General features: G+C 68.9%; 90 protein-coding genes and 3 tRNA genes (2 of these 93 running past the window's edge). 60 read left to right on the top strand and 33 right to left on the bottom strand.

Going from position 1 to position 115343, the window contains the following annotated elements:
* Positions 1-308, top strand: partial view of a DUF1684 domain-containing protein gene (locus ASD65_RS11900; protein WP_056222883.1) — the 3' portion only. It extends 439 nt beyond the left edge of the window; the window shows 308 of its 747 coding nt (coding positions 440-747); its start codon lies off the left edge, out of view; the stop codon is at positions 306-308.
* Positions 309-541: 233 nt separating this feature from the next.
* Positions 542-2548 (top strand): DNA helicase RecQ, encoded by a 2007-nt coding sequence (recQ, locus tag ASD65_RS11895; protein WP_056222881.1) that lies wholly within the window; start codon positions 542-544, stop codon positions 2546-2548.
* A 139-nt stretch (positions 2549-2687) separates the two neighbouring features.
* On the opposite strand, the gene ASD65_RS11890 is transcribed toward recQ, so the two are convergent.
* Positions 2688-3980 (bottom strand): TetR/AcrR family transcriptional regulator, encoded by a 1293-nt coding sequence (locus ASD65_RS11890; protein WP_056224796.1) that lies wholly within the window; start codon positions 3978-3980, stop codon positions 2688-2690.
* 148 nt (positions 3981-4128) lie between these two features.
* Here ASD65_RS11890 and ASD65_RS11885 point away from each other — a divergent pair, with 148 nt between their 5' ends.
* The 22 genes from ASD65_RS11885 (at position 4129) to ASD65_RS11780 (ending at position 42178) form a co-directional block, all read left to right on the top strand.
* Positions 4129-5433 (top strand): MFS transporter, encoded by a 1305-nt coding sequence (locus ASD65_RS11885; protein ID WP_056222878.1) that lies wholly within the window; start codon positions 4129-4131, stop codon positions 5431-5433.
* Between the two features lie 2 nt (positions 5434-5435).
* The gene (locus ASD65_RS11880; protein WP_056222873.1) at positions 5436-7214 is read left to right on the top strand and encodes a glycoside hydrolase family 3 protein; all 1779 of its coding nucleotides are present in this window, start codon (positions 5436-5438) and stop codon (positions 7212-7214) included.
* A 111-nt stretch (positions 7215-7325) separates the two neighbouring features.
* The gene (locus ASD65_RS11875; protein WP_056222872.1) at positions 7326-7850 is read left to right on the top strand and encodes a gluconokinase; all 525 of its coding nucleotides are present in this window, start codon (positions 7326-7328) and stop codon (positions 7848-7850) included.
* A gap of 90 nt (positions 7851-7940) precedes the next feature.
* A complete protein-coding gene (locus ASD65_RS11870; RefSeq protein WP_056222869.1) occupies positions 7941-9614 on the top strand; it encodes a formate--tetrahydrofolate ligase in 1674 nt (557 codons plus the stop codon).
* A 150-nt stretch (positions 9615-9764) separates the two neighbouring features.
* Positions 9765-11870, top strand: coding sequence for an acyl-CoA dehydrogenase family protein (locus tag ASD65_RS11865; protein WP_056222866.1), 2106 nt, complete (start codon positions 9765-9767; stop codon positions 11868-11870).
* A gap of 279 nt (positions 11871-12149) precedes the next feature.
* On the top strand, positions 12150-13310 hold the full coding sequence (locus ASD65_RS11860) for a DUF1611 domain-containing protein (RefSeq protein ID WP_082561733.1): 1161 nt from the start codon (positions 12150-12152) through the stop codon (positions 13308-13310).
* Positions 13311-13379: 69 nt separating this feature from the next.
* The gene (locus ASD65_RS11855) at positions 13380-13952 is read left to right on the top strand and encodes a DNA-3-methyladenine glycosylase I (RefSeq protein ID WP_056222864.1); all 573 of its coding nucleotides are present in this window, start codon (positions 13380-13382) and stop codon (positions 13950-13952) included.
* Positions 13953-13994: 42 nt separating this feature from the next.
* Positions 13995-16220, top strand: a complete 2226-nt coding sequence (locus ASD65_RS11850; RefSeq protein ID WP_082561732.1) for an LLM class flavin-dependent oxidoreductase — start codon at positions 13995-13997, stop codon at positions 16218-16220.
* A gap of 216 nt (positions 16221-16436) precedes the next feature.
* Positions 16437-18815 carry an ATP-binding cassette domain-containing protein gene (locus ASD65_RS11845; protein ID WP_056222860.1) on the top strand — a complete coding sequence of 793 codons (2379 nt, stop codon included), beginning with the start codon at positions 16437-16439 and terminating at the stop codon, positions 18813-18815.
* Between the two features lie 205 nt (positions 18816-19020).
* Positions 19021-25077, top strand: coding sequence for an Ig-like domain-containing protein (locus ASD65_RS11840; protein ID WP_056222858.1), 6057 nt, complete (start codon positions 19021-19023; stop codon positions 25075-25077).
* Between the two features lie 46 nt (positions 25078-25123).
* Positions 25124-26095: an AAA family ATPase gene (locus ASD65_RS11835; protein WP_056222855.1), complete on the top strand. Its 972-nt coding sequence runs from the start codon at positions 25124-25126 to the stop codon at positions 26093-26095.
* Positions 26095-27348: a DUF58 domain-containing protein gene (locus tag ASD65_RS11830; RefSeq protein WP_056222852.1), complete on the top strand. Its 1254-nt coding sequence runs from the start codon at positions 26095-26097 to the stop codon at positions 27346-27348. Before ASD65_RS11835 ends, ASD65_RS11830 begins: the two co-directional genes overlap by 1 nt.
* On the top strand, positions 27345-29699 hold the full coding sequence (locus tag ASD65_RS11825) for a transglutaminase-like domain-containing protein (RefSeq protein ID WP_082561731.1): 2355 nt from the start codon (positions 27345-27347) through the stop codon (positions 29697-29699). Before ASD65_RS11830 ends, ASD65_RS11825 begins: the two co-directional genes overlap by 4 nt.
* Positions 29692-30996, top strand: coding sequence for an RDD family protein (locus ASD65_RS11820; RefSeq protein ID WP_082561730.1), 1305 nt, complete (start codon positions 29692-29694; stop codon positions 30994-30996). Before ASD65_RS11825 ends, ASD65_RS11820 begins: the two co-directional genes overlap by 8 nt.
* A complete protein-coding gene (locus tag ASD65_RS11815; protein WP_056222845.1) occupies positions 30993-31850 on the top strand; it encodes a PP2C family protein-serine/threonine phosphatase in 858 nt (285 codons plus the stop codon). The genes ASD65_RS11820 and ASD65_RS11815 overlap by 4 nt, the downstream gene beginning before the upstream one ends.
* Positions 31847-33301, top strand: coding sequence for an FHA domain-containing protein (locus tag ASD65_RS11810; protein WP_056222841.1), 1455 nt, complete (start codon positions 31847-31849; stop codon positions 33299-33301). The genes ASD65_RS11815 and ASD65_RS11810 overlap by 4 nt, the downstream gene beginning before the upstream one ends.
* Positions 33298-34953 carry a serine/threonine-protein kinase gene (locus ASD65_RS11805; RefSeq protein WP_056222836.1) on the top strand — a complete coding sequence of 552 codons (1656 nt, stop codon included), beginning with the start codon at positions 33298-33300 and terminating at the stop codon, positions 34951-34953. Before ASD65_RS11810 ends, ASD65_RS11805 begins: the two co-directional genes overlap by 4 nt.
* Positions 34950-35696 carry a hypothetical protein gene (locus tag ASD65_RS11800; RefSeq protein WP_235566681.1) on the top strand — a complete coding sequence of 249 codons (747 nt, stop codon included), beginning with the start codon at positions 34950-34952 and terminating at the stop codon, positions 35694-35696. The genes ASD65_RS11805 and ASD65_RS11800 overlap by 4 nt, the downstream gene beginning before the upstream one ends.
* On the top strand, positions 35693-40114 hold the full coding sequence (locus tag ASD65_RS11795) for an FtsK/SpoIIIE domain-containing protein (protein WP_056222829.1): 4422 nt from the start codon (positions 35693-35695) through the stop codon (positions 40112-40114). Before ASD65_RS11800 ends, ASD65_RS11795 begins: the two co-directional genes overlap by 4 nt.
* A 157-nt stretch (positions 40115-40271) precedes the next feature.
* Complete coding sequence (locus ASD65_RS11790) at positions 40272-40541, top strand: WXG100 family type VII secretion target (protein ID WP_056222826.1); 270 nt, start codon at positions 40272-40274, stop codon at positions 40539-40541.
* Between the two features lie 69 nt (positions 40542-40610).
* On the top strand, positions 40611-41675 hold the full coding sequence (locus ASD65_RS19155; protein ID WP_056222823.1) for a hypothetical protein: 1065 nt from the start codon (positions 40611-40613) through the stop codon (positions 41673-41675).
* Between the two features lie 26 nt (positions 41676-41701).
* On the top strand, positions 41702-42178 hold the full coding sequence (locus tag ASD65_RS11780; protein ID WP_056222820.1) for an LpqN/LpqT family lipoprotein: 477 nt from the start codon (positions 41702-41704) through the stop codon (positions 42176-42178).
* Between the two features lie 240 nt (positions 42179-42418).
* Here the strand turns inward: ASD65_RS11780 and ASD65_RS11775 are convergent, their stop codons facing one another.
* A complete protein-coding gene (locus ASD65_RS11775) occupies positions 42419-43042 on the bottom strand; it encodes a TMEM175 family protein (protein WP_056222816.1) in 624 nt (207 codons plus the stop codon).
* A gap of 148 nt (positions 43043-43190) precedes the next feature.
* Between ASD65_RS11775 and ASD65_RS19040 the strand changes: the two genes are divergently transcribed.
* Positions 43191-43640 carry a hypothetical protein gene (locus tag ASD65_RS19040; protein ID WP_156378859.1) on the top strand — a complete coding sequence of 150 codons (450 nt, stop codon included), beginning with the start codon at positions 43191-43193 and terminating at the stop codon, positions 43638-43640.
* Between the two features lie 632 nt (positions 43641-44272).
* Positions 44273-44518: a hypothetical protein gene (locus ASD65_RS11760; protein WP_082561727.1), complete on the top strand. Its 246-nt coding sequence runs from the start codon at positions 44273-44275 to the stop codon at positions 44516-44518.
* Between the two features lie 10 nt (positions 44519-44528).
* On the opposite strand, the gene ASD65_RS11755 is transcribed toward ASD65_RS11760, so the two are convergent.
* The gene (locus tag ASD65_RS11755; protein ID WP_056222806.1) at positions 44529-44708 is read right to left on the bottom strand and encodes a hypothetical protein; all 180 of its coding nucleotides are present in this window, start codon (positions 44706-44708) and stop codon (positions 44529-44531) included.
* Between the two features lie 147 nt (positions 44709-44855).
* Between ASD65_RS11755 and ASD65_RS11750 the strand changes: the two genes are divergently transcribed.
* On the top strand, positions 44856-45353 hold the full coding sequence (locus ASD65_RS11750) for a GNAT family N-acetyltransferase (protein ID WP_056224792.1): 498 nt from the start codon (positions 44856-44858) through the stop codon (positions 45351-45353).
* A gap of 108 nt (positions 45354-45461) precedes the next feature.
* Here the strand turns inward: ASD65_RS11750 and ASD65_RS18810 are convergent, their stop codons facing one another.
* Entirely contained in the window at positions 45462-45740 is a 279-nt protein-coding gene (locus tag ASD65_RS18810) for a hypothetical protein (protein ID WP_082561726.1), read from the bottom strand.
* Positions 45741-45826: 86 nt separating this feature from the next.
* On the opposite strand from ASD65_RS18810, the gene secA2 reads away from it, so the two are divergent.
* Positions 45827-48148, top strand: a complete 2322-nt coding sequence (gene secA2 / locus ASD65_RS11745) for an accessory Sec system translocase SecA2 (RefSeq protein WP_056222802.1) — start codon at positions 45827-45829, stop codon at positions 48146-48148.
* A 164-nt stretch (positions 48149-48312) separates the two neighbouring features.
* Positions 48313-49473: a DUF4232 domain-containing protein gene (locus ASD65_RS11740; RefSeq protein WP_056222800.1), complete on the top strand. Its 1161-nt coding sequence runs from the start codon at positions 48313-48315 to the stop codon at positions 49471-49473.
* 57 nt (positions 49474-49530) lie between these two features.
* Here the strand turns inward: ASD65_RS11740 and ASD65_RS11735 are convergent, their stop codons facing one another.
* Together ASD65_RS11735 and ASD65_RS11730 are read right to left on the bottom strand one after the other, a co-directional pair.
* Positions 49531-50388, bottom strand: a complete 858-nt coding sequence (locus tag ASD65_RS11735; RefSeq protein WP_056222797.1) for an aldo/keto reductase — start codon at positions 50386-50388, stop codon at positions 49531-49533.
* Between the two features lie 264 nt (positions 50389-50652).
* Complete coding sequence (locus tag ASD65_RS11730; protein ID WP_056222793.1) at positions 50653-51225, bottom strand: TetR/AcrR family transcriptional regulator; 573 nt, start codon at positions 51223-51225, stop codon at positions 50653-50655.
* Between the two features lie 114 nt (positions 51226-51339).
* On the opposite strand from ASD65_RS11730, the gene ASD65_RS11725 reads away from it, so the two are divergent.
* From ASD65_RS11725 to ASD65_RS11715, 3 genes are all read left to right on the top strand, one after another.
* Complete coding sequence (locus ASD65_RS11725) at positions 51340-53853, top strand: MMPL family transporter (RefSeq protein ID WP_056222790.1); 2514 nt, start codon at positions 51340-51342, stop codon at positions 53851-53853.
* Positions 53854-53995: 142 nt separating this feature from the next.
* Complete coding sequence (locus ASD65_RS11720; RefSeq protein WP_056222787.1) at positions 53996-54667, top strand: Type 1 glutamine amidotransferase-like domain-containing protein; 672 nt, start codon at positions 53996-53998, stop codon at positions 54665-54667.
* 219 nt (positions 54668-54886) lie between these two features.
* The gene (locus tag ASD65_RS11715) at positions 54887-55978 is read left to right on the top strand and encodes a hypothetical protein (protein ID WP_156378858.1); all 1092 of its coding nucleotides are present in this window, start codon (positions 54887-54889) and stop codon (positions 55976-55978) included.
* A gap of 73 nt (positions 55979-56051) precedes the next feature.
* On the opposite strand, the gene ASD65_RS11710 is transcribed toward ASD65_RS11715, so the two are convergent.
* The 3 genes from ASD65_RS11710 to ASD65_RS11700 form a co-directional block, all read right to left on the bottom strand.
* Entirely contained in the window at positions 56052-56555 is a 504-nt protein-coding gene (locus ASD65_RS11710; protein ID WP_235566678.1) for a recombinase family protein, read from the bottom strand.
* 63 nt (positions 56556-56618) lie between these two features.
* The gene (locus ASD65_RS11705; protein ID WP_056222781.1) at positions 56619-58352 is read right to left on the bottom strand and encodes a cation:proton antiporter; all 1734 of its coding nucleotides are present in this window, start codon (positions 58350-58352) and stop codon (positions 56619-56621) included.
* Between the two features lie 2 nt (positions 58353-58354).
* Positions 58355-59377, bottom strand: a complete 1023-nt coding sequence (locus ASD65_RS11700; RefSeq protein WP_056222777.1) for a malate dehydrogenase — start codon at positions 59375-59377, stop codon at positions 58355-58357.
* Between the two features lie 101 nt (positions 59378-59478).
* Here ASD65_RS11700 and ypfJ point away from each other — a divergent pair, with 101 nt between their 5' ends.
* A complete protein-coding gene (gene ypfJ, locus ASD65_RS11695; RefSeq protein ID WP_056222773.1) occupies positions 59479-60351 on the top strand; it encodes a KPN_02809 family neutral zinc metallopeptidase in 873 nt (290 codons plus the stop codon).
* Entirely contained in the window at positions 60348-61376 is a 1029-nt protein-coding gene (gene pip, locus ASD65_RS11690; RefSeq protein ID WP_056222769.1) for a prolyl aminopeptidase, read from the top strand. The genes ypfJ and pip overlap by 4 nt, the downstream gene beginning before the upstream one ends.
* A gap of 3 nt (positions 61377-61379) precedes the next feature.
* Here the strand turns inward: pip and ASD65_RS11685 are convergent, their stop codons facing one another.
* The 7 genes from ASD65_RS11685 to ASD65_RS11655 form a co-directional block, all read right to left on the bottom strand.
* Positions 61380-63014 carry a GMC family oxidoreductase gene (locus ASD65_RS11685; RefSeq protein ID WP_156378857.1) on the bottom strand — a complete coding sequence of 545 codons (1635 nt, stop codon included), beginning with the start codon at positions 63012-63014 and terminating at the stop codon, positions 61380-61382.
* Positions 63011-64774 (bottom strand): aldehyde dehydrogenase family protein, encoded by a 1764-nt coding sequence (locus ASD65_RS11680; RefSeq protein WP_082561724.1) that lies wholly within the window; start codon positions 64772-64774, stop codon positions 63011-63013. Before ASD65_RS11680 ends, ASD65_RS11685 begins: the two co-directional genes overlap by 4 nt.
* A 56-nt stretch (positions 64775-64830) precedes the next feature.
* On the bottom strand, positions 64831-66288 hold the full coding sequence (locus ASD65_RS11675; RefSeq protein WP_082561723.1) for an MFS transporter: 1458 nt from the start codon (positions 66286-66288) through the stop codon (positions 64831-64833).
* Between the two features lie 97 nt (positions 66289-66385).
* Positions 66386-67645 (bottom strand): kynureninase, encoded by a 1260-nt coding sequence (locus ASD65_RS11670; RefSeq protein ID WP_056222767.1) that lies wholly within the window; start codon positions 67643-67645, stop codon positions 66386-66388.
* Positions 67635-68615, bottom strand: coding sequence for an amidohydrolase family protein (locus ASD65_RS11665; protein WP_056222763.1), 981 nt, complete (start codon positions 68613-68615; stop codon positions 67635-67637). Before ASD65_RS11665 ends, ASD65_RS11670 begins: the two co-directional genes overlap by 11 nt.
* A gap of 4 nt (positions 68616-68619) precedes the next feature.
* A complete protein-coding gene (kynA, locus tag ASD65_RS11660) occupies positions 68620-69495 on the bottom strand; it encodes a tryptophan 2,3-dioxygenase (protein ID WP_056222761.1) in 876 nt (291 codons plus the stop codon).
* A gap of 58 nt (positions 69496-69553) precedes the next feature.
* Entirely contained in the window at positions 69554-69811 is a 258-nt protein-coding gene (locus tag ASD65_RS11655) for a glutaredoxin domain-containing protein (protein WP_056222758.1), read from the bottom strand.
* A 119-nt stretch (positions 69812-69930) separates the two neighbouring features.
* On the opposite strand from ASD65_RS11655, the gene ASD65_RS11650 reads away from it, so the two are divergent.
* Positions 69931-71076, top strand: a complete 1146-nt coding sequence (locus tag ASD65_RS11650; RefSeq protein ID WP_082561916.1) for a glycosyltransferase — start codon at positions 69931-69933, stop codon at positions 71074-71076.
* On the opposite strand, the gene ASD65_RS11645 is transcribed toward ASD65_RS11650, so the two are convergent.
* Positions 71073-71681, bottom strand: a complete 609-nt coding sequence (locus ASD65_RS11645) for an acyltransferase (protein WP_056224783.1) — start codon at positions 71679-71681, stop codon at positions 71073-71075. The two genes, ASD65_RS11650 and ASD65_RS11645, sit on opposite strands and share 4 nt — an antisense overlap.
* 808 nt (positions 71682-72489) lie before the next feature.
* On the opposite strand from ASD65_RS11645, the gene ASD65_RS11635 reads away from it, so the two are divergent.
* The 15 genes from ASD65_RS11635 (at position 72490) to ASD65_RS11565 (ending at position 88152) form a co-directional block, all read left to right on the top strand.
* The gene (locus ASD65_RS11635; protein ID WP_056222749.1) at positions 72490-73554 is read left to right on the top strand and encodes a Gfo/Idh/MocA family protein; all 1065 of its coding nucleotides are present in this window, start codon (positions 72490-72492) and stop codon (positions 73552-73554) included.
* Positions 73551-74543, top strand: coding sequence for an NAD-dependent epimerase/dehydratase family protein (locus tag ASD65_RS11630; protein WP_056222746.1), 993 nt, complete (start codon positions 73551-73553; stop codon positions 74541-74543). Before ASD65_RS11635 ends, ASD65_RS11630 begins: the two co-directional genes overlap by 4 nt.
* Positions 74543-75685, top strand: coding sequence for a DegT/DnrJ/EryC1/StrS family aminotransferase (locus tag ASD65_RS11625; protein WP_056222742.1), 1143 nt, complete (start codon positions 74543-74545; stop codon positions 75683-75685). Before ASD65_RS11630 ends, ASD65_RS11625 begins: the two co-directional genes overlap by 1 nt.
* Positions 75685-76308, top strand: coding sequence for a NeuD/PglB/VioB family sugar acetyltransferase (locus tag ASD65_RS11620; RefSeq protein WP_056222739.1), 624 nt, complete (start codon positions 75685-75687; stop codon positions 76306-76308). The genes ASD65_RS11625 and ASD65_RS11620 overlap by 1 nt, the downstream gene beginning before the upstream one ends.
* A complete protein-coding gene (locus ASD65_RS11615) occupies positions 76305-77432 on the top strand; it encodes a DegT/DnrJ/EryC1/StrS family aminotransferase (RefSeq protein WP_056222734.1) in 1128 nt (375 codons plus the stop codon). Before ASD65_RS11620 ends, ASD65_RS11615 begins: the two co-directional genes overlap by 4 nt.
* Positions 77429-78490 carry a glycosyltransferase family 2 protein gene (locus ASD65_RS11610; RefSeq protein ID WP_082561722.1) on the top strand — a complete coding sequence of 354 codons (1062 nt, stop codon included), beginning with the start codon at positions 77429-77431 and terminating at the stop codon, positions 78488-78490. Before ASD65_RS11615 ends, ASD65_RS11610 begins: the two co-directional genes overlap by 4 nt.
* On the top strand, positions 78487-80013 hold the full coding sequence (locus ASD65_RS11605) for a lipopolysaccharide biosynthesis protein (protein ID WP_056222727.1): 1527 nt from the start codon (positions 78487-78489) through the stop codon (positions 80011-80013). The genes ASD65_RS11610 and ASD65_RS11605 overlap by 4 nt, the downstream gene beginning before the upstream one ends.
* On the top strand, positions 80010-81080 hold the full coding sequence (locus ASD65_RS11600; protein ID WP_056222725.1) for a glycosyltransferase family 2 protein: 1071 nt from the start codon (positions 80010-80012) through the stop codon (positions 81078-81080). The genes ASD65_RS11605 and ASD65_RS11600 overlap by 4 nt, the downstream gene beginning before the upstream one ends.
* A gap of 14 nt (positions 81081-81094) precedes the next feature.
* Complete coding sequence (locus ASD65_RS11595) at positions 81095-81943, top strand: glycosyltransferase (RefSeq protein ID WP_056222721.1); 849 nt, start codon at positions 81095-81097, stop codon at positions 81941-81943.
* Positions 81944-82022: 79 nt separating this feature from the next.
* Entirely contained in the window at positions 82023-82733 is a 711-nt protein-coding gene (locus ASD65_RS11590; protein ID WP_056222718.1) for a hypothetical protein, read from the top strand.
* A gap of 95 nt (positions 82734-82828) precedes the next feature.
* Entirely contained in the window at positions 82829-83614 is a 786-nt protein-coding gene (locus tag ASD65_RS11585; RefSeq protein ID WP_156378856.1) for a hypothetical protein, read from the top strand.
* Positions 83615-83619: 5 nt separating this feature from the next.
* The gene (locus ASD65_RS11580) at positions 83620-85092 is read left to right on the top strand and encodes an O-antigen ligase family protein (protein ID WP_056222709.1); all 1473 of its coding nucleotides are present in this window, start codon (positions 83620-83622) and stop codon (positions 85090-85092) included.
* Positions 85092-86651 carry an acyl-CoA ligase (AMP-forming), exosortase A system-associated gene (locus ASD65_RS11575; RefSeq protein ID WP_056222706.1) on the top strand — a complete coding sequence of 520 codons (1560 nt, stop codon included), beginning with the start codon at positions 85092-85094 and terminating at the stop codon, positions 86649-86651. The genes ASD65_RS11580 and ASD65_RS11575 overlap by 1 nt, the downstream gene beginning before the upstream one ends.
* Positions 86648-87874, top strand: a complete 1227-nt coding sequence (locus ASD65_RS11570) for a pyridoxal-dependent decarboxylase, exosortase A system-associated (protein WP_056222703.1) — start codon at positions 86648-86650, stop codon at positions 87872-87874. Before ASD65_RS11575 ends, ASD65_RS11570 begins: the two co-directional genes overlap by 4 nt.
* Positions 87875-87897: 23 nt before the next feature.
* Positions 87898-88152: an acyl carrier protein gene (locus ASD65_RS11565; protein ID WP_056222700.1), complete on the top strand. Its 255-nt coding sequence runs from the start codon at positions 87898-87900 to the stop codon at positions 88150-88152.
* On the opposite strand, the gene ASD65_RS11560 is transcribed toward ASD65_RS11565, so the two are convergent.
* Positions 88149-89537, bottom strand: a complete 1389-nt coding sequence (locus ASD65_RS11560; RefSeq protein WP_056222697.1) for a glycosyltransferase — start codon at positions 89535-89537, stop codon at positions 88149-88151. The genes ASD65_RS11565 and ASD65_RS11560 overlap by 4 nt on opposite strands.
* 16 nt (positions 89538-89553) lie before the next feature.
* Complete coding sequence (locus ASD65_RS11555; protein ID WP_162248499.1) at positions 89554-90702, bottom strand: glycosyltransferase; 1149 nt, start codon at positions 90700-90702, stop codon at positions 89554-89556.
* 115 nt (positions 90703-90817) lie between these two features.
* Between ASD65_RS11555 and ASD65_RS11550 the strand changes: the two genes are divergently transcribed.
* Entirely contained in the window at positions 90818-91717 is a 900-nt protein-coding gene (locus tag ASD65_RS11550; protein ID WP_162248498.1) for a glycosyltransferase family 2 protein, read from the top strand.
* Positions 91718-91776: 59 nt separating this feature from the next.
* Here the strand turns inward: ASD65_RS11550 and ASD65_RS11545 are convergent, their stop codons facing one another.
* Positions 91777-93372: a DUF4082 domain-containing protein gene (locus tag ASD65_RS11545; RefSeq protein ID WP_056222686.1), complete on the bottom strand. Its 1596-nt coding sequence runs from the start codon at positions 93370-93372 to the stop codon at positions 91777-91779.
* 278 nt (positions 93373-93650) lie between these two features.
* Between ASD65_RS11545 and ASD65_RS11540 the strand changes: the two genes are divergently transcribed.
* A complete protein-coding gene (locus ASD65_RS11540; protein WP_056222684.1) occupies positions 93651-94088 on the top strand; it encodes a VanZ family protein in 438 nt (145 codons plus the stop codon).
* A gap of 96 nt (positions 94089-94184) precedes the next feature.
* Entirely contained in the window at positions 94185-95054 is an 870-nt protein-coding gene (locus ASD65_RS11535; RefSeq protein WP_056222681.1) for a hypothetical protein, read from the top strand.
* Positions 95055-95069: 15 nt separating this feature from the next.
* Here ASD65_RS11535 and ASD65_RS11530 read toward each other — a convergent pair whose 3' ends face one another.
* The 8 genes from ASD65_RS11530 to ASD65_RS11495 form a co-directional block, all read right to left on the bottom strand.
* Positions 95070-95723 carry a polysaccharide deacetylase family protein gene (locus ASD65_RS11530; protein WP_156378853.1) on the bottom strand — a complete coding sequence of 218 codons (654 nt, stop codon included), beginning with the start codon at positions 95721-95723 and terminating at the stop codon, positions 95070-95072.
* The gene (locus ASD65_RS11525; protein WP_200948662.1) at positions 95720-96619 is read right to left on the bottom strand and encodes a glycosyltransferase; all 900 of its coding nucleotides are present in this window, start codon (positions 96617-96619) and stop codon (positions 95720-95722) included. The genes ASD65_RS11530 and ASD65_RS11525 overlap by 4 nt, the downstream gene beginning before the upstream one ends.
* Positions 96620-96630: 11 nt before the next feature.
* On the bottom strand, positions 96631-97980 hold the full coding sequence (locus tag ASD65_RS11520; RefSeq protein WP_235566675.1) for a glycosyltransferase family 4 protein: 1350 nt from the start codon (positions 97978-97980) through the stop codon (positions 96631-96633).
* A gap of 188 nt (positions 97981-98168) precedes the next feature.
* Positions 98169-99725, bottom strand: a complete 1557-nt coding sequence (locus ASD65_RS11515) for a sugar transferase (RefSeq protein ID WP_056222675.1) — start codon at positions 99723-99725, stop codon at positions 98169-98171.
* A 230-nt stretch (positions 99726-99955) separates the two neighbouring features.
* The gene (locus ASD65_RS11510; RefSeq protein ID WP_082561719.1) at positions 99956-101116 is read right to left on the bottom strand and encodes a polysaccharide deacetylase family protein; all 1161 of its coding nucleotides are present in this window, start codon (positions 101114-101116) and stop codon (positions 99956-99958) included.
* 129 nt (positions 101117-101245) lie between these two features.
* Positions 101246-104914, bottom strand: coding sequence for an SCO7613 C-terminal domain-containing membrane protein (locus ASD65_RS11505; RefSeq protein ID WP_056222671.1), 3669 nt, complete (start codon positions 104912-104914; stop codon positions 101246-101248).
* Positions 104911-105138 (bottom strand): helix-turn-helix domain-containing protein, encoded by a 228-nt coding sequence (locus tag ASD65_RS11500; protein WP_056222668.1) that lies wholly within the window; start codon positions 105136-105138, stop codon positions 104911-104913. The genes ASD65_RS11505 and ASD65_RS11500 overlap by 4 nt, the downstream gene beginning before the upstream one ends.
* The gene (locus ASD65_RS11495) at positions 105138-105614 is read right to left on the bottom strand and encodes a DUF2975 domain-containing protein (protein WP_056222664.1); all 477 of its coding nucleotides are present in this window, start codon (positions 105612-105614) and stop codon (positions 105138-105140) included. The genes ASD65_RS11500 and ASD65_RS11495 overlap by 1 nt, the downstream gene beginning before the upstream one ends.
* Before the next feature lie 89 nt (positions 105615-105703).
* Here ASD65_RS11495 and ASD65_RS11490 point away from each other — a divergent pair, with 89 nt between their 5' ends.
* Entirely contained in the window at positions 105704-106207 is a 504-nt protein-coding gene (locus tag ASD65_RS11490) for a glycine cleavage system protein R (protein WP_056222661.1), read from the top strand.
* Positions 106208-106272: 65 nt separating this feature from the next.
* Here ASD65_RS11490 and ASD65_RS11485 read toward each other — a convergent pair whose 3' ends face one another.
* The 4 genes from ASD65_RS11485 to ASD65_RS11470 all read right to left on the bottom strand — a co-directional run bounded on the left by ASD65_RS11485 (position 106273) and on the right by ASD65_RS11470 (position 107675).
* Positions 106273-107085 carry a tryptophan-rich sensory protein gene (locus ASD65_RS11485; protein WP_056222658.1) on the bottom strand — a complete coding sequence of 271 codons (813 nt, stop codon included), beginning with the start codon at positions 107083-107085 and terminating at the stop codon, positions 106273-106275.
* A gap of 258 nt (positions 107086-107343) precedes the next feature.
* Positions 107344-107416, bottom strand: a tRNA-Phe gene (locus ASD65_RS11480).
* A gap of 85 nt (positions 107417-107501) precedes the next feature.
* Positions 107502-107575 (bottom strand) — tRNA-Asp (locus tag ASD65_RS11475).
* A 27-nt stretch (positions 107576-107602) separates the two neighbouring features.
* Positions 107603-107675: transfer RNA gene (locus ASD65_RS11470), tRNA-Glu, on the bottom strand.
* 322 nt (positions 107676-107997) lie between these two features.
* On the opposite strand from ASD65_RS11470, the gene ASD65_RS11465 reads away from it, so the two are divergent.
* Positions 107998-109296, top strand: coding sequence for a M23 family metallopeptidase (locus tag ASD65_RS11465; RefSeq protein WP_082561912.1), 1299 nt, complete (start codon positions 107998-108000; stop codon positions 109294-109296).
* 238 nt (positions 109297-109534) lie between these two features.
* Here the strand turns inward: ASD65_RS11465 and ppa are convergent, their stop codons facing one another.
* Positions 109535-110068 (bottom strand): inorganic diphosphatase, encoded by a 534-nt coding sequence (gene ppa / locus ASD65_RS11460; RefSeq protein ID WP_056222653.1) that lies wholly within the window; start codon positions 110066-110068, stop codon positions 109535-109537.
* A gap of 175 nt (positions 110069-110243) precedes the next feature.
* Between ppa and tilS the strand changes: the two genes are divergently transcribed.
* The 5 genes from tilS to folP form a co-directional block, all read left to right on the top strand.
* Positions 110244-111242 (top strand): tRNA lysidine(34) synthetase TilS, encoded by a 999-nt coding sequence (gene tilS, locus ASD65_RS11455; RefSeq protein WP_056222650.1) that lies wholly within the window; start codon positions 110244-110246, stop codon positions 111240-111242.
* A 62-nt stretch (positions 111243-111304) separates the two neighbouring features.
* The gene (hpt, locus tag ASD65_RS11450) at positions 111305-111856 is read left to right on the top strand and encodes a hypoxanthine phosphoribosyltransferase (protein ID WP_056222647.1); all 552 of its coding nucleotides are present in this window, start codon (positions 111305-111307) and stop codon (positions 111854-111856) included.
* Positions 111857-112071: 215 nt separating this feature from the next.
* Positions 112072-114075, top strand: a complete 2004-nt coding sequence (gene ftsH / locus ASD65_RS11445; RefSeq protein ID WP_056222644.1) for an ATP-dependent zinc metalloprotease FtsH — start codon at positions 112072-112074, stop codon at positions 114073-114075.
* Between the two features lie 10 nt (positions 114076-114085).
* Positions 114086-114676, top strand: coding sequence for a GTP cyclohydrolase I (gene folE / locus ASD65_RS11440; protein ID WP_056222641.1), 591 nt, complete (start codon positions 114086-114088; stop codon positions 114674-114676).
* A protein-coding gene (gene folP / locus ASD65_RS11435) for a dihydropteroate synthase (protein ID WP_056222636.1) crosses the window boundary here: on the top strand, positions 114673-115343 show its 5' portion. 172 nt of this gene lie beyond the right edge of the window; the window shows 671 of its 843 coding nt (coding positions 1-671); it begins with the start codon at positions 114673-114675; its stop codon lies beyond the right edge, outside the window. Before folE ends, folP begins: the two co-directional genes overlap by 4 nt.

Raw genomic sequence — 115343 nt, 5'->3', positions numbered from 1 at the left:
GGGAGTACCGCCTCGCTGCGCTCGACACGACCGACGGCGAGCGGGCGCTGCTGCAGCTCGTCTTCGGCGATCCGACCAACGGCTCCGAGACCTACGGCGCCGGACGGTTCCTGTTCCTCGAGCGGCCCGCCACGGAGGCCATCGGCGAGGGTCAGCCCGTCGTCATCGACTTCAACCGCGCGATCGTCCCGCCGTGCGGGTTCTCCAACCAGATGAACTGCCCCCTCCCGCCGCTTCAGAACCGCCTCGGCTTCCCCGTGCGTGCCGGCGAGAAGCGGGTCCGGTACGCCGAGGGCTTCACCCTCTAGCCTGCCGCGGTGCTGGGTCGCCCCCGCTCGCGCCGACCGCCCCAGCGTCTCCGACGCCGCACGGTTCGCAGTTCAGTCTTGGCGTGTCCGCCGCGATGCCGCGTGACCGCGATTCAGCGGTGATTCGGACCGCGCCTTCGACGGGAGACTGAATCGTGAACCGTCTGCGACGGTGACGGCTTCGTGATTCCCGGTCGGCCGGGTACGTCGGCGGTCGCGGATACCCTGGAGGGGTGACTACAGCGACTCCGGCCGACCCCTACGCCGACGTCGCGTGGAACCCTGACGAGTACCTGCCGCCCGACGACGAATGGGCGCCACCGCCGGAGGACGCCTGGGCACCACCGTCGGCCCGTGAGGCAGCGGCATCCGCTTCGTTCGCCCCTCCGCCCGCGGCACCGCTCGCCGCCACGCCCGCCCGCTACGCGACCGCCGGCGAGGCGCTGCACACGGTCTACGGATACGACGCGTTCCGCGGCGACCAGGCCGCGATCGTCGACCATGTCATCGGCGGCGGCGACGCGATCGTCCTGATGCCCACCGGCGGCGGCAAGAGTGTGACGTTCCAGGTGCCCGCGCTCGTGCGCGAGGGCACCGGGCTGGTCATCAGCCCGCTGATCGCGCTGATGCACGACCAGGTCGATGCGCTCCTCGCCAACGGCGTGCGCGCGGCGTACCTCAACTCGACGCAGGATGCGCAGGAGCGCGCCCGCGTCGAGCAGGCCTACCTGACCGGCCAGCTCGACCTCATCTACGTCGCCCCCGAGCGGCTCTCCTCCGCCGCGACCGCGTCGCTGCTGCAGCGCGGCTCACTCAGCGTCATCGCCATCGACGAGGCGCACTGCGTCTCGCAGTGGGGCCACGACTTCCGGCCCGACTACCTCACCCTCGGCGGGCTCGCCGATCTGTTCCCCGGCGTCCCGCGCATGGCCCTCACGGCGACGGCGACGCATGAGACGCACCGTGAGATCGCGGAACGCCTGCGCCTCGACTCGGCCGCGCACTTCGTGGCGAGCTTCGACCGCCCGAACATCCAGTACCGCATCGAGCCGAAGGTCGATCCGCGACGCCAGCTCGTGTCCTTCATCCGCTCGCAGGAGGCCGGATCCGCGGGCATCGTCTACGCGCTCAGCCGCAAGACCGTGGAGCAGACCGCCGAGTATCTGCGGACGCAGGGCATCGACGCGCTGCCGTACCACGCAGGACTCGACGCCTCCATCCGGGCCCGCAACCAGTCGCGGTTCCTGCGCGAGGACGGCGTCGTCATGGTCGCCACGATCGCGTTCGGCATGGGCATCGACAAGCCCGACGTCCGGTTCGTGGCGCACGTCGATCTGCCCAAGTCGGTCGAGGGCTACTACCAGGAGACCGGCCGCGCCGGCCGCGACGGCGAGCCCGCCGTGGCCTGGATGGCGTACGGCCTCGGCGACGTCGTGCAGCAGCGCCGACTGATCGACAAGAGCCCCGGCGACCGGTCGTACAAGATGCGCCTCGGCCAGCACCTCGACGCGATGCTCGCCCTGTGCGAGACGGTCGGATGCCGCCGCCAGAACCTGCTCGCCTACTTCGGCGAGGCATCCGCCCCGTGCGGCAACTGCGACACGTGTCTGACGCCGCCCGAGACCTGGGACGGACTCGTGCCGGCGCAGAAGCTGCTGTCCACGATCGTGCGCCTGCAGCGTGAGCGCGGCCAGTCGTTCGGCGCCGGGCACCTCATCGACATCCTCCGCGGCAGCCGCACCGACCGGATGACCCAGCAGGGTCACGACCGGCTGTCCACCTTCGGGCTCGGTGCCGACCTGTCCGAGCAGGACTGGCGCAGCGTCATCCGGCAGCTCCTGGCCCGCGGCATCCTTGTGGCACAGGGCGAGTACGGCACGCTCGGTCTCAGCGACGCCAGCGCCGCCGTGCTGCGCGGCGAGGCCCCCGTCCCGCTGCGGCGGGACGTGCTCGGTCGCGGCGGCGGGGGCGGTTCCACGCGCACGCGGCGGTCGTCGTCGGCCGCGGACACGCTGGATGCCGCAGATCAGGGTCTGTTCGAAGCGCTCCGCACGTGGCGCGCAGGGCAGGCGAAGGAGCAGGGCGTTCCCGCGTACATCGTGTTCGGCGATGCCACGCTGCGCGCGCTCGCTCAGGCCAAGCCCGGCTCGCTCGCGGAGCTCGACGGGGTCACCGGCATCGGCGCCAAGAAGCGCGAGGCCTACGGCGACGCCGTGCTCGCGGTCATCGCCGCCGCCTGACGCTGGGCTGGGGCGCGCGACTGCGTGCCGTCGGTGACGCGCGAGCGTACGGGTTTGCGGCGTCAGCTAGGTCGTGCGCTCGCGCTCGCGGTTGCGGGCGGCGGGCGGCGGCTGGGCGAGGCCTCGTGCCCGAACCGGATCAGTCCTCGGATGCCTCGGTCCGAGGCAGGACGTCGTCGAGGTGGGCCGTGAGGTGCGCGGCGATGTCGACGCTGTCGCGGTCGTAGAGCCACTGGTACTGCAGGCCGTCCCACAGGGCGACGAGCCAGATCGCCTCGAACTCGGGGTCGCGGTGCGAGGGGAGATCGCCGTCGGCCTGCGCCAGGCGCAGCAGCTCGGCGAAGTAGTCGATGACGCGCGTGAAGCGGTCCTCGAAGTAGGCATGCGCGGGGTGGTCGGCGGGCAGCGCCTCGCACGACAGCACGGCGTACACCTCGATCAGGCCCGGGGTGGTGGCGGCACTCCGGGCGGCGCCGGCCGGGATCTGGCGCAGCTCCTCGGCGGCGCGTGCGCGACCGACGGGCAACGGCTGCTGGTCGATCCGTTGGTCGCGCTCGCGCAGCACGGCGCTGAGCAGCTCCTCCTTCGACGGGTAGTGGTGCAGCAGCGTCGACTTGGACACCCCCACTTTCGCAGCGATGTCGCGCAGACTCGTGTCGGCGTAGCCCTCCGCCGCGAACAGCGCCGTCGCGTCGGCGATGATGCGCGCCCGGCGCTCGCGGCCCGGGCGGTAGCCGACCTCGGGCTCCGCGGGACCGCCGAGCGCCGGGAACCCCGGGACGGGCGCCGGGTCGGTACGGGGCGCGGCTTCGCCGGGGTCGCGCCAGCCCACGGGCAGGCTCAAGAACTCCTGCTGCCGTTCGAGCGCATCGATGACACTGACCCGTTCGGGCAGGTACTGCTCCAGCAGTTGCAGGCCGTCCCAGGCGGCGGCGAGTCGCACCGCTTCGCCGTGCGGATCGCGGTCGACATCGACCACGTTGTGGATGATGGCCTCTTCGATCGAGGCGGACGACAGTTCGATCAGACGCGTGTACCGCTCGCGCATGCGGTCGTGGGCCGGATGGAGCGAGGCGGATGCTTCGCCGTTGAGTGCCGAGAAGAGTGCCAGGTAGCCGGGGATCTCGGCGTTGTGGCGAGCCACTTCGGTGTAGTCGAGAGTGCCCGGCTCATCCGCTTCCACCCGCTGGAGGAGCAGGTTCTCGTTCTGTTCCTCGATGTCGGCCACCACGGCGGCCAGCAGCTCGTCCTTGGTGGCGAAGTGACGCAGAAGGCCGGGATGGCTGATGCCCGCGACCGCGGCGACATCGCGGAGCGAAGTCGCGCGATATCCGTGGGTGACGAAGGCGTCTCGCGCTGCGGCGACGATGCCGGCGCGCGTCTGATCGGCGCGAGTGCTGCGTGCTGCGCCCCGTTGCACGGTTGTCGTCATCGTCACCGGTTCTTCTCCCTGCGAGGCTCCAGCTTAGCGGGCGGCTACCAAGCGGTCAGGATTGAGTTACCAATCGGTCGGGATTGATGTATTCTTCCGATGGCGCCCGGCACCAGCAGGCGCTGCACGCCGCTGTGAAAGGACCCCCATGACAGAGCTGTCACCCGCCGCGACCGCGGCGGCTGCCGGAACCACCGGCTTCAAGGCCCCGGGCACGACCCCCCGCAAGACGCCGCGCGGCTACACGCCGGGTCTCGCCGTCGTGAACTTCGGTGTCTACCTCGCCCTCCTGACGCCCGTCATGGTCTCGATGGCCTTCAAGGTGCAGCACATCTCGGCCACGCCGGAGCAGGCGACCGGCAACCTCGGCATGATCATGGGTGTGGGCGCGCTGTTCGCCCTCCTCGCCAACCCGTTGGCAGGTCGCCTCTCCGACCGCACCACCTCGCGCTGGGGCATGCGTCGCCCGTGGATCCTCGGCGGCTCGCTCGTCGGCCTCGGTGGCTTCATCATCATCGGCGCGGCATCCTCCGTCTGGGTCGTCCTGATCGCCTGGTGCCTCGTGCAGGCCGCGATGAACTCCGTGCTTGCCGCCGCCAACGCGACGCTCCCCGACCAGGTTCCCGCCGGCAACCGCGGCAAGGTCTCGGGCATCGTCGGCATCACGACGCCGATCGGCATCCTGAGCGGCAGCTTCCTCGTGAACTTCATCTCCGACGATTTCGCGCGCTTCGTCGTGCCCGCTGTCATCGCGACGGTGCTGGCCGTCCTGTTCGTCCTCGTGCTGAAGGACCGCCGCCTCGAGGAGAAGCCGACGCAGAAGTTCACCGTCGGACAGTTCTTCGGCTCGTTCGTGTTCAACCCGCGCAAGCACCCCGACTTCGGATGGACCTGGCTCACAAAGTTCCTCGTGATGTTCGGCTACGCCGGCATCGCGACCTTCCTGCCGTTCTACCTGACCGAGAAGTTCCAGCTCGACGAGCAGGCGGCGATCTCGACCATCCTCATCGCCAACATGGCGTCGATGGCGGCCATGCTGATCTCGGCCCCGATCGGCGGCATCCTCTCCGACAAGATCGGCAAGCGTCGCCCGTTCGTCGCGATCGCCGGCCTCATCATGGTCGTCGGCCTGGTCGTCCTGGCCTTCGCCCCCGACCTCACCATGGTGATCGTCGCCCAGGCCATCATCGGCTTCGGTGCCGGGTCGTTCATGTCGGTCGACCTCGCCCTGGCCACCCAGGTGCTGCCCAACCCGAACGATGTCGCCAAGGACCTCGGCGTGCTGAACATCGCCAACGCCCTGCCCCAGTCGATCGCCCCGGCCATCGCTCCCGCGATCATCGCGTTCGGCGCGACCACAGCGCTCGGCGGCTACACCACGTACTACCTGTTCGGCGCTGTCGTCGCCCTGGCCGGCGCCATCCTCGTCTACCGCATCAAGGGAGTGAAGTAGTCATGACCGACACCACCATCAACCAGGATGCCGCGGCAATCGCAGACCGCCCCTGGCTCGACGCGAGCCTGCCCATCGACGAGCGCGTCGAGCTGCTGCTCGGCGAGATGACGCTCGAAGAGAAGGCCGGCCTGTTCTTCCACACGATGATCGCCATCGGCGAGCTCGACCAGCCGAACCCGGTCTTCGCCTCGCCGTCCGCGGTCGACTTCGTCGAGCAGCGCCTCATGACGCACTTCAACCTGCTGGGTGCGGCTCCCCGCGGTGGCGAGATCGCGGCATGGCAGAACGCCGTGCAGAAGCTCGCGGCATCCACTCGTCTGGGCATTCCAGTGACGCTCTCGACCGACCCGCGTCACTCGTTCAGCGAGAACCCGGGCGCCGCGATCATGGCCGGCCCGTTCTCGCAGTGGCCCGAGACGATGGGACTCGCCGCGATCGGCGACGAGGCCGTCGTCGAGCGCTTCGCCGACATCGCCCGTCAGGAGTACACCGCCGTCGGGCTGCGTGTCGCGCTGCACCCGCAGGTCGACCTCGCGTCCGACCCCCGCTGGGCGCGCGGCACCGCGACGTTCGGTGAGGACGCGGACCTGTCCGGTCGCCTCGGCGCCGCGTACATCCGCGGGTTCCAGGGCGAGTCCTTCGGTGTCGGCTCGGTCTCGACCATGACCAAGCACTTCCCCGGCGGCGGCCCGCAGAAGGACGGCGAAGACCCGCACTTCGCCTACGGCCGCGAGCAGGTCTACCCCGGTGGACAGTTCGAGCTGCACCTCAAGCCCTTCGAGGCCGCCTTCGAGGCGGGCACCCGCCAGATCATGCCGTACTACGGCATGCCGGTCGGCACCGAGTACGAAGAGGTCGGCTTCGGCTTCAACAAGTCGGTCATCACCGGCCTCCTGCGCGAGCGCTACGGCTTCGACGGCGTGGTCTGCACCGACTGGGGCCTGATCAACGACGCCGAGATCTTCGGCCAGGCGTTCCCGGCCCGCGCGTGGGGCGTCGAAGGCCTCGCGCCGCGTGACCGCATGAAGAAGATCCTGGATGCGGGAGCCGACCAGTTCGGTGGCGAGGCGTGCCCCGAGATGCTGCTGGACCTCGTGTCCACCGGTGAGGTGACCGAGGACCGCCTCGATGTCTCCGCACGTCGCATCCTGCGGGAGAAGTTCGCGCTCGGACTGTTCGAGAACCCCTACGTCGACGCGGATGCCGCCAACGAGATCGTCGGCAACGCCGAATTCCGTGCCGCCGGCGACGCCGCGCAGCGCGCATCGATCACCGTCATCACGAACGACGGCGCTCTCCCGTTCGCCCGCGGAGTGAAGCTCTACGTCGAGGGCATCGCCCCCGAGGTGGCGGCGGAGTTCGGCGAGGTCGTGGACAACCCGGCCGATGCCGACATCGCCGTGCTGCGCCTGCAGGCGCCGTTCGAGGTGCGCGAGACGATGTTCGAGAACTTCTTCCACGCGGGATCGCTCGACTTCTCCGAAGAAGTCATCGCGCACGTCCGCGAGATCGCCGCCGCCGTTCCGACGGTCGTCGACGTGCTGCTGGACCGCCCCGCGATCCTCGAGCCGATCACGGATGCCGCGGCCGCCGTCACGGGAAACTGGGGCGTCAGCGCCGCCGGTCTCCTGGACGTGCTGACCGGCGCCGCCGCGCCGAAGGGCCGCCTGCCGTTCGACCTGCCACGCTCGATGGCCGCGGTCGAGGCATCCCGTCCCGACGTGCCGTTCGACACGGCAGACCCGCTGTTCCGCTTCGGTCACGGGCTCAGCCTGTAACCATCGCACGTGAGGAGGGCGGACCGGCAACGGTCCGCCCTCCTTCGCGTTGGTCGGGGCTGTCGGCGTCGGTTGCCCGCCGCACCCGGCGGAACCCGGGATGATGGGATCGTGAGTGCTACCCCACCTGAAGGCATCGTCGTCGTGGTGATGGGCGTCTCCGCCGTAGGCAAGTCGTCCGTCGCGTCGGCGCTCGCCGATGCCCTGGTGGTACCGTTCGTCGACGCTGATTCGCTGCATCCGCCTGCCAATATCGCCAAGATGGAGCAGGGTCGGCCGCTCGATGACGACGATCGTGCGCCGTGGCTGGATGCGGTCGCGGCTCGCTTGGCCGAGGGGCGCCGTGCCGAGGGAATCGTGGTGGCGTGCTCGGCGCTGCGCCGCCGCTACCGTGACCGCCTCCGGGCCGGCGAGCCGGCGATCACCTTCGTGCATCTCACGGGGTCGGCCGAGCTGCTGACCGCGCGCGCCGCCGCCCGTACGGGCCACTTCATGCCGCCGACACTGCTGCGATCGCAATTGGCGACGCTCGAGCCGCTGGGTCCGGACGAGGCGGGGGTCGTCATCGACGTCACGGCGTCGGTCGCCGAGATCGCCGAGACGGCCCGCAGGTGGTTGGCGACCCGCCTCCACTGATCCCCGCACGTCTCGTGCGCCCGAGGCCGCCGTCGTCGTAGTCTGACCAGCACGGTCCGACGAGGGGCCGAGAGACGACGAGGATCGACGATGACGCCGACCAACATCGAAATCGCCCAGCAGGCGCGGATGCTCCCGATCGGGGAGATCGCGGCACGACTGGGCATCCCGGACGACAGCCTGGAGCCGTACGGGCGGCACAAGGCGAAAGTGGCGCTGCCGTTCCTCAGCACGCTGCGGGATAGACCGCAGGGCAGGCTCGTGCTGGTCACGGCGGTCTCCCCGACGCCGGCCGGCGAGGGGAAGACGACCACCACCGTCGGCCTCGGCGACGCGCTCACGCGCATCGGGCAGCGCGCGATGATCTGCCTGCGCGAACCCGCCCTCGGCCCGGTCTTCGGGATGAAGGGTGGCGCGGCCGGCGGCGGCTATGCCCAGGTGGTGCCGATGGAGGACATCAACCTGCACTTCACCGGCGACTTCTCCGCGATCGCCGTCGCGACGAACCTCCTCGCCTCGCTGATCGACAACCACATCCACCACGGCAACGCGCTCGGCATCGATGTGCGGCGCATCACGTGGCGACGCGTGCTCGACGTGAACGACCGCGCCCTCCGCGATGTCGTCGTCGGGCTCGGTGGACCCGGCAACGGCTACCCGCGCGAGTCGGGGTTCGACATCGTGGTGGCCAGCGAGGTGATGGCGATCTTCTGCCTCGCCACCAGCATCGCCGACCTCAAGCAGCGGCTCGGCGAGATCGTCGTCGGGTACACGCGCGACCGCGCCCCGGTGCGTGCGAGCGATCTCCAGGCGCACGGCGCCATGACGGCGGTGCTGCGCGATGCGCTCGCGCCCAACCTGGTCCAGACCATGGAGAACACGCCCGCGTTCGTGCACGGGGGCCCGTTCGCCAACATCGCGCACGGCTGCAACTCCGTGATCGCGACGAGCTCGGCCCTCCACTTGGCCGACATCGTCGTAACCGAGGCCGGGTTCGGCGCCGACCTCGGTGCAGAGAAGTTCGTCGACATCCTGTGCCGCTCCACGGGCCTGCGCCCGTCGGCGGCGGTGATCGTCGCGACCGTGCGGGCGATGAAGTACCACGGCGGCGTGGACGTGGCGGATCTGGCGACGGAGGATGTCGCGGCCCTCGAGCGCGGCACCGTCAATCTCGTGCGCCACCTCGACACCGTGCGCGAGACGTGGGGACTGCCCGCAGTGGTCGCGATCAACCACCGCGCGGAGGACACGGATGCCGAAGTCGCCGCGCTGGTCGCGGCGACTGAGCGCGCCGGCGCCAAGGCGATCGTGGCACGGCACTTCGCGAAGGGCGGCTCCGGAGCGGAGGAGCTCGCCCACGAGGTCGTGCGGCTGTGCGACGAGCCATCGGAGCTGCGCTTCACCTACCCCGACGAGGCGACCCTCTGGGAGAAGATGCGCACCATCGCGACGCACGTGTACGGGGCATCCGACATCACCGCCAGCACCGCCGTGCGCACACAGATCCGCCGACTGCAGGAGGAGGGCTACGGCCGGTTCCCGGTGTGCGTCGCGAAGACGCAGTACTCGTTCTCGACGGACGCGAAGCTGCGCGGCGCCCCGGACGGCCATGTGGTCGACATCCGCGAGGTGCGGCTCGCGGCCGGTGCGGGGTTCGTGGTGATGGTCTGCGGCGACATCATGACGATGCCCGGGCTGCCGGTCACCCCCGCCGCGCACACCATCGATGTCGACGACGACGGGCGGATCGTGGGGCTGTTCTGACCCGCCCCGCGCCGTGGAGTGTGGGGAGCGCACAACCCGCGTGGGCCACGCCGTCGTATCTCATTGGAGGTATCACCCAACCAGGTTGGTCGGTTGTTGTCGGAGTCCTACCGTCGAATTGTCTTCCCTTCCCATGACGAAAGGTCCGACATGGCTGACGCCGTCGTTCGCTCCGAGAAGCCCGCCACCAGCAAGCGCACCCCCGCCGGAGGCGCTGCGACCGCGCCGCACAGCGCCGCCGAGGCATCCGAACCCCGCATCGATGTCGCCGGCCTGACGGACACGCTGCTGGGCACGTGGGCCGACACCCGCCGCGAAGCCCGCGAGATGATCAAGGACCCCGCGTTCTGGCGCGTGGACGGACTGTCGATGCAGGATCACCGCGAGCGCGTGCTCTCGCAGCTGCACCTGCTCGTGGAGAACGGCGCCGTGCACCGGGCCTTCCCGAAGGAGTACGGCGGCCAGGAGAACAACGGCGCGAACATCGCCGGGTTCGTCGAGCTCGTCGCCGCCGACCCGAGCCTGCAGATCAAGGCCGGCGTGCAGTGGGGACTGTTCGGCTCGGCCGTGCAGCAGCTGGGCACGAAGGAGCACCACGACATGTGGCTCCCCGGCATCATGTCGCTCGAGATCCCCGGCGCGTTCGCGATGACCGAGACCGGACATGGATCGGATGTCGCGGCCGTCGGCACGACCGCCACGTACGACCCCGAGACCGAGGAGTTCGTCATCCACACGCCGTTCCGCGGCGCCTGGAAGGACTACCTCGGCAACGCGGCGCTGCACGGCATCGCGGCGACCGTGTTCGCCCAGCTCATCACCAACGGCGTCAACCACGGCGTGCACTGCTTCTACGTGCCGCTGCGCGATGAGAACGGTGACTTCCTGCCGGGTATCGGCGGAGAGGATGACGGCCTGAAGGGCGGCCTGAACGGGATCGACAACGGTCGGCTGCACTTCGACCACGTCCGCGTCCCGCGCACGAACCTCCTCAACAAGTACGGCGACGTGGCCGCGGACGGCACGTACTCGAGTCACATCTCGAGTCCGGGTCGCCGGTTCTTCACCATGCTCGGCACCCTCGTGCAGGGGCGCGTCTCGCTCGACGGCGCGGCATCCTGGGCCTCCGCCCTCGCCCTGTACATCGCGATCACGTACGGCAGCCAGCGCCGCCAGTTCGACTCGGGCGCCGGCACCGACGAGGTCGTGCTGCTGGACTACGGCAAGCACCAGCGCCGCCTCTTCACCCGCCTCGCCACGACCTACGCGTCGATCTTCGCCCACGACGAGTTCCTGGTGAAGTTCGACTCGGTCTTCAGCGGAGCCGCCGATACGGATGCCGACCGTGAGGATCTCGAGACGCTCGCAGCCGCGCTCAAGCCGCTCTCCACCTGGCATGCGCTGGACACCCTGCAGGAGGCCCGCGAGGCCTGCGGCGGCTCCGGCTTCCTGTTCGAGAACCGCCTGGTCGGACTCCGCGCCGACCTCGACGTCTACGTCACGTTCGAGGGCGACAACAACGTGCTGCTCCAGCTCGTCGGCAAGCGACTGCTGTCGGACTACGCCAAGCAGTTCAAGGGCGCGGATGCCGCGACCCTGGCCAAGTTCGCCGTCGGCCAGACCGCCGGAAAGGTCTTCCACGGCGCGGGCCTGCGTCAGCTCGGCCAGGCGGTCGGCGACCTCGGTTCGACCGCGCGCTCGGTCGAGCGGGGCCTCCGCGCCGACCAGCAGCACGATCTGCTCGCCGGGCGCGTGCAGCAGATGGTGGCCGACATCGCCGGACGCCTGCGCCCCGCGGCCAAGCTCTCCAAGGCCGAGGCTGCGGCGCTGTTCAACGCCAACCAGGCCGAGCTCATCGAGGCGGCCCGCGCCCACGGCGAGCTGCTGCAGTGGGAGGCCTTCACGGACGCCGTGAACGCGACCACCGACGAGGGTACGAAGAACGTCCTGACCTGGCTGCGCGACCTGTTCGGGCTGGGGCTCATCGAGAAGCACCTCGCTTGGCACATCATCAACGGGCGTCTCTCCACCCAGCGCGCGGCCGCGGTCTCGTCGTACATCGACCGTCTCTGCGCGCGCCTGCGCCCGCACGCCGTCGACCTGGTCGATGCATTCGGCTACGAGCCCGAGCACGTGCGCGCCCCCATCGCCTCCGGCGCGGAGCAGGCCCGGCAGGACGAGGCCCGTGCGTACTTCGACGCGCTCGCCGCGTCCGGCGAGGCCCCGGTCTCGGAGAAGTCGCTCAAGAAGAAGTAGCCCGCGGCATCCGTCGCTCTCGCTTCTTTCCACCGAGACTGCAACGGAGCCTCCAGACTGCGGGTAATACCCAACGTCTGGAGGCTCAGGTGCAGTCTCGCGGTACTTGGGGTGGGGTGACGCGTGGCACGGCGGCGCCGGACGCTTCACAGGTTGGCGGGCTACTGTCGAGATGTCGGCACTCTTGCCGCCACTCAGGGCAGATCACTCGTTGACCGTTGGGCACTGTCGCCCGGCCACGATCCCGTCGCCTCCTCTGGGACTTCTCAGAGGAACCTCATGCCTTCGTTCACCGTTTCTTCCGCCGCGAGTACGCAGGAACGTGAGGCCACTCCGGCAGCGCCGTTCGCCCTCCCCACCGGCTCCACCGCGATCGTCTACTGCGAGGCGCAGTTCGGTGAGCAGGACGGCAAGACCGCCAACGGTCTGGTCCGGCATTCGGAGAAGTACGAGATCCTCAGCGTGCTGGACAGCCGCCAGGCCGGCCGGGATGCGGGCATGTTCCTGGATGGCGTGGCCAACGGCATCCCGATCCTCACAGACCTCGCCGAGGCGATCGCCCACGCCGGTCATGTTCCCGACTACCTGATCTGCGGCGTCGCGCCCGCCGATGGACTGCTCTCCGATGCCCAGCGCCTCGTGCTGCTGGATGGCATCGCCCGCGGCATGCACGTGATCAACGGATTGCACGAGTTCCTCAACGATGACGCCGAGTTCGTCGCCGCGGCCCTGCTCGCCGGTGTGACCATCACCGATGTGCGCCAGCCCAAGGCCAAGCGCGACCTGCACCTCTTCTCCGGCCGCATCTTCGACGTCACCTGCCCGCGGATCGCGGTGCTCGGCACGGACGGCGCGATCGGCAAGCGCACCACCTCGACCCTCCTGGTGCAGGCGCTCGTCGCGCGCGGGATCAACGCCGTGATGGTCGGCACCGGCCAGACGACCCTGATCCAGGGCGGCAAATACGGTGTCGCCCTCGATGCGCTCGTCCCCCAGTTCTGCTCCGGCGAGGTCGAGCACCAGGTCGTGCGCGCCTTCGAGGGCGAGGACCCGGACATCATCATCGTCGAGGGTCAGGGCGCCCTGAGCCATCCGGCCTATCTCACGTCGGCGCACATCCTGCGGGGGAGCCGGCCCGCCGGAGTCATCGTGCAGCACGCGCCCGCGCGCCAGGTGCTCGGCGACTTCCCCATGGTCGCGATGCCGACCGCTGCCAGCGAGATCGCCCTCATCGAGGCGTTCGCGGACACCACCGTCATCGGCGTCACGATCAACCATGAGAACCTGACCGCGGACGAACTCACCGCGACCATCGCCGAGCACCGACTCGAGCTGGACCTTCCGGTGACCGATCCGCTGACCCGGCCCGCGTCCGAGCTCGTCGACATGGTGCTGCGCGCGTTCCCGGAACTGGCCGAGCGGCTGCTGCCTGCGGCCTGAGCCGCTCCCGCGCCCGTGTCAGGCAGCCCCACCCCCCCGGATGTCGCGCGCCCGGCCTAGCCTGGAGGCATGAGCCTCGACATCCGCCTCGGTCCCGATGACGTCGCGCGGTGCGCATGGGTGGGGGATGACGCGGAGTACCGGCGCTACCACGACGAGGAGTGGGGGATGCCGCTGCACGGCGACCGCGAGCTCTTCGAGAAGATGGCGCTCGAGGGGTTCCAGGCGGGGCTGTCGTGGATCACGATCCTGCGCAAGCGCCCTCGGTTCCGCGAGGTGTTCGCCGGCTTCGACCCCGCCACCGTCGCCGCGTACGACGAGACCGACGTGGAGCGGCTGATGGCGCATGCCGGGATCATCCGCAACCGCGCGAAGATCCTCGCGACCATCTCGAACGCGCAGCTCGTGCTCGAGATGCCAACTGGGGAGCTCGATGAGTTCATGTGGTCATTCGCGCCGGCGCCGCGGGCACGCCCGTCCTCCTTCGCCGAAGTGCCCGCCGTCACCCTCGAGTCCGAGGCCATGAGCAAGGCCCTCCGCAAGCGCGGGTTCCGCTTCGTCGGGTCCACCACGATGTACGCGCTGATGCAGTCCGCGGGCATGGTCGACGATCACGTGCACGGCTGCTGGCGGGCCGCGTAGCGGTACGGAATGATCCGGCGCTTCTATTCGTTGGAATGAATCATGGACTACGGGCATCGGCTGGAATTCGGGGCATTCATCACGCCGGGAGCGGCGAACCCTGAAGCGCCGGTACTGCTGTCACAGGTGGCCGAGGCATCGGGCCTCGATCTCGTCACCTTCCAGGACCACCCGTACCAGCCGTCGTTCCTCGACACCTGGACACTGATGTCGTTCATCGCGGCGCGGACCGAGAGCATCCGCATCGCCCCCAACGTGCTGAACGTTCCGCTGCGCCCGCCCGCCGTCATCGCACGGTCGGCCGCGAGCCTCGACCTGCTCTCTGGCGGGCGCTTCGACCTCGCCCTCGGCGCGGGCGGCTTCTGGGACGCGATCGAGGCGATGGGCGGCACCCGGCTCACTCCGGGTCAGGCCGTGACCGCGCTCGAAGAGGCGATCGACGTCATCCGCGAGCTGTGGGACACGAGCGAGAAGCGCGGCGCCTTCACCGACGGCCGCTACCACCGCGTGCACGGGGCCAAGCGCGGCCCGCGTCCGGCGCATGACGTGCCCATCTGGATCGGTGCCTACAAGCCGCGCATGCTCGCGCTCACGGGACGCAAGGGCGACGGCTGGCTGCCGTCGCTGGGCTACATGAAGCCGGGCGAGCTGGCCGCCGGCAATGCGGCCATCGACGCCGCCGCCGAGTCCGTCGGGCGCGATCCGCGGGAGATCCGCCGCCTGGCCAACATCGGACAGCTCGCCGCCGATCCCGGCGAGTTCGCCGAGCGAATCGCCGAGCTGGCGCTCGAGGACGGCATGAGCACGTTCATCCTCGCCGGCGACGACCCCCGTCTGATCGAGAGCTTCGGACAGGAGATCGCTCCGGCCGTGCGCGAGCTCGTCGCACGCGAGCGCGGCGAACGGGGCACGTCCGAGGCATCCGTCCGCTCCGCGACCGCGCTCTCCGCCCGTCGCGCCGGCATCGCCTACGACGATGTGCCCGAGGGGCTCCGCGCGATCGAGCCGGGCGACTTCGACTACTCCGAGGTGCGTGCGACGTACATGCGCGGCGGTGCGCCCGGCATCGTGCTGCAGCCGGACTCGCCGGCCCAGGTCGTCGAGGCGATCGCCTTCGCGCGACGGCATCCGGATGCTGCACTCTCGGTGCGCTCGGGAGGCCACGGCATCAGCGGCCGCAGCACCAACGACGGCGGCATCGTCATCGATCTGCGTCGCATGAACGAGATCGAGGTGCTCGACATCGAGCGTCGCCTCGTGCGGATCGGGCCCGGCGCCCGATGGATGGAGGTCGCGGCCGCGCTCGGCGAGCACGGCTGGGCGCTCAGTTCGGGCGACTACGGCGGCGTGGGTGTGGGCGGTCTCGCGACCGCCGGCGGCATCGGCTTCCTGGCACGCGAACACGGCCTCACGATCGACCAGCTGCGTGCGGCGGAGCTCGTGCTCGCCGACGGCAGCATCGTGCGGACGGATGCCGAGACCCACCCCGACCTGTTCTGGGCAGTGCGCGGCGCCGGCTCGAACGTCGGCATCGTCACGGCCTTCGAGTTCGAGGTCGACGAGGTCGGCGAGGTGGGCTGGGCGCAGCTCGCGTTCCAGCTCGACGACACCGCCGAGTTCCTCGAGGGGTACGGCCGGATCGTCGAGTCATCCCCGCGGGATCTCACCGCGTTCCTCCTGATGGGCGGTCGTCGTCCGGGGGAGCCGCGCATCGCGCAGCTGTACGCCGTCGTCGACTCGGCCGATCCCGACACGATCATCGCGCGCCTTCAGCCCTTCGCCGAGCTCGCGCCGCTCGTGCAGCAGTCGGTGCAGCTCACCACCTACGCGCGGGTCATGGCCAACGCCGACCTCGGGCCGCAGTACGGCGCGGGCGAGCCGACATCGCGTTCGGCGCTCGTGAACCACATCACGCCCGAGTTCGCGCAGGCGGCCGAGCGGATGCTGGAATCCGGCGACACCTACTTCTTCCAGCTGCGTTCGGTCGGAGGTGCCGTGGCGGATGTCGCGGACGACGCGACCGCGTATGCGCACCGCTCGGCGAACTTCTCCGTGGTCGCGATGGGCGCGAACCATGCGCGGCTGGACCGCTCCTGGGCGGATCTCGCCGCGCACACGCAGGGCCTCTACCTGAGCTTCGACAGCTCGCTGCGGCCCGAGCGGATCGGCGAGGCCTTCCCGCCCGCGACGCTGGAGCGCCTGCGCGCCATCAAGGCCGAGGTCGACCCCGACGGGATCTTCGTCGACAACTTCGCGATCACGGGCTGACGCGCCGGCCTGCGGCGCGTCGCCATCCGGCATCGCTGCATCCGCTCGCTCGGATTTCGCGCGAGACTGCAACGGGACGTCGAGACTGTGGGCAATACCCGCAGTCTCGACCCTCGGTTGCAGTCTCGCGGTATGGGGCGCGCAGGATCGAGGAAGCAGACTGTCCGGAATGGCCGCGAGACTGGACGCTAGTCTGACTTCCCGGAGGAAACCGACATGCCTGAAGCCGCAGCATCCGCCCACGTCGCCGACTCGCACGGAGTGATCCGCGTCGTCGGCGCCCGCGAGAACAACCTGAAGAACATCAGCGTCGATCTGCCCAAGCGGCGGCTCACCGTCTTCACCGGGGTCAGCGGGTCGGGCAAGTCCTCGCTCGTCTTCGGCACGATCGCGGCGGAGTCGCAGCGAGCGATCAACGAGTCGTACCCGACGTTCGTGCAGCAGTTCATGGCGACGCCGGGCCGCCCCGAGGTCGACGCGCTGGAGAACCTCAGTGCCGCCATCCTGGTCGACCAGGAGCGAATGGGCGCCAACGCCCGTTCCACCGTCGGCACCGCGACGGACGTGCACGCCATGCTCCGGATGCTGTTCAGCCGCCTCGGCCAGCCGCACGTCGGGTCGCCCCAGGCGTTCTCCTTCAACGTCCCCTCGGTCAAGGGTGCCGGGGCGATCGAGATCGAGACCGGACCGAACAAGGGCAAGAAGGAGCGCCGCTCGTTCGAGATCACGGGCGGTATGTGCCCGCGGTGCGAGGGTCTCGGCGAAGTGAGCGACGTCGACCTCGACGAGCTGTTCGACAGCTCCAAGTCGCTCGCCGAAGGCGCGCTCACGATCCCCGGCTACAGCGTGGACGGCTGGATGGTCCGCGGCTTCACCGAGTCGGGGTTCGTGGACCCGCAGAAGCCCATCAAGGACTACACCGAGCAGGAACGCCACGACTTCCTCTACAAGGAGCCGACGAAGGTCAAGATCCAGGGGATCAACATGACCTACGAAGGCCTCATCCCGAAGATCACGGCGAGCTTCCTCAAGAAGGACCGCGACGCACTGCAGCCGCACATCCGGGCCTTCGTCGAGCGGGCCGTCAAGTTCACGGACTGCCCCGACTGCGGCGGCACGCGGCTCAACGACGGCGCACGGTCCTCGAAGATCAACGGCATCAGCATCGCGGATGCCGCGGCCATGCAGATCACCGACCTCGCGGTGTGGTTGCGCACGGTCGAGGACGCCGAGGTCGCGCCGCTGATGCAGGGCATCCGCGACACGGTCGACTCGTTCGTCGACATCGGTCTGGGCTACCTGTCGCTCGACCGCGCGTCCGGCACGCTGTCGGGCGGCGAGGCGCAGCGCACGAAGATGATCCGTCACCTCGGCTCGAGCCTGACCGACATCACCTACGTCTTCGACGAGCCGACCGCGGGGCTGCACCCGCACGACATCGAACGGATGAACGCGCTGCTGCGGCTGCTGCGCGACAAGGGCAACACGGTGCTCGTCGTCGAGCACAAGCCCGAGGTCATCGCGATCGCCGACCACGTCGTGGACCTCGGCCCCGGCGCGGGGCGGCACGGCGGCGAGATCATGTTCACGGGGGATGTCGCGGGGCTGCGGTCCTCCGGCACGCTCACCGGCCGGCACTTCGATCACCGGGCGCAGCTCAAGCCCGAGGTGCGTGCGGCGAAGGGGCACCTCGAGATCCGGGGGGCGACCCAGCACAACCTGAAGGGCGTCGACGTCGATGTGCCGCTCGGCATCCTCACGGTCGTGACGGGTGTCGCCGGGTCGGGCAAGTCGTCGCTGATCCACGGCAACATCCCCGCGTACGACGACGTCGTCGTGGTGGACCAGTCCGCCATCAAGGGGTCGCGCCGCAGCAGCCCGGCGACCTACACCGGGCTGCTGGACGGCATCCGCGCCGCGTTCGCGAAGGCGAACGGCGTGAAGCCCGCGTTCTTCAGCGCCAACTCCGAGGGTGCCTGCCTCGCCTGCAAGGGCCTCGGCGTCATCATCACCGAGCTCGGCTTCGCGTCGACTGTCGAGACCCTGTGCGAGCTGTGCGAGGGTACCGGCTTCTCCGACGAGGCGCTGGAGTACCTGCTCGACGGCAAGAACATCGCCGAAGTGCTCGGGATGTCGGTGGCCGAGGCATCCGAGTTCTTCGCGTCGCCCGCCACGGGCATGAAGGCCCCCGCCATCGCGATGCTGGCACGGCTGAGCGACGTCGGGCTCGGGTACATCACGCTCGGGCAGGCGCTGAACACCCTGTCCGGCGGAGAGCGGCAGCGGCTCAAGCTCGCGATCAGCATGGCGAAGAAGGGCGCGATCTACGTGCTCGACGAGCCGACGACCGGTCTGCACCTCGCCGACGTCGACAATATGCTCGCGATGCTCGACCGGCTCGTGGACGCGGGCAACAGCGTCATCGTGATCGAGCACCACCAGGCCGTGATGGCCCACGCCGACTGGATCATCGACCTCGGACCCGGCGCAGGGCACGACGGCGGCACGGTCGTGTTCGAGGGCACTCCGGCCGACCTCGTGGCCAACGCCGATACGCTGACCGCCACGCACCTCCGCACCTACGTCGGAGACTGACCCCCGGCATCCGCCCTGCCCCGCGCATCCGAGCGATGGGTGGTACCCGGGGAACGGATGGGGAATTGTACCCATCATTTCGTCAGGAAGCGTGAAAATCCGAGGTTAGGCTGGTGGGCGTTCCTTTTCGCCCAGTGCGCGCCCGGTTTGGCAGTCGGGTCCCCCCGCCACGCCCTGCACTCTGCCCTTGAGGAGGCCGAGGTCCATGAAGACCTTCGCGTGGCTGCGAGCGCGTCCGCGCGCCGTCGCATCAGCCAGTGTCGTCACGATCTCCGCGGTGGCGATCACCACAATGGCGTTCGTCTATCAGGGGTTCCCGACCACTGAAGTCGATCTGCACGACGGCGGCGTCTGGGTGACCAAGAAGTCGAGCCTGCTCGTCGGGCACTTCAACCACGAGTCGCAGGTGCTCGACGGCGGCCTGCGTGCGGCATCCGACGACTACGACATTCTCCAGACCGGCTCCACTGTGCTCGTCGTGGACTCCTCGCAGGGCACGGTCACGACCGTGGACCCGGCGATGGTGACCCTCGCCGACTCGGCCGACGTGCCCGGTGGCGCGAAGGTCGTACTGGGCGGCTCGACCGTCGCCGTGCTGGACCGCACCTCGGGCGATCTCTGGGTCATGCCTTCCGAGGCGATCGGTTCCTTCCAGGTCGAGGGCACCGACCCCACCGCCGAACTCGGCAAGAACGCCGATGTCACGGTCGGCGTGGACGGGACCGTCCACGCGCTCTCGGTCGCCGACAGCCAGATCCTCTCGATCCGCCTCGAAGCGGGCGAGCCCGGCGACCCCTCCGTGCACAACCTCGAACCCCTCGACGCCGACGCCGAGAGCGGCATCACCGCGGTCGGCTCGACCGCCGTCGTGCTCAGCGGCACGATGGTGCAGACGTCCACGGGCATGCGCACAGAGGTTCCGGATGCCGATGGTGCTGCGCTGCAGCAGCCGTCCGCCGAGACGACCACCGTGGCCCTGACCACGAAGTCCCACCTCGTTCGCGTCCCGCTGGACGGCTCCGAGCCGACCGAGAAGAGCTCCGGCGCGCAGGGCTCCCCCTCCGCACCCGTCGTGCTGCAGGGCTGCGCGTACTCCGCGTGGTCGGGATCGGCGAAGTTCATCCGCGACTGCGTCGGCGACAAGGACGACCTCGCCGTCGACATCGAGGGTGTGGATGAGTCATCCGTGCTCGCCTTCCGGCAGAACCGCGACGTGGTCGTGCTCAACGACGTCGTCGGCGGCAGCGCCTGGATGGCCAGCGAGAGCATGCAGCGCATCGACAACTGGAACGACATCACGCCGCCCGAGGGCGATGCCGAGGAAGACGAGCAGACCACCGAGGAGACCGTCGAGACGACCCTCCCCGAGCGGACGCCGGAGAACACGGTCCCGGTCGCGACGGACGACGACTTCGGCGTACGGCCCGGCCGCACCACCGTGCTGCCCGTGCTCGACAACGACAATGACGCGGACGGCGATGTGCTGACCGCCACGGTCCCCGGCGGCAACCCGGCTCTCGGCACGATCCAGCCGATCAACAACGGCGCAGGTCTGCAGATCGCCGTCCCGGAGGATGCCACGGGCGCAGACTCGTTCGTCTACGAGGTCGACGACGGGCGTGGTGGCAAAGACACCGCCACCGTCCGACTCGCGGTGCACGATTGGGACACCAACGCTCCGCCGAAGCAGAAGCGCGTCACCAACGTCGCGGTCGAGGCCGGCGGCACCGTCACCTACAACGTGCTGCCCGACTGGATCGACCCGGACGGCGATGACGTCTTCCTGCAGGCCGTCGTGCCCGCCGAGGGCGACGAGGCCGACTTCACCTCGGACGGCCGCATCACCTACCGCGCCATCGGCGGAACCCAGGGTCGCAAGGATGTCACGATCATCGTCTCGGACGGGACCGACGTCACCGAAGGGACCGTGCGCTTCGACGTGCGTCCCGTCGGCTCCACCCTGCCGATCACCAACGCCGACCACGTCGTCGTGCGCGCCGGGCAGACGGCCACCGTCGCCCCGCTGGCCAACGACACGAGCTCCGGTCGTGAGCAGCTGCGCCTCGCGCGCGTCGACGAGGTCGCCGATGCGATCGTCGTGCTCGACACCGCCAACAAGACCTTCTCGTTCGTCTCGAACAAGCCCGGCACCTATTACATCCAATACCTCGTCTCGACCGGTCCGAACGGCGTGCCCGGTCTCGTGCGCGTCGACGTGCTCGAGGACGCCGACACCGACCTGCCCCCGATCGCGGTGCGCGACGTCGCACTGCTGCCCAGCGGTGGCGACGTGCTCGTGAACGTGCTGGCCAACGACGCCGACCCGGCCGGCGGCATCCTCGTGGTGCAGTCGGTGACGGTCGATCCCGGCACCGGTGTGGCCGTCTCGGTCCTCAACCACGAGACGCTCCGCATCAGCGACCAGTCCGCGCTCGGCGCGCAGGTGCGCATCGCGTACCGCATCTCCAACGGCATCCAGACGGCCGACGGCGAGGTCGTGGTCATCCCCGTGCCCGCGCCCGCGCAGCTGCGCCCCCCGGTCGCCAACGACGACCAGGCGATCGTCCGTGCCGGTGACATCGTCACGATCCCGGTGCTCGAGAACGACTACCACCCCAACGGCGACACGATCCACGTCGCGCCGGACCTGGTGCCGCCGCTGATCAAGCCCGACGAGGGCGATCTGTTCGTCTCGCAGGACGTGCTCCGCTTCCGCGCCCCCGACGAGCCCGGAACGGTCTACGCCACCTATGAGGTGACCGACAGCACGGGTCAGAAGGATGCCGGCTACGTCACCATCCAGGTGCTCCCCGTCAACGCCGAGACCAACCAGGCGCCGCGGCCCCGCGACATCGTGGCCCGCACCCTGACCGGCTCCCAGGTCACGATCGCGATCCCGATGGACGGCATCGACGCCGACGGCGACTCGGTCGATCTGATCGGCATCGCGTCGGCCCCCAAGAAGGGGCGCATCGTCGAGGTAGGCGCGGACACGCTCGTCTACCAGGCCTTCGACGACTCGTCGGGCGTGGACACCTTCACCTACCGGGTGCGCGATCGCCTCGGCAAGGAGGGCACCGCCTCCATCCGCATCGGCATCGCCCCGGGCGAGGCGGCGAACCAGTCGCCGTACGCGGTCAAGGACTCCGTCGTCATGCGTCCGGATCGCAAGGTCGCCGTGCCGGTGCTGGCGAACGACTCCGACCCCGACGGTGACGCCATCGGGCTCGTCAAGGACGGACTGATCCTCCCCGAGGTCGCCGGCCTGTCGGCCAAGGTCGAGGGCAACCGCGTCGTCGTGACCTCGCCCGGAGAGCCGATCGAGACCTCGCTGCAGTACACGATCCGCGATGCGCGCGGGGCCAAGGGCATCGCCGTCCTGCAGGTCACGGTGGCCGAGGACGTGCCGCTGCAGCGGCCGGTGGCGCGCGATGACCGCATCCGCGCCGAGGACGTCGAGGAGGACACCGTCGATGTCGAGGTCCTCGCCAACGACGAGGACCCGGACGGCACGACCAAGGCGCTGACCGTGACGGTTCAGGATGCCGGGGCCAAGGTGCTCGCGGACGGCAAGGTGCGCGTCGTGCTCGGCGACGAGGCCCAGCTGATCACGTACACGATCACCGACGAGGACGGCCTCGCGGCATCCGCCTTCATCCGCGTGCCGTCGCTCGATTCGCTCCCCCCGACGCTGACCACGGTCACTCCGGTCGAGGTGAAGAGCGGCGAGACGATCGAGATCAAGCTCGCCGACCACGTCAAGGCGGTCGGCGGCGCCAAGGTCGTCATCACCGAGGCGGCGAAGGTCGCGGCGGTGCACTCGAACGGCGCCGATCTGGTCAAGGACCAGACCACGCTGGTCTACACGTCGGCCGACAGCTACTTCGGGCAGGACGCCATCACCTTCGAGGTGACCGACGGCACCGGCCCGGACGACCCCGAGGGCCGCAAGGCGACGCTCACACTGCCGATCACGGTGCTCCCGCCCGACAACCAGCCGCCGACGTTCTCGAACGGGCAGATGGATGTCGCTCCGGGTGAGGATGCCGCGACGCTGGATCTGCTCGCCCTCACCCGCGACCCCGATCCCGACGACCTCGATGACATGAGCTACACGATCGTCGGCGGTTCGCCGACGGGCATGAGCGCGAGCATCAAGGGTCAGGAGCTGCAGGTCAGCGCCGGCTCCAACACGCCCAAGGGCACCACCGCCACGGTCAAGCTCCGCATCAGCGACGGCCAGACCGAGGCGATCGAGGGCAGCGTCACCGTGCGGGTCACGGCCTCCACGCGTCCGCTGCCGACGGCCAACGACGACACCATCGAAGAGGCGCACCAGGGCAAGACCGTCTCCGTGCCGGTGCTCGACAACGACTTCAACCCGTTCCCGGACACCCCGCTGAAGGTCACCACGGCGATCACCGAGACCGGTGAGGGCACCGTCGAGGTCTCCGGCACCAACGTCAAGGTGACGCCGGATGCGAAGTTCTTCGGCACCATGGTCGTGCGTTACCGCATCCAGGACGTGACGACCGACGTCGACCGCGAGGTCGAGGGACGCATCCGTCTGACGGTGCAGGGACGCCCCGACGCACCGGGCACGCCCACAGTCTCCAGCGTGCAGGACCGCACCGTCGTGCTGTCGTGGACGCCGCCGGCCAACAACGGCGCCGAGATCACCGGCTATACGGTCAAGTCCGTGGCGGGCGACTACACGAAGAAGTGCGCGTCGACGACGTGCACGCTGGACGGGCTGACCAACAACGTCAAGTACAACTTCGTCGTGATCGCGACCAACCGCGTCAACGACTCCGACCCGTCGGCCCCCTCGGAGGAGGCGCGTCCCGACGCGCGTCCGGACACCCCGAACCCGCCGACCCTGCAGTTCGGCGACCGCAGCCTGAAGGTCGCCTGGGTCACCCCGTCGACGCCCGGCTCTCCGGTGCAGTCCTTCAACCTGGAGATCTCGCCGGCCCCGCCGTCGGGCGTCTCGCAGAAGACGCTGGTCACCGGCAACTCGCTGACGTGGGACGGTCTGGAGAACGGCACCAACTACCAGGTGCGCGTGCAGGCCGTGAACCTCGCTCCCGATCCGTCGAGCTGGAGCGCGCCCTCGGCCGGCATGGTGCCCGCACGGGCGCCCGAGGCTCCTGGCGCGCCGACCACGGCGCGGCTGAGCCCGGTCGGCTCGCAGGCGCAGATGCAGGTGGCGTGGTCGCCCCCTGCCAACAACGGCGATGCGATCTCGGGTTACAGCCTCAAGGTGCTGCGCGGCGGATCGCTCATCAACACGATTCCGGTCGCGGCAGGTCAGACGACCCAGGCGGTCGTGATCGATGCATCCACGACCGACTACACGTTCACCGTGTCAGCCTCCAATAAGGCGGGCATGGGGGCGGACAGTCCCCAGTCGGCGCCGAGACGCGCGTTCGTCGCGCCCGGAGCGCCCACCAACGTGGTCGCCACGACTCCGGCCGCCAACAGCCGCATCCACGTGACTTACACGCCGGCTGCCGGCAACGGCGCGACCGCGGGTGAGGTCAAGTACGAGTACAACGTGGGCTCGGGCTGGCGCAGCGACTGGGACGGCACCACCATCACCGCCGGCATCGCGAACAACAACAGCTACCAGGTGACGTTGCGCGCGTACACATCGCTGGACGGGGTGCGCTACGACGGCCCGGCCTCCGCGCCCTCCGGCTCGGTGGCGCCCTACGGTCCGGTGAACACGCCGGGCGCGGGTGCGTCTGCGAGCGGCACGTCGATCACGTACTCGTGGTCGGCTCCGGCCGATAACGGCCGCGGCATCCAAGTCATGCAGATCAATATCAACGGCGGCGGCTGGCAGAACGTGGGGCGCACCGGCAGCACATCGGTGAACCACGGGCACAGCGTGACGGGCAGCGTGCAGGTGCGTGCCTACGACACGGAGGGTCAGGTGTCGGCGGTCGCGTCGGCGTCGGCGCGGACAGCTGACCCGCCACAGCCGACGTATACGCTCTCGAAGGGCACGACCAGTGGCAGCATGCCGAACTGCAGCAGCTCCTCGTGCGCGTTCATGCAGCTGAACGTCACCAACTTCCCCGCCGGCAACTACTTCGTCGCCTGCTCGGACGATCACGAGCCGCGCTTCTCCGGGAAGACCTACTACATCCCGGCGAACGGCTCGGTGACGATGAGCTGCTACTACGGCTGGACCGGGCGCCAGCCCTGGCTGGAGATCGACGGCATCGGCAGCACGCCACGGATGACGTGGTACTGATGCGCCTTTTCATCGCACCTCACTTCAAGAACAGGACATTTCCGCAATGACGATGACTCCCGAACAGGCCGCCTGGTTCCAGGGCACGTTCACCCGCCTCGTCGACAACGTCGACCGTGCACTCATGGGCAAGCGCGACGTCGTGGGCCTGGTGATCGCCGCAATGCTCGCCGAGGGCCACGTCCTCCTGGAGGACGCCCCCGGAACCGGCAAGACGAGCCTCGCCAAGGCGCTGGCCGCGACGGTGCAGGGTACGAGCAACCGCATCCAGTTCACCCCGGACCTGCTGCCCTCCGACGTCACGGGTGTCACCATCTACGACCAGGCTGCGCACAAGTTCGAGTTCCACAAGGGCCCGATCTTCTCCTCGATCGTGCTCGCGGACGAGATCAACCGCGCCTCGCCCAAGACGCAGTCCGCCCTCCTGGAGGTCATGGAGGAGTCGCGCGTCACCGTCGACGGCGTCACGCACGACGCGGGTCGTCCGTTCCTGGTGATCGCGACGCAGAACCCCATCGAGCAGGCCGGCACCTACAAGCTGCCCGAGGCGCAGCTTGACCGCTTCCTCGTGAAGACCTCGATCGGCTACCCGGATCTCGCGACCACCGAGCAGATCCTTGCCGGTGCCTCCGACCGCAACCCGTCGGCTCACCTCCCCGCGCTGATCACGACGAGCGCCGTGGCCGACATGGCCGATCTCGCGGCGACCACGCACGTCGAGTCCGCCGTGCTGCGCTACACCGCCCAGCTCTCCGAAGCCACGCGCAACGACTCCGCCACCCGTCTGGGCGTCTCGGTCCGCGGCGCGATCTCGATGATCCGCATCGCCAAGGTCTGGGCCGCCGCCCAGGGCCGCCACTTCGTCACGCCCGACGACATCAAGGACCTCGCTGCGGCCGTCTGGACGCACCGCATCGTGCTCGACCCCGAGGCGGAGTTCTCCGGTACGACGGCCGAGACGGTCATCAACCGCGTGCTGGACTCGGTCGGCGCTCCCCAGGCGAGGTCTGCGGCCTGATGACGAGCGAGACACTCGGGTCGATCCCCGCCGGGGATCGTGCCGGATGGCGGGAGGTCGCGGGTCCCGTGGCATCCCGCGTCCTGCGGCGTACGCGCGAACTGCTCGGCATCGCGCGCCCCGTCACCTGGGTGCTCATCGCGACCGCGCTGATCCTCTGGATCGCGGGCGAGATGCTCGGCTGGTGGGAGCTCACGATCGCGGCGCTGATCATCGGCGTCACGCTGGTGCTGTGCGCCCTGTTCCTGATCGGCCGCACCGCGTACGACGTCACACTCGATCTCAACCGCACGCGCGTCGTCGTCGGCGAGCGGGCGGTCGGCGCGCTGACCCTCGCGAACACCGGAAACCGCGCCATCCTGCCCTCCCGCGTCGTCCTGCCGGTCGGCTCGGGCCGCGGTGTCTTCTCGGTGCGCCGCCTGCACGCCGGCGACGAGGCCGAAGAGCTGTTCGCGATCCCGACGCAGAAGCGCGGCATCCTGCAGGTCGGTCCCGTGAGCGTCGTGCGCGGCGACCCGCTCGGACTCTTCGAGCGGGTCCACCGCCGCGACGAGCCCGTCGACCTGTACGTGCATCCCCGCACCGTGCTGTTCAGCGGCCAGTCGCTCGGGTTCCTGCGCGACCTCGACGGCCTTCCCACCACCGACCTGTCGCCCGACGATGTCTCCTTCCACGCGTTGCGCGAATACCAGCCGGGCGATGACCTTCGCCACGTGCACTGGAAGTCCACGGCCCGCACCGGCAGTGTCATGGTGCGTCAGTACGAGGAGACCCGCCGTTCGCACTTCGTGATCGGGCTCTCCCGCAGCGCCGCCGACTACCGCGACGGGGCCGAGTTCGAGCTGGCCATCTCCGCCGCCGGATCGCTCGGACTGCGCGCCCTGCGCGACTCCCAGCGCGTCGAGGTGCGCGTGCAGGGCCGTGAGCTGCCCGCCGCGACCGGCAAGCAGTTCCTCGACGCACTGTCCGGACTCGAGCAGTCCCGTCCCCGCGAGGGTGGCATCGTCGAGCTCGCCGGTGTCGTCTCCGCCTCCATCGCGCTCGCCAGCGTCGTCGTGCTCGTGTGCGGCAGCGCGGTCAGCGCCGCCCAGCTGCGCATCGCCTGCGCGCGCCTGCCCTACGGCGCACGCGCCCTCGCGGTCGTCGTCGAAACCGGCGCCGCACCCGGGCTGCGCCGCATCGGCGAGGCGGACGTGTTGACCGTCGGCGCCCTCGACCAGCTCGCCGGAGCCCTCAGGAAGGTGCTGGCATGACCGACACCTCGACCACGACCGCCCGTCCGCTGCGCCGCTGGCTGCTCGACCTCGGCGCGGCTCTGCTGCTGCTCGCCGTGCCGATCGCCGGCTTCTGGCCCACGTTCGGCGGCCCCGGCTATCTCGTCGCCGCCATCGGTGCCCTGATCGTCGGCCTCGCGATCGCCACCCTCGGCGCACTGTTGCGCTGGGGCATCCTGATCATCTCCGGACTCACGGTCGCGGCCTACTTCCTCTTCGGCGGCGTGCTGGCGCTGCCGCACACCACCGTGGCGGGCGTCATCCCGACCCTGGACACGCTCCGCCAGCTCGCGGTCGGTGTGGTGACATCGTGGAAGCAACTGCTCACCACGGTCGCCCCGGTCGCGGCATCCGATGGTCATCTCATCGTCCCGTTCCTGCTCGGCCTGGTCGCCGCCGTCCTGACCGGCAGCCTCGCGCTGCGGGCGCGGCACGCGGCGTGGGCGCTCGTTCCGGCGGGCGCGTTCCTCGCCGTGCAGATCGCCCTCGGCACTTCGCAGCCGGCGTTCCCCCTCGTCCAGGGCGCCGTCTTCGCCGTCGTCGCGCTCGTCTGGCTCGCCGTCCGCCAGGCGTGGGCGCCCGCACCCGGCGCCGTCTCGATCGGGGGAGACGCCGTCGCCTCCAGCGCCCTGCGCCGTGTCGTCGCGGGTGGCGTGATCATCGCCGTCGCCGCCTCGGTCGGGGTGGCCGCCAGCGCCTTCGCCGCACCCGACTCGCCGCGCTACGTGCTGCGCGACGTCGTGATCCCGCCGTTCGACGTGAAGCAGTATGCGAGTCCGCTGCAGGGCTTCCGCGGCTACGTCCGCGACGACCTCGAGACGCCGCTGTTCACCGTGAGCGGTCTGCCCGAGGGCGCCCGGGTGCGCATCGCGGCCATGGACGCCTACAACGGCACCGTCTACAACGTGTCCGACAGCGGCGCCGGCTCCTCGAGCGCGTTCACCCCGGTGCGCGGCAACATGTCTCCCGACGCCGAGGGGACCCCGGTCACCCTGCAGGTCGAGGTGGGCGACTACGCGGGCGTCTGGCTACCGGATGCCGGTGCCACCACCAGCGTCACGTTCTCCGGCGACCGCGCAGACGATCTGCGCCGCTCGGCCTACTACAACGATTCGACCGAGACCGGCGTGGTCACCGCACGCCTGCGCAAGGGCGACGCGTACACGCTCACAACCGTGATCCCGAAGGACGTCCCCGACGAGAAGCTCGCCGGGGTCCGGTTCGCGCCCGTGAAGCTGCCCAAGCAGGTCGGCGTCCCACAGGACCTCGCGGATGTCGCGTCCACGGCCGTCGCCGACGCGAGCTCTCCGATCGAGCAGGCGCGTGCGCTGCAGCTCATGCTGTCGGAGGGCGGGTTCTTCAGCCACGGGTTGGAGGGCGAGACGCTCTCCCGCGCCGGACACGGCGCCGAGCGCATCGCGTCGCTGATCGGCGGCGAGCAGATGATCGGCGACGACGAGCAGTACGCGACGGCGATGGCGCTCCTCGCGCGCGAGGTCGGGATCCCCGCCCGCGTCGTGATGGGTTTCTACCCGGACGAGGACCAGGCCGGCGGCGCCGTCTTCACGGCCACCGGCGACAACCTGCACGCCTGGGTCGAGGTCGCGTTCGACGGCGTCGGCTGGGTGCCCTTCGACCCGACGCCGCCGGAGGATCAGGTTCCGGCCGACCAGTCGACCAAGCCGCGCGCCGACCCGAAGCCGCAGGTGCTGCAGCCGCCGCCCCCGCAGCAGGAGCCGGTGGACCTGCCGCCGACCGTGCCCGACGACCGCGAGTCCGAGGATGAGACGGCCGTGGACCTCGCCCTCATCTTCGCGATCATCGGCTGGAGTGCGCTGGGCCTGGGCATCCTCGCCCTGCTCGCGTCGCCGTTCATCGTGATCGGGGCCGTCAAGGCCACCCGTCGTCGCCGCCGAAAGGCCGCCGAGCGCAACGCCGACCGCATCAGCGGCGGCTGGGACGAACTGCGCGACCGCGCCGTGGACTTCGGCACGCCGGTCCCCACCGGGGCCACCCACGTCGAGGACGCGAACGTCATCGCGACGGCCTTCGCCGAACCCCGCGTGACGACGCTGGCACGCCGTGCCGAGGCCGAGGTGTTCGGCCCCGCCGAGCCGACCACGGCCGACGTCGAGGAGTTCTGGCGCCAGGTCGACGAGATCGTCGGCGGCATGGGTCAGCGGATGTCGTTCTGGCGGCGGATGCGTGCGCGTCTGAGCCTGCGTTCGCTACTGTCGGGGACGCGCCTCGCGCAGCTCGGTCGCATCCGTTTCGCTTCACCGCGCCGCAGCGCAGAGCCCACGCCGCCCACCGAGGAGAACAATGACTGATCCGCGGACGCGCCCCCCGGTGCTGATCCCCGCCACGATCGGCCGCCGTGTCGGCGCCTATGCGATCGACGTGGGCGTCGCCGCCGCGATCCCGGTTGTGCTGGGCATTCTGACCTTCGGGCTCATCATGCTCGTCGGTCCCGCGTGGGAGCGCGATTCGCTCGCCTGGGCGCTCCTGCTGGCGTACCTCATCATCGGTTTCGTGAGCTTCGCGTGGACGTTCGTCTACACGGCCATGCAGGGCGGTCGGGGTTCGATCGGCCAGCGCATCATCGGGCTGCAGCTGCGCGACGACGTCGCCGGCGGCCGCATCGGCTTCTGGCGCGCACTGCTGCGCAACATCATCTGGGCGCTCGGCGCCTCGATCGTCGTCGGATACTTCTCGCCACTGTTCGACTCGAGCGGCAAGCGCCAGGGCTGGCACGACATGGTGGCCCGCGACGTCGTCGTGGATCGGAAGGCGATGGATGCTGCGGCAGCCGTCATCCCTCCTCCTCCGCCCGCCCCGCTCGCCAACCCTTATCTGCCCCCGCCGGCCGGTGCTCCCGCCGTGCCCGCGGCACCTGCGGCGACCCCGGGCAGCCCCGCGCCGCTTCCGGCGGCCTCGGCGGCGGTGCGTTTCGCGCCCGGATCACCGCTGACGACCCAGCCCCCCGAGACGCCCAACGGTCCGAGCGGCATGATCTCGATCGTCCCCGGCGTGACCGCGGACCCGGCACAGCTCGCGGCCGAGATGGGACGACCGGCTCCTGCCGATGCTCCCGCTGCGCCGCCTGCTCCCGCACTGCCTCCGGTCGCCCCCGCGGTGGTGGCTCCGGCGACCGCCCCGGTGTCGGCACCCGCCGCCCCGCCCGTGCCGCCCGCTCCGGCCGCTCCGGCCGCTCCGGCCGCGCCCGTCGTGCCGCCGGCGCCCGCTGCTGCCGTCGCCGATGAGGAGGACCTCGACGCGACCCGGGCCGGGGCATCCGTCGCCCGTGCGATCGTCTCGCTGACGTGGGATGACGGCACCCGCGTGGCCGTGTACGGCCGCACGCTCTTCGGTCGCAACCCGTCGAACGAACCGGGTGCGGTCGCCGTCACGGTGCGCGACGAGACGCTGTCGCTGTCCAAGACCCACTTCGAGATCGACGGCGCCGCAGACGGCGTGTGGGTCATCGATCGCCACTCGACCAACGGCACGGTGCTCGTGCGCGACGGTGCACGGCAGGCGCTGACTCCGGGCGGACGCCTGATCCTGCGCAGCGGTGACCGGCTCGAGTTCGGCGACCGTCACGTCATCGTCGACGGAGTGTCATGACCGCAGCGCACCCGCCGATCGAGGTGATCGTCGGCGCCGCCACCGACCGGGGGCTGCGTCGCAGCATCAACGAGGACTCGCACCTGGCCTCCGCGCCGCTGTTCCTCGTCGCTGACGGCATGGGTGGGCACCAGGCGGGCGAGGTGGCCAGTGCGGCCGTCATCGCCGAGTTCTCCGTGCTCGTCGGTCGACCGAGTCTCACGATCGATGAGGTGCAGACGGCACTGCAGCGCGCGCGGGTGCGCGTCGAAGGACTTCCGGTCGGGCAGGGCGGCGGGGCCGGCACGACTCTGACCGGTGTCGTGATCGCCGACGTGGATGGCGAGGGCTACTGGCTCACGATCAACCTCGGCGATTCGCGCACCTACCGCCTGAGCGGGGAAGTATTCGAGCAGATCAGCGTGGACCACTCCGTCGTGCAGGAGCTCGTCGACCGGGGTGAACTCGATGCGGTCGCCGCCACGAGCGACTCGCGCCGCAACGTGATCACGCGTGCCATCGGCGCGGGTAGCGAGGGCGAAGCGGACTTCTGGCTGATCCCGGCCGAACAGGGCGATCGCATGCTGGTGTGCTCCGACGGGCTGTCGGGCGAGCTCGACAAGGATCGCATCGACACGATCCTGCGCGCCGAGTCCGACCCTCAGGCGGCGGCGACGCGCCTGGTGCACGAGGCCATGCTGCACGGCGGCCGCGACAACATCACCGCGCTCGTCGTGGATGCCGTCGCGGTGCGGTCGCGCTGCGAGACCGCCGACGTGCACGACACCGTGCCAGCGGTCGGCCCGTCGCCGGACGACATCGACGCCGACACGCGACCGCGCGCGCCGCAGGTCGCACGAGGGGGACTCCGATGAGCACTGTCCGATACGCCGCCGGCGACTGGCACCTGGTCGTCACAGACCAGGGCGTGATCGTGGTCGGGGGCGACCTGCCCGCCTCCCTGCTGACCCGCATCTGGGAGCAGGTGTCGGCCGGGCGCGGCCTCGCCGCCGTGCTCGAGGCCCTCACCGGGGCGTTCGGCACCTCACTGACCGCCATCCCCTCCTTCGCCGTCGCACTGGCCGAGTCCGGCTCCGTGCGACTGGCCGTGCGCGGTCCGCTCACCGTGACCGTCGACACCGGCACGGGCGTGGAGTCCGCCACCGGCGCCGGCGTCACGACCTGGACCGAGCGCGTCATCCTCGATGCCGTCCGCGTCGCCATCACCCCCACCGAGTCGTCGCCCGCTCCCGCCGAGTTCCCGATCCGCGACGGCGTCGTGCTGGCTGCGGCGGTCGAGTGGCTGCTCGCGACGGATGCCTCGGCGGCGGTCGCAGGCCGCGTTCCGGTCGCGGACGTCGTCTCGGACGCGGCATCCGCGGGGCCCGTCATCGTCACGGTCGTCGAACCGGAGCCGGAACCGGTGTCGGAGCCCATCCTCCAGCCGGCCGCCGAGCCCGAGCCGGAGCCCGCTCCCGAGCCCACACCCGCACCCGAGCCGGCGGTCGAGCCCGAGGCCGCTCCCGCCGCGCGCGGGCCGTGGTCGAACCTCGCCGCGGTCGCGCCGGTCACGGCTGTGCCGACCTCCGCGCCCGTCGAGGCACCCGTCGAGAGCGCGGGTGGCCTGATCGACTCGATTCCGCCGATGCTCTCCGACGACACCCTGCTGCCACCGGAGGCGACCACCGTCCCGGAGCGCGCGGTCGAGCCGGTGGCCGAGCCGGGCGGCACGACCACCGGGTACGACCACCTCTGGGGCGAGACCGTTGCACGGTCCGTCGAGGACGCCGCCGTGCGCGACGCCGACGATGACGCCGCACCGGCGGCACCCGCCGAGGAGCCCGCCGCCGGCGACCACGACGGTGCCACGATCTCCCTCGCACAGGCCCGGGCGATGCGCGCCGCCGACTCCGATTCCACCCCGCCGCTCGATTCGGCTCCACCACCTCTCGCACCGCCCCGCGCGCCCGCGCCGGGCCGCATCGTCCTCTCCACGGGGCAGGAGTTCGTGCTGGACCGCACCGTCGTGATCGGCCGGCGCCCGCGCTCGACCCGCGTGACCGGCACCGACCTGCCGCACCTCGTCGCGGTCGACAGCCCGCAGCAGGACATCTCCCGCAGCCACCTCGAACTGCGCGTCGAGGGCGACAGCATCCTCGCCACCGACCTGCACACCACCAACGGCACGATCCTGCATCGCGCCGGCGCGGAGCCCGTGCGGATCCATCCCGGCGAGCAGATCGTGGTCGTCGACGGGGATCTGCTCGACCTCGGCGACGGCATCACGGTCACGCTGCACCTCCCCGGTCACGGGAGCCCCGCATGAGTGCCAAGCGGGCGCCGATGTCGCCGCCCGACCTTCCCGGGTTCACGTATGTCGACGTGCTCGGATCCGGCGGCTTCGCCGATGTCTACCTCTACGAACAGCACCTGCCACGCCGCCGGGTCGCGGTCAAGGTGCTGCTGACCGAGCGCATCTCGACCGGCTCGGTGTCGGAGTTCACCGCCGAGGCCAACGTCATGGCGATGCTCTCGACGCATCCCGCGATCGTCACGATCTATCAGGCCGCCGTCGCGCGGGACGGACGCCCGTACCTCGTGATGGAGTACTGCCCGCGCCCCAACCTGCAGGTGCGCTACCGGCGCGAGCCCTTCTCGATCGCCGAGTCGCTGCGGGTCGGCATCCAGGTCGCGGCAGCCGTCGAGACCGCGCACCGCGCCGGAGTGCTGCACCGCGACATCAAGCCGGCGAACATCCTTGTCACGGAGTACAACCGCCCGGCCCTGACCGACTTCGGCATCGCATCGACGACCGCCGCGGCGTCGGAGTCCGCCGGTCTGTCGATCCCGTGGTCGCCGCCCGAGTCGTTCGCCGACGTCCCGCACAGCGATCCCCGCTCGGACGTCTACGCGCTCGGCGCCACCGTCTACACGCTTCTCGCCGGCCGCTCGCCGTTCGAGATCCCCGATCAGCGCAACACGGCGGCCGATCTCATTCAGCGCATCGAGACGATGCCGCTGCCCCCGCTGGGCCGAGCGGATGCCCCGGCTTCGCTGATGCGCACCCTCGAGCGGGCGATGGCCAAGCCCTCGGCCGACCGGTTCGAGACCGCCCTCGCGTTCGCGCGTGCGCTGCAGAAGGTGCAGATCGAGCTCTCGCACTCGGTCACCCCCATCGACATCCTCGACGACAGTGCCCACGAGGAGGCCGAGCCCGACGAGGACGACGGTCTCACCCGGGTGCGCGGCGTCGTCAGCATCAACCCGGAGACGTCCCCGGCGGCGGGCCTCACTCGTCCGTCCGCCATCACCGTTCCGGTCGCTCCGCGGTTCGACCCGATCGCGCCCGGCACTCCGCCCGCGACCCCCGCGGCATCCGTCGCCTTCGACACCGTCCGTCGAGATGCGCCGCCCGCGGCGTCGGTCGCCGACACCGTGCGGCCCGGCGCGTCCTTCGGAGCACCCGGTGCGTCGATCGACGAGACGATCGTGCGGTCCGGTGCGCCGGTGGCGCCGACCGCCCAGTTCGAGACACCCGCACTCCCGGCACCGACCGGCAAGAAGTCGCGGCGCGCCCTGTGGTGGTCAGTGTCGGCGGCAGCGGTGGTCATCGTCGGTGTGATCGTCGGCGTCTCGCTGCCTTCGATCCTGGGTGGCGGCGCCGAGCCGAAGCCCACGGCGACCGAGGAGGACTCCGAGCCGCAGGATCCGATCGGCATCGGCGTCGCGGCGCCGGAGGATCTCGTGGGCACGGTCGTTCCCGACGGTGTGGCCTTCACGTGGACGAACCCCGCCCCGGCAGAGGGCGACACGTACCTGTGGAGCCTCGCGCAGGTAGGCGTCGCGCCCGACTTCACGAGCACACCCGAGACGGGCGTCACCGTGCCAGCCGATCCGACCGGCAAGACCTGCATCGAGGTGATGGTGCGCCGCGCCAACGGCACGGCCTCGGAGCCGACGACGGAGTGCACGCCGTGAGCGGCGTCGACGGATCGACCCAGCCGACGGTGGCCGGGGTCACGATCGAGTTCGCCGGCGAGGAGTTCTCGGTCGCGCCGGGCGACGTGTTCACGGTCGGTCGCGAGGGCGACCTGTCGATCGACGACAACCTCTTCCTGCACCGTCACTTCCTGACGATCCAGAATGCCGACGGCTTCTGGCTGCTCTCCAACGTGGGCAGCCGGCTCGCCGCCACCGTCACCGACTCCGGCAGTCGCGTACAGGCCTGGCTCGCGCCCGGCGCGCGCCTGCCGATCGTGTTCGAGACCACGTCCGTCATCTTCAGCGCGGGTCCGACCACGTACGAGCTGACGATCCACGCGGCCGAGCCCACCTTCCGCGAGGCGCAGCGCTTCGACGAGGAGGGCGGACAGTCCACCATCGGCGATGTGCCGCTCACGACCAGCCAGCGACTCATGATCCTCGCGCTCGCCGAGCCTGTGCTGCGGCGTGAGGGCACCGGCATGAGCGAGCTGCCGACTTCCGCGCAGGCGGCGGAGCGGCTCGGCTGGACCCTCACCCGGTTCAACCGCAAACTCGACAACGTCTGCGACAAGCTCGATCGCATCGGCGTGCCCGGCATGCGCGGCGGAGTCCGCTCGTATGCCACCAACCGTCGGGTGCGCCTGGTCGAGCACGCGATCGCCGCTCGACTGGTGACCCGTGAAGATCTGCCGCTGCTGGACGAAGAGCACGCCGGCCTCGGAGAGGAAGACGCGTGAAGCTGAAGTTCACCCTCCAGCGCCCCACCGGGCCGGTGGATCTGGAGGTCACAGCCGACGGCACCTCGACGGTCGGCGACATCGCGCGCACCCTCGCGGTCGCCGATCCGACCGGGGACGCGAGCGACCCCGGTCGCGTCACCATCGTCGCGCACGAGTCCGGTGGTGCCCGCACGCTCGACCCCGAGCGCGCGGTCGGCGAGTCCGGCATCCGCTCCGGCACGACCCTGCAGCTCGCCCCCGCACCACAGGCCGTCGGCGACGACGCCCCGGCCGCGGTGCTGCGCATCCTGAGCGGCCCGGCGGCGGGCACCGAGCTGCCGTTGCGCTCGGGCTCCAACGTCATCGGCCGCGACCCCGGCGCCGACCTCGTCATCGACGACGCCCTCGTCTCCAAGCGTCATGCCCGCATCAACGTCGATGCCGGCATCGAGATCATCGACCTCAACTCCGCCAACGGTCTGATGATGGGCGGCGAGCAGGTCGTGCGCACCGCGCTCGGCCCCGCCGATGTCGTCCTGCTCGGCAGCACCGAGGTGTGCGTCGTGCCGCTCAGCCGCCCGGGCACAGTGCACTCCGCCGGCTCGACGGTCGACGTCGTCCGGTCGCCGCGCGTCGTCCCGCGCTACGAGGACAAGACGTTCTCCGCGCCAAAGGCGCCGAAGCCGCCGGCTCGCAACCGTCTGCCGATCATCGCGCTGGTCGCGCCCGTGCTCATGGGTGCGATCCTGTTCGCCGTCACGCAGAACATCCTCACCGTCGTGTTCATCGCGCTCAGCCCCCTCATCATGATCGGCGCGTGGATCGACAACCGGCTCACCGCCAAGGCCGAGCACAAGAAGGCCGTCGAGCAGTTCGATGCCTCGATGGAGCACTTCACCGACCGCATGGTGACCGAGCAGGACACCGAGCGCGACGTCCGCGCCCGCGAGGTGCCCGCGCTCGTGGAGGCGCTCTCCGCACTGTCGTCGTGGGGCGACCTCACCTGGACGCACCGTCCGGAGCACACCTGGTTCCTCACCGCTCGACTCGGCACCGGGCGTCTGCCTTCGCGCGCCGTCATCGAACTGAGCGGCACCGAGGAGACGCTGCCCGAATTCGCCGATCGGCTGTTCGAGATGCGCGACCGCTTCGCCGACATCGACGACGTCCCCGTGGTCGCCGACTTCCGCGAGGCCGGCAGCATCGGCATCGCCGGTGCCCGCGGACAGGCGGATGCTGCGGCCCGCGCGCTGCTGATGCAGCTGGTCGCGACCCATTCTCCGGCCGAGCTCGTCGTGACCGCGTTCACCTCGCCCGCCACCCGCCCGGCGTGGTCGTGGCTGGAGTGGCTTCCCCACGCCAGTTCGCCGCACAGCCCCCTGGAGGGCTCGCACCTCGCTGCCAACCCGGGCACGGGCGGCGCGCTGCTGTCCCGCCTGGAGGGGCTCGTCGAAGAGCGCACCAGCGACCAGGGCGGAACGATCTACGGTCCGATCGAGACCGGCAAGGGTCCGCAGATCGCGCCCGCGCGCGTGCCGGTGGTCGTCGTCCTCGTCGAGGACGATGCATCCGTCGATCGTGCGCGTCTCACGCGTCTGGCCGAGCGCGGTCCCGACGTGGGCGTGCACCTGGTCTGGGTCGCCCCGCACCAGGGTGCGATCCCGGCGGCGTGCCGCACGTTCCTCACGGTCGAGACCGTCGCTGACGACACCGCCGCCGGCATCGTGCGGCGCGGCCTGTCCTCCACGCCGGTGCGCGTCGAACTGCTCGATGAGGGCTCGGCCACCGCGTGGGCCCGCGTGCTCTCGCCCACCGTCGACGCAGGAGCCCCGGTCGAGGACGAATCCGACCTGCCCCGGTCGCTCTCCTACATCGACCTGTCCGGCACCGACCTCGGCGCCGACTCGGCCGTCATCGTCGACCGCTGGCGCGAGAACGACTCGATCACGCCCCGCGACGGCCGCGTGCCGCAGCGTCGGTCGAAGGAGGCGAACCTGCGCGCCCTCGTCGGCTACGCCGGCGCCGGCGCGTTCCACCTCGACCTGCGCACGCACGGCCCGCACGCCCTCGTGGGCGGCACCACGGGTGCCGGCAAGTCCGAGTTCCTGCAGTCCTGGGTGCTCGGCATGGCCTCGGCGCACAGCCCCGACCGGGTCACGTTCCTCTACGTCGACTACAAGGGCGGCTCGGCCTTCGCCGACTGCGTCGACCTGCCGCACACCGTCGGGCTCGTGACCGACCTGTCGCCGCACCTCGTGCGCCGCGCGCTCACGTCGCTGCGCGCCGAACTGCGGTATCGCGAGCACCTGCTGAACCGCAAGAAGGCCAAGGACCTCATCTCGCTGGAGCGCACAGGCGATCCCGAGACGCCGCCCAGCCTGATCATCGTGGTCGACGAGTTCGCCGCATTGGTCAACGAAGTGCCCGAGTTCGTCGACGGCGTCGTGGACGTCGCGCAGCGCGGTCGTTCACTCGGCCTGCACCTGATCCTCGCGACACAGCGCCCCGCCGGCGTCATCAAGGACAACCTCCGCGCCAACACCAACCTGCGCGTCGCGCTGCGCATGGCCGACGCCGAGGACTCCAGCGACATCCTCGGCACGCCGGCTGCGGCGCACTTTGACCCCAGCATCCCCGGTCGCGGTGCCGCGAAGATGGGCCCGGGGCGGATCGTCCCGTTCCAGACCGGCTACGTCGGCGGCTGGTCGAGCGGCGAGAAGCCCCGCCCGCAGATCGACATCCACGAGCTCGACTTCGGCGCCCGCGCCAAGTGGGACCTCCCCGAGCAGGGCATCGTCGAGGTGGCCGATCCCGGCCCGACCGACATCGCCCGCATCGTGCGGACCGTCCGAGCCGCGGCATCCGGCCTGGCCATCCCCGCCCCGCGGCGACCCTGGCTGGACGAACTGGCCGTGACGTACGACCTGGCGCGGCTCCCCAGCCCCCGCACCGACGAGCGTCTGCTGCTCGGCGTGCTGGATGACCCGACCACCCAGTCGCAGCCCACCGCGTTCTACGAGCCCGACCGTGACGGCAACGTCGCGCTGTTCGGCACCGGCGGATCCGGCAAGAGCACGGCGCTGCGCTCGATCGCGGTCTCCGCCGCCATCACCCCGCGCGGTGGACCCGTGCAGGTGTACGGCCTGGACTTCGGCGCCGGCAGCCTGCGCATGCTCGAGGTACTGCCGCACGTCGGCGCGATCATCGCCGGTGACGACGACGAGCGCGTCACGCGACTGCTCCGGATGCTGCGCGACATCGTCGACGAGCGTTCGGCCCGCTACGGAGAGCTGCGCGCCGGCACGATCACCGAGTACCGTCGGCTGGCCTCGCGCCCGGACGAACCGCGCCTCCTCGTGCTGATCGACGGCCTCGGCGCCTTCCGCGAGTCGTACGAGTTCGCGGCGGGCAGCTCCGGCTGGTTCACGCTGTTCTCGCAGCTCGCGGTGGACGGCCGCCAGGTCGGCGTGCACTTCGTGATGTCGGGCGACCGGCCCAACGCCCTGCCCAACTCGATCGCCTCGACCGTGCAGAAGCGTTTCGTGCTGCGCATGGCGACCGAGGAGGACTACATGCTCCTCGGCGTCGCCAAGGATGTCCTGGATGCCGCATCCCCGGCCGGCCGCGGCCTGCTGGAGGGCGACGAGATCCAGTTCGCCGTGCTCGGCGGCAGCGCCAACATGGCGGTCCAGTCGCGCGAGCTCGAGCGCCTCGGCGACGCGATGCGCCGCAACGGCATCGCCCAGGCGCCCGGGGTCGGACGCCTGCCCGAGTCCATCCCCCTCAGTGACGTGCCGGTGCGCACCGCCGGGGGAGATCCCGCCATCGGTCTGGCCGACATCGACCTCGGCCCCGCCGGGTTCGACCCGAAGGGCGCGTTCCTGCTGTCGGGCCCCCCGGGCAGCGGCCGCACCACGGCGCTCGCGACGATCGGCCAGGCCCTGCGCCGGGCCACGCCGTCGCAGGTCATCGTGCACCTGTCCCCGCGGCGTACCGCGCTCACCCTCGCGTCCGGGTCGCAGTACGTGGCGCACGACGCTGCGGCCGTTGCAGCACTCGCCGAGACACTCACGGCGGCGATCGCGAGCGGCGAGCTCGAGCGGCCGGCGATCCTGATCGAGCACGTCACCGAGTTCACCGGAACCGAGGCCGAGGCATCGCTCGACCGCCTCATCCGTGCCGCCGCGCGGGCCGACGGCTTCGTCGTCGGCGAGGCGGAGTCCTCCACCTGGGGACAGGCGTGGATGCTCGCGCAGCCGTTCAAGGCGGCCCGTCGCGGGCTCGTCCTGGCTCCGAGCGACGTCGACGGAGACGCTCTGTACGGCACGTCGCTGGGCCGTCTGAAGCGAACCGATTTCCCCCCTGGTCGGGGATTCATCATCCACCAGGGTCGCGCTACGCGTCTCCAGGTGGCAACCCCGGGGTCCTCCGCATGACGGGGAACAAGGCCATGGGGAGTCGGTGGGGATTTGTCCCCATCGACGCTCATCGCCGCGGCGGGATAACGTCGTGGTACACGAGAGGCACCCTCTCGAGGGAGATTTCCCGGGAAGCCCCGGGAACGTAGCCGACACACACACGAAGGAGAACATCATGGCCGTATGGGGTCTTGACGTCGAACAGGTTCGTCAGCTTTCGCAGCAGCTCAACACCAAGGCGAGCGACATCCAGTCGATCCTCAGCACGCTCACCAGCCTGCTCAGCTCGACGCAGTGGACCGGTCCCGACTCCGAGCAGTTCCGCAACGACTGGTCGGGCCAGCACACCGCTGCGCTGAAGAACGTCATCGCTGCGCTGCAGGACGCTTCGCAGAAGGCGTCCTCGAACGCCAGCGCGCAGGAGAGCACTTCTTCTTCGCTGTAGCAGTCAGGACGGGGCGGGCCTTCGGGCCCGCCCCGTCCGACGATTCTTGACCTCGGGAGGGGGTGACCCATGGGCGTATACGGAGCCGACGTCGCGCAGCTGCGCGACACAGCGACAGAATTCGATCGGGCGGCGGAGCAGCTGGCCTCGATCTCGACCTTGCTCGGCAGCGAGCTGGCTCGCGCACCGTGGAAGGGCGCGGATGCCGTGTCGTTCCGGTCCAATTGGGACACCGACTACTCCCGGCGTATCGCGGAGGGCTCCACGCGTCTGCGTGAGGCCGCGCGCACGCTGCGGTCCAATGCCGACGACCAGGAGACCACCAGTGCGGTCACCGGCGGTCCCGGTGGTGGCGGCGGCGGAACCGGCGGTGGCGGCGGCTTCGGGGGGAGCGGCGGCGACTTCGGCGGTACCAGCGGTGGTGGCGGCGGTGGCGGTGGGGGCGGCCCTGTCGAAGGCGACGGACCCGGCTGGTCGGGCGCCGAGGGCGAAGCCGGCCCGACCGGTGTCAGCGGCAAGGCCGGCATCGGCGCGACGTTCGAAGACAAGTGGGACCTCGCCGGAGCCGAGGTCACCCGTGAGGGCGACTACGGGCTCGGCGCCAAGGGCGAAGCCGGCTGGAAGTTCAACTTCGACGGCGACGAGGGCAAGACCTTCGACGGCAAGCAATGGGGCGACGACACCGAGAAGGCCGGCGGGGCCGGGCTCACCCTCGGAGCTGAAGCCAGCGGCAAGGCCGGCGCCTGGGCCGAGGATTCGCTGGAGATCGGTTGGGGCGGTGCCAGTGCGGGCGTCGGATACGACGCGATGGCCGGTGCCCGCGCCGAAGCCGGAGCCGGAATCGAGGTGGGCCCTGACGGAGTCCAGGCCGCGGCGAAGCTCGGCGGATTCGCCGGAGCCGAGATCAAGGGCAACGTCCAGGGCGAGGTCTTCGGACTGGGCGGCGGTGTCGAGGCGGGTGTCCGCGCCGGCATCGGCGGCGAGCTCAGCGCCACCGCCGACCTGGGACTCGATAAGGTCAAGCTCGAGTTCGAGATCGGCGCCTCGCTCGGCGTCGGCTTCAGCATCAAGCCGAACATCGAGTTCAGTCCGAAAGAGATGGCCGACGACGTCATGGACCTGTTCGGCTGGTAGCCGGACAAGAAGGAATGAGAACAGACATGCCCGAGGCATCCTTCCCCAGTGCGGCCTTCCCCGCGTTCCCCGCGGTGTCGCTGCAGCACCCTGACGAGTGGACCCCGCGTGCGGTGGTCAACACGCTGTTCGCGGTGATCGACGATCGCGGAGCCGACGCCTTCTCTCCGAACGTCGTGGCCGGTGTCACGCGCGCCGTCGGCGCCGTCACGCTCGAGCAGGCCGCGGCCGCCGTGCAGGCCGACATCGCCGCGCTGAACGAGGTCGCTCCCGTCGACGCAGCCCAGGTCGGCTTCGACGGCACGCCCTGGTTCGTGTCCGAGTTCGCGCACCTCACCGAGGCCGCGGGCACCGTCATCCAGATCATTGCGGTCACGGTCGTCGAATCCGGGCCATTCACCGACGTGATCCGCGTCACCGGCACCTCATCACCTGCCGACTACGAGCAGTCGCTCCCGGTGATCCGCAAGATCATCGCCAGCACGCGCATCACCGCGGGCTGACGCGCCCGACCGTAGCAAGAGCGAGTTCTTGCGCAGCGGGCTCGGTGATGCGCGGAGCGTAGACGTCGCGTGATCGGGCCGAATGACGGGACAATCAAACGCGACCGCCGCATTTCGGCACAGTACGAACGGCGAATCTCCGCAAGTCGACCGGCTTGAGGGCGTCACGTCGCGCTCGGTCTACACGGCAGCGCAGCGTGGTGCTGTAGTCAGCGCTGGGCGGACGTACAGGCGTTGTGCTCAGCCTTTTCGTCGAGGCTTGCGGGTGTCGCCGGTCCGCGCGGCGAGGAGCCCCGCGATCGGTGAGAGAACGATGAGTGCCGCCCAACACCATCTGCCGGGAATCGCTCCCCACACGATAGTGACCGGAATCGAGGCCAGGAACACCATCGGGGCCACGAGGCCGGCGGCGAGATCTGCCGCGTTCTGTCGGCGGCTCGTGGGGTGTCGCAGAAGCCCCCGGGCTCGAGCCACTTCGTACATGATGCTCATGCAGATCGACACGAGCGCAACGTTCACCGCATAGAGAACTGTTGGGATGCGCAAGTGCGAGGACGCCGGGTCGCTGATTCCCTGAGTTGTGAAAGCCAGGAAGATGACGCCTGCCGCGGCGACCAGATTCAGAATCGTCGTGACCGAATCCAGACCCGTGAACAGCCGCGTCAACCTGACGTTCAGGCGCCAGAACACTGCGATGACAGTGAAGCTGAGAATGAACCCGAAAGCTTGGAAGACCACGCCAGACGCGACAAGCGCATCGAGCGATCTCCATGCTGCGGCCGGTGGCGCGTCGACGTTCGCGATGAGCAGGGTGGCGGCGAAGCCATACACCGCATCGATGTAGGAAACGTCGCGGCCGAACACGATAGAGCTCGTTGAGGCGAAGTCAGAGTTCTTCTTATTAGGAGGGGCGTCAGGAGCTGGCGAGTTGGTCACGCTCTCAGGATGATCGCCTCCCCATCGACCGTCAACGCAGTTGGACGGCCATTCGAGAACGACAATCCTCTCGTGGTTGGATGCGGCGCTGGGCAAACAGTCGGACGGTTCGATGACGCGTTCTCCCGATTACCGCGGCGGGTCAGGCGGTGTCGCCGGGGAGGGTGGGAATCGCGGAGTAGGGGTGCGCCTCTATCCGCATGGGTGGTTCGGCGAGGAGGTCGATGATCTCATCGCGCAGTTCGTCGGACATATCGCTGGTTTCGTACGCTTCCTTGGCGTCGACGGAGCGGAATACCTCGATGTTCCAGAGCACGTCGGGTCGGCGTCTTCGCGCAGCATGATGAACCGGTCGGAGGAATCGGACTTCTGCATGCCGATCGTGGCTAGTTCGAACAGCCGGTCGCCCTTTCCGTTCCTCAAGCGAATCGGGCGGCAACTTGCCGAGCATGACGACCGCGACCAGTTCCGCGCCGGGATTGAGATCATCCTCGCCGGCATCGGTTCAAAACGAAGCGCACGCTAAGGGACCGACTTGCGAACACGCGTCGGCCGGGCCCGCTAGGGAGTTGGGCATCCCAGAGGGTTGGTGGCAACGACAACATCCATGCACGAGTTCTTCGTCCAGCCGGGATCCCCACCATATGAGTCGAACGCGTTTGTCGTGAAGACGGTCACTTCGTCGTCTCCACCCCCAACAAACGCGAAGTAGACCATCGAATCGCCCTCGGTGGTCGGGAAGGTCCATGCCAGTTCGGCATCCTCGTCCGCCGAAGCCGCACGTGTTAGGCATTGCACCGCCTCGGTCGGCAGCTCTTCTCCTTGGCCAAGAGCAAATTCGCCGCAACTGACCGCAGCCTCACCATCGCGAACCGCATCGGGGCATCCGGGAGCTCCCTCGCGGCCTGTATCGGATCGCCGTCCGGCGCGCGAGAGATCGGATAGGTCTGCACACAGGCGGTGAGAAGCAAGGCGGCTCCTATCACCGCGACGATGGCGCCGGCCATCCGCGAGAGACAGACCACGTCGGGGCGTCGCATGGAACTCACGGTACCGCTGTCCGATCTGCGTCCGTGGGTCGATCAGCTTCTGCTCGAACTGTCACGTTGACCGACTGGACTGCGGGCACCGGTAGAAGGTGCATCGTAGGCTCGGCCCATGGACTCAAAGGTGCGCGGATGGGTGGTTGCGGGCAGCGCGCTCTGCGCACTCGTTGGGGCGATAATCACCGTCGCCTACTTCTTCCAGCCGTGGCGCAGTTGCGATTACGAGGACACGTCGGCGGGATGCGCAATGCTCCCCGCCGACGCAACCGTGATGGCTGTCGCAGCGGTCGCGACGATCGTGGCGGTTGGCGTGTTCGTGTTTGCACTCATGTCTAAGGAGCGCCCCGCCGTTCGTTGAGGGACGATCGCTAACCGCGGTGCCTGCCAAGCGGTATCAGGGGCACGGCCAGGCCTGCCACAAGCAAGAGTGGCAACCACGAGCCGATCGCAATCGCCGCAACGGCGCCGACAGCGGCGATCACGACGGCGATGATCCACAGCGCAGTACGCACCGGCCCGATACCCTCAGCGTCCGGAACGACGGTCATGGCGCAAGGCTAACCTCCACGCAAGTCCGCAACCCCGCTGCTGAGGTAACTCACAGCTGGATAGCGCAGTGACGGACGCCCGCAGGTGGATCCTGCGTTGCCTCGGACACTTCGGCCGTCGGCATCGAGTTTGGCTATCGTTACGTGGTGATCCCTTCAGCGACTTCTCGTCTTCGGTTCCGAGAGATGACAGTCGGCGACCTAAACGACATGGCCGCTCTGCTCGGCGATCCGCGAGTGATGGCGTACTACCCCGCACCGAAGACTCGAGACGAGGCATCGAGGTGGATCGCCTGGACGCGACGCAATTACGCGGAGCACGGGTACGGGCTGTGGGTCATCGAGACGCATGACGGCGAATTCGTCGGAGACTGCGGACTAACGTGGCAGCCGGTCGACGGGGCACAACGGCTCGAGGTTGGCTACCATGTTCGCGCCGAGATGCAGGGCCAAGGCCTTGCGACAGAGGCAGCGGCCGCGTGCCGCGACTTCGCTCGAGACCAACTACTTGCCCCTGAATTGGTCGCGATCATCCATCCCGACAACACGGCTTCGCTCCGTGTCGCCGAAAAGCTCGGTATGACGCACCTTCAGGATCACCGCAGCGGTCACGTTCGCTCCACGGTGTACGCCATGCGCTTCTGACGAAGCCAGCCTCAGGAGTCTCTCCGACGACCAGGCACGTGCACCGAACCGTCCGCAAGGCGACCGGGTTGCGGGCGGCGATCGAAGCTGAGCGTCGGTGCCGCAGACTCACTCGCTGTTATTGCGTCCCACACCGCCCGGGGTGTGATCGGGGAAGTCCGTCTCTCCGATACCGCCGGGTCCGTAGAACGCCTCGACAAACTGCAGTGCCTGCGCGACGAGTTCAGGCGCTGCGCTGCGACCAGAAGATCGACCTACAGTAAACCCGTAGGTTCCTTCCGCCGGCCCGTTCAGCCACGCAAAGTCGTAACTCATGGTTCCATCTGGCTGAGTTCGCTCGCTGATTCGGAACAGCTCACCCTGGACGACGACGTCAAAGTGATCCATCCCGCGATTCTAGGTTTGGTCAGCGTAGAAACGGGCACCCACCAGCCGGAGCCCGACGCCATGGCCGCCATGTTTGGATGGTGGGCATGAGAAAGTGGCTGGCGCGAGCGATCGGAGCACCCGCCTCGACGTCCTTCGGTCGCTTCTTCCGCATCGTTGCCGACGCGAAGGCGCGACAAACGTGGGCTGATCGCCTCGACGACGCCGGGCTGATACTTGCCGCACGCCGCGCAACAACCGCGCCCGGTCGGCGCGCCGGCCATGAACCCACTGCGGACCTGCTGGCGGTGCTGCGTGCAACTGCGCAGCGCACCATCGGGCAGGACCCGTTCGATGAACAGCTGCTGGCATGCTGCGCGCTCCTGACCGGGCACGCGGTCGAGATGGACACCGGCGAAGGCAAGACCCTTGTCGGGGCTCTTGCCGCCGCTGGCTTCGGGATCGCCGGACGTCGGGTTCACGTGTTATCGGCCAACGACTATCTCGCCCAGAGGGATGCTGAATGGATGCGACCGCTGTTTGAGAGCCTCGGGCTCAGCGTCGGTTCGATCGGCCAGCACACCGACTCATCGACGCGCTACGAGGTATACCGGCGGGATGTCGTCTATGCCCCGGTTAGTGAGGTCGGCTACGACGTGCTCCGCGACCGGTTCGCGACGTCGGATGCCGATCGGGTTCGGCCTGAGTTGGACGTCGCAATCGTTGACGAAGCCGACGCCGTGATGGTCGATGAGGCGATGTCCCCGCTGGTGCTTGCCGGTTCGACGCCCGACCTGGCCGAGGACTTCACCCATGCCGACGCGCTCGTCCGCGAACTCGACCCAGACGTTCACTTCGCGATCGACGCCGACCACGCCACCGTCTCACTCACTGATCCGGGACTCGATCTCCTTGAACGGCAACTGGGCGGGGTGAACCTCTACGAGATCGAGCACACTGGGATGCTCACGAAGATCAACCTTGCGCTCCACGCACACGTTCTGGTCCAGCGCGACATCGACTACCTCGTGGTCGATGACACGATCAAGCTGATCAACACCGCCCGAGGCCGCGTCGCGCACCAGCAGCGATGGCCAGACGGCCTGCATGCGGCGATCGAAGCGAAAGAGCAGCTCCTCGTCTCTTCACCGGGCACCATCCTCGACACACTCACGGTCCAGGATCTCCTCCGTGGCTACGCGACGCTGGTCGGCATGAGCGGGACCGTTGTTGCAGTCGCCGAAGAACTCGCCGAGTTCTACTCGCTTGGTGCGGGTCGGGTAGAGCGGCGACTTCCGAACAAGCGGCTCGATCACCCCCAGCGAGTGTTCCTTGACGATCATGCCCGTCTGGATGCTGTCGTGAACGCGGTCCGCGATCGTCATCGCGCCGGTCAGCCGATCCTGGTGGGGACGCAGAGCGTCGCCGAATCCGAGAAGGTTGCGGCAGCCCTCGCCGAGATCAGCATCGAAGCGCAGGTGCTCAATGCCCGCAACGACGCTCACGAGGCCGTCGTGATCGCGAACGCAGGAGAGTTCGGCGCGGTCACGATCTCGACGCAGATGTCGGGCCGCGGCACCGACATCCGACTCGGCGGACCTGACGAACGCGACCATGATCGAGTCGCTGCGACCGGCGGCCTCGCGGTCCTGCAAGTCGGCCGCTACCCGTCCGGCCGGCTCGACGCGCAACTGCGCGGTCGTTCAGGTCGGCAAGGCGATCCCGGCACCACCCTGACTTTCGTGAGCGCTACCGACGATCTCGTACAAACCAACGCGCCGACACATCTCCTCGAAAAGATCCGTCGATACGGGGATCAACTCGATCAGAACGCGCTCGGGCGCATCGTCGACCAGGCGCAGAGGATCGCGGAAGGCATCCGACGCGACCGGCACCGGGACACCTGGGATTTCAACCGGGCCATCGCCCGGCAACGCGATACCGTTCTCGCCCATCGCGACAGCGTCATGCGCGACGGCCTGGCCCGCGCCGAGCTCACCGGTCGCGTCCCCGAGAAGCTCGAAGAGCTCGAGACAGCATCCTCGGTTGAGACCGTTGCGGAGTTGGTCCGCGACATCACCCTCTGGTGCCTCGACGAACAGTGGAGCGACCACCTTGCACACCTCAGCGAAATCCGCGACGGCATCCACCTGCAGGCCCTCGCCGGCCTCAACCCCCGCGACGAGTTCCACCGCATCGCCCTCCGCGAGTTCCACGGCTTTTTCGCTGAAACCTACGTGCGCGCCGCCGCCATCGTCGAGGACGTCGCACCAGACCAACTCGGACAAGGAATCACCCCGCTCGGGCTCCACAGACCTTCCGCGACGTGGACGTACATGATCAGCGGTAACCCCCTCGGCAACCCCATGGACCGCGCCGCCCGCGAAGCCGGCAAATGGTGGCGATCCCGCGTCCTCAACATCGAGTAAGGATGTTGCGAAAGCCAGCTCGTGGGTGACGGCCTTGGTGGCGATCAGTTCCGCTGCCGCATCACGCAGGCCGGAGAGCAGTTGGCTGGTGGACAGGCACTTAGTTGAGGCGGACGAGGTTCGCCTCGCGGATGAGGACAGCGGATGAGTCAGGATGAGAGGTGATGCGCACACCAATCAGCCGCCGCCTGCTCGCATCGAGCACTTTCGCGGCCGCACTCTGGCTCCTTTTCGCCATTGTCCGCTGGGCCTTCTCGCAGATCCAAGGGCCCGCTGCCCAGCTCGCCCTTCTGGTGCCCGAGGTGATGCCGTCGGGACTGACGTGGGGGGAAAGCGGTCCATGGCTGATCCTCACGGTCGTCATCGGGGGGATCGCTGTCGCGCTCGCGCATGCGTTGTTCACGGCGGTGTCGGGCCGGGATGGCACATGGCTGGTCGCCGCCTGGTTCGCGACCGTCGCAGCCGGCGCGCTCGTCGGGCTTGCCCTGGACATCGCCGGCGTCTGGGGATCACTCGCCACCTTCGGACCACGTGGATTGCTAGTGGGCGAGTTCGGTACCGCCGCGGCATCCGGCGCGCTGTGGGGGCTGGCGGTGGGGTGGATGCCGGGCCTTGTGGCCCGCATGCCGGCTCCGGCTCCGGCTGCAGCAGACGCAGACGAGCGGATGTCGCGGGGGCGGCGAGCACCCTGGCTCTTGCCGGCCGCGGCCGTTGCTGTGATCGCCGTGGTGACGACCGGCGTGGTCGCCGACAATGCGCGTACTGCCGCGATCGAGGCGGATGCCGCCGCGCGACAGGAGGCCGAGGCTGCTGTCACGTTCGGCGCTATGCCCGACTCCAACGCGCCGGGGGTGCCGGTGCCCGACAAGGCGGATACCTCCACCGACTTCGACCCGGCGTGGTGCACACCCGAAAGAGCGATGCTACTGAAGGGCGAGCCCGATGCGGCGACGGGGCACCGCGGCCTGCCGATCCGGCTGATGAACTTCTCGGACGAGCCGTGCGTCATCGAGGGATACCCCGATGTGGCGTTCGGCGACCAGAATGGGCACCTGCTCGCGGTGACCATCGAGCAGGGCGGGTCCTTCATGGCGCAGGATCCCGGCCCCCAGCGCATCGAGGTGCCCGCCGGCGGCCACGCGGTGTCTGTGCTCACGTGGGATGCCGCATCGCCGCACGGGGCACTCGTCACGAAAACCGTCTATGCTGCACCGACCGCCGGCATGACCCGAGGCTCGTGGCCGATCGATCTCGACATCGTCGAAGGCTCAACGGTCGCCACCACCGCCTGGGTGATCGACGCGAACCCTGCGCCCGCCGAGTGAACCCCACTCGGGGAGAAGGCTGTTTCGACCGATGACAGCGAGTGGCACGGACGCCGTCTACGCGCGCTGGCGAGGGCTGACCAGTGGCATGGTGGCGGACATCGCCCAGCGCGGCATCCGGAACATGGGCCGGTCTCTGCCCAGTGCGTTGATGGCCGACATCTCCGCGGCCGCGAGGGTGAAGTCGAACACGTCGAGGTTCGCCGCGATGTGCTCGGGGTCGGTCGATTTGGGGATGGCGACGAACCCGCGTTGAACGTGCCAGCGAAGGATGATCTGCACCGGCGACTTCCCATGTTCGGTCGCCGCAGCGAGGACCGCGGGTTCGGCGAGGAGAGACTTCGATCCGTGGCCGAGCGGATACCACGCCTCCGCCACGATGGCATGAGACGAGAGGTAGGGGAGCAGCTCGGGCTGCTGCCAATGCGGATGCAGTTCCACCTGGTCCACGACGGGCGTGATCCGCGCCTTCGGAAGCAGATCCTCCAGGTCGGCAACGGTGAAGTTGCTGACGCCGATGGACCGGACGGTTCCCTCATCCACGGCTTCCTCCATGGCCCTCCAGGCGCCGTGTATGTCGCCCACGGGTTGATGCAGGAGCAGCAGATCGATGTAGCCGGAGTCGAGTCGTTTCAGCGACTCGGCGATCGCGACGCGAGCCTTGTCGTACTTGTAATGCGACGGCCACAGCTTCGTGGTGAGGAAGATCTCATCGCGGGGCACTCCCGAGCCGTGGATGCCGCGACCCACGGCGCGTTCGTTCCGATAGGCGATTGCGGTGTCGATGAGCCGGTATCCCGTCTCCAGGGCCGACTTCACACTCGACTCGCACACCGCGACATCGGAGATGAGATAGACGCCCAGGCCGATCTGCGGCATCCGGAGACCGTTCAAGAGCGGAACGCTCGTCGTCATGAGCGACTCCCTTTCGTGTGGGTGATGCACCCCACGCCCCATTGTGCGCGTGATCACTCCCCTCCGACAGGAGCACGCTTGCGTGCCCTCCGACACGCTCGACGTGGCCGCGGTTCACTGCGTCGCGCCAGCCTCGACCTCTCCTGACAGATCCACATCGATCGCCGCCGCCTCTGAGACGTCACCTCGACGTTCGCGGACGGTCCTTCGGTCAAACGAGATCTAGTCGGTCTCGTCGTGTCGTGCTGACGGCCGACCGTCTTTTCAGCGCCCGATGACGGCGTCGAGAAGCCGATCGACATCCCCGGGCTCGATCGCGGTGCGACTCAGCGCCCGCAGGATGACGGCGCCGATCAGTGCGTCTGCGACCTCGTCGACGGGAGCGCCCTCGGGGAGGTTGGGCACTGTTCCGATGGCGCGTTTCAGTCGGCCCGAGATCGAGTCCGATCCCGACAGGCTGTCACGCAGCCGACGACCGACCTCTGCGTGCTCGGCGGCCGCGGCGATCAGTGAGCGCAGGAGGCCCTCGCCCTCCGCACTGCCCAGGAGTGCGAAGACGCGCTGGAGCCAGGTGGTCAAGTCCTGGCGGATGTCGCCGGTGTCGGGCGGTCGTAGGCGTTCGGAGAGCAGCATTCCCTCGAGCAGGCACTCGGCGATCACCGCACCTTTGGACGGCCACCAGCGGTAGATGGTCTGCTTGCCCACTCCGGCGCGTGCGGCGATGCCCTCGATGCTCAGGTGATCGTACCCGCGTTCGGCGAGAAGTTCGACGGTAGCGTGCAGGATCGCCTGGCGCGCTGCTTCGCTGCGGACAGGACCGCTTCGGGGCAAGGGCATCAGCTGCGCACTCCTTCAGATAAGACGAGACGGTGCGTGTTATCTTAGCCAGGCTTGTCGAAGACGAGGGGCGCCTCGTCGACGGGGTGTGCCTCGCCGATCTGAGGGAGAGTCGTGGCCGAGTTGCTGCACCGGTTGGGGACGTTTGCGGCACGGCGCGCGTGGACGGTCATCATCGCGTGGGTCGTGATCCTCGGGATCGCGGCCGGTGGATTCCTGCTCGGGTTCAAGGGGCTGAGCTCGAGCTTCGACATCCCCGGCACCGCTTCCGGTGAGGTGATCGCCGAACTCGAAGAGCAGCTGCCCGACTTCAGCGGCGCGTCCGGGACGGTCGTGTTCCATACGACCGACGACTCCGCCCTCACCCCGGAGCAGCAGGCCGAGATCGCCGCGCTCGTCCAGTCCGGCCGCGACCTACCCGACGTCGCCGATGTGATCGACCCCTTCGCGACCGAGCAACAGCTGGCCGACCAACGCCAGCAGATCGAGGACGGTCGCACGCAGATCGCGGATGCTCGCACGCAGGCGTCGGTGGGGCAGGCCCAGTTGGATGCAGGGACCGCGCAGCTCGATGCCGCTCAGACGCAACTGGACGCGGGCCGCGCGCAAGCAGAGGCGGCCGGGTTCCCGACGACCGAACTCGCCGCCCAGCAGGCACTTCTGGACGCCCAGCGCACGGAGTTGAACTCTCAGCAGCAGACGCTGACGGACGGCCTCACGGCGATCGACAAGCAGGAAGCCACGCTCGAACAGGGCGCCGAGCTGATCTCCTTCGCCGACGGGATCCGTGTCGTATCCGCGGACGGTGCCACCGCGATCGTCAACGTGCAATTCACCGAACCGCGCCTCGAGCTCGACCAGGCCTCGAAGGATGCCGTCATCGAGCACTTCGAGTCGGAGCCGATCGACGGGGTCGAGGTGGCCTTCTCCACGGACATCTCGCAGGGCATCCCCGAAATCCTGGGTGTCGGCGAGGTCATCGGCGTCGCGCTCGCCGCGGTCGTGCTGATCGTGGTTCTCGGCTCGCTGCTGGCGGCCTCGTTCCCGATCATCACCGCACTGGTCGGCGTCGCGATCGGCGCGATGGCCACGCTCGCGTTCTCGGGCGTCGTGCAGATGGCCTCGGTCACGCCGATCCTCGGCGTGATGCTGGGCTTGGCGGTCGGCATCGACTACTCGCTGTTCATCCTGTACCGACACCGTAAGCAGCTCCTGCAAGGCGCCGACGTGGTCGAATCCATCGGTCTGGCCAATGGAACCGCCGGCAACGCGGTCGTGTTCGCCGGGACAACTGTCATCGTCGCACTCCTCGCCCTCAACATCACCGGCATCCCGTTCCTGGGTCTCATGGGAACAGCCGGCGCCGTCAGCGTCGCGGTCGCGGTCCTGATCGCGATCTCGCTGACGCCCGCCCTGCTCGGTCTCGCGAAGAGCCGGGTTCTCGGCAAGCGCGCCCGCGAGCGCGCCGCTGCCGCCGCCGCGGTCGACACCACGACGCCGCGGGCACGCGGCCAGGCGATCAAGCCGATGTCGACGTTGCGTTCGATCCTGACCGTCATCGTCGCCACCATCGCTCTGCTGGTCGTCGCGATCCCCGCGATGTCGATGCGCCTCGGGCTGCCCGACGGCGGCTCCGAGTCCGCGGACTCCGCCGCCTATCGTGCGTTCACCCTCACGGAAGAGTCCTTCGGTGCCGGGGTCAACGGGCCTTTGTTGATCACCGCAGCCCTCCCTGGAGGCCTCGACGACGATCAGGTGCTGAACCACCAGCTCCTCGTCGCCCGCGAACTCGCCGCGATGGACGACGTCATCGCCGTGGCGCCCATCGCCGTTTCGGACGACAACCGTCTCGCCGCATTCCAGGTCGTCCCCGCCGAGGGGCCGAACAGCACCTCGACTGAGGCCCTTGTGCGGGAGTTGCGCGAACTCCCCCCGATCGCCGAGGACATCACGCTCGGTGTCGCCGGCCAGGCGGCGATCAACATCGACATCTCGGAGGGCCTCGCGAACGTCCTGCCGCTGTACCTGCTCGTGGTGGTCGGCCTCTCGTTCCTCATCATGGTCATGGTCTTCCGCTCCTTGCTCGTGCCGCTCATCGCCACCGCCGGCTTCGTCCTGTCGCTGTTCGCGACCTACGGCGCCGTCACCGCGGTCTTCCAGTGGGGCTGGCTCGGCGATCTGCTCGGCGTGCACAACCCCGGCCCGATCCTGAGTTTCCTGCCGGTCATCCTCGTCGGCATCCTGTTCGGCCTGGCCATGGACTACCAGTTGTTCCTGACGACCGGGATGCGGGAGGCATGGGCGCACGGCGCGCCCGCCCGCCATGCCGTCGCGCAGGGCTTCCGCGCCGGCCGCACGGTCGTGACCGCCGCGGCCCTCATCATGATCGCCGTCTTCTCCGGCTTCATCACGTCCGAGTCGGTGATCATCAAATCGATGGGCCTCGGCCTCGCGCTCGGCGTACTCTTCGACGCATTCATCGTCCGGATGCTGCTGATCCCAGCGCTCATGCACCTGTTGGGCGAATCGGCCTGGTGGCTCCCGAAATGGCTGGACCGCATCATCCCGAACGTGGATGTCGAAGGCTCGGCGCTCGAACGCCGCCACCCCGCTCATCACGGGGTCTGACCGACCCCGCTTGCGGGTGAGTCCTTTGACGGTGCCCGCTGACGTCGTATCCTTCGGGAGGTGGCGAGTCGGCTGCGCGGTGTTCAGGGCGGTGGAGGGGCTGCACCACCGATCGCTTCAACGCATGCATGGGAGGGGTCCTATGAAGCTGTTACTCACCTCCGGCGGCGTCACGAATGACAGCATCGGCGATGCCCTCATCAGATTGCTCGGAAAGCCGCTCGCCGAATGCCGCGCCCTCTTCGTGCCGACGGCACAGTGGGGGCAGCCCGCCTGCAGCCCCGAGTCGGTGTTCAGCTCGATCGCCGGGCACTCGCCCGATCGGCCTGGACTGTGTGAACTGGGCTGGAAATCCGTCGGCGTGCTCGAACTCACCGCGCTACCAACGATTCCCGAGGAACGGTGGATGCCGTGGGTCAGGGACACAGACGTTCTGCTGGTCGACGGGGGCGACGCTGCCTACCTTTGTCATTGGATCCGAGAATCCGGGCTCGCCGATCTGCTGCCGTCGTTGACCGAAACGGTGTGGGTCGGAGTCAGCGCCGGCAGCATGGTGGTGACCCCTCGCATCGGCGCAGAGTTCCTCGACTGGAAACCGGACGGGCAGGACGAAACTCTGGGCATCGTCGACTTCTCGATCTTCCCGCACCTGAACTACCCAGGCTGGTCCCACAACACAACCGAAGCTGCCCGACGCTGGGCGACGAAGATCCCCGGACCGGCGTACGCGATCGACGATCAAACCGCGATCTCGGTCGTCGATGGCACCATCGAGGTCATCTCGGAGGGCCGCTGGGAACTCCTTCATCCTTGAAGCGATCGGAGCAACTGGCTCGGCCGCGTGTAGGTACGCGGGAACTGGAGGCATGGCGGGACGGTACGACCTGCAGTACCGTTCGACCACCGACCGTTGGAGGCCCAGATGTCCGACGTCATCGCCCTCTCCAGTCCGCTTGAGCCGATTTCCGGTGTATCCGCGTTCAGAGACACGTCGCCGTCGGCGATCGCGAGTCGTGCCGGGCAGTATCTCGGCATGTCTGCCTACGCCTTCGGCGGCGATGACCTCGCGCGCGGCGTGCAGGACGATGCCGACGCACTGGGCGTTCCGCACGTGCAGGGAGCGACACCCGAACTCGAAGGGTGGTTCGACCCGGACGCGCTCGACGACCTGACCGACCGAGCCCTGCAGCACCACTGGGGCAGAAGCTGGGATGGCACGTATGACGCGGAGGGTGCGGCCGCGCTGTGGGAGGAGCTCGACACCACCCATCTCCCTACGACGTTGCTGGCATTGCTCAACTATGCGCAACGCAGTGACGAGGAGTTGGAAGCGGTCGCAGCGGCAGGGAGTCTCGCCATCATCACGGGGCAGGAGGCGGCTCAGTCCTCCGAGTCCCTGCGCCGCGGGTTCGACTCACGTGACCCGCTCACTCAGGGCGTCGCGGCAGCTCTCACCGGCTGGACGACCACCGGCGAGGCGGCGCCCGCGCAACCATCCCGCCCGCGGATCGTCGGGCCGACGAGCACGCCGATTCACGGCACTTGGGGGCTGGTCACCGACACCGGTTGGCACAAGCCCGGCTCGTCCCTTCACGATCATCTGCGTGAGACCGTCACCGGCAACCTGTACGACGATGACACCTACTACTTCTGGAGCGGCGAGTACTCCGACCAGGCGCGGGCCGACGGCGCGCGCGATCTCGCGATCTGGAGGGACGTCGTCTCGGACACGGCCTGGCTCGACACCGTCTACGCGCACAGCCACGGTGGCAACGTCGCGCTGAACGCGCTCGCCGCCGGGCAGCAGATCAAGATGCTCGTGCTGTTGCACACCCCGGCCATCTCCCGTTCAGCCGAGGAGTGGGCGACGATCCGGGCGAATGTCGGAGGGGTGATCGCGATGCGCACGCGCATGGACCTGGTCGTGCTCGGCGACTCGCTGAAGCACTTCGAGAACAGGTTGAAATTCAACCCGCGCAACCTCCCCCACTTTCCTGTCGTCGGCCACTGGAAACACGGGGACGCCTGGCTGTCCCACGCGCACTACATCACGACCGACAACTGGGTCAGCGAAGACCTGGCGGACATAGTGCGCACACGCTACGCGCTCATCGGCCGAGGCTGAGCCGGGCCGTGCTGTGCCGACGAGCAATGCCTCGTCGAGCGATGTCAGAGCATCGGACTGTGCTGAGCCGGCGTCAGCGTCCGGCGTCGTACAGGTGACGACCGCCGTGGCCGAGCACTTTCACGACGACGCCGTGACGGTGCAGCTCGGCGACCGTGCGGGTCTCCTCCTCGATGTCGTGGCCGAGCGCGTGCACGCTGGTCACGACGAGGACATCCCCGTTGCGCAAGGTGGAGATGAGGCGCACCAGACGCACCTCCCAGCTCTCCATCACCTCGGGCGCGGGGTGACGGAACCCCTCGATCGGCACGCCGAAGCGGGTCAGCTCATTGCGCTGCTCGACTACCGAGGGCATGTCGTCGCGCGCGACGACGAGGCCGACGAGGCGAGATCCGGCCGGGCGGGCCAGCCACCAGTGGTGATCGCTCTGCAGCTCGTTGAAACAGATGGGGCACTCGGCGGCGATGTGCGGAACGCCGATGGGATTGGTCTCCGGATGATGGTCGACCACCGATGCGCGCAGCGCCGCGGCATCCGTCGTCGATCCGGCGGGCGAAAGCGGTTGGGTGTCGGGCATGCGTGCACCTCCTCGGAGTCCATTGTGCCTTGAACTGCCGACCCGCGGTGGGCGAGGCGGGCGTCAGTCGTCTTCGCGGAGCCGCAGCTGCAGGCTCAGTTCGTCGGCATCGAGCTCGGCGAGGGCGTGGCGCAGGGCGACGGTGCTGAACGTGCCGCCGTGCGAGAGCTCGTTCAGCCGGCCGCGCATCGCCTCGATCATGACCAGGCGCAGTTCGAGGGCGTCCTTCGCCACCGCGGAATTCTCGTCATCCGGTGGTTGGGTCATGCGCGCGCCGATCCGTTCGAGAAGGGCCGGATCGAACGCCTCCCCATTGCGCTTCGTGAGCGACGGCTTCTGCAGGGCGGATGCCGCGGCCACCCGCAGCTGCTCGTCCAGGCGCGACTGCTCCTCACGGCTCTCGCCGTCTTCGCCCTCGCGTTCCAGTTTCAGCGCCCGGACCACCCAGGGGAGGGTGAAGCCCTGCAGCATCAGGCTGCCCACAGCGACGAGGAAGGCGACGAAGACCAGCAGGGCGCGGCTGTCGATGCTGCCGTCGCGGGGGAGGGTCTGTGCTGCGGCGAGTGTCACGACGCCGCGCATGCCCGCCCAGACGATGATCGTGCCGTGCTTCCACCCGAGCGGCGACGCCTGGTAGTAGTCCAGGTCGGCGAGGGCACGGGAGACGCGGGACCGCATCGAGTCGAGACGGCGCGCCCGGCGGGCCGGGTCCTGAGGGCCTCGCAGCTTCGCCTCCGCCGGCGAGCGATCGACCGCGTCGATGCGCGCGCCGAACTGCTCGAGTCGCTCGCGGCTCATCCGTCGCGCCCGTCGACTCTGCGCCAGCACGAGGAACGTGACATATACGGCGCGCACGGCGAGCACGATCGCGAGCGCCGACAGGGCGAGCCAGGCGCCGTGCCACAGGCCCGCCTCGGAGCGGATGTTCTCGCCGACGATGTCCTTGAGCTCGAGACCCATCACGAGGAAGACGCCGCCCTCGAGGACGAGTTCGATCGTGCGCCAGTTCAGCGTGTCCGACATCCGCTGCTCGGGGGTGAGCCAGCGGGCCGCGCCCTGCCCGGTCACGATGCCCGCGACGACGGCGGCGACGAGACCGGAGCCGCCGAAGTGCTCGGTGGGCAGGTAGGCGATGAACGGCACGGTGAAGCTGATGGCCGTGTTCGCGGCGGAGTTGCCGACCCAGGCGCGCAGGCGCAGCGTGAGGTAGCCGACGATCGCGCCGACGACGAGGGCGAGCAGCACAGCCCACACGAAGTTGCCGACGGTGGCGCCGAACGAGAACCCGCCGGCGATCGCGACGATCGCGGTGCGCAGCAGCACGAGGGCGGTCGCATCGTTGAGCAGGCTCTCGCCCTCCAGCATCGTCACGACGCGGGGTGTGATGCCGAGCTTCTTGACGATCGAGGTGGCCACCGCGTCGGTGGGACTCAGGATCGCGCCCAGGGCGATGCCCAAAGGCAGCCCGACGGACGGGACGGCCATCCAGAAGAACAGCCCGAGCACCACCGAGCTGAGCACCACCAGGAGCACCGAGAGTCCTGCGATCGGGCCGAAGTCCCGCCGGAACTCGATCGCCGGCAGATTCACCGCGGCGGAGTACAGCAACGGTGGCAGCACGCCCACGAGGATCCACTCCGGATTGATCTCGGGGACATGGACGAACGGCAGCAGGGCGACGCCGATGCCCAGCGCCACCAGGAGCAGGGGACCAGCCACGCCCAGCCGCTGCCCCAGCACGGTCGTCACGGCGATGACGACGACGGCGAGCAGGACGATCAGCAGCAGGTCCTCCACGGTCAGAGCAATCCGAGTGCGCGGACGGCCGCGCGCTCCTCGTCGAGCTCGGCGACCGAGGCGTCGAGGCGGGCACGGGCGCGCGGGTCGAGGGAGAGGCCCTCGACGATGCGGTACGCGCCATCCTGTGCCGTGACGGGGAACGAGCTGACCAGACCTTCGGGCACGCCGTACTCCCCGCGGGAGACGACCGCGGCGGAGGTCCACCCGTCGGCGGTGCCCAGCACCCAGTCGTGCATGTGCTCGATGGCGGCGTTCGCGGCGGAGGCGACGGACGAGGAGCCGCGCACCTGGATGATCTCCGCACCCCGCTTCGCGACCCGGGGGATGAAGGTCTCATCCAGCCAGGCCGTGGCCGCTGCTTCGCCGCCGAGTCGTTCGGCCAGGGCTTCGTGCACCGGGCGGCCGGCGACGGTCGCGTGCGTCACATCGGGGAATTGGGATGCCGAGTGGTTGCCCCAGATCGTGACGTCGCGGATCTCGCCGACCGGGGTGTCCAGCGCCGCGCTCAGCTGGCCGAGCGCGCGGTTGTGGTCGAGCCGCGTGAGCGCCGTGAACCGGTCGGCGGGAACGTCCGGAGCGGATGCCGCGGTGATCAGCGCGTTCGTGTTGGCGGGGTTGCCCACGACCACGACTCGCACGTCATCGGCCGCTGCGGCATTGATCGCCGCGCCCTGCGGTCCGAAGATCCCGGCGTTGGCGGCGAGCAGGTCGGCCCGTTCCATGCCCGGCCCGCGGGGTCGGGCCCCGACGAGCAGGGCGATGTTGCAGCCGTCGAAGCCCTCCGCAGGATCGGTCGAAACGTCCACGCCGGTCAGCAGTGGGAACGCACAATCCTGCAGTTCGAGCGCTGCACCCTCGGCCCCGGCGACGCCCTGCGGAATCTCGAGAAGGCGCAGGCGCACAGGCCGGTCAGGTCCGAGCATCCCCCCGGAGGCGATGCGGAACATCAGGGCGTACCCGATCTGGCCGCCTGCGCCGGTGATGGTGACGGTCGTGGGACGGTGCCTGCGCGTGTCGGCCATGCGTCGAGCCTATTCCTCCCGCTGCATGTGGGAGGAGCCGGTCTCGGCCCGGCCCGGCGCGCGGCCCCGCGGCGCGCGGTGACTCCCGGTACCTTGACAAGGTGACATTCAACGACAACGCCAAGGTGGGCGGCAACACCGCCAAGCGCCGTGGCCGGGGCGCCGCGATCGCCGGCGGCGGCGTGGTCGGGCTCGGGGCCATCGCCGTGCTGCTGTTGAACATCTTCACCGGCGGCGACTTCTCCGGTCTCCTCGGCGGCGGCGCCCAGCAGCCTGCCGCCGCACCCGAGTCAGAGATCGCCGACTGCGACACGGGCGCCGACGCCAATGCGCGCGACGACTGCCGGCTGGCCGCGGCATCCCTCAACCTCGATCAGTACTGGACCGGGGTGATGGAGGGCTATCGCGCCCCTCAGCTCATCATCGTCGACGGCGAGACGCCGACGCAGTGCGGCACCGCCTCCAACGCGACGGGACCGTTCTACTGCCCGCCCGAGGAGACGGTCTATGTCGACCCCACCTTCTTCGCCGTGCTGCGTCAGCAGTACGACGCGACCGCCGGGCCGCTCGCGCAGCTCTACGTGCTCGCTCACGAGTACGGCCATCACGCGCAGAACCTGCTCGGCGTCATGCAGCAGTACCCGAACAACGGCACCGGCCCCGACAGCAACGGCGTCCGCACCGAATTGCAGGCAGACTGTTACGCAGGTGCGTGGGTCGCCGACCTGCCGAAACAAGTCGACGAGGACGGTGTGCCCTTCATGCAAGCGCCGACCCAGCAGCAGATCAACGACGCCCTCAACGCCGCGGCGACCGTCGGAGACGATCACATTCAGCAGGAATCGGGCGGCTTCGTCAATCCCGAGAGCTGGACCCATGGTTCGAGCGAGCAGCGCCAGCGCTGGTTCGCCACCGGGTACCAGGACGGAGCCACCGCGTGCGATACCTTCACGGTGTCGGGGAGGAGCCTATGACCGGCCCATCGAACCAGGAGGCGCTCTACCCGCCCATCGAGCCCTACGAGACCGGCATGCTGCTGGTCGGCGACGGGCAGCGGGTGTACTGGGAGCAGAGCGGCAATCCCGACGGCAAGCCCGTCGTGTACCTGCACGGTGGACCTGGCGCGGGCACTTCTGCCTGGCAGCGCCGGTTCTTCGACCCGGAGCTGTACCGGATCATCCTGCTCGACCAGCGCGGCTGCGGTCGCAGCACGCCGCACATGAGCGCCCCCGAGGCGGATCTGCGCTTCAACACCACCTGGCACCTGGTCGCCGACCTCGAGCTGCTGCGCCGCAACCTCGGCATCGAGCAATGGCAGGTGTTCGGCGGATCGTGGGGCAGCGCCCTGGCGCTCGCCTATGCGCAGACCCATCCCGAGTCGGTCACCGAGCTCGTGCTGCGCGGCATCTTCACCCTGCGCCGCCACGAGCTGGAGTGGTTCTACGAAGGCGGCGCCGCCGCGATCTTCCCCGACCTGTGGGAGGACTACATCGCGCCGATCCCGGTGCTGGAGCGCTCGCGCATGATCGAGGCGTACCACCGCCGCCTCAGCGACCCCGATCCGGCGGTGCACGTTCCCGCCGCCGTGGCGTGGAGCCGCTGGGAGTCCTCGACCCTCACGCTGCACCCCGACCCGGAGCTGGTGGAATCCATGACGGAGCCCACCGCAGCGACCGCGTTCGCCCGTATCGAGAACCATTACTTCATGCACAAGGGGTGGTTCGAAGAGGGTCAGTTGATCGCCGGGGTCGAGCCGATCCGGCACATCCCGACCGTCATCGTGCAGGGGCGCTACGACATCTGCACGCCGATCATGACGGCGTGGGACCTGCATCGGAACTGGCCCGAGGCGGAGCTCGTGATCATCGACGACGGCGGCCACTCGGCATCCGAACCCGGCATCCAGCGCGCGCTCGTCGACGCGACGGACGCATTCGCCCGTGCGGCGGAAGAGCCCGAGCCCGAGGCGGATATCGAGCCGGAGTCCGTGGCCGAGTAGCGCCTACGCCTTCGCGGCGGCCCGCACCAGGTCGGCGGCGACCTCGCCGATGACGATGGCCGGGGCGTTCGTGTGGCCGCGGATGACGGTGGGCATGACGGATGCGTCGGCCACCCGAAGTCCGGAGACCCCGCGTACGCGCAGCTCGGGGTCGACGACGGAGGCGGGATCCTCCCCCATCCGGGCGGTGCCGACGGGGTGATAGAGCGTGTGCGAGTAGCGCCGCAGCGACATCTCGGCGCGTTCGGTCGGTGTCATTCGCTCGCCGCCCTCGGGCTGCACCCAGCCACCGGTGGTGACGGTGCGCAGCGCGTCCGTATCGATGAGCCGCTCGCACGCCGCGAGGCCGGCGAGCAGCGTCGCTTCGTCGATGCCGTCCGGATCGGAGAGGTAGCCCGGGTCGATGACGGCGTGCGCCTCGGGATCGGCGGAGGCGAGGCGGATCGTGCCGCGGCTGCGCGGCTGCAGGAGGATCGCGCCGACCGTGATGCCCTCGGCGGGCAGTGGCACCAGTCCCTCACCCACGTAGGGCGCGGCCGCGAAGATGATCTCGATGTCGGGCAGGTCGGCGGCCATACCGGCGCGCTCGGCGACCGCCGTGCGCACGAACCCGTACCCCTCGGCGACGTTGGAGGTCAGCATCCCGCGTCGGGCGGTGAGGTACTTGGCGAGCTGGCCCACCTTCTCGGCGCCGTACAGAGTGCCGCCGCGGGCTTCGGGCGCGAGCCCGGCGACGAGGTGATCCTGCAGGTTCTCGCCCACCTCGGGTGCGTCCACGAGCACCGTGATGCCGTGGCTGACGAGGTGCTCGGCCGGTCCGATGCCGCTCAACATGAGCAGCTGAGGGGTGTTCACGGCGCCGCCGGCCAGGATGACCTCGCGGCGGGCGAGCGCGTGCCTGGTGACGCCGTCGATCTCGACATAGACGCCGGTGGCGCGAGGTGTCTCGACGGCCTCGTCGAAGGTGACGCGGCGCACGAGCGCGCCGGTCACCACGCGCAGGTTCTTCCGACCCTTCGCCGGGCGCAGGTAGGCGTCGGCCGTCGAGGCGCGGGCGCCGCGGTGCTGCGACACCATGGTCTGGGAGAACCCCTGACCGGAGGGAAGATTCGGAGCGGTGACGGGGTGACCGGCCTCGCGTGCGGCATCCAGGAACGCCTTCGTGTGCGGCCGCGGGTCGCGCTGGTGCTCGACCGCCTGCGGTCCGTCGGCGCCCTGCGTAGGGTCGGCGGGATCCTCGGTGCGCTCGACGCGTCGGAAGTAGGGCACGAGGGCATCCCACGACCAGCGCGGACCGGCCGTCTCGGCCCATCCGTCGTAGTCGGCGGCGAACCCGCGGATCCACATCATGGCGTTCAGCGAGGATGACCCGCCCAGCGTCTTGCCGCGCGGCCAGAACACCGTGCGTCCCTCGAGCTTCGGCTGCGGGACGGTGTCGTAGTTCCAGTCGTACGCGCCGCGGAACAGCTTGGAGAACGCTGCGGGAACGTGCAGCTCGAGCGCATTGTCGGGTCCGCCCGCCTCCAGCAGGAGCACGCTGACCGTCGGGTCCTCGCTCAGTCGTGCGGCGAGGGCGGCGCCCGCCGAACCGGCGCCGACGACGATGTAGTCGGCGGTGAGGGGGTCGCGCTCGGTCACGCTCCGAACGCCTTGACGAGGGTCACCGAGAGGCGCGCCCAGTTGCCGTCCATCCGGAACCGGGTGAAGCCCTCGCTGACCGCCGCACCGGTGCGCGAGGTGACGAACCACGGCGGCTTGGGCAGCACGCTGAACCGCCCGCGACCGAGCGAGCGCGGGAACGGGCGGAACGGGCCGCGCGCCACCGACCGCTCGACGTGGTCGAGGAGGAACGCGTTGTGCACGATCCCGATGCCGCTCTGCACGTCCTCGACGGACCCGCCGGGGTACGCGCCCCACGTGGCGGTCGGGGTGAGGAAGGCGAAGGCGGTCCACGTGTTGATCGCGATGTCGCCGTAGCGGAGGTCGGCGATGGCCCGCTCGAAGCCGGCGCCGAGCGCCTCCTGGGTCACCGGGTCGACCAGGACGTTCGCACCGAGGGTGCCGGTGAGCTTGTCGTTCGCGTGGGCGACCGCCGCGTCGAGGAACTCCTGGCCGTTGCCGGGCAGGGCGACGACACCGAGGACGGGGGAGAAGTACTCGTTCGTCTCGACCGCGGTCGCATCGTCGTTCGGGCCGACCTCGATCAGCGCGCGGCTGTGTCCCGCCGACCAGATGGCATCCGGGTAGGCGGTGGCCGCGGCATCCATCTTCTCCGCGCTGTGCGGGTACCAGACGGGCCGCCGCGGGGCGGCGGCGTAGGCCGTGCGCAGTGCCTTCAGGAACGCCTCGCGCTGCGCCCAGTCCGAGCTCAGGATGACGACCTGACCGGCGATGCAGTTGTGCCCGCTGTTCTGCAGGCGCATCGTCGCGACGTGCTCGGCGTGGAACTTCAGATCGGCGTCGGTCCAGACGCCGGGGACGATGATGATCGGCGAGACGCCGCCGAGCTCGGCCGTGATCGGCTTCTTCAGCTGGGGACGGCCCTCCCGCTTGCGACGGGCACCGTTGGCGCCCGTGCCCCACGCGATGGCGTCGAACGTGGCCGCCGAGCCGGTGATGTGCACGTGCGCGATGTCGGGGTGGTTCACGAGGTAGCCGCCGACGTCGCCCCCGCCGCGGACGATGTGCAGGAAGCCCGGCTCGATGAGCGGTGCGAGTGCGCGCTCGTACATCGGGACCAGCGAGTCCTGGGTCGGGTTGACCTTGAGGATCACGACCCGGTTGTTCGCGAGGAGCTCGTAGAACACGTCGAGCACCGGGATGGAGGTGATGTTGCCCGCGCCGAGCACGAGGCCGACGCCGCCGGGCTCGGTGGGGTGCAGCTGGCCGAGTCCCGCCTCGCGCTGCGCCTGGCGGGCGGTGACGCCCGGCTGCAGCCAGACCTCGGTCGTGTAGCCCGACAGCAGCAGGCCGTCGACCGGGGTGGTCGGGAAGGTATGGACGCGCGCGCGGCCGCCGGGTGCGGTGTCGACCTTCAGGCGCGCGATCGGGCTCTTGCCCTTCGCGAGCGCTGCGAGGCTGGCTTCGTAGGCGTCCAGCGCCACGAGGGTGGCGTACGGTCCGGACAGCCATTCCTCGCCGCGCAGCGGATGCCCCGGCTCGAGGCCCTTCGAGGTCGAGGCGACGTCGGCCCATTCCTCGGCCGCGGCAGCCACGGTCGCGTGCAGGCGCGTGAGAAGACGTGCGCGCTGCCCGAGAGTGAGGTGCGTCCACGTGCGAGCGCCCGTGCTCAGCCGGGCGATGGCGGCATCGAGGGCTTCGCTCGTCGCTTCGGGCAGTGCCGGTGCCTTGGTGCGCGGCTTCGCGGGCGTGGTCTCGGTCTTCACGGTCGGCGACACGGCGCTCTCCTTCGTGCGGGGTGATCCAGCATACGTCGCGCAGCTGGAACGCGGTCTCAGAGTTTGTGCGACCCGATGCCGGGGGCGTCGATGTCTGCGCGCCGCAGGCGATAGCGGGCGAGGCTGGTCAGGCTCACGACGATGAGCGCGGCCGGGACGATGCTGAAGCTGATCACGATGCCTGTGACTGCGGCATCCGGCTGGGTGACCGTCTGCCCCGCCGTAGAGGAGACGTATCCGGTGACGGCGAGCAGGATCGACAGCACCGTCGCGCCGAGCGCGAAGCCGATCGTCTCCCCGGCGGTCCAGATGCCGCTGAAGGCTCCGGCATGACCCGGTCCATGGGTGATCTCGTCGTGCGAGATGACGTCGGGCAGCATCGCCATCGGGAGCGACTGCATGCCCGCGTACGCGACGCCGGCGACGGCGACGGGCAGGTAGATCCAGTCTCCCGGCACCCACAGCGCACCCATGATCGACAGCGCGGCCAGGGCGAACACCATGCTCGCGATCGCGAACGTGCGCTCCTTGCCCATCCGCCGCGCGAGCACGCCCCAGGCGGGGGCGGCGAACAGTGCAGGCGCGATGAGCGCGATGAACAGCAGCTCGACGGCGGCCTCGGAGTGCAGCACCCAGGTGGCGACGTACTGCGCGCCGGCGAGCATGAGCCCGGTGGCCAGCGCCTGCAGCACGAACGTCGTCAGCAGCGCGCGGAACGGCGCGCTGCGGCGCAGGGCGCGGAATCCGGCGGCGTAGTGCTCGCGGATGCCGGGGGCCGGGGCGGTCGCGATGGCTGCGGCTGCGTCCGGGGTTGAGGTGGCGGCGCCGCCCGGGGTGGTGGTCTTGCCGCGCCGGATGACGGTCGTGGCGATCAGCATGCCCACGGCGATCACGAGTCCGGCCACGACGCCCATCACGAGGTAGCCGGTGACCGGGTCGCCGGTGATGCGGCGCAGCGCAGGGCCTCCGGCGCCGAACAGGAGGATCGCGAGCGTGAGGACGACGACGCGCCAGGTGAGGAGTCGGGTGCGCTCGTCGTAGCTCGGTGTCAGCTCCGCGGGGAGTGCGATGTAGGGCACCTGGAAGAGGCTGAAAGAGGTCGCGGTCAGGGTGAACGCCAGCAGCACCCAGACGGCGCCGATCCACGGGCCGACCGCCGGTGGCACCGCGAAGGTGAGCGCGAAGAACACCGGGAGCGTGCATGCGCCGATCAGCATGAGTCGGCGGCGGCTGCCGTGGCGAGCCAGGTCGCGGTCGGTCAGCGCCCCGATGACGGGGTCGATCACGACATCCCAGATCTTCGCGAACGCGATGACGAGGCCTGCCACGAGTGCCGCGACGCCGAGCGAGTCGGTGAGGTAGTACGTGAGCACGAGCCCGGGCAGGGTGGCGAAGCCGCCGGTGCCCAGTGACCCCATGGCATACCGGGCGATCGTGCCCGCGGACAGGCGCGGAACAGCGGGCGTGCGCGCGGCGGTGTCGGCCGCGCCGGCGTCGGGAGCGTCGGTGCTCATCGCGCCAGTGTAGGGCCTGCCGCGCGCCTCTCGACCCCGTTCCACAGCCCCCGCGAGACGTGGCAACGTGGGCGCGCTCGAGACGAGGCAGGCGGGGCTACCGGACGGCGCGGACGGCGTCGGCGACGCGGGCCATGCCGCGGGCGGTCTCGGCGAAGCTCGTTGAGAGCGGGGCGAGACCGATGCGCAGACCGTCGGGGTCGCGGTAGTCCGGGATGACATCCTGGGCCCACAGTGCGGCCGTGACCTCGCGCATCGCGGGATGCGAGAGCGTCACGTGCCCGCCGCGCTCCGCGGGGTCGCGCGGCGATGCGACCGTGACGCCCAGCGGACCCAGCTCCGCGTCGGCGATGCGCACGGCGAACTCGGTGAGCGCGACAGACTTGACCCGGACCGCCTCGATGCCGACCTTCTCGATCATGCCGATGGTGTCCTGCATGGCGAGCATGCCCGTGATCGGCGGGGTGCCGGAGACGAACCGGCGCATCCCCTCCGCCGCACGGTAGTCCGGGCCCATCGCGAACACGTCCGCAGCGCCCATCCACCCCTGGATCGGCTGCGTCAGCCTTCCCTGCAACCGCTGGGCGACGTACAGGAAGGCAGGGGATCCCGGCCCGCCGTTGAGGTACTTGTAGGTGCAGCCGACGGCGACGTCGAACGCCCACTCGTCGGCCTGCACAGGCACGGACCCGGCGGAGTGGCAGAGGTCCCACACGATGAGGGCTCCGGCGTCGTGCGCGATCGCGGTGAGGGACGCGGCATCCGCCAGATACCCGGACCGGTACGCGACGTGGCTGAGCAGCACGACCGCGGTCTCGGGCCCGACGGCCGCGCGCAAACCCGCGCCATCCACGCCCGCCGTCGTGTCGACGTCGATCCAGCGCACGCGCCCACCGCGCTCGCGGGCTATGCCGTCGACGATGTAGCGGTCGGTGGGGAAGTTGTCGCGGTCCACCACGATCTCGACGCGCGCCGGGTCTGCGGCCTGCTGCGCGTCGAACGCGGCGCGGACGGCCTTGTAGAGGAGCACCGTCGTGGAGTCGCCGACGACGGTCTGCCCGGCGGCCGCACCGATCGCCGCGCGGCCGATGGCGTCGCCGATCGTGAACGGCAGCTGCATCCAGGACTCGTCCCAGCCGCGGATGAGGCGTCCGCCCCACTCCTCGCGGACGAACGCGTCGAGGCGATCGAGGCTCGCGCGCGGCGGGCGGCCGAGCGAGTTGCCGTCGAAGTAGACGACCGAGCTGTCCGAGCCGACGAACAGCTCCCTGTAGGCACCGATCGGGTCGGAGGCATCCAGAGCGGATGCCTCCGCCTCCCACGCGGTGATGCTCCGATCGAGGGGGTCAGTGGTCATCGTGGATCAGCTCCTCTGTCGCGATCACGCGGGCACCGGCGAGCCAGGCGGGCACGGCGTCGTGCGCGTCGGGCGGCGGGCCGGGGACGAACGTCGCGACGCCGTGCGGCGGTTCGGCGAGCGGCCACGGATCGGTCAATGCCTCGATCAGCGCCTCGCCCCGCAGACCCGAGGCCACGAGAGCGCGCAGCTCTGCGGCGTTGACCCCGAGCGGCTGCAGGCCGTTGCCGAGGTCGGTGCCGTAGAGGACGGTGCCCCCGGCTTCTCGGAATGCACGGATGTTGGCGGCGGCGCGGTGCGCGTCGTCGGGGGCGTCGCCGTGGATGGCCAGGGTCGAGATCCACTGCTGGCCGGCCGCGACCGCACGTTCCACCAATGCCGGATCGACGACTTCGGTGAACGGAGTGTGGGCGAGCGCGTCCACACCGCCGCCGATCGCGAGTCGCGCCATCCCCTCGCCTTCGACGTGCGCTACGACCGGCACGCCGCGCTCGTGTGCGCGGCGGACGATGGCCTGGAGCGTCTCGAGGTCGAGCACCGGACCGACGGTCGCGTTGAGGGCGACCTTGATGACGGATGCCCCGAACTCCACCTGTTCGTCCACCGCGGTCTCGGCGCCACCGGCGACGCCCGGTGCCGCCGACGCGGTCACTCCACGCCCGATCTCCGACGATGCCCAGGCCTGCCGCAGGGGATACCCGCCGGGGGCGGTGAGGAACGCGCCGGCGTATGCCAATCGCGGCATGCTCTGTCGATCGTGCCGGAAGAGGGCGACCGGGTCGCCGCCGAGATCGACGGCTGCGGCGATCCCCCCGGCGGGGAGGGCGGCCAGGTCGATGAGGTGGCTGTGGACGTGGTGATCGATCAGCGCTGGCAGTGCGACACCGTGCTCGCCGGTCAGCGCGTGGCGGCAGACTCCCGCCCGCGGTCCGAGCAGGTCGCGGAGGGCGAAGGGGTCAGGATGCAGCATCCGCTCACGACTCCGTGGCGGCGGCACCGATCTCGGTGCGCACGGCGAACAGCTCGGGGAAGAAGGTCAGCTGCAGCGCCTTCTGCAGGAAAGGCACGCCGCTGGAGCCGCCGGTTCCGGTCTTCAGCCCGATGATCCGCTCGACGGTCTTGAGGTGGCGGAAGCGCCACAGCTGGAAGTTGTCCTCGAGGTCGACGAGCTCCTCGCACGTCTCGTACGCCGCCCAGTGCGCCTGCGGATCGGCGTAGATCGTCGCGAAGATCGGCACGAGTTCGGGAGAGAACGTCCACGCGGTCCGCACATCCCGTTCCAGGATCGCGGCGGGGATCGGGTAGCCGGCGCGCGCCAGCATCCGGAGGAATTCGTCGTAGAGGCTCGGCGCCTCCAGGGCCGCCGTCACCAGTCCGAGCGCCCACGGGTCGGCCTCGAACACCCGCAGCATCGCGGCGTTCTTGTTGCCGAGCGTGAACTCGACCGCCCGGTACTGCGGCGACTGGAAGCCGCTTGCGTTGCCGAGCACACCGCGGAACTGCGCGTACTCGGCGGGTGTCAGGGTCGCCAGGACCGACCACTGCTCGGTCAGCGTCTTCTGGATGTGCTTGACCCGCGCGATGCACTTCAGCGCCGGGGCGAGGCGATCCTCACGCAGCAGGCGGCACGCCGCGCCGAGCTCATGCAGCACCAGCTTCAGCCACAGCTCTGTGGTCTGGTGCTGGATGATGAACAGCAGCTCGTCGTGGTGCTCGGGGTCGCTCAGCGGGCGCTGGGCCGACAGCAGCGTGCCGAGGTCGAGGTAGCCCCCGTAGCTCATGCGGTCGGTGAAATCCGTGACGACCGAGCCTTCGATCGTGCGGGTGTTGCCTTCGACGCCTTCGCTCACGTGCTCAGCCTAGGTGAGCGTCGTCTCGCGCACCTAGGGTGCGCGAGACCGTCGAACCTCAGATGAGGGCGAGCTCGCGCAGCTTCGTCTCGACGTCCGCGTTGGACGGCTCGACGTGGTGCGACGAGTCGGGGTACACCACGACGGGGATGTTGGTGCGGCCGGAGATCTCGCGTGCGATCTCGGCGGCCTCGGGCTGAGCCTCGAGGTCGACGTACTCGTAGGCGACGCCGAGCTCGTCGAGCTGCTTCTTGGTACGGCGGCAGTCGCCGCACCATTCGGCGCCGAACATGGTCAGGGTGGAAGTCGTGGTCATGCTTCCACCATAGGAGACGTGCGCTGGGCGAGGGCTGAGGGCCCGTTCGCTGTGGGAACCCTATGGAGGTTCTGCGAGGGCTTCGCGTGCCGTGCGGCGCATGGGACGATGGACGCACGATGCAACTGTCGATCGTCGTCCCCACCTTCAACGAGGCTCCGAATGTCGCGGAGCTGGTCCGCCGCGTCACCGCGGCGGTGGAGGGCATGGATGCGGAGATCATCTTCGTCGACGACAGCACGGATGCCACGGCCGACGTGATCCGCGAGGTGGCGGCATCCGCCACCGTCCCGGTCACGCTGATCCACCGCACCGAGCGCACCGGCGGGCTCGGCGGAGCCGTGGTCGAAGGCATGGCCGCGGCATCCTTCGATGCCTGCCTCGTCATGGACGGCGACCTGCAGCATCCCCCCGAGGACATTCCCGGCCTCTGCCGGCGCTTCGCGCGTGGCGACGTCGACGTCGTCGTGGCGTCCCGCTACACCGGGGGTGGCACGGCGCAGGGGCTCGCCGACCGCTCGCGGGTCCTGGTCTCGAAGACGTCGACCGCGCTCACGAAGGCGATGTTCCCCATCCGCCTGAAGGACGTCTCCGACCCGATGACCGGGTTCTTCCTGGTGGACCGGCGTACGGTCGACCTCGCCGACCTCAAGCCGCGCGGCTTCAAGATCCTGCTCGAGATCCTCGCGCGCAAGAACCTGCGCGTGGCCGAGGTGCCGTTCGTGTTCGCCGACCGGCATGCCGGGGAGTCCAAGGCGTCGTTTCGCCAGGGCATCCACTTCCTCACCCAGCTGACCGCCCTGCGCTTCGGCAAGATGTCGCTGTTCGCGATCATCGGCGGGCTCGGTGCGATCGCGAACGTCGTCATCGTGTGGGCACTGACCCACCTGGGCATGAACTACGTCGCGGCCGCCATCATCGCCGCCGAGGTCACCATCATCGGCAACTTCCTGCTGATCGAGCGCTTCGTGTTCCAGGACATGAAGGGCGAGGCATCCGGAGTCTGGCAGCGGTTCGCGAAGTCGTTCACGTTCAACAACGTCGAGCTCGTCGTGCGCATCCCCATCGTGGCGCTGATGGTGAGCACGTCCCACATCACCGCGGTGCTGGCGACCGCGATCACCCTCGCCGTCGCGTTCGTGGTGCGCTTCGTCTTCCACTCGCTCGTCGTCTACGCGCCGCGCAAGGCCGGCGTCGCGCCGAGCCGGGCCCGTCTGCTCGCCGAGGAGCTCGACTCCCAAGCGATGTCGCCGGGCGAGCTCTAGTCCGGGTCCATCGCGCTGAGCACGCCGTCGCGTTCGCGGTAGCGGTCGCCGGAGACCGGACAGACCCATTCGTCGCCGTCCTGTTCGAGGGGGCGTCCGGCGCGCCCGACCCAGCCGACGCGACGAGCGGGAACCCCCACCACGAGCGCGAAGTCCGGGACGTCCTTCGTGACGACGGCTCCGGCGGCGACGAGCGCCCACTCCCCGATCGTGACGGGGGCGATGCAGACCGCTCGTGCGCCTATCGCCGCGCCGCGCCCGATCGTCACGCCGACCGAATGCCAGTCATCCGCGCTCTTGGGTGACCCGTCCGGGTTGATCGCGCGCGGGAACTCGTCGTTCGTGAGCACGGCGGCGGGTCCGATGAACACCCCGTCGCCGAGCCGCGCCGGCTCGTACACGAGCGCGTAGTTCTGCACCTTGCATCCGTCTCCGAGCACTGCACCGGGCCCGATGTACGCACCGCGCCCGATGTTGCAGTCCGCGCCCAGGGTCGCGCCCTCACGCACTTGCGCCAGGTGCCAGATGCGCGTCCGCGCGCCGAGATGCGCCGAGTCCGCGACGTCAGCTGTGGATTCGACGAATGCGGAGTGCGCTGCGGACACGATGACTCCCTCGGTCGACGGCTTGTCGATTCCGCGCCTCCGCGTCCGAGATGACGCCGCGGCGGATCGCTTCACGATGACTATTTCATCTCGGCCGTTTCGGGGCTACACTCCAGCCGGGGAGTAGTCCATCGTCCGCCATTGGGGAGCGAACGGTGGCCCTTGGCACGGGGAGAACCACGCCAAGCGGAACATGATGGGGCGCCGCACGCAGTTGCGGTGTAGTGGTACCAATGGGGAATCCAGCACCTGTCGGACTCACTCTGGGGAGTGGCCGACGCAGAATCAAGGTGGTGGCCGGGGCGGCCGCCGTCACCGTCTTCGCGAGCGCACTGATTGCGAAGGACGCGCCGCGCGGACCGGCCCGCGCGGCCGGCCCGGGCGGCGCGGGGCGCGCTTCATCGCGTCCGTGGTGCCCTCTGCGCACCGTGCACTGTCGCAGCCGCAAAGCACCGCCGACATCGTCACCGCAACGACGAGAGCCATTCCGACATCGTCTTCCAGACATCCGAACCCATCTGGCATGCGTACAACCCGTGGCGGCTCCGACTTCCACCACGGCGCCGCATGTGGGCGAACGTGCAAGGTCAGCGACAACACGACGTTCGTGACGCGGGGGTGGAAGCGCGGGCGCGACTTCTCTTTCAGCATCGGTGGAGTCGCCGGCTTCGGGACGACGAACCTGACCACGACCAGCACCAACAAACTCCGGACGATGTGATCTTCGACCCGGACAACTGAGGGAGCGACTCCTACGATCGCCATCGTCTGAGCCGCATGGGGGAATGGCGAAGGGAGCGTGGCATCAGTGTCATCACGACTGCGCGTCGCAGTGATCGGGGCCGGCTATTGGGGCCCGAATCTCGCACGCAATTTCCGGGCGAGTCACGACTGGGAGCTTGCGGCCATCTGCGACCTCGATCGCGAACGCGCGCAGCGGGTGGCTGACGGGGTCGGGGGTGTGCCCGTGACGCGGAGCCTCGACGACGTGCTTTCAGACCCGAGCATCCACGCCGTCGCCATCGCCACCCCGGCACGCACGCACCATCCGATCGCGCTGGCCGCCCTGCAAGCCGGCAAGCACGTCATGGTGGAAAAGCCCTTGGCCGATGAACGCGTGCGTGGGGCCGAGATGGTCGAGCTCGCGCGCGACCGAAGCCTGGTGCTCATGGCCGATCACACCTATTGCTATACGCCCGCCGTGCTGAAGATCCACGACCTCATCGCCGAAGGGTTCCTCGGCGAGATCCTGTTCGTCGACAGTGTTCGCATCAACCTCGGACTCATCCAGCCCGATGTCGACGTGTTCTGGGACCTCGCCCCGCACGACCTGTCGATCATGGACTTCGTGCTGCCCGGAGGCCTGAACGCCTCGACCGTTGCGGCGCACGGAGCCGATCCGCTGCGCACGGGCAAGTCCTGCATCGGCTACCTCGCGATGCCGCTGGAAGGCGGTGCGATCGCGCACGTGCACGTGAACTGGCTCAGCCCGACGAAGATCCGTCAGATGGTGATCGGGGGAACGAAGCGAACGCTCGTCTGGGACGACCTGAATCCGCAGCAGCGCGTCAGCGTGTACGACCGCGGAGTGGACCTCGTGCTCCAGTCGAAGGAGACGGCCGACGCGCGGGCGTCGAGGATCTCCTACCGGTTGGGCGACACGTGGGCGCCCGCACTGGAGGAGCGCGAAGCGCTTGCCGAAGTCGCTGCGGAATTCGCGGCATCCATTCGCGAGAAGCGCAACGCGCGCACGGGCGGTGAGGCCGGTCTGCGTGTGCTCTCGGTGCTGGATGCCGCGACCTGCAGCCTCGCCGCCGGTGGCGCTCCCTGGCTTGTGGATGCGCACACCGTGAACGAAGGGGCGCTGAGATGACCCAGCTCGAAGGTGCCGACATCCTGGTCACTGGTGGGGCGGGCACGATCGGCTCGACACTCGTCGACCGGCTGCTGGATGCCGGAGTCGCACACATCGACATCCTCGACAATTTCGTGCGCGGACGCCGCACGAATCTTGACGCGGCGCGCACGAGCGGTCGAGTCGAGCTCATCGAGGGTGACATCCGCGACGTTCGGCTGGTCGATGACCTGACAGCGGGCAAGGACGTGGTGTTCCACCAGGCCGCCATCCGCATAACGCAGTGTGCGGAAGAGCCGAGGCTCGCCCTCGAGGTGCTCGTGGACGGAACGTTCAACGTCGTCGAGGCGGCCTCCCGCCATCGTGTCAAGAAGCTCGTCGCGGCCTCCAGCGCCTCGGTGTACGGCATGGCCGAGGACTTCCCGACCGATGAGCGCCATCATCACGAGAACGACGACACGCTCTACGGCGCAGCCAAGACCTTCAACGAGGGGCTCATCCGGAGCTTCCGCGCCATGCAGGGTCTGGACTACGTGCTGCTGCGCTACTTCAACGTGTACGGGCCGAGGATGGACGTGCACGGCCTCTACACGGAGGTCCTCGTCCGCTGGATGGAGCGCATCGCCGACGGCAGACCGCCCCTCATCTTCGGCGACGGACAGCAGACGATGGACTTCGTGTGCGTCCCGGATATCGCACGCGCCAACGTGCTCGCTGCGCAGAGTGACATCGTCGAGGGCGCCTACAACATCGCAAGCGGCACCGAGACGAGCCTCCTCGAACTCGCCCACGCGCTGCTGCGCGCCATGGACTCCAACCTGGGCGTGGAGCACGGGCCGGAGCGCGCGGTGAACGGTGTCGCTCGCAGGCTGGCCGACACGACGGCCGCTCGCCGCGATCTCGGATTCACAGCCACCGTCGGGCTCGAGGAGGGGCTGCGGATGCTGGTGGAGTGGTGGGCACCCCTTCGCGACGAGATCGCGGCCGGCCGGACGGCGGTCGTGTGATGGGCGAGCGCATCAACGTCATGACACCCTGGTTCGGCCAGGAGGAGGCGGATGCGCTCGCCGAGGTCATCGCGAGCGGCTGGGTGGCACAGGGGCCCCGTGTCGCGCAGTTCGAGCAGGAGTTCGCCGCGGCGATGCAGACGCCGTTCGCGGTCGCCACGACGAGTTGCACGACGGCACTGCACCTCGCCCTCATCATCGCGGAGATCGGACCCGGTGACGATGTCGTCGTCCCGTCGTTCTCGTTCATCGCGACGACCAACGCCGTCCGCTATGTCGGGGCGAACCCGGTCTTCGCCGATGTCGATCCGATCACGGGCAATCTGACCGGTGATACTGTCGCCGACGCGCTCACGCCGATGACCAGAGCCGTGATCGCCGTGGACCAGGGCGGCGTGCCGGTCGATCTCGACGACATCAGGCACCTCACCGATCCGCTGTCCATCGTCGTGATCGAGGATGCGGCGTGCGGAGCCGGTTCGACCTACAAGGGTCGCCCGGTCGGTGTGGGCGCTGAGATCACGGCGTGGTCGTTCCACCCGCGCAAGCTGCTCACTACCGGTGAGGGTGGCATGCTCACCACGACCCATCATGGTTGGGCCACTCGGGCGCGCCATTTGCGGGAGCACGCGATGAGCGTGTCCGCCGCCGATCGTCACGGTTCTGTTCTGCCTGCCGCCGAGGAGTACACCGAGGTCGGCTACAACTTCCGCATGACGGACCTCCAAGCCGCCGTCGGGCTGGTGCAACTGGGCCGGCTTCCCGCCGTCGTCGCCCGCAGGCGTGAGATCGCCGAGGGCTACCAAGCGGCGATCGACGCGATCCCCGGCCTCCGGGCGGTCGCCGATCCGGTGCACGGCACGACCAACTACCAGTCCTTCTGGGTGGAAGTGCTCGACGAGTACCCCACCGACCGGGACGGCCTGCTCACGGCCCTCGCGAATCAAGACATCTCCGCACGCCGCGGCATCATGGCAACTCACCGCCAGCCGCCCTACCGCGATCTGACGCCGCCGTCCGGGCTCCCGGTCACCGAACAGCTGCACGACCGCACGCTGATCCTTCCGGTCTTCCACATGCTGACCGCGGCCGACCAGCAGCGCGTGATCGACGTGCTGCGCGAGCAGGGGTCGGCCCCGTGATGGCCGGCGTGCTGCTGGTCGGCGCGAGCGGTCTGGCGCGCGAGGTGCTGGCGGCTGGACTGACCGGTGTCGTCGGCTTCCTCGACGATGACCGGAGTCTGCACTCCACTGAGGTGGCAGGTGTGCCCGTCGTCGGGAGCATCGCGGATGGGGTCGCCCGTGCGGAGTCCCTGCTGGTGTGCGTCGGGCCGAGCATCAGTCGCCGGCGGATCGTGCACCGACTGCGGATGCTCGGTGTCTCCGATGACAGGTACGCGACCTTTGTCGCACGGTCGGCGCGGATCGGAATGACGAGCGAGATCGGACGGGGCAGCATCGTGCTCGAGGGTGTGGTCGTCACCGCGGATGCCGCAATCGGCCGACACGTGGTCATCATGCCCCAGTGCGCCGTCACCCACGACAACGCGATCCGGGATTTCGTCACCCTCGCGGCCGGGGTTTCTCTCGGGGGTTCGGTGCGCATCGGGGAGGCGGCAAATGTCGGGATGAATGCGTCGATCCGGCAGGGGCTCACGATCGGCACGGAGGCCACAGTGGGGATGGGAGCGGTGGTTCTCGACGATGTGCCCGACCATCAGACATGGGTGGGCGTGCCGGCGCACCCATTGGATGTGTCCGCATGAGCATCGCGGTCCCGTTCCTGGACCTCGCCCCCCAGCAGGCCGAGATCCTCGATGAGGTGCTCTCCGTGTGGCGCACCCAGCTCGAATCGGCCGCGTTCATCGGCGGGGGTGAAGTGGCGGCGTTCGAGGCAGAGTTCGCCGCATACAGCGGGAGGGAGCACGTGATCGGGGTGTCCAACGGCACCGACGCTCTCGAGCTCGCGTACCGTGCGGCGGGGGTGGAGCCGGGGGATGAGATCATCATGCCGGCGAATACATTCATCGCCACGGCGGAAGCGGCTTCCCGCATCGGTGCCGTGCCTGTCTTCGTGGATGTCGACGACGAGTATCTGCTCATCGATCCCGATGCGATCGCGTCCGCGATCACCTCGCGGACGCGCGTGATCGTCCCCGTGCACCTCTTCGGCCAGACCGCGCCCATGGAGCGTCTGCTGCCGATCGCGCAGAAGCACGGGCTGACCGTGGTGGAGGACGCCGCGCAGTCGCACGGCGCGTCAAGTCCAGCCGGTCGTGCCGGCGCAATCGGGCACATCGCCGCGACGAGCTTCTACCCGGGGAAGAACCTCGGCGCGGCGGGCGATGCGGGTGCCGTCATGACGAACGACGCGGATGCGGCCGGGCTGGTGCGCAATCTCGCGGCACACGGCAGTTCGGTCAAGTACGTGCACGACCACGTGGGGATGAATGCACGCCTGGACGCGATTCAGGCCGCGGTGCTTCGGGCGAAGCTGCGCCGACTCGACGGCTGGAACGAGGCGCGTAGAGAGGCTGCCGCCCGGTACACCGAGCTGCTGGCTGACGTCGACGGTGTGCGCGCGCCATCGACGCGTCCCGGCAACCACGACGTGTGGCACCTCTATGTGATTCGGGTCGAGCAGCGCGGCACGGTGATGGCAGGGCTGACCTCGGCGGGGATCGGCGCGGCGATCCACTACCCCACCCCGGTGCACCTCACCGCCGCCTACGGCGACCTGGGCTACCGATGCGGACAGTTCCCCGTTGCGGAGGGGGCGGCGGACCGTATCCTGTCGCTCCCGATGTTCCCCCACCTCGCTGAGCAGCAGCAGGTTGCCGTCGTCCGCGAGTTGTCGAGGGCGATGCGGAGACGGGGAGCGCTCGCATGAGTGTTCGTGTGCGTCCTCCCGAGCTCACCATCCGGCCCACCGTGACCGTGGTGGTGCCGAACTACAACTACGGAGCGTACCTTCCTGCCGCGGTGGGCTCCGCGCTGCAGCAGGACGGTGTGGACGTCGACGTGATCGTCGTCGACGACTGTTCGGACGACGGCAGCGCGGCCACAGTGAGGGAGATGGCTGACCTCGATGCGCGCGTCACCCTGATAGAGCATGCGAAGAATCTGCGACACATCGCCACGTACAACGACGGGCTCGCAAGAGCGCGTGGAACGTACGTCGTGCTGATGTCCGCGGACGACGCCCTGGCTCCTGGTGCGCTTCTGCGCGCAACGAGACTCATGGAGGCCGAACCGTCGATCGGCCTCGTCTACGGGCACCCCAGGGACTTCTCCAGCGACAGCCCCCCGAGCGAGTCGGAACCGTTGAGTTGGCCGAACGCGGAACTGAACTGGACGAAATGGCCGGGGCCGGAGTGGATCGAACACATGTGCCGCCGTGGTCGCAACATGGTGCGCAGCCCCGAGGTCGTGATGCGAACGGACGTCCTGCGTGACCTGGGCGGACAATGGGATGCGCGATTCCCGCACAGTGCGGACATGTACCTCTGGATGCGTGCCGCTGCCCACTCGGACGTGGGGCGGGTCAACGGACGGGTTCAGGCCTACTACCGTGTCCACGCTGCGAACATGCACCTGACCGAGTTCGGCGGACTGCTCGATGACTTCATCGCGCGACGCGATACCTACGATGCCTTCTTCGCCGTCGACGGCGCCCGCCTCCCGGGTGCGCGTCGCCTGAATCGTCTGTGGCGCCGCTGGCTTGCGCGCGAAGCCCTGCGGCAGATCGCCTATCTGCCGCTTGGCAGCGAGCGGGCCGCCGAGGCGCGCGAATTGTACGCATTCGCGACGGAACTGGCACCCGGTGATCGCGCCGTGCGCTCCTTCTATCGGTTCGCGTCATCCGACGCGATCGTTCCGGTCTGGTTCCGTGTCGAAGCTCAGCGAACGTATCGTCGCGATCAGCATGAACTGAAGGTCGGCACATGAAGGCGCGGATGCCGGTGCCGTCCCGCCCCGAGCGCACGCTGGGGCAATCAGCCGTGCACGCCGTCCTGTGGACTGCCTCTCAGCGATGGATGGTCCGGATCACAGGCTTCATCACCATCGCGATCTTGACACGGATGCTGACTCCGGCTGACTTCGGCACTGTGGCAATCGTCACCGCCATCCTTCCGCTGATGTACCTGATTGCCGACCTCGGCTTCTCGACCTACATCGTTCAGGCGCGGGAAGCCGATCAGCGCATGCTCAGCACCGCGTTCTGGTTCACGTCGTCGGCTGGTCTCCTCTTGGCTGGGGCGTTCGTCTGCGCTGCACCATTGGTCGACATGGTCTTCAACGTGGACGGTGCCGGAGACGTCATGTGGGGTCTCGCACCCACCGTTCTGCTCGTGACGGTCACGACCGTCCCCATGTCGCTGCTTCGCCGCAGGATGGCCTTCCGCTCCCTCGCCATGCAGTCGCTGATCGCCAGCCTGGTGGGTCAGGCGATAGCGATCGTGATGGCTCTGTCCGGATTCGGCGTGTGGGCGCTGATCGCGCAGACACTGGTGAATCAGCTGGTGGCCTCCGTGTACGCCTGGATCGTCGCCCGCTGGAGGCCCAGCCTGAAATTCGACCGCACCGAGTTCAAGGCGATGACCACCTTCGGGTCGAAGGTGGTCGGAGTCGAACTGATCGCGACCGGCCGCCTCCTTGCCGAGAATGCGATCATCACGTCGGCTCTCGGCGTCTCCGCTCTGGGGTACATCAACATCGCACAGCGGCTGGTTCAAGTGGCGCAGGATGTGACAGCGGCCGCGATCCTGCCCGTGTCGACGGTCGTGTTCGCACAGGTTCGCGAGAACCCCGACCGATTGCGCTCGATCTACGTGCGATCCCTCGGACTCACCTATAGCGCGATCATCCCCGTGATGATTCTCCTCGCCGCAACATCGCCGATCCTCATCCCCGTTCTTTTCGGGAGTCAGTGGCTCGAGAGCGTGGCCCCGGCGCAGATCCTCGCGGTCGTCAGCATCTTCGTGATGGGAGCGATGCTCGACCACGGGCTCTTCTACGGCGCAGGCCAGCCAGGCCGATGGTTCGTCTACGCGACGGTGATCGACGGCCTCACCATCGTGACGGCGCTCTTCACCGCGCCGCACGGGCTGGTCGTCTGGGCGCTCGGCTTCTTCGGGGTCGCCATCGTCGCGACCGTGATCCGATGGCCGCTCGTCGCTGCACTGCTTCGCATGGGTTGGACCGAGATCGCACGGGTATTCGGCCGAACCATGGGCACCGGCGCGGTCACCGCGCTCCTGACGGTGGCTGCGTCGTATGCGGTGTCCGGAATGGTGCCGATCCTTCAGCTCGTCATCCTCGCAGCCGTCGTCGTGACAACACATGTCGCCGCGATGTACCTCTTCACGCGCGCAATCTTCAAGGAAGGCCTCAGCCACATCCTCCGGCTCCGGCGTCCCCGCCGTCCAACCCGCGCCGAGACGCCGCATGGCGAGGGGGAGCTCCGATGAACCCGGTGGCGAGCACGTACGGCTCGAGTCCGCTGCCGCGGGTGTCGGTCGTGATTCCGTGCCACAACTATGAGCAGTACCTTGACGAGGCGATCTCCTCCGCGCTTTCTCAGCACGGGGTCGATCTCGACGTGATCGTCATCGACGATGCGTCGACGGACGCGAGCGTGCGGATCGCGCGGAAGTGGGAGTCTCACGACGCCCGCCTGTCGGTCGTGGCCTTCGCGACCAATCGCGGTCACATCGCCACCTTCAACGAGGCGTTGATGTCGGCGAGTGCGCCATTCGTCGTGAAGCTCGACCCGGACGACATTCTCGCCCCGGGTTCGCTACGCCGTGCTGCCGACATCCTCCTGGCGAATCCGTCGGTCTCGTTCGTCTACGGCGCCTGCGTGCACTTTTCGGGCACTCCGCCTGAGGTTCGCAACTCACGTCGTGTGTCGGTCACCGTCTGGCGTGGCGAGAAATGGATCGAGCGGCGGGCTCGTGGTGGGGTGAACGTCATCGCACAGCCCGAGGTCATGATCAGAGTCGCGTCCCTCAAGAAGGTCGGCGGGCACCGGCCGCAGGTGCCGGAAGCCAGCGACTACAACCTCTGGCTGCGGCTGGCGAGCACCGGCGATGTGGCACGGATCGACGCCGTCCAAGGGCTGTACCGGATTCATCCGAATTCGATGCAGCGGACGATCCACAGCGGCGTGTACTCAGACCTACGGGCACGCTCACACGCCTGGCAGCTGTTCCTGCAGGAACGCGGCACCGATCTCGACGGTGCCGTCGCCGTCGCCGTCGAACGCCGGTATCGCCGTACCCTCGCACGAGAGGCGCTGCTTCGGGCACTGGACACATTCGATCAGGCGAATGCGCAGACCGAACCGGTGGACGAGCTCGTGCGACTCGCCGGCGAGCTGGATGCGACGGCGACGGGATCGCGCCGAGGGCGTGAGTTGCACCGTCGAATGGCCAAGGGCAGGGGTGTCGCCACGCCGCCATATTCCCTGGCCGGCTTCGTGCGCCGGCATCGGTGGAACCATCGCGTTCAGTGGATGTATCGGTATCGCACATGACCAGTCGACACGGCATGGCGATCGATCACGTCCTCCTGACTCGCTTCAATCTGCCCACTGGGGGGGTCGAGGCGCGCATCCGGGCAGGCGAGTCTTGGCTTGCCAATCGATGGGCTCTGTTCGAGCAGTACTGTGCCCCGTCGGTGGCACGACAGACGACATCAGCGTTCTCGTGGGTGATCTACTTCGATCCGGAGAGCCCGGGGTGGCTGACGGAGGCCATGGTTCCCTATGTCGACCGCGGATTGTTCCGGCCGATCTTCCGCGCCGAGGTCCCCGCGGATGCACTGCTGGACGACGTGCGCAGCGTGGTCGGAGACCCCCATGGCATCCTGCTGACGACCAATCTCGACAACGATGACGCAATCGCTCCGGACTTCATGGCGCGGCTCCAGGCAGCCGTCGAGTGCGAGGATCGCCAGGCCCTCTACCTCGTGAATGGGCTGGTGAAGGGCCCGGACGGTGTCTACTTGCACCACGATCCGCGCAACGCCTTCTGCTCGGTCGCGGCCCCGTGGATCACCCCGTCCACATCGTGGGACGACTGGCACATGATGCTCGGCAAGAACATGCCGGTTGTCGAGATCGGCGGTGCGCCCGGATGGCTGCAGGTCGTGCATGGCGAGAATGTCAGCAACCGCGTCCGAGGTCGGCTGGTCTCACCTGGTGAGTGGAGTGTCGCGTTTCCTGCGATGCTCGACGACCTGGCCGATCCGGGGTCGATTCGCCTCCTTCACGACGCCGTGGTGCTGGACCCGGCGCGTCGGCTGCGAGATCTTGGCCGTGCGACGCTGCGCCGGGCCGCCATCTCCATGCTCGGCAAAGACGGCATGCAATCTCTCAAGATGCGGCTCAGGAGATGAAGGCGATCGCCGGGGCCGAGGCGTCGAGGCAGCGCGAATGTGCTGACGGCGCGTACGACATCGGGGGAAAGGGGACGCCATGACTGTTCGCAACGCACTGGGCGCAGTCGGGCGGCGCTGCTATGTCCTCATTGCTGTTCTGCTCGTCTTCGGCTTCCTCACCTACAGTTTTTACCGAGACGGCGGGTCATTCTTCACGCACACGACGGTGACCTTCACCCTGCCGATGCGGTCGACCCTCATGCAGGGCAGTGGCACGACCGACGAGAGTCTCATCGCGTTCGCCGGGGCTGTCGCAACGGAGATCAACGGGGGCAAACCCGTCGCCTCCTACTCGACATCGGATGCGCCGTCGTACGGCGCGGGGCTCCGGGAAGGCGTCTGGGTCGGCCTGCGCAACGACGGCAACCAATGGATGGCGATCTTCCCGTCGGCCACCATCGACATCCGGATCGTGGGGCGCACTCGAGAGCAGGTGGCGCAGCAGCAGCGCACGATTCTGGGGAAGATCATGGCCGTGGCCGACGGTCAGCAGCACACCGCGGCGAGTTCGCCTGAGGAACAGATCACCGCGACGGTCGGCCCGCTGAGCACGGAGATCTCCGAAGTCTCGGCTACGCGATCGGCGCAGGTCATGGCCATCGCGGCTATGGCGCTCGCAGGCCTCATCGTGGGGATTCCTGCGTCTGTTGCCGTCGATCGCCTCATCCGCCGATACCGGCGTCGATCACGCCGACGCCTCGTCGCGCGCCGGTCCATCGCCGCGCACCAAGGGGGGACGCTCGCATGAATGTCGCAGATACCTTGCGCGGACTTCTGCGCCGCTGGTACATCGTGGTCCCGGGGCTCCTCCTCGCGATCGCCGCTGCAGCCGGAGCGTACATCGTGGTGACCCCGGGCTATGAACGCACGGCGACGCAATTGCTCATGCCGGGAGCCGGGACGGTGCCACCGGGCGCAACGAATCCGTACCTGTATCTCGGTGGTCTGACTCAGGCAGCCGACATCGTCGTGCGGGTGATGCAGTCTGATGAAGTGGCCGGGGTGGTAGCCGCCGAGCATCCGGGAGTCCAGTTGGAGGTCGAACGAGACCCCAACGTTTCGGGACCCGCGATTCAGATCACCGTGACAGCGTCCAGTGATGAGGCGGCCGCTCGTGCGCTTTCGGCGATGGTGGGGCAGACCGGCGAAGTGCTCGAGCGGCTCCAAGTCGACCAGGGCGTCACCGCGGACGATCAGATGACCGTCTCGACGCTGACCGAGGACCAGGAGAGCACCCTTCAGCAGAGATCCCGACTCGTCATGAGCGCGGGAGTCGGATTCGCCGTCGTGGTGCTCACAGTGTTGGTGGCCAGCCTGGTGGACGGGCTGATCCGGCGGGTCCGCCGATCTGGGCGCAAGGGAACGCGTCTGGCTGCGGGGCAGCGGCGGGCGGAGGATGCGGAAGAGGAGAACGAGAACACCGAAGTCGAGCGGGAGGTCGAGGACGTGCCGGAGCCCGACGTCGATCTCGACAGCGAGAGTGCCTCCCCGCCTGGAGACGAACTGTCTGCGGGGGACGAGGGCCTACCCGCGGATGGAGGGGAATCCGAGGTGGGGCGCTCGGTCGATCCTGAGCACCCGGCTCTCGAAGAAGCGTCGAGTCCGGGTCGCAAGCGGAAAGCACGGTGAGTGCGATGGCGATGACACACCGGGAGAACCTGATGCTCACGGACGAGGCCCTGCCGGTCTCGGCTGAGACGCGCAGTGCGGGAGACCGTCGGACCAGAGTCACTGCCGCAACGATGCTCACCATCTATCTCGTGCTGCTGTTCGCCGTTCCCTCGTATGTCACGATCGGCCCCCTCGGCGGACTCGGGCGCCCATCGGTGCTCTGGGGACTTCTCCTCCTGTTCTGGTGGGTGCTCGCTTGGCTTCAAGAACGGTCGACGCCCGTGCACCCCGTCGTGCAGCCTGTCCGCTATCTGTTCGCCGCATTCGTCGTCGTTGCGCTGGTCAGCTTCGCGGCGGCCATGATGCGCGGCCAGCCCGCGGATCAGATCAGTCCGGCCACCACGGCGCTGGTGCGTCTCGCATCGTGGAGCGGTGTCCTGCTCGTTGCGATCGATGGAATCCGAACGCATTCCGACGCCGCAAAACTGGTACGACGGCTCGCGGTCGCCGGCATCGCGCTGGCAGCACTGGGGTTGGCGCAGTTCTTCACAGGGCAGTCGCTGCTGGAGTGGGTAGGCAGCATCCCCGGCCTCTCAGCCGACTCCGGCGATGTCGCCACCCGCGGTTCGTTCACGCGGGCCGCAGCAACGGCAACCCATCCTCTCGAGTACGGGACGGCCGTCGTCGCGTCGTTGCCGCTCGTGATCACCGCCGCCGTGCATAGGGGATTCCATCGAAGCCCCGCGCGTTCTAGCGCGTGGTGGTGGGCCGGCGTCGGAATCATCCTCATGGCGTCCCTGGTCACCGTGTCCCGCTCCGCGCTCATCGGATTGACGGTGGCATTGGTCGCGTCACTGCCGTCCATCCCGAAGGCCTACCGGCTCCTCGTGGCGACAGGGGGCGGGATCATCGCTGCTGCGGTGTTCGCGTTCATTCCCGGAATGCTCGGGACGATCATGAATCTCTTCCTCGGCGCATCCGACGATCCGAGCACGCAATCGCGAACAGCCGCGCTTGCCCGGGTGCCGGGTTTCATTGCGTCCTCGCCCCTGATCGGTCAAGGATTCGGCACGTTCCTGCCCCGCTATTACATCTTCGACAACGGGTGGGTGCTGCTCACCGTGGAGGTCGGCATTCTCGGCGTCGTCACCCTCGTCGGCTTCAGCCTGACCGCGATGGGGAGCGCGATCTGGGCGAGTCTGCACTCGCCGTTCGACGAAACGAAGGCCATGAGTCGCGCTCTCGCCGCCTCGCTGCTCACGATTGCCGTCCTCCTCCTCTTCTTCGATGGGTTCTCCTTTCCCATGTCGGCAGGTGCTTTCTTCCTCATCGCAGGTCTGGCGACCGCGATGCGTGGCATCGCGGCATCGGACGAAGCCCTGGTCCTGGGAATAGAGCGCGTGTCCCGGCCGGAGATCGTGGACGACGACGTGTCCGAGACTCCCCCCGTGAAGGCCGACTCGGGCCCTTCGCACAGAGAGCAGGCGGAGCCCTGATGCGCACCCAGATCCATGCGCTTCTCGCTGAGCGTGCCGCCTCGCATCCCGATGAAGCAGCGCTGACATATCGAAGCGTCACCCAGACCTACGCCGAGGCGTGGAGAGCGGCCTCTGCGGCCGCGCTCCAGCTGGCGGGGCTGGGGCTCCAGCGCGGCGACCGGGTGGCGATCTACCTGGAGAAGCGACTGGAGACCGTCGCCGCGATCTTCGCGACATCCGTCGGCGGCGCAGTCTTCGTCCCCATCAACCATGTGCTCAAGCCCGCTCAGGTGGGTCACATCCTCATCGACAGCGGCGCGCGATTCCTCATCACCTCGGTGGATCGGCTGGCCCCGCTGGCGGTCGCGATCGCCGGCACCGAGGTCGCGCACGTCATCGTCGTCGGTGACGGTGTGTGCGAGCCATCCGGCGACTACGGTGTGCACGGCTGGGGCGACGTGCAGCCGGACGCATCTGAGCCCGGCGCGTCCGACGCGATCGACATCGATCCGGCGGCGATCCTCTACACGTCGGGCAGCACCGGAAAGCCCAAGGGCGTGGTGCTCAGCCATCGCAACCTCATCGTCGGTGCCGAGAGCGTCAGCACGTACCTGCACAACACGAGCGACGATGTCATCCTCAGCATCCTTCCCCTGAGCTTCGACGCGGGTCTGAGCCAGGTCACGACGGCCTTCGCCGTCGGAGCGCACTGCGTGCTGATGAACTACCTCCTGCCGCGTGACGTCGTGAGGCTGTGCGAGAAGCACGGAGTCACCGGGCTCACGTGCGTGCCACCACTGTGGCTGCAGCTCACGGGGGTCGACTGGCCTCCGGCGACGGCGGGTCGACTCCGCTATTGGGCGAATACCGGTGGGCGGATGCCCCGGACGACACTCGACCGTCTCCGCGCCATCTTCACCGAGTCCGATCCCTATCTCATGTACGGCCTCACCGAGGCGTTCCGGTCCACCTATCTGGACCCCGCCGAGGTGGATCGTCGCCCCGGATCGATCGGCAAGGCGATCCCGAACGCCGAGGTCCTCGTGCTCCGTCCCGACGGCACGCCGTGTGCACCGGGCGAGGAGGGCGAACTCGTCCATCGCGGCGCGCTCGTGGCGTTGGGCTACTGGAATGACCCCGAACGCACGGCCGAGCGGTTCCGGCCCGTTCGATACCTCGGCCAGGACTGGCGTGATCCCGAGCGCGCCGTGTGGTCCGGAGACACCGTGGTCGCCGACGAAGAGGGGTTCCTGTCGTTCGTCGGACGTTCCGACGACATGATCAAGACGTCCGGTTACCGGGTCAGTCCCACGGAACTGGAAGAAGCCGCCTACGGGACGGGGTTGGTGCGCGACGTCGTCGCGATCGGTGTCGACGATCCGCTGCTCGGCCAGCGGATCGTGCTCGTCGTCACCCCCTCCGGCGGGATCCTCGAAGAGGGCGCGCTCGTCGCTGCGCTGCGGCCGCGGCTGCCGGCATACATGCTCCCGTCCCGGGTAGACGTCCGCGCTGATCTGCCGCGCTCACCCAACGGCAAATTCGACCGACCGCTCCTCACCCGGGAGGTGTCCGCATGACGCCACACGAGCACATCGCCGCGTTCGGCACGATCGAGGGAGAGTTGCGCATCGGAGGGATGCCGCTGAGCAGGCTTGCGGCGCGCGTGGGATCGACGCCGTTCTTCGCGTACGATCGCGGTCTACTGAACGCCCGAGTGGACCTGCTTCGCAGATTGCTGCCCGCGCGAGTCGAGCTCAGCTATGCGATGAAGGCCAATCCGATGCCCGCGATCGTGCAGCACCTCGCCACCCGGGTCGACCGCATCGATGTCGCATCGACGGGCGAGATGCAGCACGCGCTCGATTCCGCGATCCCGTGCGATCGAGTGAGCTTCGCAGGGCCCGGCAAGACGCCCGCCGAGATCCGTCAGGGCGTCGCGGCAGGGGTCGTCATCGAAGTGGAGTCGCCGACCGAGTTGCGCCGCGTCGTCGCCGCCGGGGAGGATCTCGGAGTCCACCCGCGCGTCGCTGTCAGGGTCAACCCGGACTTCGCGATGAAGGGATCCGGCATGCGCATGGGCGGGGGCCCTCAGCAGTTCGGCATCGACGCGGAGCAGGTTCCCGCTGTGCTCCGTGAATTCGCCGGCACCGTCGAGATCCTCGGGTTCCATGTGTTCGCGGGTTCGCAGAATCTGAACGCCGACATCATCGCCGAGGCGCAGAACAGGACTGTCGAGCTCGTGACCCGGCTCGCAGAGCACATGTCCAGCCCCGTGCGGTACCTCAATCTCGGCGGCGGGTTCGGCATCCCGTACACCGAAAAGGATCGCCCTCTGGATCTGAGCAGAGTCGCAGAGAATCTCGCCGAGCTCGTCGATGGTCCTCTCGCAGAACGATTCCCGGAGGCGAGCCCGATCATCGAACTGGGCAGGTTCATCGTCGGTGAATGCGGTGTCTACGTCTCCCGTGTCGTGGATCGGAAGATCTCACGCGGCAAAACCTTTCTCGTCGTCGACGGAGGCATGCACCATCAGCTCGCGGCCTCCGGCAACTTCGGGCAGGCGATCAGGCGCAACTATCCGGTCGCGATCGGAAATCGCGCGAGCGCCGAGAAGGATGATGACGCGGTGACCGTCGTCGGCTGCCTGTGCACGCCGCTCGACCTCCTCGGTGACGACATCGAGTTGCCGGATGCCGCCATCGATGACCTCATCGTGGTCTTCCAGCAGGGAGCCTACGGCTTGACCGCCAGCCCGACGGCGTTCCTCGGGCACCCCGCGCCCGCCGAAGCGCTCATCTGACCCTCGACCAAGGAGCAACCGTCATGATCACCGACACACTGGGCGCCGTGCGCGCCGTCCTGATCGACGCACTCGAGCTGTCGCAGAGCCCCGACGAGCTGCAGTCGGACACCGCCCTGTTCGGAGCGTTGCCGGAGCTCGACTCGTTCGGTGTCGTCGCCCTTGTCGGGGCGCTCGAGGACCGGTTCGACATCACGATCGATGATGACGAGTTCGGTGCCGAGATGTTCGAGACGGTCGGAACCCTCACGCAGTTCGTCGACTCCAAACTCGTCTAGCCACCTGCCTGCTTGCCTGCCGCTGCGCGGATCACGTCGGCGTGGTGGCCGAGCATCTCGTCCAGGGCCATGCGATCGGAGCGCGCGTGGGGGACCGCCACGGCGGAAGCGGAGCGCTCGACCACGACCGCGCGCGCGATCGTGTCGACGGCGTCCTGCAGAGCAAGGGCGTTGGGCTGCCTGCGCGATCGGCGACGTGCTGAACGCACGCGTCGATCACTGACCAGGCTGGCGTCCCCGGTCGCGTTCGGTATGAGAATGCTGCGCCGCGGATCGCGTGCGACGAGCTCGCGAGCTCCGCCGACGTCGGCGAGCAGCACCGGGTGGCCGAAGGCCGATCCCTCGGTCGCGGCGACCGGCCATCCCTCGAAGAAGGAGTCGAGGACGAACGCATCGGCGGCGGTGAGCAGCGTCCGGGCATCGGAGTTGCCGAGGAGGTGTATCCGCGCGCTCGACCGTCCGGCGCGCCGCAGGGCATCGGCGCGGCGGAATTCGACCCAGTCCGATGGATCGCCGGCGCACACCAGCCGCACCGCCGTGGTGGAGCGAGCGATGGCGTCACCGAACGCCGCGACGGTGCCGGCGATGTTCTTCTGCGCGTCATAGCGAGCGAGAGTCACGAACACGACATCCTCGCCGATGTCGGCACCGAGTACTCGAGACAGTTGCTCACGCGCGCGCAGGCGTTCGGCGGGCAGAGGCGTGGCGACGGCCGCAGCGCCATTGGGCACGACCTCGATCGGCGTGCTCTCGCCGATGTGCCGCACGTGGAATTCGCGCACTGTCTCACTGACCGCGATTCCCCTGATCGAGCCCGCCATCAGCTTCGAGAATGCTGACCAGCGTGTGCGGGTGTAGTGGATCTCGGTGTTGTGCATCACCGGCACAAGGGGCACGCCGCTGCTCAGCGCAGCCTGCTCCAGATGGGGCGGCGCGCTGTGGGACTGGATGACATCGGGAGCCACAGTGCGAATCGCTTCTCGAGCGGACTCCTCGTCCGACACGGACAGGACCTCGATACCGGCATCGCGCAGCCTGGCCCCGCGAACCCCAGCCTCGTGGCACACGACGACGGGACGCACGCCGTGATCGCCGAGCCCCAACGCCAGCATCTCGATGACCGCGCCGATGCCGCCGATGTCCAGACCGTCCGCCGCCAGTGCGCAGGTCGTCGGGCTCGTCACCGCGACGGGGGTGCCGACGGCGGGGGCGTCGTGGTCGTCCAGTCTGTCCACGGTGGCGAGCGGTCGGGCCAGCACCGCGCGAGTCAGGCGGTGCACATAGCCGTACCGGATGTGGGGTGGCAGGCAGTCGGTCAGATAGACGACGGCTCCCCACAGGGCGCCAGAGATGTCGTCGCGCGCTGAGCCGTGGCGTGATCGCATCCGTCCCCCGCCGACCTCAGGTAAGCCCGGGAACTGGTCTGTTGCGCCATGAAGGCCAGAGCGAAGCGAGCTCGTCGGCGGTGACTCCGAACAGCGCCCATTGCCCCGTGGAGTGGGAATTGCCGAGCACGTGCGGCTCGCCATCGAACGGGGCCAGCGCGGACAGTGAGGCGTCGGTCAACCCGGCGATGAACAGCAGCTCGTCCGGCTTGCGAGAGCGGAACGCGGCCCGCGCCCCATCGATACCCGAGGTCGAGATGGTGACTGGTCGCTCGAATCGGTGCAGGTGAGCGGTGTTGCCTGAGGGGGCGTCCGGATCGAGGTCGACGACCCGGAGCGACTGCATATGTCCGGTCCGGAGCGCGTCATCGATGAGCATGCGGATGTCGGCGAGGACCAGGTCGCTGTCGGGGCTGATGCGATGGGTGGAACGGGCCACCAGCGACTCTCTCCACCAGAGTCGCGCGCTGTTGTACCTCCGACGCCCGCCCGCGAACCTCGTGGCTACAGCGCCGTCGCGGCGGATCGTGCCGCAGGTGGTGTGGATCGGCAGAAACTCGGGGTAGATGTCGCCAACATGGCGATGGGCGACATCGAGTTGCGCCAGGTTGGTGCTGAGGCTGTTGTGCGTGAGCGGGATGTCGCGAGCGACCGCGCGACGGCCGGCCCGCCGCATCCGCACGGCGTACTCGACGCCGTAGGCATGCCACGCCAGCAGCGGATCCTCCGACAGGGGGTCTGCCTGTATGCGCTCCGTGGTCGTCATGAGGAGCACCTCATCGAGGGTCTGTACGTCATGGGGTGTCGGCGCCGGGGCGCCGATCTGGACGATTCGGTCGCGGATCCTCCCCACGATGCGGTCGTCGCCATCGATGCCCACCGCTCCCAGCACGCCGATGCCCGGCGAATCGAGCAGCTCGGCGGCGACCTCCTCCAGAGCGGGGAGGGAGTGCAGGACGACATCTTGGTGCACGAAGACGACGACGTCATTGCGAGCCGCCCGGGCACCGTGATTCAAGGCGGCGCCCGCCGTCGAGAATTGCCCTTCTCGATTGTCGATGGCCAACAGCTCTGTCTCGGGTGCGGCTTCTGTCTGCGCCGCCACCGAATGCTGCAGGCAGGACGCGAGCACGGCTGCATCGTTGTACACGCAGATGATCGACACGGGAGCGCGTCGGCGTGAGTCGGGACTGGGCATTGACTCCGTCGGCGTCACACCCGAATTCTACGGCGATCGGGCATTCTCCGGCCATGCCATGGCTCCTCGCTACGATGAGGACGTGAACGTTGACGTCGCCGCGATCGTCGTGACCTACAACAGCGAAGATCATGTCACCGCGCTGCTGGACAGCATTCATCCCGCGCTGGGGGACCTCAGCCATTCGGTCGTGGTCGTGGACAACGGATCGACCGACCGCACGTTGGAGATCCTCGATGCCCGCGCGGACTGCGTCGTCGTCCGATCGACGAATGTGGGCTATGCCGCGGGCATGAACCGGGCCGTCGCTGCCTCGCCGCACGCGCGGGCACTGCTCATCCTGAATCCCGATGCCGTTCTCGATCCCGGATCGCTCGCACCGATGCTCGCCGCGCTGCGCAAGCCCGGTGTCGGCATCGTGGCGCCCCGCGTTCGGGAGGCCGACGGCTCTCTGTCGCCGACCCTGCGACGGCGGCCCACACTGGGTCGCGTCGGAGGGTTGAGCTTCACCGGCTTGCCCCGCTTCACGGAGCGCATCGAAGACCCTCGGGAGTACGAAATCGAGCACGACGTCGACTGGGCTGTCGGGGCCATCCTGCTCGTCGACGCAGAGTGCTACACCTCACTCGGCGGGATGGACGAGTCCTTCTTCCTGTATTCCGAGGAGACCGACCTCAGTCTTCGAGCCAAGGACGCGGGCTGGTCCACGCGGTACACGCCTCATGCCGGCGCCCTTCACGTCGGCGGTGGTTCGGGTGAGAGCGCGACGACCCACATGATGAAGATCCTGAACCGGATACGCATCTATCGCCGCCTCAGCGGCCCGGTGCGAGGGTGGTTCTACTTCTGGGCGAGTGTCGCGATCGAACTGCGGCGCGCCATTCTGGGCCGCCGTGAGTCGTGGCCGACGGTGCGGGCGCTCCTGAAGCCTTCTGAGCGTCCTGCGGTGCTGGGACTGAACGGGATGCTCGTCCCCCGCTGAACGGGTGCGGCCTCCGGGAGCCGAAGCTCCCGGAGGCCGAATCCGCTGGTGGCGCTACCTCACTCTTCCGGTCGAGAGATGGCGGTGCCGTCGCTGAAGCGGTTGTTGGCCCACACGTTGCCGTTGGGCGCCCCACTCTTGTTCAGGCTGTTGGTCGGACCGTACACGCCGCAGGTGCCGGAACCGCCGCGGGCGAACACATTGTCCGTGACGATGATGTTCTTCGTGTCCGGGTAGGGCTTGCCGGGGTAGTAGCCCGGATTCAGGCAGTAAGCGGCCTGGGTGTGCTTGCCCGACGCGCTCGTGTCGAATGATGAGGCGAGGAAGTTCCGCGTGATCGTGATGTTCTGGTTGGTGGCGTAGTCGCCGTAGAACCCGATCACCGCCGAGCAGCCCGCATCGCTGGTGCGTTCGGACACCTTCGACCAGTCGCCGCAGCTGGCGTAGTTGTGCTCGATCCGGAAGTTGTTCGTGCCGTTGCCGCCGAACGCGTTGTAGTGGTACGAACCGCCCAACTCCATTCCGTGGACCCAGTTGTCCTTCGCCTCGCAGTTGGTGTCGCACTTGATGACACCCTCACCGCCGTGCGAGTTGACCCGGTAGGCGAAGAAGTTGCTGCGGCCGATGTTCTCCCACCAGGGCAGATCCGGCGGGGAGACCTCGGTGTCCTCGATGAGGACCGGACCGTAACTGGACTTCTCGGAGAAGATCACGCCCTTGACGAGGGAATTGCGGATCGTGACGCAGGGCGTGCTTTTGGAGGTGGTTCCGTTGCCGGCCTCGATGATGATGGTGCTGTTGATGACCTTGGAGTCGATCACGACGCCGCAGGAGCGGATCGTGGTCGGGCCTGTGTACGTCGTCAGCTTCACGGCGGTGCGCGTGTCGCCCGGGAGTCCCTGGGGGTACCCGGTGTTCTGCGGTCCGGGCCAGCAGCCTCCCCACGGATCCGCTCCACCGGGAGTATTGGCAGCTCCGACACAGCCGGCAGCCGTCGGGGGAGTGGTGGGGGGTGTCGTCGGCGTGACCGTCGGGGTCGGCGTGGGCGAAGGGGTGACCGTCGGGGTGGGCGAAGGCGTGACCGTCGGGGTCGGGGAAGGCGTGACCGTCGGGGTCGGGGTGGTGGTCGGCGCCGGTGTGGGGGAGGTGCCGGAGCCATCGCTCGGTGTGTAGACGACATCGACGAAGTAGTTGGAGCCGGCGTAGGAGCGGGTGGGCAGCTTGCTCGTCGGACCGTAGCGGTAAACCCCAGCGCCCGCCCGCAACGTGAATCCGTTGACGTGCTGGGTCTTCTTGAGGGCCTGCTCCGTCAGGGGGTAGCCCCCGCGCGGGGCGTTGTAGGACGCGACGTACGTCTTACCCGCCGTGAGCGAGACGGGCTGGGCAAGGGGGATCGTCCGCCAGCCGACCGCGGTCGTGGCTGCGAAGGACACCCGCGCGAGGGTTTCCCCCCTCGAGGTCCACAGGGTCGCCTGCGTGATGCCGGTGGCCTCCGCGCCCTGGTAGTACTGCAGGGCGACGACCTCCCCCGACTTCTCCGGGCTGAACCGGATGCCGAGTTCGACGGCGTCTCGGTCGGAATCTCCGGAGATCGTCGGCTGGAGATCGTCGGCGAAGATCCCGGTGGTGGTCGGTGCCGCGAGAGCCGGTGCCACCGCGAAACCCGTTGTAGCGAGAACGGCGATGACGGCGGCGGCTATTGCGACTTTCGTGCGCCGAAGGCGGCTTGTTGCGCGGGTACGTGAGCGCAGGGATGTACGAGTCATAGAGCTTCCGGGGGGAGGGGCGGGTCGGTGCGGACCACAGGAAGTATTGCCCAACGCCCCTGACCTTCTTCCTGATATGAGAGAAGCCTCACGTACAGCTCGGCAGCCGGTAGGGTGTGCGCAACACCCGCCTGGCCCGATTCCGTCGAGGAAGCAGAGGACGCTCCGTGGCAGATCGTGATGCGACGCGACGACGGTGGGTCATCGGCGGACTCGCCGTCTACGCGCTGGTTGTCGGGGTGATCCTGCTGGCGCCGATCTCGTACAGCGGCATCGTCCACGCCATCGGAGATTGGCTCATGCGCGATCTCGGGATCGGGGGGTTCGGCTCCGGATGGATCGAGTTCGGTGCGAACATTCTCATGTTCGTGCCGCTCGGATTCCTGCTTACGCTCCTCTTCCGGCACCACTGGTACGGCGTCGTGCTGGCGCTCGCTCTATCCGCGGCGGCCGAGGTCGCCCAGAGCATCATTCCGTCGAGGCAGACGAGCCTTCGCGACATTCTGGCCAATACGCTCGGAGCGGTGCTCGGTGCGGCACTTGCATGGCTGTTCGTGTTGCGTCGGGATCGCAGATCGATCGCATCGGAGCTCGAACCCTCGTAAGGCACCGCCGTTCGTCGGTTGCGGCACGATCACATGTGCCCGGCCGCTCATCGATAGAAGGACGGCAGGGGCGTCGGTACCGTACGATACGGCGTCATGACCACCGAAACGGTGCAGTTGGGGCCCATCCTCGAGGAGGATGTCGACCGGGTCTCATCGTTCCTGCATGAGCGGCTGAACCGTCGCCTGTCGCCGGCGACCTGGCGATCCCTTTTGGCGCCGCCATGGCGATCCGCCGCCCCTAACCGGGGTTTCCAACTGGTGCAGGACGGCCATGTCGTCGGCGTCTACGCCGCGGTCTACTCGCAGCGCGAGGTCGAAGGCGCCACCATCCGCTTCTGCAATCTCGCTGCGTTCTGCGTGCTGGAGGAGTACCGCACCCACAGCCTGCGGCTCGTGCGCGCGCTCCTGCGCCAGAAGGGGTACGAGTTCACCGATCTGTCGCCGAGCGGCAACGTGGTGGCACTCAACGAGCGGCTCGGATTCATCCGCCTCGACACGTCGACGAGGCTGACGCCGAATCTGCCCGCCATCGCTCGCCGCGGCGTCACCATCTCGGGCGATCCGGCTGTTATCGAAGCTGTTCTGACCGGAGTCGATGCCGCGCTCTACCGCGATCATCGGCATGCCGCAGCCGCCCGCCACCTCGTGGTGGTCTCCGCCGACGGCGAGTACGCCTACCTCGTGTTTCGCAAGGATCGCCGCAAGCGCCTGGCGGTGTTCGCCACGCCTCTCTATGCCGGTGGCAGTCGATCCCTCCTGCGCACTGCCTGGCCGCAGGTCGCATCCCACTTGCTGCTCACGCACGCTCTGGCGGTGACGCTCGCAGAGCCGAGGATTCTCGGCTTCACTCCGAGACTTGGCACGACGCTGTCCTCGCCGAGAGCGCGGATGTTCCGAGGCGGGATCGTTTCGGCCGATCAGGTCGACTATCTGTACAGCGAGTTGACGCTGATCGAATGGTGAAGCATCCGTGATGACCTACCGAACGCGCTTGACCGCGCTCGCCAGCACGTTGCGCGCGTCGCCGAGATTCGGACGGTGCAGGATCATCTCGCGGATCGACTCGCGGGTGTCATCCGCCGTCACACTGAAGCGTGCCTGGAACCAAGAATCGGGGCGAGCCCGAAAGCGGTCGCTGGAGTACACGGTGGTGTACCCGCAGTGCTCGAGTCGGCCGATCACCTTGCGGTCATAGCTCCCCAGCGGGAGCGCGGCGAGATCGACCGCCCCGCGGCTGGCCTCGATGAGTGCTGCGCGCGCGTCGACGAGTTCGTGGTGCGCGACATCGTCCGTCATTCCGCGCCACGAGATGTGAGACCAACCGTGACTGCCGATCGTCATGCCGTTCCGGCGCAGCAGCTGGAGGTCGGAGGTGTTCAGGCTGGCCGGATCGTCCAAGCGCCCCGCGAGCGCGAAGAATGTCCCGAACAGCTCACGGGCTTGCATCGCAGGGAGCGCGACAGTGACATCCGAGATATTGCCATCATCGAAGCTGACACGAACGTCGCGGTGCATGGCGATCTCATCGAGAATGCGGAGGAAGTGTGGCTCTCGTACCCAGTACCGGGACTCGCCCTGTTCGCGCTCGCGGACGCATACCCCGATGCCATGGAAGCAGATGTTGATGATCATTGCGCGGCCCTCTGCGCCCACCGTTGCGCGCGCGCACGGGTGCTGCCGTCCTGGCCCCAGCCCGCTTGTGCGGCCGGGATCCGGCCGGCGCCGCGTGCAGCCAGCACAGTGATCGTGACGTACGCAGCGGCGCAGGCCCACAGCGTCGGGTGCGGCAACGCGACGCGCAGCCAGGCCCACCGATCGGATGCTCGCACGTCGAGGTGGATGGTGCCGGCCGCGGCCGCCGCGCGCATCTCCGCGTTCCCCCGGCGCACACGAACGAGGCGATTCATGAGGTCTCGTGTCGTATAGGGGGCGTCGACGACGACATCGACTTCGTTCGCCTCAGCCTTCTCAGCAGCTGTGAACTGCGAGTCCACGAAGAGGTCGTCGGCGATCATCGCGGGGAACTCCCCGAAACGTGCGCGCCCGTCGGAGGACAGCGTGATCATCCCTCGCCCGAACAGTCCGTCGCGGTAGACGGGTAGCCGCTCGTTGATGGCGAAGTAGCCTCGCACGGGCCATGCGCGACCTTTCGTGTTGACGCGGCGATGCGGCACGACGGCGAGCGGTGGCGAATCCGCATCCAGTCGGGCCAGAACGGCTCGGACCCCATCCGGCGGAACGATGATGTCGGCATCCAGGTAGATGCGGGCGCTTCCGACCGCGATCTTGTCGGCGGCGTTCATCGCCCCCGGTTTGCCCGATTCGGGTCGATCGATGACCTCGACGCCAAACCTGCGAGCCACCTTCACCGTGTCATCCGTGCATCCGTTGGCACTCACCACGATCTGCATCAGGGGCGCATCCCGCTGCGCGATCAACGCCTCCAGGCATCCACCCAGAACAGCTTCCTCATTGTGGGCCGCGATGATCACGCTGATGATGCGGTTGTCCTGCGAGCGAGCATCCACGATGACCACCTCTATCTCCGGCGCACCGGGACCGGCTGGACAGCGGGCGGCGTCGCCTGCGCGCCGCGGGAGAGGAGATAGCGCGTCAACTCGGTCGCGTCGGCCAGATCGACGTAGCGCCGGCCCTGGGCATCGCGCGCCTGAGGGCGATCCGCTGTCGGCACGGCAGGACCCGGCTGATGGTGGCCGGTCAGATCGTCGTAGACGCCGACGTACGCCTCCGCCTGCGGGCGCCAGTCCATGACATCCACCGCACGCTGTCGGGCAGCCTGTCCCAAGGCCACGCGCAGCGCCGGGTCGTCGATCAGCCGCTCCACCTGGTCGGCGAACGCCGAGATGTCGCCGGAGGGCGCGTACAGCACGGTGTCGGCTCCTGAGACCTTCGTCTCGACCAGGTCGTAGGCGACGGCCGGCAGCGCGTACGCCATGTACTCCATCGTCTTGTTCATGGTCGACAGGTCATTCAACGGCGTCTTGAGGTCGGGGCAGAGACCGATGTCGGCACGGCTCAGGTGCTCGGCCATCTCGATGCGGTTCACCCGACCGGTGAACGTGACATGGTCGTGCAACCGGAGGGTGAGCGTCTCGGCCCTCAGATCTTCCAGGCAATCGCCGAACCCCATGAGGGTCGCTGTCACGTTGATGTGTCCACGTTTGTGGACGAGTTCGTCCATGAGATGGAGGACCTGATCGACCCCGTCCTGCGGCCCCATGATTCCCACGTAGACGAGGTTGATGGTCTCCGCCGAATGAGGGTGCTCGGGGTGGATGGGGCGCATCTGCTGCGTGTCGGGACCGCTGCGGACGACGGTGACCTCCTCGGGGCGTCGTCCGCCCCGCTTCACCGCGATGGACTTGTACGACTCGTTCGTCGAGACGATGTGGTCGGCGATTCGGAAGGAGCGCCGCTCGAGCCAGAGCAGCATCCGATACTCGAGATTCTTCAGAGCACCGTGCGGTTCGCCGAAGCGCGACCGGAAGAGCTCAGGGTTCAGATCGTGGTGATCGAACACGAACCGCACCCCGAACGCACGCCACAGCCATGCGAGCAGCCAGTAGGTGTCCGGCGGGTTGCACGCCTGGATGACATCGAACCGGCCCGCCCGGCGAACGCGCACGCTGAGCCACGCGGTGCGCATCCAGCTGTACGCGAACTCCCACCCGAAGCCGAGGAGGCCCTTCGCCTCGGGGGCAGGTGCGTACTTGTAGATGTCGACGCCGTCGATGTGCTGGCGTGCGGGGTCGCCCGGGCCTTTCGGGCAGATCACGCTGACCCGGTAGCCGCGGGTGATCAGGGCCTGGCACTCCAGCCATACGCGTCGATCGAGGGGTACGGGGAGGTTCTGCACGATGATCAGCACGTGTGGCCGATCCTTGTCAAGTCGAGCGCGTCCGGTGGTGTTCACTGCCAACCTCCCTGCCATGAAGTCCGCTGTCGGACGTGTGATGGTTCAAGGACCCACGGCCACAACCGACGCCGCTCGAGTCAACGTCGCGGGTGATTGTTGGGGGAAATGACCGCGGGTCCGGTCTGAGCGCGACGGGCGAATCAGTAGGCGCCCTTCGGGTGCAGCATCACCTGAGCGGTCCGCCACATGATCATCAAGTCGGTCATCACCGACCAGTTCTCCACGTACCGCAGATCCAGTCGCACGCTCTCGTCCCATGACAGGTCGCTGCGCCCACTCACCTGCCACAGCCCGGTGATGCCGGGTTTGATGAACAGTCGGCGGCAGAGCGTTCCGTTGTACGCGCTGACCTCCTCCGGGAGCGGAGGGCGCGGGCCGACGACGCTCATCTCCCCCCGCAGCACGTTCCAGAACTGGGGCAGCTCGTCGAGCGAGAATTTGCGCAGCACGGCGCCGATACGGGTCACCCGCGGATCGTGCCTCAGCTTGAAGAGCGGACCCGCGCCCTCGTTGGCGTATCGGAGGTCGGCGAGCTCGGACTCGGCGGTGGTGCGCATCGTCCGGAACTTGAGGATGGCGAACTCCCGCCCATGGCGGCCGATGCGTGTCTGACGGAAGAACACCGGCCCGCCGTCATCCAGGGCGATCAATGTCGCGATCACGATCGTCGCCAGGGAGATCGGGATCAGGGCGACGAGCGCGACGAGGACGTCCATCGCCCGCTTCAAGGCGTGTTGTCCCCCTTCGAACTCCGGAATGCGCACGGCGATGAGCGGGAGACCGTCGATCGGGCGCAGGGAGATGCGTGGGCCGGCGACATCCGTCAGCCGACTCGAGAGCACGAGCTCTGCCGCGCACCCCTCCAACTGCCAGCTGAGCCGCTTCACATAGTCGGGATCCCCGTCCGGACGGCTCGCGACGACGATCGAGTCCGCTTCGAGCTGTCGCGCCACGGCGGCCACATCGTCGGGTGTTCCCACGATCGGATAACGGCGACCGTCGACGATGAGCTCGGTCGTGAGGTCGCCGACGGTCGCGGCCCCGACGATGAGGTATCCGAGGTTGCCGTGCTTCTCGAGGCTGCGGATGACGTACTCGACGTCGTCCTGCATCCCGGCGACGATCGTGCGCGCGCTGTAGAGACCCGCACGACGCTGTGATGTCAGCCAGCGGCGCGCCGACCATCGGGTGGCCAGCAGTGCCAGCAGCCCCAGCGGCAGGGCGACGATCAGTTCCATCCGGATGCCCTGCCACTGGACGGCGATGAACAGGATCGCGAGGATCCCGAACGCGAATCCGCTCGCGTGCGCGACGCGCTTGTACTCGGTCGCACCCGACCCGATGATCCCCGCCGATCGGGTGTGGAAGAGGGCGAGCATGACGAGCCACGATGTCACCACCGTGGCGGCCACTCGCATGAGGCTCCACAGGTCCATCGGCGCGGATTCGACAGGGCGAGCCGCCAGATCGACCATCTCCGCACCGATCGTGGTCACGCCGATGATCGCGATGTCCGACCACAGCAGCCGTCGTGCGTACTGGTGCTCCCAGCGCTTGCGCCGAGCGAGGGCGGCCTCCGGCCGGGGCGCGGTGGAAGCCGACAGATGCGGCGTCGCCGCTTCTGGTACGGATGCCGTGCCGAATGGTCGTATGGCGCGAACGCCGATCGTGCCTATCGGCGAAGTACTCGCCGTCATTGTCCTACCCCAGTAGGTCTTCCCCAGTGGACGAGTCGGATGCTCGTCGGTCCTCCCCTGCGCGCGACCGGCCCCCGCCGATCAGGCATCCCCAATGCCTTGCGGCAGACACTCTACGCCTCGGGAATGGGATTGAGAAGAGTGATTTCCGTGGCAGATTTCGGTACGGCGAAAAGCGCGGCTACGGCATCGACTTCGCTGCCCGCCTCACGCCCGCAGGCGGAGCCCGGTCAGCCGATCATCCCGATCAGCGCGTCCAGTCCCATGCCGTAGTTGATCCGCTGCACGGGCAGCGCGAGTTTGTCGCTGCCGATCCGCACATACCCCGGCTCGATCGTGCGCGCCATCTCGAAGCCGGCCTGCGTGACGCCCTGCTTGGCGGTGTCGTTGTAGTGGCCGTAGGGGTAGGCGACGACTTCCTTCACACCGAGGACGGCGCCGGAGGTCTCGAGGTCGGCGGCGATCTCGTCGGCCGTCCAGTTGACCATCCGACCCTTGCCGTTGGCCCCCGCCTGGTGCATGTCGTGCGTGTGCGAACGGCGCAGCACGTAGGGCGACGGCGCGGGATCCTGCCGGTAGGCGGTGATCATGAAGGAGGTGGCCATCACCTTGTATTTGTCCACGACCGGCACCGCCAGGTCGAACCAGGACTGGTCGGCGTCGTCGTCGGTGACGATCACGGAGTGGTTGGGCAGGTACAGGCGGCCGTCGATGAAGGCACTCAGCTCGGTCCACGTCGGGAGGTAGAACCCCGTCGTGGCGATGTGGTTCATGTGTGCGTCGAAATCGCCGATGTACGCGTAGTTGCCGCGCAGCCAGCCGCTCACGCCCGCCGGATCCGCGGTGAACTGGTGGTACATCAGGATCGGGATGCGGGCGTCCTCCGCCGCGTTCTCCTCCGGCGTCTTCCACGACGCGAACAGCGAGACTTGGCGATCGGTGCAGGCCACGGCATCGGCGGCGTTGACGCGCTGCGCAGTGGTGAAGGCCGCAGCATCCTCCGGCGTGGAGTACCAGCCCCCGAAGACCAGTCCGTCGCGGGCCGGGATCGGAAGGTGCTCGTACAGTGCGCCCTGCCACTCGAGCACGGGGGCGTCGGTGACGCCGTCACCCGTGAACGTGACGGCGCACAGGTTCGGGTCGGCCGATCGTGCCAGCAGCTGTTCGGCGGGGGTGAGCGGCGGCTTCTCGGGAAGCGGAGTGCGGGAGACGGTGGGTGTCGGGGTGGCCTCGGCGCCGGTGGTCGCGGCGGTCATGCGGGGTACGACCACCACGGCGACGGCGACGGCTGCCGCGACGACGACGGCGATGCCGGCGATCGTGAAGGTCCGGCGGCGGCGGATCACCCGTTGCCGGTTCGGCTGACGCGCGGCCCTGCGCGGCTCATCCATCGACGTCTCCCCTTTGTGCCCGCCCCGCGCGGACCCTGTTCGATCCTATGGGCGCGATGCGTGTCGACCCTGGAGATTTGCACCGGATGCCTCGCGCTCCGGTGAACAGGCGACCTGGGTCGCCTCTCCCTACGTCAGATCGTGGAGGCGTGCGGAGATGCCGGCCGACTCACCTGCCCGCCGTTCGTACGTGACAGCGAGGATGAGGAGCACGGCGCCGACGACCGACAGTGTGATCCACCACGGCATCGACTCGATGCCCCGGCCGATCTGCACGAGGAAGGCGATCGCGTTCTCGAGGGGGAGCACGATGATCCCGAGCAGGAAGGGTGCGGCCAACCGCGCGCTCGCGCCGATCAGGATCGCGATGAGCGCCATCACGATCACGAGGATCGCGCGCCAGGTGAGCGGATCCGTGAACGTCGCCGCGATCGAGGCGCTGAACACCGTGACGAGACCGGGCGCGAGCAGCGCCCACGACCCGGTCGAGCCGTGCGGCCAGCGCTCCAGCGCACGGAGGATGCCTCCGGAGGTGTTCGGCTCGCCGCGCATCGCCAGCACCCCGGCGGCCAGCAGGAACAGCCCGAGCGGGAGCGAGAACCATTCGACCCGCAGGTCGCGTGGGCTCCAGGCCACCACGGCTGTCGCGAAGGCGAGGGCGAAGGCGAACAGCACCGGCGGCAGGCTCGTCTCCCGCGTGCGTCCGCGCGCCGCGATGACCACCAGGAAGACGAGCAGAGCCAGCATCAGCAGCCACATCGTCCAGATCGTGAACCAGTCGCGTTCGATCGAGGGCCATGCCGCCGCGGCGATGTAGACCGTCGCCGGGGCGTAGAGCCACCGGGAGCGGGCCAAGCGCGACTCCGGTGCGGCACCCCGGTGCAGCAGTCGTGCGGCCAGCGCCGCGCTCACGGCTCCGGCGGCGCCGAGACCGATGCACAGCAGCACGAGCGGCGTCGCGACCGTGGGCGGGGCATCCAGTCCCAGACCCCAGCGCACGGCCTGGACGGCGCCCCCGGCCGCTGCCACGATCGCCAGCGCGAACGTGGGCGTGCGCAGGACGCCGAGGCGCTCCTGCCAGGCGGACCGTCCCCGACCGAGCGCCGCGCCCAGGACGAGCAGGGCCCAGGATGCCGCGACCAGCCCATAGCCGCGCCACGGCACCTCGGAGTCGGTGCCGGTGAGCGCGAGCAGCACGAGCAGCGGGATCACCGCCGCGGCCAGGCCGGCCGCGTAGAGCGCGGCGCCGCGGGCTCCGCGCGCCGTCAGGATCAGGCCGATCACGGCGGCCCCGAGCGTCGGCGGCAGCAGGTAGGGCTCCGGCTGCGTCACGCCGACGATGCCCCACACGCACCACAGCGCACCCGTGAAGGCTGCGCCCGACAGCGGCCAGCCGTAGCGCCGGCCGTCCCACATCGCGCTGACGCCCGCCCCGACCCCGAGGATCACGAGCACGAGGAACGTCGTGGGCAGCCCCGCCGCCTCGCGTGCCAGCGACAGTCCGACGGCGATGGCGGCGGTCAGCAGCGCAGACGCCTCGATCGCGATGCGGGAGGCCGCGGCATCCTTCGCGCCGATGCGTCCGCGGAGCGCGCCCTGGATCGCATCGCCCGCCGGCAGCACCATCGCGACGATCGCGGCGATCACCGGCAGCACGACCGGCGACCCGCTCATCAGCAGCAGCTGGGCTCCGAGACAGACCGTCACGACCGCGAGCGAGGGGACCAGCAGGCCTGCGGCGAGTGTGCGCAACAGGATGCCGAGCCCGGCGCGGCGCGTGACCACGAGCGTCAGCGCGAGCGCGAAGATCACCGCGGTCGACAGCGCGGTCCAGCCGCTGCGCTCGAACACGACCTGCACGACACCGATGGCGAAGGGCACCGATGTCACCACGAGCACCGCGTACCAGGCGCGCGGCGTCACCCCGGGGAGGAAGGTGGCTCCGATCGCCCCGAGTCCGCCGGCCGTGGTGGTGAGACAGAGGAGGGCGACCGGTTCGACGCCGAGCAGGTCGAGTGCGGTGGCGAACACGACAAGGGCGTACGCGTAGCCGATGCCGACGTGCACGAATCGTGCGGCCGCCGGAACGGTACGGGCGAGCGCGACCATGGTCGCCACGATCGCGATGCCCGCCCACACGACCACGTCGTACTGGCCCCACGACTCGATGGCGCACAGCAGGGTGAAGAGGTGCGCGCCGACGATGAGTGGCAGTCGGGTGGTGATGGCGGCATCCCGCAATCGAGGGATCATGACGAGAGCCGTGCACAGGGCGACGGTCAGGCCGAGGCCGATCGCGATGCGACCCCACAACAGGATGCCGGGGGAGCACAGCAGTGTCAGCACCGCGACGACGGCGAACCACTCGCCGAGCTGGCCGATCCAGCGCACACCGCGGGCGAGCGTCGCGAAGCCGCCGAGCCCTGCGGCGAGGGCGGCCAGGCCGAGGGTGACGGCCGTCACCGTGGGGGTGGCGTCGACCAGGCCGATGGAGGCGGCCGTCACGGGTGGCGTGAGGGTCGGTGAAACGACGAAGAGCACCGTCGAGGCGCCGATGCCGAGCGCCGTCACGGTGGGCGCCAGGGCGGTGAGCGCCACAGTGAACAGGGCGCCGCCGATGACGGCCGTGCGGACGAGGGCGTGCGGGATTCGCAGCAGCGCGCCGACCGCGACCAGCCCCAGGGATGCCGCCGCAGGAACGAGTGCGAGCTGCCATTGACCCCACACCCCGAGCGCGAGCGGCAGGACCGCGACTGCGCCGACGCCGGTCGCGCCGGCGATGAAGCTCCACAGACCTCCCGCGGGATGCCGTGCCGACAACGCGCTGAGCACGGAGATCGTGAGCAGTACGGCACTGGCCAGCAGCCAGAAGCTGAACGGGATGGCGGTGGGCACGAACGACACCTGCGTGACGGCGACCCCGATGAACAGCAGCTGTGCCACGGTCAGGGCGGCGCGCTCGGCGAGGAGGTCGCTGCCGAAGCTCCGCGCCAGACGGCTCGCGAGCTCGATGAGCGCGAACGCCGCCCCGGCCGCGCTGAGCCATCCGGCGACGGCGCCGATGCCCGGCCCTGCCGCGATGCCGAGCATGGCCGGTACGAACGACAGCGCCACGAGCGAGGTCCACAGCCACACGCGGATGCCGAACCTGACGCCGAGCGCGGCCATCAGCCCGCCGCCGACGAGCGTTCCGATCGCGGCGAACACCCACGGGCTGACCTGCGGCGGGGCCGTCTCCGAGATCGAGTAGACGTCGAGCCCGAGGAACACCATGCCGAGCGCACCGACCGCCTCGGCCGAGAACTGCAGCCCGCGGCGCACGAGCACCCGCGCGGCGACGAGGAACACCACGGTGATCGCGGCGACGATGAGGCTGCGCAGCACCCCGTCGGTCAGGTCGGGGTTGAAGAAAGTGAAGACGATCGCCGCGACGGCGACGAGTCCGGCGCCCGCGACGGCGAGCACCGACTGCACCGTGGCGCTCGAGCGCGGCGCGAGATCCACGGGCGGAACGGATGCCGCGGCCTGCGGCGCGGCCGGCGCGAGAGCCCGCGCGACCTGGACAGTGGGCACACGGTCGAGCACGGTCTGCCGCGTCCGGAGTGCCGCGACGGCCGCTTGCGAGGCATCCCACAGCTCGCCGCCGATGTCGCCCGCGAAATCGGCGCGGCATCCGGCGCAGCGCCGGTCGGTGACTCCCGGGGCGCCGCACGCCGGGCAGGACTCGGTGTCGAGGAGCTGACGGATCGCGGCCTCGCTCCACGCCTGGGTACGATCCGCGATCGTCGGCGCGGTCACTCCGCACCCCCGTCGTCGGTGTCGGGCATCCACATCAGGATGTCGCCGGGCTGGCATTCCAACACCCGGCAGATCGCGTCGAGGGTCGAGAAGCGCACCGCCTTGGCGCGACCGTTCTTCAGGACCGACACGTTGGCGGGGGTGATGTCGATCGCCGCAGCGAAGTCCGAGACGGACATCTTCTTCTTCGCCAGCTCGACGTCGAGGTTGATGATGATGGGCATCAGACCACCTCGGAGAGATCGTGCTCGAGCTGCGACGCTTTGCGCAGCAACCCGCGCAGCACGACGATCAGCAGCGAGAGGCCCGCGCCGACGACGATGCCGAGCAGCAGGAGGAGTGTGATCGACGGAGTCATGAACCCGGTGAAGCTCAGCGCGATGAGGGCGATCAGCACGAGGAAGGTCGCGAACCCGACCGCGCCGAGGCTCACGTCCACATCGGGGAAGGCGCTCTCACTGAAGATGCTGTCTTCGCGCACGAGCGACAGCAGCCGCCAGACGCACACCAGCACGACCTGCACGCACAGTAGGAACGCGATGCCGATCAGGATGCCGGGGATCTCGAAGTAGGAGATCTCGTGGTACCTCACCGCAGACTGCGCTGCGACGGCCGGAACCACGAAGATCTGGCAGAACACGAGCAGCGCCAACAGGCAGGCGATGAGGGTCTTCAGGACGATGATCGTGATGCGATGCATGGATGCGCCTATCGATATTCGGTAAGTGTCTATCGACAAACAATACACATCGCGAGTCCGCGCGCAACGAGAGGACTACGCTGTGGGCCATGACAACGCTCGTGCTCACCGTGGTCGGAGACGACCGTGCAGGCCTGGTCGCCGCAGTCGCGAATGTCGTGGACGCCCACGGTGGCAACTGGGAGAACAGTCAGCTCGCCGAGCTCTCCGGCGCCTTCGCCGGCATCATCGAGGTGTCGGCACCGGCCGCCCGCATCGACGCCCTGCGCGCCGCGCTCGCCGAGATCGACGGGCTCCTCACCGCCGCCGTGCATGCGACGGCACGGGATGCCGAGACCTCACGCAGGTTCTCGTTCCAGGTGCTCGGCAACGACCATCCCGGCATCGTGCGAGAGGTCGCCTCGACGCTCACCGCCCACGGTCTGAGCGTCGAGCGCATGACGACGGAGATGCGGGATGCCGCGATGGCGGGCGGTCGCCTGTTCGAGGCGACGATCGTGGCGAAGGTCCCGGCATCCGTCGACGTCGACGCGTTGAAGGCCGAGCTCGAGCGCCTCGCCGCCGAGATCCAGGTGGACGTCACGCTCGAGTGAGCCGCTGGCGCGAAGGAGACGCAGGGGATCGTCACCGACAGCTGCGCGGGTCGGCTACGGCGCTGTCACCGCGGTGGCGGACCGGCGAGTCGGGCGATCACCGCCACTGCCAACGCAACCCCCGCCGCGATCGCCGCCGCAACGCCGACCACTGCGGATGGCGGCTCGGATGTCAGCCGTCCGACGCTGATCCATGCGAAGCCCCAGGCGGTCGCGACCGCGGGGGTGAGTCGGCCACGGCTCCAGATGGACACCGCAACCGACACCGCCGTTCCCGCACTGAGCACGATGATTCCCCACGCATCCTCGGACCATCCGAAGCCGTTGAATCCGAGAGCCACGAGCCAGGCGGTGATGTTGGCGATCGTCGCGACCATCACCCAACCGAGGTACAGCCCGATCGTGCCGTCCATGACCACCGCATCTTGCCATCCGGCCGATCGGATCCTCTGCAGTCGCACGAAGATCAGCGCCAGGACGCTGAGAAGGGCGACGATGACGATGACCGAGAGCCACAGCGGGCCGGCCTGGACGCTGAGGATCCACGCTGCGTTCAACAACTGGGACGTGAGTATCCACCAACCCGTCCGGCGATGTCTGTCTCGTTGCGCCTGCCTCGGGAGCAGTTGCCACACGCTGTACCCGATCAGTCCGGCGTAGATGACCGACCAGATCGCGAACGCGGGGCCGGCGGGGGCGATGACGGTGGCCGTCGCTGAAAGGGCCCCATCCGAAGCGTCCTGCACCCTCGTGCCGCCGAAGACTCCCGAGCCCGCCATCGCGCCCACCAGCGCTACGAGCCCGCCGACGACGACGGCGATCTGTCGTGCGCGATCAGCTCTCGTCGCGCGTGATGTGGTGTGGATGTCCGTGTCCATGCGGCGACGATATCCCTAGATTATCTAGCAATCATCAGGCTTGCGGTTTCCGTAAGGAGGAGCTCGCGAGCTGCCGCTCCAGGCCAAGGGCGTCTCGTCTCGCCGCGCTCGCTCGATGGACGGGAGCTTCGCTCGCTCAGTGATCGGCCGTAGTAGCCCCGGGGGTGACGCGGAAACCGCCTCTCACCAGGGCAAGGCAAAACCCCCGCGAATAGAAGCTTCGCGAGGGTTTCTGGGGTGACGTAATGATCACCCTTGTGGCTCCGACGGGCGTCGATCCCGTGACCTCACGATTTTCAGTCGTGCGCTCTACCAACTGAGCTACAGAGCCCCGCGGCATCCGTTACCCGGAATCGGGACCTTACGCCGCGTCCTAAACAAAAGGCCCTCTCAAAGAAAGGGCCCGTCGCTCAGAGCGACCCTGACGGGACTTGAACCCGCGACCTCCGCCGTGACAGGGCGGCACGCTAACCAACTGCGCTACAGGGCCATGCATATTAAGTTGTAATTCGGAAAGTGACCCCAACGGGATTCGAACCCGTGCTACCGCCGTGAAAGGGCGGCGTCCTAGGCCACTAAACGATGGGGCCGGATGAGCTTTTGTGGCTCACTCTGCCGACGCTCAAGCATACGCATGAGTCGACCAAATCTCCAATTCGTGGGCGCGCCCTGTGGAGGAAGGCCTCGGCGCGGTTCACGATGGGTGGGTGTGCAACCGCCGCCAGGGGAGCACTATGGAACGACGACACCCGTTGCGCTTGTGACTCGTGTTGCTAGTGTGGTGAAAGTTGACTCGGTGAACGGGAGGCCGCGGTGAAGCTCGAGCGCGATCGCTCCGCACGTGACGAAAGCGCCGAGGAGTGCGGCTGTGCGCCGTCCCCCTCGGAGAAGCGTGCGCTGTGGCCCGGAGGCATGACCCGACGCAGCGCCATCGGCGTCGGCGCTCTCGGGCTCGCGGCCATCACCGCATTCGGTGCTCCCTTCGTCCCCTCTGCCTTCGCCGCCGCCGGATACCCCTCGTGGCCCGACGTGCAGGCCGCCAAGGCCAACGAAGCGGCCAAGGCCGCCGAGGTCGCCAAGATCCAGGGGCTCATCCAGTCGCTGAACGACGAGGTCGCCCGCACGCAGGCCGAGGCGCAGAAGGCGTCGGACCTCTTCTACGAGGCTCAGCAGAAGTTCTTCGAAGCGGCCCACCACGCCGACGACCTGCAGCAGCAGGCCGACGCGGAGTCGACCAAGGCGACGGATGCCGCCAACAAGGCCGGCCGCGTCGCCGCACAGCTGTACCGCAACGGCGGCGACGACACGTCGCTCGAACTCTTCTTCGCGGGATCCGCGGCCACGGCCGATGACCTGCTCGCCCGCCTGGGCACGATGGACAAGCTCATCGAGCGCAACCAGGGCGTGTACGCGGATGCCGTGACGGCCCGCAACTCGGCGCAGAGCCTGAGCGACCAGGCCGTCGTCGCCCGCGACGCCCGCGACAAGCTGCAGCAGGAGGCCGAAGCGGCCATGGTCAAGGCGCAGGAAGCCGCCAGCGCCGCCCAGGCCGCCCTCGACGCGCAGACCGCGAACCTCGCGACGCTGGAGGCGCAGCTCGCCGCCCTGAACGACAAGACCGCCAAGACGATCGCGGAATACCAGACCGGCGTCGAGATCGACCGCAAGGCCAAGGAGGCCGCCGCGGCGGCTGCGAAGGCCGAAGCGGATCGTCTTGCCCAGGAAGCCGCCAACGGCGGCGGGGGTGGCGGAGGCGGCGGCGGTGGCGGTGGAAACGGCGGCGGTGTCGTCGGGTCCGGCTGGGCTCGTCCGTCCTCCGGCTGGCGCAGCTCCGGCTACGGTCCCCGCTACGTTCAGTGCGGCAACGGCTACTGCTCCAGCGGCTTCCACGAAGGCGTCGACCTGGCCGCCGGCTGCGGTGCGGGCATTTACGCGGCCTCTGCAGGTGTGGTCACCTACGCCGGATACAACGGCGGCTACGGCAACTACGTCCGGATCGACCACGGCGGCGGCGTCGGCACCGGCTACGGGCACATCCGTCCCGGCGGCATCTTCGTCGGCTACGGCCAGCGGGTCAGCGCCGGCCAGCTCATCGCGAGCGAGGGCAACACCGGCAACTCCTTCGGCTGCCACTGCCACTTCGAGGTCTACATCAACGGCCGCACCACGGATCCCGTGGGCTTCATGGCCGCCCGAGGCATCTCGGTCTAGCTCCGCACTCGACCCGCGCGGGCTCGGGAGTCCGAAGGTCGAGTGCACGCCTTCGCGTCGCGACCGGGTCGTGTGCTCGCGGATACGTCGTGCGTTCGCGGTCCGGTGCATCCCCTTATCGCGGGGACGGATGCTGCAGCCTCGCGTTCGCGCGCGCCCGTGCCGCGGCATCCGCTCGTCAAAGACGAAGGCGGACGTCGACGCGAGTGCGCCGTCGTCCGCCTTCGCGGAAAACCGATCAGACCGTCTTGGGGGACATTCCCTCGCCCTGGGACTTGGTCTGCCCCTCGTGCTCGGCGAAGCGCGTGAACGCCTCCTCGACGAGGCGGTCGGCCTCGGCGGCGCCTGCCCACGCGTCGACCTTGACCCACTTGCCGGGCTCGAGGTCCTTGTAGTGCTCGAAGAAGTGGGTGATCTCCTTCTGCAGGAACTCCGGGATGTCGTCGACGTCCTGGACGTGCGCCCAGCGCGGGTCCTTGGCGATCACGGCGATGACCTTGTCGTCGCCGCCGGCCTCGTCGCTCATCTTGAGTACGCCGACGGGGCGGACGCTGGCCATGGTGCCGGGGTACAGGTCGTAGTCCAGCATCACGAGCACGTCGAGCGGGTCGCCGTCTTCGCCGAGGGTGTTGTCGAAGAACCCATAGTTGGTGGGGTACCCGAACGCGGTGTACAGGACGCGGTCCAGGAACACGCGGCCGGTGCCGTGGTCGACCTCGTACTTGACCCGGCTGCCGCGGGGGATTTCGATGACGGCGTCGTATGCGCCCATGCGTCTGCTCCTTGAAAATCGCTGGTCTGATGCCGCGCACCAGCCTAGTCGCGCGCGCTGCACGGCGTTGTGGCCCCCACCCCATCCGCGAGACGTGGCAAAGGTGCCCGAACCGCACGGTTTCGGGCGCTTTTGCCACGTCTCGCGGGAACGCGGGGGCGGCTAACGTGGGCGTGTGGAGCATCGACCGAGCCTGGACCCCGCCGTCGCCGCCGTTCGGCTCGCCGTACGGCGAGCGCTCGAGCCGCTGACCGGACCGGGCACCGTCGCGGTCGCCCTTTCCGGCGGCGCCGACTCGCTCGCGCTGGCTGCCGCGACAGCCTTCGAGGCGCCCAAGCTCGGGCTCGATGTCGTGAGCATCACCGTCGACCACGGGCTCCAGCCCGGCTCGGACGCCGTCGCGCAGAACGCCGCGCGCCAGGCCGAAGCCCTCGGCATCCGCTCGCTCGTCGTCTCGGTCGCGGTGGGCGCGGGTGGCGGCCCGGAGGCGGCGGCCCGCGAGGCGCGGTATCGGGCGCTGACGGATGCCGCGGCCGGCGCCGGCGCGACGGCGCTGCTGCTCGGACACACGCTCGACGACCAGGCCGAGACCGTCCTGCTCGGACTCGCCCGCGGCTCGGGCGCGGCGAGTCTGCAGGGGATGGCCGCGGCCTCGGCCCAGCGCGGCATGACGCTGCTGCGGCCGCTGCTGACCGTGCGGCGCGAAGCCACGCGCGCGGCCTGCGTCGCCCAGGACCTGCAGCCGTGGGAGGACCCGCACAACGCCGAACCGCGGTTCGCGCGCGTGCGGGTGCGGGAGACGGTGCTGCCCGTCCTCGAGGCCGAACTCGGCCCCGGCGTGGCCGAGGCGCTCGCGCGCACGGCCGAGCAGCTGCGCGAAGACGCCGAGGCGTTCGACGAGATGATCGAGGAGACGATCGAAGACATCGTCGAGCACGCCGAGGCCGGCATCTCGGTCTCGGTCGCCGCCCTCGCCGCCAACCCGGCCGCGCTGCGCCACCGCGTCATCCGGCACGTCGTGACGAGCGAGTTCGGCGAAAGCCTCACGCGTGCTCAGACGCTCGAGGTCGCCCGGCTGGTCACCGACTGGTCCGGGCAGGGCCCGATCGACCTGCCCGGCTGCACCGCTCGCCGAGCCGGCGGCCGCATCGAATTCACCGCACGCTCGGCGTAGCGCGCGGCACGGTGCCGGCGGCATCCGTTGTCCTTCCCACAGGCGCCCGTAGACTGAACCGCATGCGCGCGGCCGATATCCCCGGTGACCTCAGCAAGATCCTCGTGACCGAGGAGGAGATCACCGCCAAGTTGCAGGAGATCGCCGCCCAGGTCGCGGCCGACTACGCGGGCAAGAACCTGCTGCTGGTCGGTGTGCTGAAGGGCGCGGTCATGGTGATGGCCGACTTCTCCCGGGCCCTGCCGATCCTCGTGCCGATGGACTGGATGGCGGTCTCGTCGTATGGCGCCGGCACGAAGTCCAGCGGTGTCGTGCAGATCCGCAAGGACCTCGACAGCGACCTGCATGATCGGCACGTGCTCATCGTCGAGGACATCATCGACTCCGGGCTGACGCTGAGCTGGCTGCTGGAGAACTTCGCGTCGCGCGGCGCCGCCTCGGTCGAGGTGTTCGCCCTGCTGCGCAAGCCCGAAGCAGCCAAGGTCAAGGTCGACTGCCGCTACGTCGGGTTCGACATCCCGAACGAATTCGTCGTCGGGTACGGACTGGACTACGCGGAGCGGTACCGCAATCTGCGGGATGTCGCGGTCCTGGCACCGCACGTCTACGCCTGAGCGTCTTCTCGCGAGCTCGCATAAAGTGCGCGCTCACGCCGTCTTGAGCGCGCACTTTCTGCGAGCTCGGCGGGTGTGGAGCGGGGCGGAACACCCAGCATCTGCCCTGTACGCCATGGGCGAATGCACAGTAACGCCATAGCGGGAGCGCGATACCCTGAGTTCACCGCGTTCGCGCGGCTCGTCGACGAAAGGGAACGGGCGTCGCCCGCACCATGGACTTCAAGAAGATCACACGCAATCCGCTCATCTACGTGCTCCTGATCGGCGTGTTCCTCATCGTGGGCTTCTCGCTCATCTCGAGCCTGGGCGGCGCGAAGCAGATCTCCACCCAGCAGGGACTGGAGCTGCTCAAGGGCAGCACCGTCACCGAGGTGGTCAACACCGACGGCGATCAGCGCGTCGACATGAAGCTCTCATCGCCGTTCGAGGGCGCGAGCGACGTGCAGTTCTACTACGTCGACGCGCGTGCCGGCGAAGTGGTCGACGCCGTCAACGCGGCCGACCCCAAGGACGGCTTCAACGACGCAGTGCCGCGTCCGAGCTGGTTCGACGGCATCCTCTCCCTCCTCCTGCCGATCCTGTTGCTGGGTCTGTTGTTCTGGTTCCTGATGTCCAGCGCCCAGGGTGGCGGCAGCAAGGTCATGCAGTTCGGCAAGTCCAAGGCGAAGCTCGTCTCGAAGGAGTCGCCGACGGTGACCTTCGCGGATGTCGCGGGCTCGGACGAGGCCATCGAGGAGATGCAGGAGATCAAGGACTTCCTGAAGGACCCCACGAGGTTCCAGGCGGTCGGCGCTCGGATCCCGAAGGGCGTGCTGCTGTACGGCCCTCCCGGAACGGGCAAGACGCTGCTCGCCCGCGCCGTCGCCGGTGAGGCCGGCGTGCCGTTCTACTCGATCTCCGGTTCGGACTTCGTCGAGATGTTCGTCGGTGTCGGCGCATCCCGTGTGCGCGACCTGTTCAACCAGGCCAAGGAATCCAGCCCTGCGATCATCTTCATCGACGAGATCGACGCCGTTGGCCGTCACCGCGGCGCCGGCATGGGCGGCGGGCACGACGAGCGCGAGCAGACGCTGAACCAGATGCTCGTCGAGATGGACGGCTTCGACCCCAAGGTCAACGTCATCGTCATCGCGGCGACCAACCGCCCCGACATCCTCGACCCGGCGCTGCTGCGCCCCGGTCGCTTCGACCGTCAGATCGGCGTGGACGCGCCCGACCTCAAGGGCCGCAAGAAGATCCTCGAGGTGCACGGCCGCGGCAAGCCCCTCGCCGACGGCGTCGACCTCGAAGTCGTCGCGCGCAAGACGCCGGGCTTCACCGGCGCCGACCTCGCGAACGTGCTGAACGAGGCCGCGCTGCTCACCGCGCGCTCCAACGCCCAGCTCATCGACAACCGCGCCCTGGACGAGGCGATCGACCGCGTCATCGCCGGTCCGCAGCGTCGCACCCGCGTGATGAAGGACAAGGAGAAGCTCATCACCGCGTACCACGAGGGCGGACACGCACTCGCGGCGGCGGCGATGAACCACACCGACCCCGTCACCAAGGTCACGATCCTGCCCCGAGGCAAGGCCCTCGGCTACACGATGGTGCTGCCGCTCGACGACAAGTACTCGATCACCCGCAACGAGCTGCAGGACCAGCTCGCCTATGCGATGGGCGGCCGCGTCGCCGAGGAGATCGTCTTCCACGACCCCACCACGGGTGCCTCGAACGACATCGAGAAGGCCACCGGCATCGCCCGCAAGATGGTCACCGAGTACGGCATGACGACGGATGTCGGACCGGTCAAGCTGGGCCAGTCCAGCGGCGAGGTCTTCATGGGACGCGACATGGGTCACGGTCGCGAGTACTCCGAGCGCGTCGCCGAGCGGGTCGACACCGAGGTGCGCGCGCTCATCGAGCAGGCGCACAACGAGGCGTACGAGGTCATCAACGCGAACCGCGACATCCTCGACCGTCTCGCCCTCGAGCTGCTCGAGAAGGAGACGCTCGACCACCTCGAGCTCGCCGAGATCTTCACCGACATCAAGCGCCTCCCGCCGCGCCCGCAGTGGCTCTCCAGCAGCGAGCGTCCGGTTTCGAAGGTGCCGCCGGTGGACGTGCCGCGTCGCCAGGAAGAGGTCGGTCTGGTCGCGTCCGTCGAGGCGGAGGAAGCCGCCGAGAAGGCTCCGCGCCGCCGCCCGAGCGGGCAGGCGCGCCCCGCGACCGCGTAGGCTCGACTTCGTGCCTGTCGATCGTGAGCGCGTTGCTGCGCTGGTGCGTGAACTGCTCGAGGCGATCGGTGAGGACCCCGATCGTCCGGGTCTACGCCTGACCCCGAGTCGCGTCGCGGACGCCTACGGGGAGTTCTTCGGCGGCGTCGGGGTGGATGCCGCGACTCCTCTGATGCACACGATCTCCGTGTCGCGCGGCCCGGCGCCGGACACCCTGCCATCCGGTGCCGTGATGCTGCGCGACATCCGCTTCCGGTCGGTCTGCGAGCACCACCTGCTGCCGTTCCGCGGGCACGCGCACATCGCCTACCTGCCGGGTGAGCAGGTCGTCGGACTCGGCGCGCTGCCCCGTGTCGTCGACATCCTCGCCTCCCGCCCGCAGGTGCAGGAGCGCCTCGGCGAGCAGATCGCCGACACCATCGCCGGGTCGATCGACGCGCGCGGTGTGTTCGTCGTCCTCGACGCCGTGCACGAGTGCGTCACGATGCGCGGGGATCGACAGACGGATGCCTCGACCGTGACGATCGCGGCACGCGGAGAGCTCGCCGAGCCCGCCGCCCGCGCCGAGCTGGTCGCACTCATCGGGGCCACTCGGCCATGAGCACCCTCATCATGGGGGTCGTCAACGTCACCCCGGATTCCTTCAGCGACGGCGGGCGCTTCCTCGACCCCGCGGCCGCGATCGCGCACGGACTGCGACTGCGTGCGGCGGGCGCCCACCTCCTCGACGTCGGCGGCGAGTCGACCCGTCCGGGTTCGGAGCGCGTGGATCCCGCGGTCGAGCAGGAGCGGGTGATCCCGGTCGTGCAGGCGCTGGCCGAGGTCGGTGCCGCCGTCAGCGTCGACACGATGAACGCGTCCACGGCCCTGGCCGCGGTCGCCGCCGGGGCGCGGATCGTGAACGACGTCTCCGGCGGGCTGGCCGATCCCGACATGCTGCCCGCGGTGGCCGGAACCGGCGCCGACCTCGTGCTCGGGCACTGGCGCGGTCCGTCGGCCGACATGTACGCGCACGCGCAGTACGACGACCCCGTCCGTGATGTCCTGTCTGAGCTGGCCTCGCGCATCGAGGCGGCGGCGGTCGCCGGCATCCCTCCCGCCCGTCTCATCACCGACCCCGGGATCGGGTTCGGCAAGAAGGGCGACCAGAACTGGACCGTGCTGCGCGGACTCCCGCGCCTGGTGGCGCTCGGCCCGCGGGTGCTGGTCGGCACGAGCCGCAAGCGGTTCCTCGCCGAGACGCTGGGGCTGGATCAACCCGACGCGCA

Origin of the sequence: Microbacterium sp. Root61 (assembly GCF_001427525.1) — a bacterium.
Classification (GTDB): domain Bacteria; phylum Actinomycetota; class Actinomycetes; order Actinomycetales; family Microbacteriaceae; genus Microbacterium.
Note: the sequence above shows the minus strand (reverse complement) of the source record. Positions and strands in the feature narration are given on the sequence as shown.

What these genes read in the sequence shown, in the direction of transcription:
- ASD65_RS11600 (WP_056222725.1), top strand. Translation starts at nt 80,010, where the DNA reads ATGAACCCGGTGGCGAGCACGTACGGCTCGAGTCCGCTGCCGCGGGTG.
- ASD65_RS11860 (WP_082561733.1), top strand. Translation starts at nt 12,150, where the DNA reads ATGCCTTCGTTCACCGTTTCTTCCGCCGCGAGTACGCAGGAACGTGAG.
- ASD65_RS11710 (WP_235566678.1), bottom strand. Translation starts at nt 56,555, where the DNA reads ATGCCCGACACCCAACCGCTTTCGCCCGCCGGATCGACGACGGATGCC.
- hpt (WP_056222647.1), top strand. Translation starts at nt 111,305, where the DNA reads ATGCGCGCGGCCGATATCCCCGGTGACCTCAGCAAGATCCTCGTGACC.
- ftsH (WP_056222644.1), top strand. Translation starts at nt 112,072, where the DNA reads ATGGACTTCAAGAAGATCACACGCAATCCGCTCATCTACGTGCTCCTG.
- ASD65_RS11720 (WP_056222787.1), top strand. Translation starts at nt 53,996, where the DNA reads ATGAAGCTGTTACTCACCTCCGGCGGCGTCACGAATGACAGCATCGGC.
- ASD65_RS11595 (WP_056222721.1), top strand. Translation starts at nt 81,095, where the DNA reads ATGGCGATCGATCACGTCCTCCTGACTCGCTTCAATCTGCCCACTGGG.
- ASD65_RS11490 (WP_056222661.1), top strand. Translation starts at nt 105,704, where the DNA reads ATGACAACGCTCGTGCTCACCGTGGTCGGAGACGACCGTGCAGGCCTG.
- ASD65_RS11515 (WP_056222675.1), bottom strand. Translation starts at nt 99,725, where the DNA reads ATGACGGCGAGTACTTCGCCGATAGGCACGATCGGCGTTCGCGCCATA.
- ASD65_RS11880 (WP_056222873.1), top strand. Translation starts at nt 5,436, where the DNA reads ATGACCGACACCACCATCAACCAGGATGCCGCGGCAATCGCAGACCGC.
- ASD65_RS11605 (WP_056222727.1), top strand. Translation starts at nt 78,487, where the DNA reads ATGAAGGCGCGGATGCCGGTGCCGTCCCGCCCCGAGCGCACGCTGGGG.
- ASD65_RS11560 (WP_056222697.1), bottom strand. Translation starts at nt 89,537, where the DNA reads ATGCGATCACGCCACGGCTCAGCGCGCGACGACATCTCTGGCGCCCTG.
- ASD65_RS11570 (WP_056222703.1), top strand. Translation starts at nt 86,648, where the DNA reads ATGACGCCACACGAGCACATCGCCGCGTTCGGCACGATCGAGGGAGAG.
- ASD65_RS11610 (WP_082561722.1), top strand. Translation starts at nt 77,429, where the DNA reads ATGAGTGTTCGTGTGCGTCCTCCCGAGCTCACCATCCGGCCCACCGTG.
- ASD65_RS11565 (WP_056222700.1), top strand. Translation starts at nt 87,898, where the DNA reads ATGATCACCGACACACTGGGCGCCGTGCGCGCCGTCCTGATCGACGCA.
- ASD65_RS11575 (WP_056222706.1), top strand. Translation starts at nt 85,092, where the DNA reads ATGCGCACCCAGATCCATGCGCTTCTCGCTGAGCGTGCCGCCTCGCAT.
- ASD65_RS11730 (WP_056222793.1), bottom strand. Translation starts at nt 51,225, where the DNA reads ATGCCCTTGCCCCGAAGCGGTCCTGTCCGCAGCGAAGCAGCGCGCCAG.
- ASD65_RS11865 (WP_056222866.1), top strand. Translation starts at nt 9,765, where the DNA reads ATGGCTGACGCCGTCGTTCGCTCCGAGAAGCCCGCCACCAGCAAGCGC.
- ASD65_RS11805 (WP_056222836.1), top strand. Translation starts at nt 33,298, where the DNA reads ATGAGTGCCAAGCGGGCGCCGATGTCGCCGCCCGACCTTCCCGGGTTC.
- ASD65_RS11580 (WP_056222709.1), top strand. Translation starts at nt 83,620, where the DNA reads ATGGCGATGACACACCGGGAGAACCTGATGCTCACGGACGAGGCCCTG.
- secA2 (WP_056222802.1), top strand. Translation starts at nt 45,827, where the DNA reads ATGAGAAAGTGGCTGGCGCGAGCGATCGGAGCACCCGCCTCGACGTCC.
- ASD65_RS11495 (WP_056222664.1), bottom strand. Translation starts at nt 105,614, where the DNA reads ATGCATCGCATCACGATCATCGTCCTGAAGACCCTCATCGCCTGCCTG.
- ASD65_RS11740 (WP_056222800.1), top strand. Translation starts at nt 48,313, where the DNA reads ATGCGCACACCAATCAGCCGCCGCCTGCTCGCATCGAGCACTTTCGCG.
- ASD65_RS11790 (WP_056222826.1), top strand. Translation starts at nt 40,272, where the DNA reads ATGGCCGTATGGGGTCTTGACGTCGAACAGGTTCGTCAGCTTTCGCAG.
- ppa (WP_056222653.1), bottom strand. Translation starts at nt 110,068, where the DNA reads ATGGGCGCATACGACGCCGTCATCGAAATCCCCCGCGGCAGCCGGGTC.
- ASD65_RS11755 (WP_056222806.1), bottom strand. Translation starts at nt 44,708, where the DNA reads ATGACCGTCGTTCCGGACGCTGAGGGTATCGGGCCGGTGCGTACTGCG.
- ASD65_RS11870 (WP_056222869.1), top strand. Translation starts at nt 7,941, where the DNA reads ATGACGCCGACCAACATCGAAATCGCCCAGCAGGCGCGGATGCTCCCG.
- ASD65_RS11485 (WP_056222658.1), bottom strand. Translation starts at nt 107,085, where the DNA reads ATGGACACGGACATCCACACCACATCACGCGCGACGAGAGCTGATCGC.
- ASD65_RS11780 (WP_056222820.1), top strand. Translation starts at nt 41,702, where the DNA reads ATGCCCGAGGCATCCTTCCCCAGTGCGGCCTTCCCCGCGTTCCCCGCG.
- ASD65_RS11760 (WP_082561727.1), top strand. Translation starts at nt 44,273, where the DNA reads ATGGACTCAAAGGTGCGCGGATGGGTGGTTGCGGGCAGCGCGCTCTGC.
- ASD65_RS11855 (WP_056222864.1), top strand. Translation starts at nt 13,380, where the DNA reads ATGAGCCTCGACATCCGCCTCGGTCCCGATGACGTCGCGCGGTGCGCA.
- ASD65_RS11850 (WP_082561732.1), top strand. Translation starts at nt 13,995, where the DNA reads ATGGACTACGGGCATCGGCTGGAATTCGGGGCATTCATCACGCCGGGA.
- ASD65_RS11830 (WP_056222852.1), top strand. Translation starts at nt 26,095, where the DNA reads ATGACGAGCGAGACACTCGGGTCGATCCCCGCCGGGGATCGTGCCGGA.
- ASD65_RS11655 (WP_056222758.1), bottom strand. Translation starts at nt 69,811, where the DNA reads ATGACCACGACTTCCACCCTGACCATGTTCGGCGCCGAATGGTGCGGC.
- ASD65_RS11615 (WP_056222734.1), top strand. Translation starts at nt 76,305, where the DNA reads ATGAGCATCGCGGTCCCGTTCCTGGACCTCGCCCCCCAGCAGGCCGAG.
- ASD65_RS11630 (WP_056222746.1), top strand. Translation starts at nt 73,551, where the DNA reads ATGACCCAGCTCGAAGGTGCCGACATCCTGGTCACTGGTGGGGCGGGC.
- ASD65_RS11835 (WP_056222855.1), top strand. Translation starts at nt 25,124, where the DNA reads ATGACGATGACTCCCGAACAGGCCGCCTGGTTCCAGGGCACGTTCACC.
- ASD65_RS11650 (WP_082561916.1), top strand. Translation starts at nt 69,931, where the DNA reads ATGCAACTGTCGATCGTCGTCCCCACCTTCAACGAGGCTCCGAATGTC.
- ASD65_RS18810 (WP_082561726.1), bottom strand. Translation starts at nt 45,740, where the DNA reads ATGGATCACTTTGACGTCGTCGTCCAGGGTGAGCTGTTCCGAATCAGC.
- ASD65_RS11665 (WP_056222763.1), bottom strand. Translation starts at nt 68,615, where the DNA reads ATGCTGCATCCTGACCCCTTCGCCCTCCGCGACCTGCTCGGACCGCGG.
- ASD65_RS11885 (WP_056222878.1), top strand. Translation starts at nt 4,129, where the DNA reads ATGACAGAGCTGTCACCCGCCGCGACCGCGGCGGCTGCCGGAACCACC.
- ASD65_RS11590 (WP_056222718.1), top strand. Translation starts at nt 82,023, where the DNA reads ATGACTGTTCGCAACGCACTGGGCGCAGTCGGGCGGCGCTGCTATGTC.
- ASD65_RS11815 (WP_056222845.1), top strand. Translation starts at nt 30,993, where the DNA reads ATGACCGCAGCGCACCCGCCGATCGAGGTGATCGTCGGCGCCGCCACC.
- ASD65_RS11500 (WP_056222668.1), bottom strand. Translation starts at nt 105,138, where the DNA reads ATGCCCATCATCATCAACCTCGACGTCGAGCTGGCGAAGAAGAAGATG.
- ASD65_RS11845 (WP_056222860.1), top strand. Translation starts at nt 16,437, where the DNA reads ATGCCTGAAGCCGCAGCATCCGCCCACGTCGCCGACTCGCACGGAGTG.
- ASD65_RS11700 (WP_056222777.1), bottom strand. Translation starts at nt 59,377, where the DNA reads ATGGCCGACACGCGCAGGCACCGTCCCACGACCGTCACCATCACCGGC.
- ASD65_RS11890 (WP_056224796.1), bottom strand. Translation starts at nt 3,980, where the DNA reads ATGACGACAACCGTGCAACGGGGCGCAGCACGCAGCACTCGCGCCGAT.
- ASD65_RS11825 (WP_082561731.1), top strand. Translation starts at nt 27,345, where the DNA reads ATGACCGACACCTCGACCACGACCGCCCGTCCGCTGCGCCGCTGGCTG.
- ASD65_RS19155 (WP_056222823.1), top strand. Translation starts at nt 40,611, where the DNA reads ATGGGCGTATACGGAGCCGACGTCGCGCAGCTGCGCGACACAGCGACA.
- ASD65_RS11620 (WP_056222739.1), top strand. Translation starts at nt 75,685, where the DNA reads ATGGCCGGCGTGCTGCTGGTCGGCGCGAGCGGTCTGGCGCGCGAGGTG.
- ASD65_RS11510 (WP_082561719.1), bottom strand. Translation starts at nt 101,116, where the DNA reads ATGGATGAGCCGCGCAGGGCCGCGCGTCAGCCGAACCGGCAACGGGTG.
- ASD65_RS11465 (WP_082561912.1), top strand. Translation starts at nt 107,998, where the DNA reads ATGACCCGACGCAGCGCCATCGGCGTCGGCGCTCTCGGGCTCGCGGCC.
- ASD65_RS11810 (WP_056222841.1), top strand. Translation starts at nt 31,847, where the DNA reads ATGAGCACTGTCCGATACGCCGCCGGCGACTGGCACCTGGTCGTCACA.
- ASD65_RS11715 (WP_156378858.1), top strand. Translation starts at nt 54,887, where the DNA reads ATGTCTGCCTACGCCTTCGGCGGCGATGACCTCGCGCGCGGCGTGCAG.
- ASD65_RS11625 (WP_056222742.1), top strand. Translation starts at nt 74,543, where the DNA reads ATGGGCGAGCGCATCAACGTCATGACACCCTGGTTCGGCCAGGAGGAG.
- ASD65_RS11840 (WP_056222858.1), top strand. Translation starts at nt 19,021, where the DNA reads ATGAAGACCTTCGCGTGGCTGCGAGCGCGTCCGCGCGCCGTCGCATCA.
- ASD65_RS11820 (WP_082561730.1), top strand. Translation starts at nt 29,692, where the DNA reads ATGACTGATCCGCGGACGCGCCCCCCGGTGCTGATCCCCGCCACGATC.
- pip (WP_056222769.1), top strand. Translation starts at nt 60,348, where the DNA reads ATGACCGGCCCATCGAACCAGGAGGCGCTCTACCCGCCCATCGAGCCC.
- ASD65_RS11535 (WP_056222681.1), top strand. Translation starts at nt 94,185, where the DNA reads ATGACCACCGAAACGGTGCAGTTGGGGCCCATCCTCGAGGAGGATGTC.
- ASD65_RS11675 (WP_082561723.1), bottom strand. Translation starts at nt 66,288, where the DNA reads ATGAGCACCGACGCTCCCGACGCCGGCGCGGCCGACACCGCCGCGCGC.
- ASD65_RS11530 (WP_156378853.1), bottom strand. Translation starts at nt 95,723, where the DNA reads ATGATCATCAACATCTGCTTCCATGGCATCGGGGTATGCGTCCGCGAG.
- ASD65_RS11735 (WP_056222797.1), bottom strand. Translation starts at nt 50,388, where the DNA reads ATGACGACGAGCGTTCCGCTCTTGAACGGTCTCCGGATGCCGCAGATC.
- ASD65_RS11670 (WP_056222767.1), bottom strand. Translation starts at nt 67,645, where the DNA reads ATGACCACTGACCCCCTCGATCGGAGCATCACCGCGTGGGAGGCGGAG.